Source organism: Streptococcus sp. 79, from assembly GCF_013277425.1.
In the GTDB taxonomy this organism is placed as follows: domain Bacteria; phylum Bacillota; class Bacilli; order Lactobacillales; family Streptococcaceae; genus Streptococcus; species Streptococcus pseudopneumoniae.
In genome coordinates this window covers 1-96,630 of the sequence record NZ_VMMW01000015.1, presented here as the reverse complement: position 1 = coordinate 96,630, position 96,630 = coordinate 1, and the positions used below count along the sequence as shown (strand labels likewise).

Below are 96,630 nucleotides of genomic sequence, written 5' to 3'. Positions count from 1 at the left end.
GAATCGACCGCTATCTCTATCGTCCTTATGCAGGGGCTCCTAGAGGGGAGAAAGTCTATGAAAAGATTAGCGGACGTCGTTTTGAGCGAACTTCAATTGTTGCAGGACAAGTAGACGGAGAGTTTATAGCTCCCATGATTTACACGAACAGCATGACAAGCGATTTCTTTGTGGAGTGGTTCAAAATGCAACTCCTACCTGCTTTGAAAACACCTCGTGTTATTATCATGGACAATGCTAGTTTTGATCCCAAGAACATTTTGGATGAACTCTGCATCCAAGATAAACACTTTTTCTTACCTCTACCGCCATATTCACCAGATTTGAATCCTATTGAGCAAGCTTGGGCTATCTTGAAAAAGAAAGTGACGGATTTATTAAGGGAAGTTCCAACTATTTTTGAATGTTTGGAACGCTTTTTAAAAACTAAATGACTATAAAACTTTTTTCCCAGATTTTTGTTTACTACTAAAGTTCACAATGGGTCTAATTTTTAAAATACTCTTGTTTAATTTTTGTAAGCAGATTGTTAGTAAAAGAGAATAACCCTGCTAAATTTCTGATCTACTTTATTCTATAGTGAAATGAAATAAAAATAGGACAAATCAATCAGGACAATCAAATCAATTTCTAGTAATGTTTTAGAAGTCCAGATGTACTATTCTAGTTTCAATCTACTATATATTATTCACTGACTAAAAAAGAAAACCTACCTTCTCAGTAGATTTTCTCTGTTTAAAATTTATTTCCAAGCGCCACTGGCATCTACATAGTAACCATCAGGTGTATAGGTGTTGTGAAGCATCTTACCAGTTGAAGCAAGGTAGTACCAAGATCCACTATCTTTTACCCATCCTGTTACCATAGAACCTGAGTTGTTTAGATAATACCAAGATCCACTATCTTTGATCCAACCTGTCGCCATAGAACCTGAGTCCTTTAGGTAATACCAAGAGTTATTATCATATAGCCAATTGCTAGCAATCATAGCTCCTGATGATTTAAAGGCATACCAGTTGCCACCCTGATAGAGCCAAGTTTGATTGAACATGACTCCTTTATCATTCATAAAGTACCAAGTTCCCTTGTCCTTAACCCAAGCATTTTTAACTAATTGACCTTGTTTTTGATAGTACCACTTTTCACTGTAATTCTTTTTTAGCCAGCTTTCTGCTTTTAGAATCGGATAAAGTATTTTGAAGGCTCCTCCCCCTCTGTAGGAATGACTGATAACTCCTGGTTTTTGAAGTTTCAATTCTACATAGTCGTCTTCCCAAGCAAACACTTTTTGACCATTGAGAGTCTCTGGTAAGGTAGCAGTGTAGGTCTTAGTTTGATAGTCCCATTTTGCATCAAGGTAGGTGTGTTGATCATTTGATTCGTCAATACGGAAGTAACCACTCTTTCCGCCATCATTATATACATCATCTACTACTTTAGTGGACCAGGTCTTTACTTCATTTCCGCTCTTGGCTTCTACCTTGATATCTCCTCTATAGCCATAAGGTACATAGAAATTCAGGTAACGCCCCTCTGTACCGACCATAGATTTGTCCTTTTCTTGACCTAGGAAATTGATAGTCTGATCTTGACCATTGAGACTAACCGTCCACTCGATTTTCTCAGTTTTTGGCAAATCCAAGACTTTGATATCCACTTCATGGCCATTGTTAAATCGAAGAATTTTGCCATCTTGATACTTAACCCCACCCTTAATAACCCATTCTTCTTCCAACTCAAAGGCTTGACCTGAATGAGGGAAAGCTAATAAAGCTAGACCTGCTAGAGATAAACCAAATAGTGTGATTTTTTTTGATACTTTCATTTTCTTAACTCCTTATTTTTGGAATAAAACAAATTGACTGTTTTTAGGATAAACTGATACATGTTGCTCTTCGTGAATTTGTGATGCAGCTTCAAGGACTAGAGGATAAGAGTATTGATACAGTTCCTCTAAAGTAATTTTTCCGTTAGTATTGGTGTCTGCCATAGGCGAAATCATTCTATTTTGAAGTGAATCCCAACCTGTACCCATTGCCCAGTATCTGGTGGCAAGACTACCTACTCCGACTACACTATACGATTCTTCGCCTTTCCAAGAGGCACATAGTACGAGGAATTTAGAATCAAGCATTTCACCATTCTTGCTTGCTACATCTCCTGTTGAAAATCCTGCCAAAAATGCTTGTTCATCAAATTTTTCTTCAGACTTGGAGGCAACCTTTTTGTCTGACTTACCTACATCTATAATTGTTCCTGAATAGCAACAATCCAGCATAACCACAAACTTACCTTTATATTGTTTCAGTATAGATGCCAATTCCCAGCCTGAAAATGTCTGACCATCGCTACCAAGATAGATTCTTCCGTCTCTTCCTCCATGACAAGTAAGGTAAAGATAGTTCACATCGCTTTCGATAGAAGATTTGAAAAGCTCTTGCGTTTTTGCAATAATCTCGGACTTAGTTTTATCTGGGAAACGAACAACTTTACTAAAGTTTTGGTTACTAAAAACCTTTTCCATAGCATTAACGTCTTCGATAGGTACTGCTCTCGTTGATGTTTCACCAAGAACTAAAGCACGGCGATTAATCGTTTGTCTTGCTCCACTACTAGCAAAGAAATAAGTATCATCTCCAATATTGTGCCAACCTGTCTGCATAGCACCGCTGGCAGCCAAATAATATTGTTTTCCTTCGATAGTCTGTAGGCCAGTTTGCATGACACCGCTAGTATTTAAATAGTACCAACTACCAGAAATCAAACACCATCCTGTTTTCATAGCACCACTAGTATCTAGATAATACCAATTTCCATATTCATTAAACCAACCTGTTTTCATCCAACCTTCACTATCAAAATAGTACCAGGTTTCATTGATCTTTTCCCACCCGTTTTTAGTGTAAGAACCGTCAGAGTGTTTATACCACCAACGGCTATTCGATTGAATCCAACTGCCATTAGAGTGACTATAAGACTTGGGAGAGATAGATTCTTGAGCAGAAACTGGACTATTTACTGGTAGTGTTGCCACTAGGCTCAGTAAAGCAACTGATGACAATAAAATTTTTTTCATAATCATATTGTCCTTTCTGTTTTATTTTTGTATAATCATATCACAAATAAAAAAACAGGTTTTATTTTTTGCAGAAATGGAAGAGGAATACTATGGAAAATTTTGGAGCAGTTTTAAAGGATATCCGTATTTCAAAAAATTTTCGTCTTAAAGATTTGTCTTGTGATAAGATTAGTGAGTCAACTATTTCTCGTTTCGAAAATGGGATTACAAAATTATCTATTGATCATTTTTACATATTGTTAAATCGCCTGGGGATATCATTTTCGGAATTTGAAGAATTAGTTCATTGCTATTATTCCAAAAAAGAATGCTTTTTTGAAGAATTAGAACATGCTGTAAACTCTTCAGATATCATTTTGTTACAAGAACTAATAAAGAAAATAGAGCTAAAACAAAAGCAGGAAAGAAGTTTATGCAATTTTCACATAAAATTGATTGCTGAACAACAGATTAATCGCCTTGTAAATCTTCCTTATAATACATCTAAATGCAATGAGATAATAAAGTATTTGCTTTCGGTAGATACTTGGATGGAGTATGAACTGAAAATTTTTTATAATTCGGTGTTTTTTATGAACACTAAAACCATAAGCTTATTATATAGAGCGGTAATCAAGAAAACACGACATTTTTTAAAAACAGATATGGGAACACATAGAGTAATTCCTTTATATTTATTTAATTTAGAATTATTATTAAAAAATAATTTGTTAAATAACGCTCAATTTTTTATAGATGATTTAGAAAATTTACTGACCAGACAAGGATATTATTTTGAAAAGAATTATTTACTCTTCCTAAAAGGTATTTATCTTATAAAAACTAATCAAATAAAGTTAGGTAAAAAAGAATGTTCTAAAGCTATGAGAATATTTAAGGAATATAATGATAGTGATACAATAAATGAATTAAACCAGAAATTTAAGCTAGATCTAACAATTTAATTGTTAAATGATATTGTTTAGAGATATAATTCCTAAAAAATTAGACAAATAATTTATCTATAAGATTTGGTTCTGTATTACACTGAGCTAAGTCTTTCTTAGTTTTAATACATTTGTTATTATATAGGCTTTTATTGATTATTTCTTGTTTTAATTCAGGGGAATAGTAACGATTCTTCCCATTTTTAACACTCTCTATTCCATAACGATCAATTCATCTTGTCACATACCTTAGCCCGAAACATCTACACAAAATCTTTTTGAAAGCTGATTAAAGATTTGTACTTGCTTTCTAAGTTCATAGATCTGAACCTTAACCTCATTTGTCAATCCCATAATAAAAATAAGGACATTCCAATTGAACTGCACCCCAAAAGTTAGACAGAAAAAATCTAACTTTTGGGGTGCAGTTCATATATAGGCGCTATTTTTTCTTGAACAAGCGGATGTAGTCCTGTTTGCTATGAATAATATCTGATACAAAGACAGCTTTTCTGTCCTCTAAAATATGATAGAATGCTAGGTAATCTCCTAAAATGATGCATCGAGTTTTGTGGGGTGGGTATATAATCCCTCCTACTCTTTCGTCAGCATCAAATCCTGCTTCTGGGAAGACTTCAAGACGCTCCAAACCATAAAGAACATTCTTAACTGTGTTTGCTCCTGCCTGTTCTGAAAAGTAGTTAGCTGAGATATAATCTTTAATACCTCTTAGCTGTTCTTGTACCGTTTCGGAGATAATGATGCTATATGCCTTCTCGTTAAATTCCAAGGTTAGCCCTCACTTCATCAAGACTGTAAGTTCTTCCATGTTCTAAATCCTCAAAGCTACGAGCAATTTCAGCACGCAACCTTGATAGAAGTTCTTCTCTTTCTTTATCTACTTGAGTTTCAAATGGCAAGGCTTTATTTTCTACAATGTGTTCTAAAAACAAGTTAAAACTGGCTGTCATATCAAGATTTTGCGCTGTGATAATAGCTTTAGCTTTCTCTAACAAGTCTCTGTTAGTCTTAAAATTTACCTGTGTGTTTTTTTCTAAAACATTCATGGTAGCACCTCCTTTAGACTATTATATCACTTTGGACTATATCGGTCTAGTTATGTCTCAACGATTATAGCTGGATACTAAGAGAAATCAAAAAAGCACTCTAGGATAGAGGCCTAAAGTGCTTAGTTTCAAGGCTTTACAGCCTATCATATTTAATAAAATATTACAACATCTTGTTGTAGAATTCAACGACAAGTGCTTCGTTGATTTCTGGGTTGATTTCGTCGCGTTCTGGCAAGCGAGTCAATGAACCTTCCAATTTTTCAGCGTCGAATGATACGAATGCTGGACGTCCAAGAGTAGCTTCTACTGCTTCAAGGATTGCTGGAACTTTCAATGATTTTTCACGAACTGAGATCACTTGACCTGGAGTTACGCGGTATGATGGGATATCAACGCGTTTCCCGTCAACAAGGATGTGACCGTGGTTTACGAACTGACGAGCTTGACGACGAGTAGTCGCAAGACCAAGACGGTAAACAACGTTATCCAAACGACGTTCCAAAAGAAGCATAAAGTTGAAACCTAGGATCCCGCCTTTGATTTTTGTAGCTTGTACGAACAAGTTACGGAATTGTTTTTCACCTACACCGTAAGTGAAACGAAGTTTTTGTTTTTCAGCCAATTGCAAACCGTATTCTGACAATTTAGAACGGTTGTTTGGTCCGTGTTGTCCTGGTACGTAGTTACGACGTGCCAATTCTTTACCTGTACCTGTAAGTGAAAGGCCAAGGCGACGAGATTGTTTCCAAGATGGTCCTGTATAACGTGACATGTGAATGTCCTCCTGATATAAATAATATTTCGGTGGAAATAGTCACTTAGAAAGCCCTGATTCGTGCAGATGCCCTTCGCCTAAACAGCCAAGGTTACTTATCATAAGACACCTGTTGACGAGCTTCATGCTTTCCTGCTGATATTTCACACAAAATCTATTTTACCATGAATAGCTGGATTTGTAAAGGGGTTTTAGGCTTTATTTTCACTACCAGAGAGATTGAGAAGGAGGGTAAAGGTACTTCCTAGACCGTACTGGCTGCTGACTGTGATTTCCCCACCCAATTGATGAGCCAATTCACGCGCAATCGCAAGACCAAGACCATGCCCACCTGTTTTCATGTTACGCGAAGTTTCGACACGATAAAGGCGTTTGAAAATATTCTCCAAATCCTCTGGGGCAATGCCCTGCCCCTCATCGGTCACACTGATTGAAAGCTGGTTCTTCTCCAGCTTAGCCACCACTTCCAGCTTGGTTCCTGGAGCAGAGTATTTAAAAGCGTTATTGAGCAGATTCACCAAGATACGAGAAAGCTTAGCATAATCTCCTTCAGTCCGGGCAGACTCTGGGATTACCTGCAAGTGGACATCTCTTCTCTCCTGCTCAATCAAAAACTGAAATTCACTCATGCACTCAATCAAGAGCTGATCCAGAAAAATGCTGTCTTTGCTGGTCGTTTCCACCTGATTTCTAGCTGTGTTTAGGGTCAAAAAATTCAACTCCTCAACCAGTTTATTGAGTCTTTCCGTCTGGCGTCCAATGGTTGCTAGATAATGGTCCTGTTCTCCTTCCTTGATAACCCCATCCAAAATCCCTTCTACCGTCGCTTGGATTGAAGTGATAGGAGTCTTGATATCATGCGACAACTGGGCAATCATCAAGCCCTTTTCTCGTTCGCTTTCTTCCAAGGAATCAAAGCTTGCCTGCAAATCATGGGACATTTCATTAAAAGCTTGGCCTAATTGTTGAAATTCTAAAGGGCCTTGAACCTCCAAATTTGAAGGAAAATCCTTGTCCGCTACCCGCCTGGCATGCTCCTTGAGTTTGCCCAACGACGTAAAGACCGGCGATAGGAGAAAGAGACTAATCCCAGCACCGACAAGGCTGGCAACGATGGTCATCCCAAGCAAAAAGTAAATCTCGCCTTTCGCAATCAGCATTTTTTGAACAGCCCAAAAAACAACCAAAATGGTTAAGAGGGTTGAAATAATATATCCAACCAAAATATAACTTTTTAGTTTCATGTTTGTCCTCTCGGTTTCTCTATCTTATATCCCAACCCCCAAACTGTCTTAATAGTGGGCGTTTGGTCACTACTATATTTTGCCAACTCCTGTCGAAGAGCATGGATATGCACATTCAAGGTATTGGTGTCATCCACATAGTCGTCTTGCCAGACTTTTTCATAGAGGTCTGTCTTGGAGAAAACTCTCTCTGGATTGCTAGCTAAAATCCACAGCAATTCAAATGATTTAACAGTTAAATCCAGCATTTCTTCTCCTATTTGAACTTCATGGCTACTATGATTCATTTTTAGATTGCCAAGGGAAATCAGCTCTGTTTCGCCCCCACGATGAAGGCGGCGCAAAATATTGTGGACCCGCAAAACCAGCTCACGAGGGCTAAAGGGCTTAGCAATAAAATCATCTGCTCCCAAGCTCAGGCCGTAAATCTTGTCCTGTTCACTGGTCTTAGCAGTAATAAATAGGAAAGGTTGCTCTGGTGATAAGTATTGAACCTCACTGATTAAATCATAACCATCCATCCGAGGCATCATGACATCTGTGATAATCAAATCAATCGGTTTTTTCTTGAACAGCTCTAGCGCTTCCAGTCCATCATGGGCTACCAAGACCTGATAACCTGCCTGAATTAAGTATCTCTGATGAATATCGGTGATTTCTACCTCGTCGTCAACGAGTAAAATTGTCTTTCCCATCTGTCTCTCCTTTGATAAAAACAGTGCTATACTGCTTTAAGTATAACACTATTTTTATTGTTTTACGATGATTTTAATCTGCTATTGAAAGAAAGTCCTGATTGCTGATTGAGTTGGTAAACTAGCCTTAGTCAGCCCACTATCCATCATTTATTTCCTTAGCTGATTAGTTTTCTTCTTTTTTGTTTTTCAAACCTAGACCACCGAGTAAACCTACAAGCGCAAGCCCAAGGAAACCAATACTTGCCATTGATGTTTGAGCTTCACCAGTATTTGGTAGCATAGCTTTATCATCTGACATCATCTTGTCTGACATCATCTTGTCTGACATCATCGTATCAGACATCTTGTTAGCAGAAGCAGCCATATTTTCACCTGCCATCGTATTGGTAGAGCTTGTCATGGTGTCAGCAGGCATGCTATCTGTAGTACTTGGAGCTGGAGTCTCAGTCTTCATACCTGATTTTTCCATTTGGTCATTTGCTGGCATTGCTTTATCAGTCTCTTTGGCTGGTGCCATCATGTCCTTATGGTCAGCAGCTGTTTGATGAGTCGCACCTGTAGCAGGATTGTGATTCATCGGAGTCACGCCAGAACCAGAGTTAGAAGATGAGAATGAAGCATTTGCTGTGTCTGATGTTTCTTTAACATTTATCTTAATAGTAACTTTTTTAGCTGCTACGACATTTGTCAAATCTGCTTTACCATCTTTGTTGCCATAGACATTGACTGTAGCGCTGTAGGTTTTAGTGCCGTTTGCTCGGAACTGGTCAATGAGTTCTTGTTTTTCTTTGCCAGCCACGTTTCCGTCCAAGGCTACTTGATAGAAGTATTGCCCTTTGGTCTTCACGTTTTCGCCTAGTGGAGATAGGGCTGGGTTTTTAGCGTCGCCGTTATCTGACCATGGAGCCTTGTCAGATGCCTTAAGCAAGAGACGAGTCAACATGCCATCACCTGCGAAGAGTTCGTATGGAATCACATGGTTAACACCAGCTGTGAATGGACCGTCACCCTTGGCTTGTTCTAGGTAGGCTGCTGGAACATCGATACTGTCTTTAACGTTGTCTGCAACGGCTTTTTGAACTGTTTCTTTAGAAATTAAACCGTTTATGTTAATAGTGACTTGTTTAGTTGCTACGACATTTGTCAAATCTGCTTTACCATCTTTGTTACCATAGACATTGACTGTAGCGCTGTAGGTTTTAGTGCCGTTTGCTCGGAACTGGTCGATGAGTTCTTGTTTTTCTTTGCCAGCTACATTTCCGTCCAAGGCTACTTGATAGAAGTATTGCCCTTTGGTCTTCACGTTTTCACCTAGTGGAGATAGGGCTGGGTTTTTAGCGTCGCCGTTATCTGACCATGGTGCCTTGTCAGATGCCTTGAGCAAGAGACGAGTCAACATGCCATCACCTGCGAAGAGTTCGTATGGAATCACATGGTTGACACCTGCTGTGAATGGACCTTCACCCTTGGCTTGTTCTAGGTAGGCTGCTGGAACATCGATACTGTCTTTAACGTTGTCTGCAACGGCTTTTTGAACTATTTCTTTAGAAATTAAACCGTTTATGTTAATAGTAACTTGTTTAGTTGCTACGACATTTGTCAAATCTGCTTTACCATCTTTGTTACCATAGACATTGACTGTAGCGCTGTAGGTTTTAGTGCCGTTTGCTCGGAACTGGTCGATGAGTTCTTGTTTTTCTTTGCCAGCCACGTTTCCGTCCAAGGCTACTTGATAGAAGTATTGACCTTTGGTCTTCACGTTTTCGCCTAGTGGAGATAGGGCTGGGTTTTTAGCGTCGCCGTTATCTGACCATGGAGCCTTGTCAGATGCCTTAAGCAAGAGACGAGTCAACATGCCATCACCTGCGAATAGTTCGTATGGAATCACATGGTTGACACCTGCTGTGAATGGACCTTCACCCTTGGCTTGTTCTAGATAGGCTGCTGGAACATCGATACTGTCTTTGATGTTGTTTTTAACTGCAGATTTGACATCGCTTCTTGTTACAAGACCGTTCAAGGTAATATTGACTTTACGTTCCTTGACAACCTTATTCAAATTTGGTTTATCACCGGCTGCTTCATAGACAGTCAGGGTAGCTTCATAGGTATTTGTACCATTAGTACGAAGTGTATCTAATAAATCCTGATCTTGCTTACCTGTAGTGTTACCATTCAAAGATACTTGATAGTAATACTTGCCATCAGGTAAATTTTTCACTGGTGGAATTTTTTCATTTTTACCCTTACCATTATCTGACCATGGAGCCTTGTCAGATGCTTTGAGCAAGAGACGAGTCAACATACCATCGCCTGCGAAAAGTTCATATTTAAGCGGTTTGTTTACACCAGCCAAGAAAGGACCGGAAGCTTTGGCTTGTTCTAGATAGCCCGCTGGGACATCGATACTGTCTTTAACATCCTCATCGACAGCTTTTTTAATATCTTCTGGACTTGCTTGTTTCCCATCCACATCAGCTGTATCTACAGCTTCTTTTAAGACATCTGCTAGCTCTGAATTTTCTTGAGCTTCTTCACCTTTTTCAAAAAGTGTATCCAGACGAGAAGGGCTTGTCTCCTCGCTCACTTCAGTTACTTCTGTAGGTGTAGAAAGTGAGTTCGTATTTCCAGCAACGACCTCAGGTTTCGCTTGAGCAAGAACAGTATCTCCCTGAGTTTCTGCTAAGTCACCCTCTTTCGTTCCCGATGTCTCTTCAGGTACAACTTGAGCAGGGGTCGGATTGACCCCATCGGCACGTACAGAACTTGGCTGACCAACTAGGACAAAGAAGCCACTAGCCACAACAACTGAGGCAACACCGACACTGAGACGGCGAATAGACCAACGAGTATATCTTTGATTTGGATTGAATTTCATAGGGTTCTCCTTAGAGTTTTTCTTTATTTGATGACTCTAGTATAATATCCTAAAATTAAAAAGGACTAAGAAAAAGTTAAAATTTTTCTTAAATCCCTCTTATAAAATACTTATATCAATTAAATCCATAAACAGATTTGGTGATTTGATAGACGACATTGGACAGTTTGCGAGCTGGCAAGACTGAATGTTTGGTCAAACGGCTAAGCATGGTCTTACGGATAGCCTGAAAAACCTCTGGATTTTCCTGCTGAATATAGGTCCACAGCTCCCGTTTTTTTGCCAAATGCTCTGCTGTACCTGCTCGATTGAGCAGGGCACTGGAAATCACCGTCGTAATCTCGATATGATTCAGCAGATATTCTCGCATTTTGGGGTGGCTCACTTGGGATAAATCAAGCTGGTCTACCAAGAGTCGATTGACTTTAAGTTGCTGGTCAATGCGCTTAATCATCACTTGCTCATTGACAGACTGGTCCTCACGCCCAATCAAATAACGATAGAAATCGACAGGCAGATAGTACATGGTCTTGACCTGCTGAAGAGGGGTAAAGACAAAGAGATTATCGACATAAAAAGTATGCTCAGGCAGTTGGAACTGGCTAGCACACAACAAATCTGTCCGATAAATCAGCGAGTGCATCATGATATACTGGCCTTTGGAGAAATTTCCGACCTGGTCCCAGCCAAAAATCTGCCGAACAGGCAAGACTGACTCGTAGCTCATACTCTTCTTACGAGACTGACCTTCCTTTTCGTAAACAAAATTAGTCACAAAGGCGTCAACCTCTTGACCCTTACTCTCAAGTTCCTGCAAGGTTTCAAGAGTTTTCAAGTAGGCACGAGGATCCACCCAGTCATCACTGTCAACTACTTTAAAATAGCGCCCAGAAGCCTCTACCAAGCCACGATTGACCGCACCGCCATGGCCCTTATTTTCCTGATAAATGGCTCTAACGATGTTAGGATACTTGTCGGCTAAACGCTCAGCGATTTCCTGAGTCTGGTCCTGAGACCCATCATTGATAATCAAAATCTCAACTTGCTCACCACCAATCACTAGCGACTCCACACAGTAATGAAGATAGGCTGCAGCATTATAGCTAGGAATGGCGATAGACAATAACTTCATAATCTACTCCTTTAGGGGACTGATTTTTCTTACTCAATGAAAATCAAAGAGCAAACTAGGAAACTAGCCGCAGGTTGCTCAAAACACTGTTTTGAGGTTGCAGATAGAACTGACGAAGTCAGTTACCTATACCTACGGCAAGGTGACGTTGACGTGGTTTAAATTTGACTTTCGAAGAGTATTACTCTCTCTTGTCACTGCTTTCTATTCTACCATAAAGTCCAGCCTTTGAAGAACTTTTACTAGAATACAAGGCTTCTGTCTCTATTTACCATCTTAAACATCAAAAAAGAGGGAAGCTCCCTCTTTTACAAATTCAATGCTGCTAGGGTATCCAAATACTGGTTGTTGATGACCGCCAAAATATAGGTATCTGCCTTCAAGAGGTCATCTGGTCCAAATTCAACATCCAATGGGGAATTTTCCTGCTCTCGGAAGCCCAAAATATTCAGATTATATTTGTCACGGAGGTCTAATTTACTCAGACTTTGACCTGCCCAAGACTGAGGAATTTTCATCTCCACAATAGAGACATTTTTATCCAACTGAAAGACACCAACACTATTATGGAAAAGAATGGTATGTGCTAGAGACTGCCCCATTTCATACTCTGGCGAGACAACCGAGTCAGCTCCAATCTTTTCTAGCACTTTCTTAGCAGTCTGACTTTTGACCTTAGCAATAACAGTCGGTACCCCCAAACTCTTACAGTGCATAACCGCAAGCACACTCGACTCCAGATTTCCACCTGTCGCGACGACAACGGTATCGCAGGTATCAATCCCTGCTGATCTCAATAATTCTTCATCTGTGATGTCACCAATCACTCCACGCGCCAAAACTGGCTCAAACTGATTGATGCGCTCTGCGTGGTCATCAATAGCGATAATATTCATATCCTGCTTGGCTAGGGCAGCTAGGACACTGCTCCCAAAAATTCCCAATCCTAAAATTCCAATCGTACGATCTGACATTCTCTTTCCTTTCTTAACCAATACTAATATCTGCTTTCATATAGTGAATCATATCTTTCTTTTCTGGATGGTAATCTGCCAAGCTAACAAACAAGGTCAAGGGACCAATTCGTCCCATAAACATAAGTGGCATGATAACACTGAGAGCCAATTTCCCAAGATCAGAAGTCAAATTTGCCGTTACACCAACTGTACTAAGAGCTGAAATGGTTTCAAATATGAGGTGGATAAAGGGAGGATTGCCTTTGGCTGTCATCCCTAGCAGGATCAATCCTACCAAGAAGCTCATCAAAAAGATAATAAAGACACTAAAGGATTTTTGAACCGTTCGCGGCGCAATCGTTCGTCTCGCAACATTGGCATGAGGCAAGCCCAAAAGCTCACTTCGAGCAAAGACCAAGAGGACAAAAAATGTCGTAATCTTGAGCCCCCCAGCCGTTCCCCCAGGTGCCCCACCTAGAAACATCTGTAAGATATAAATCAAAAGAGTCACAGGATGAGCCTGAGTATAATCTATCGTAGAAAAGCCTGCTGTTCGCATCGTCACTGTTTGAAAAAAGCTAACTAAAACCTTATCGGCAACAGGGAGATTGCCAATCGTTCCAGCATTGTTCCACTCAAGAAAGAGAGTAGTTGCCGTTCCAAATAACAACAAACCTAGAGTCAATAATAGTACAAGCTTCGTATGAAAGTGCAGGCGCCCTTTTTTCTTTCTTCCTACATGACCAGCCAAATCAAACCAGACCATAAAGCCAAAACCACCTGTAATAATTAAGCCTGCAATCACCAGATTGACCAGTAAATCGGTCTGAAAAGCAAATAAACTGGTGCTCCCCAAATTATCAAAACCTGCATTACAGAAGGCGGATATAGCTAGAAAAATGGAACTAAAAAGACCGCGCCCCCAGCCAAGTTGTGGAACAAAACGAAAACTGAGGAATAGAGCTCCCAAACCCTCAACTAGAAAAGTTGTGAGAAAAATAGAATGGACAAACTTTCTCAAAGATCGAGTTTCTCCATAACTAAAACTATCCTGAATAGTTGCACGGCTACGAAGACTAAGCTTTTGCTTGCTCTGGATATAGAAAACCCCAATAAAGGTCATGAGCCCTAGACCACCGATCTGAATCAAGAGCAAACAGATTATTTGACCCCAGATATTATATGTGTGAGCTACTGGAAGGGTTGAAAGACCTGTCACACAGACTGCAGAGACAGCAGTGAAAAGATGATCAAAATAAGTCGCTCGTGAGCTTTCAACTTGGACAAAGGGCAAGCTCAAAAGAAGAGAGCCTAGTAAAATGACCAAGGCAAAACTCAAAAAAATACGACGGGCTGGCGATAAACGAGATAAGCCTAGCTCTATTTTTTCCTTAGATAATTTGAATAACATGTTTCCATTGTACCATAAAACAGAAGAAATATCTCAAATAGGAATGGACAAAACATCGCGTACGCTTATCCTAAAAAAGAGGTTATCCAAACTCGTCCATTTCTAGAAACGTCTAAAAACTACCGACTTCCTATTTTATTCGGCAAAAAATAATCATCAATCAAGCTTTTAAAGTTCTCCTTCACTAAGATAAGAAACTGCCGAGAAAAGCGACTAAAGTTGCACAACACTTGCTAAACTCAGTTCTAACGCCTTCTCAAAAGCTTCCGATCCCCAGTCACGACTATCGTACTGGTCCAAGTCTGCTAAGGAATCAGCTGTGAACAACAATTCTCCCCAGAGAACCCCACGCAGTTGGGCTACTGCCACAAGCGCAGAACACTCCATCTCCACAACAGCACAGCCCTCTTCCTTACGATAAGCCACCTTTTCAGCCGTTTCTCGGTAAAAACCGTCTGTCGTCCAGGTCATGACTTCTTCATAGGGAATCCCTCTGACTTCCAAAACTTGCTCAATGGCAGCAATAGCCTCTGGCTGAATTTCCATATAACGGGAAGGTCCCACATAGTGATAACTAGCTCCTTCATCTCGTAGAGCACGAACAGGGACTAGAAAGGCATTTTCCTCTATATCGGCTAGCACACCACAGGTACCTGTGGAAATAATCTGCTCCACACCATAGCCAATCAACCAATCCATAAACTGGGATGCTGGAGCTGAACCGACAGGAGCCTGAGCCAGACAGACCTCCTCACCCTTGTAGTTGATGACGTATACTGGGTAATTCTTGGTGGCAGAAACAAATTCGCCGACACAGTTGGCTCCTACTTCCCTCGCATAGCGGTCAATCTCCTCACCTAAGAAAGCATAGACACACTTCTTTGGCAACTGTAAATCCAACCCCTCGTGATTGGGCATGATAACCGCCTGAGGATTATCATCAAACTCTAAAATGGGAATCGCATGTTTCTGAATCATAACCCACCTCCTCTAATTTTGTACTATTGTATCAAAAACTGACAAAGTGTCAAGGAGGAAGCTGATGAACTGAGGAAAAGCTAATACTAGAATAAAAACCACTTTCTACAATTGATGCTCTGATTTTCATCACATCCTGTCTATCGAGCTAAGCAAATACGAGTCACAATTCCATCTGAGTCTGTGATTTCCAATTGGCTCGATGTCATCCATTTGATTGGTGCGTCAACTTCTTGTGCTCGTTGGGCAATCGTTAACAGTTCTTCTTTATGTGCGACTTCGATGACATAGTAGGCTAAACCTGGTAAGCCTTGCTTACGCGAATCCAGACCTTTTCCTCCCCATTCGTTAACTGCTAAATGATGATGGTAATCTCCAGCCGCAATCCAACTAGCGCTAGGCACACTGAATTTATCCTCTAGCCCTAACACCTTTTGATAAAACTGGCTGGACTTTCGACTATCCTTGACGGAAAGATGAATATGCCCCATTCTCGTACCTTCTGTCAAGATAAAGGGCTCTACTCTTTCCCCCAACTCATAAATGTCCTGCGCCGCAAGAGCCTCCGTCACTCCGATAATGCGTCCATCTTCTCGAATATCCCATGTGGAAACCGGCTTATCTCGATAGAGTTCAATGCCATTTCCCTCCAAATCTTCCAAGTAAATAGCTTCACTGTAACCATGGTCTGCACCGCCGACAAGAGGAATTTGTAAATCTGTCAGGTGTTTCAAGACATCAGCCAAAGCCTTGCGTGTGGGCAAGAGAATGGCCAAATGGTAAAGACCATAATGTTCCCTCACTTCTCCGCTCTCTTGTGCTTGAATCAGCTGTACCAAGACTTTTCCACCAAGGCCTAGAATGGACTCTGTCTCAGTTTGAGATAAGATTTCTAAACCAATAACTTGCTGATAAAAGGCTGTTTGACTGGCCAAATCCTTTACATTTAAAACTGTCTCTGCCAAATAAATGTGACTCTTGTATTCATAGGTCATAAATGGTCCTCTTTTCTCGTTGTAATTATTACAACTATTGTATAATTTCCATCAAGAAAGTCAAGCCAGATAACTCAAAAATAACACCATTTCAGGATAATATAAAGTAAATCATTTCATAATAAAACGCATATTATCAAACTTTTCATCACCTGACAATATGCGTTATTTTAATTTTAAAGACTTTTTGACCAGCTTTTTTATTTCACAACAAGTTCATAACGTGTCTTACTGGTGAATGTTTGACCAGCTTTAAGGATGACTTGGTCTTTGAGGTCGCTGTGAATGGCATCTGGTAAAGCTTGCGCTTCAAGGGCAATCCCATTGTGCTGCACCATTGGCTGACCAGCCACAAGTACACTCTCATCCACAAAGTTTGCTGTGTAGACTACAAAGCAAGGAGCCACTGTTTTGAAGAGTAGGAAACGACCTGAGTTTTGGTCATAAAGGAAACCAGCATTGTCATGACCTGCAGGAAGGGCAAATGGATGGTCCAAACCAGACACCAGCTGAATTTGCTCATCTTCTTCTGCAAAAATATCCTTCAACAAAGCACCATTGTAGATGTGTTTAACCACATCACGATTAGCATCTGGAGTTTTGGCCGGAACACCGTCGGGAGCGATTGGGTAAATACCCTCTGTGTTTAGTTGGAAGACATGACGGTCAATTGTCTGCGTAAAATCACCAGACAAATTGAAGTAGCTATGATTGGTTGGATTAACCAGCGTATCCTGATCGGTTGTTACCTTGTAGCTGATTTCATAGGCACCAGTTTCTTCCAAGTGATAACTGATCCAAATCTTGAGATTTCCAGGGAACCCTCCTGTCCCATCTGTACGCTCTGTGTAGAGAGTCAAGCCATGATCGCTTACTTCTTCAACTTCAAACAAGCTGGAATCCCAACCAGTTGAACCACTGTGATTACAGTTGCTAGCATTGTTGACTTCCAGATGATAGGTCTTGCTATTCAGCTCAAAGGTCGCACCTGCAATACGGCCCGCCACAGGCCCTACACTAGCCCCATGCTTGGGACTATTGCCTACATAGCTATCAAAGTCATCAAATCCCAAGATAACATTGGCAAAATGTCCAGCCTTGTCAGGTGTGACATAGCGCAAGATAGTCGCACCATAAGTCATAACCTCAAGCTGGTAGCCACCGTCAGTTTCAAATTGATAGGCCAAGACATCCTTGCCCTCAACATTTCCAAATACACGCTCAGTGTATGCTTTCATTTTGTTCTCCTTTTACTATTTCTCTCAAACAAACAAACCATAGAAAGCCTACTGACAATCTATGGTTTACTTGTATGATTTACAAACCCCTTTATCAAGAATCTATAAACGCAGTATTACTTTTGATATTCGTGGATGATAACACCTTGTACCACACGGTTTACTGTACCTGTAGGAGACGGTGTATCTGGTTTATTTTCTACCTTGAGTGAAGTCAATAGGGCAAAGAGTTGGGCATAAACTATGTAAGGGAAGACACGGTAAATATCATTCAAGACACCGCCACAACCAAGGGCCACTTCTTTGACATTTTCAAGACCAAAGGCTTGATCACTCAAAAGCACAACACGACGAGCAATCTGATCACCAGCAACTTCACGAACCAAGTCCAAGTCGTACTTACGAGTGTAGTCTGTCGTTGTACCAAAGACCAAAACAACTGTATCTTCATTGATAAGAGATTTTGGACCGTGACGGAAGCCAACTGGGCTTTCATACATGGTCGCCACCTGGCCAGCAGTTAGTTCCAAAATCTTTAGCTGAGCTTCATGAGCAAGACCAAAGAAAGGACCAGCGCCTAGATAGATGACCCGGTTAAAATCTAGGTCAACAAGCTCTTTGACATCTTCTGCATCGTCTAAAACTTTACGTGCAAGATTAGATACAACTTCAAAACGTTCAGCTTTCACAGCAAATTCTGTAGGATCAAAGACCAAGAGAGCTGCCAACATCATAGAGGTAAAGCTAGAAGTCATGGCAAAACCAGCGTCATTAGAGGCAGCTGGTTGCAAGAGCAAGAGATTACGGTCATCTCCATGAGCTTGAAGAGCCAATTTACCATCTGCTGCACAAGTAATCGTCACTTGGTAAAGCTCATCCACCAAGGATTTGGCCAAATCAACAGTCGCCACACTTTCAGGCGAGTTCCCACTACGAGCAAAAGACACAAGGACAGTTGCCACATCTTTTTTCAAATAGGTTGCTGGATTGGCAACGATATCTGTTGTTGCAATGGCATTGAAATTCCATTTGCGTTCGTCATAGACTTCCTTAAAATAAGGTAGCAAGGTATCTCCCACATAAGCAGAAGTCCCAGCACCTGTCAAGATAACCTTAATATAGTCATGTTTATCAGCGATTTCTTGTAGGAAGGCTGCAATTTCTTCACGTTTTGCTTGATAAAATTCAAAAGCTTCTCTCCATACATCAGGCTGTTGGTAGATTTCACGCGTAGTGATTTCTGCACCCAATTCGAGCAAGTCTTCTTTTGTATAATATAGCATTGAGTTCCTCTTTTTCTATTAAAGATGGGAATGGGAGTAAACTCCATTCCCATGTATATTCTATATAAAATGCTCTAACGATTTTCACGTTGTCACATGAATTGAATCGAGTTCCAACTAAAATCTGTAGGAAACTAGCCGCAGGCTGCTCAAAGCACTGCTTTGAGGTTGTCGGATAAGACTGACAAAGTCAGCTCAAAACACCGTTTTGAGGTTGCCGGATAAGACTGACGAAGTCAGTAACATATACCTACGGCAAGGCGACATTGACGTAGTTTGAAGAGATTTTCGAAGAGTATTATTCATCTTCGTCATCATCGAAGCCCGCTAACAGGTCATTAACTTTCACAATACTTTCTGCAGCACGGCTCTTGTAGTCCGCATCTGCGCCTGTAAGGCTCGCATTGATAAATTCAATCACCATTGGAAGATTCATCCCTGCATAAAGTTCGATGTCACGACCTTCCATGATCAAACGGCTGACCACGTTACATGGTGTTCCACCGAGAAGATCCGCAAAGACTAGGAAATCATCCAATCCTTCAATAGCGGCTTCAAATTTTACAATAAAGTCTTCTGGGCCATCTTCTGGAAGAAGAGCTACTGTATAGATATTGTCTTGTGGCCCCATAATCATTTCAGTGCTACCTTTAAGTTCTTCACAGAAACGACCATGGCTCACCAAAATTAATGATTTAGTCATAAATTATGCGCCCATTCCAAGTACAAATTTACCAAAGGCAGAAAGAGCCAAAGCAAGTACGATAATAATACCGATAGCTTTAGTAGAGTTCATACCTCTCTTACCAAGCAACCAGAAGATAAAGGCAGTAAAGATTGCTGGAAGCAAGCGTGGGAAGATTTGGTTCAAGATGTCTTGGAAGTCAATCATCTTCTCACCGATTGCCCATTTGTAAGAAATTTCAAAGTTAATCACTGTTGCTACAAGAGCACCCATCATGAAGACACCAAGTACAGATGCAGCGTCAATCAAAGCTGTCAAAGTACTTTGCATGTTGTTGATAAGGTTAACCCCTTCTTTGTAAGCAAATTCCAACTGTTTCCAACGGAAGATGTCATAAGCAACTGCAACTGCAATCCAAAGGAAGATTCCCCATGGTTGGCCAGCGATAGCCATAGTTGCTGCGACTGACCCCATGATAGCAGGTACAAGTGAACCAAAGATTGTATCCCCAAGAGGAGCGAATGGTCCCATCAAACCTGTCTTGATACCGTTAACGGCGTCTTTTGAACCTACACCATCTTTTTCTTCCATAGCAAGGTCAAAACCAGCGATAATGGTATGGAAGAATGGTGAAGTATTGAAGAATTGAGTATGAACTTTCATCATTTCTTTCAATTCAGGAGTTCCATCCCCATACATTTTACGCAATTGAGGCAAGATCATGTAAAGGTAACCAGAAGCTTGCATACGTTCGTAGTTCCAACCTAATTGGAAAGTAAACAAGCTACGTTTGTTGATTTGATTAAAATCTTCTTTTGTTAGTTTGTAATTAGAATTCGTCATCTTCGATTTCCCCACTTTCTGATGGTGTAGAAGGTGCTGCTACAGCTACTTTTTGGCTATTTTTGAAGTGAAGCACTGCAAGGAAAATACCTACGATAGAAATACCAATCATAGACAAACCTTTGAAGTTGTTCACGAAACCAATTTTTTCAGCAACTTCAGCAGGAAGAGTACCTACGATACCAGCAACAGCGCCACCAAGACCTGTTACATATGAGTAAAGAACAGTCAACATAGCTGTCAAACCAAATCCCATAGCAAGGTAGTGAAGGTTACGTTTAACTGGAAGGTAACGAAGCAAGATTGCAAATCCAAGACCTGGAAGCATACGTCCTGCGAGTGTCAAACCATCTGCAACCCATTGGTATTTTGTAACGAAGTCTACTACGTGTTGTACAAATTCACCACCAAAAGCAAGGGCAAAGAAGACTGGAAGGGCACGAGATAAAGCCCAAGGAATCGCACCAAGTAGGTAGTTGCGTTCAATACCTTTATAGTCAAAGCGTTCGATTGCAGCATCCACACGGTGAGCGAAGAAAGTAGTTGTCATACGTCCAAGAACGTCGAAGTAAGTCAAGAGAGATGCTACTGGTACAGCGATTGTAGTAATTGCAAGCGGTGCATCAATTCCTTGTGAAACAGAGAAGGCTGTCGCAAGAACCGCACCAGAAGTTGCGTCGATACGAGAAGCACCACCGAAGGTACCAACCCCAAGAACGAACAGTTGCAAGTTACCACCGATAAGCAAACCAGTAGTCACATCTCCCATGATTAAACCAGTAATGAAACCAGCAAATACAGGGGAACCTGCAGATGAAACGATCGTCAACTCATCACAGATTTGATAAGCTGAGTACAAAGTGAGAAGTAAAATTTGCCACCATTGTATCATAACAATGACCTCCTAAAAATTTTTTCCTATTTTAATAAGCTCAAAAAGTCTGAAATTGGATCATTTGGAACCATTTGAGCAGTTAATTTAACACCTTTTTCTGCCAGTTTGTGGAAGTCTTCCACATCCTTGTCCACCACGTTGATAGAACGTGTAATAGAACGAGTTTCTGGTGTTTGAGACATATTCCCAACATTAAGGGTTTCAAGTGGTACACCTGCTTCAACCAAACCAAGGAAGCGGTCTGGTTTACGAGCTACGATAAAGAGACGTTGGCTATCGTATTTACCAGCAAGAATATTGGCTGCAGCTTTCTCAACTGGCAAGATACTGAGTTTCACACCTGGTGGTGTCGCAAGTTTCAAACCACTCTTTTCAACGTCGTTGTTGACAACTTCGTCGTCTACAACCATAATGCGTGAAACATTTAGTTTTCCAGCCCAAAGATTGGCTACTTGTCCGTGGATCAAACGTCCATCGATACGGCATCCTACAATTGTCATAAGTTTTCCCCCTTTATATGTTTTAGTGTAGGTTTACGAGTTAAATGAATCTCTTCTTTATATTGACCTTCTGTTTCAAAGATAATGATGCGGTTGGCACCTTCCTTGAGATAGCTATGAGGGATATAAAGTGAGAGGGTTGGGCCGACGTTCCAAAAACGTCCTAGATTCTGCCCATTGACAAAGGCAACTCCCTTACCAAACTCAGACAAGTCTAGGTAAGTATCTTTTGGCTCTTGGACTGTAAAGTCATAAGCATAAAAGGCTGGTTGTCCTTGAGTCCATCCTTTTGAAAAATCAATTTTCTCAGGATTGTCTAGTGGGAGTGGATAGTGTTTCCAGTTCAGTAAGAAATGCAAATCCTTACAAACCCCTGTCCGAATTCCCTTACGTTGCGTATCCGCTAAGAACTTGTGTCCATAGTTGACACGCCCCATATTTTCTATCAATATGTCAATCCTAGATAACGCTTTCTTTTCGCCTTGATAAAAAATATCTTCCCCAATCTCTGTCTGATATTGGGTTTTAATCCACTGACCATCGACATAAAGCTGGGCCCTATCTCGACTGTCAATGATACGAAGTCTTTCTTCTTCTGCATCCCAGCTTGTCTCTGTTCGATAGAGTAGGTAGCCATAGCTTTGTCCCAACTCCTCCATCTTTTTAGGATAGAGACTTTCTATCGGACTTGACAAGCTATCCAAGGTTTCAAACAAGGAAACTTTTTCAACTAGTGGAATAGCATCCAACTCCATACTCTCTTTGTAGAGGGGTTCCAACTGCGGATACTCTGGAAAATGTGTTGCCATCATCTTCTTGACCGCCAGATATTTGGCAGTTGGATTTCCTTCTTCATCCAGAAGGGCATCGTAATCATAAGATGTAACTTGTGGCAGGTCCAAAGTCCCTCGAGCTGAGCAACCATTCATGAAGCCAAAGTTTGTACCACCGTGGAACATGTAAAGATTGATGGAGCCTTGTTCCAAAACCTCTCGAACTGCATCTGCCAATTCTTTTGGATCCCGTGTGATAATCGGTTCTTTCCAACGGTTGAACCAGCCATCCCAGAACTCCATACACATGAGTGGCCATTTCTTACCATGTTCATCAAAGAATTCCTGCATCTGTGAAAAGTTGTAAGGTGCCTTAGAACCAAAGTTGCCTGTTACAAAGAGGTCATCTTCAATTAAGGTTCCCGCTTTTAGAGTAGCTCTCCAAGGACCATCTGATGTAAAGAGGGGACAGGTTACGCCACGCTCTTCCATCAGCTGTCGAATTGCTCTCAAGTAAGCCTTATCTTCTCCGTAAGAACCATACTCATTTTCAACCTGCATCATGAGGATATTGCCACCCTTGTCCAACAGATGTGGAACCAGTCGTGGCAAGAGCTGATCATAATAGCGACCGACAGCCTCAATATAGGCTGGATCTGATGAACGAATCCTCATATCCTTGGTTAAGAGCCAGGCTGGTAAACCACCGAATTCCCATTCCGCACAGATGAAGGGCGACGGACGAACGATAGCGTAGAGACCCAAGTCTTGCGCTGTCTGTAGAAATCGCTCCAAATCCAGAGCTCCTTCAAAATGAAACTCGCCCTCACGAGGCTCGTGTAAATTCCAAGCCACATAAGTCTCTACTGTATTAAAACCAAGAGCCTTCAAGTTATAGAGCGAATGATACCAATCCTCTGGAGGAACCCTAAAATAATGAATGGCACCAGATAAAATCTTAAATGATTTTCCATCGAGATAGAAATCATCTCGTATCTCAAATCGTGTCATAAAACTACCTTCTGACTGCGAAAGTTTGCGCTTTCATTTGTTGTTATAGTCATTATAAACCAATCTGTTTGAATTGTCAATAGAAATTGTAGGGATATTTACTGCAATTTTACTATTATACACACGTTCAATTAGTTTCAAACATTTTCAGACCCATTTCAAACACTCTTTAAATTCGGAATAGAGAACCTAAAATAATTTTGCACAAAATACATTTATAAAATACGTACAATGCCTATGTAACTTAATTTTTTAATCTGTTATCTAATTTTTTATTCAAAAGACTACTATTTTTTTCGCTTTTATGGTAAAATTTTCTATGGAGAAGGAAAATAGAGGTAAAAATATGGCAATTCCCAAATATCAATACATAAAAGACGAATTAAAAAATAAAATCATCTCTGGGCAGTTTAGCAGTGGAGATAAATTTTACACTGAAGCAGAGCTCATTTCAATGTACGATGTCAGCTCTATCACAGTTGTCCGCGCCTTAAACGACCTTGCTAAAGATGGCTATATTGTCCGCCAACAAGGAAAAGGAACCTTCGTTTCGCGTGCACGCAAACACAAGCTTGTAGAGTTTTCAGATATTGAACTCTTTAATGCTAAAGATGATAAGGTAACTGTTCTTTCAATTGAACGCGGAAACAAGCTCGTTTACTTGGAAAAATTGGGTCTACGCGGCGATCAATTCTACTACAAGATTGAACGTATCCGCGAATCAAACGGTGTCGTTTATATCTACCATACATCCTACATCCCAGAACAATATATCAACGCAAATTATCCAAACCTTGAATACTATAGTTCTATCTATAACCGTTTCAAGTTAGACTACCACATTCACATGAATAATGAACACTTTGAAGAAATCAACGAAATAGTCTTTCCAACTCCAGAACATGCGGCTTCAGTCCTCGGAGTCGATGAACAATTCCCTACTGTCCTACAAACTAAAATCACCAAACTCGAATCAACTGGCCAAGTTTTAGAATACAGTGAAACTTACAAACGATCTGATTACTACAAGATTAAATTCATCTCATGTGACCGTGATCACTAAGAAGAAAGCCTGAGCCTAATCGCTCGGGCTTTTTCTATGCTTATTATATGACATAGTAGATTGAAATAGAATATGGACAAATCGATTAGGAAATTTAAATCAATTTCTAGTAATATTTTAGAAGTTACAGTATACTATTCTATACTCAATATATTATAAAATATTGGTTATTTTTTTCAAAAGCACTTTAATAAAAAAGAAAAATCGAAGTTCTGCTACTCCTATAAATGGAGTAATAGAAATTCGATTTTTATTCTAATTATCCTAATCCAAGACGTTCAAAGATATCATCCACTCGTTTGGTGTAATAAACTGGGTTGAAGATTTCATCGATTTCTTCTTGTGTGAGACGTGATGTTACTTCTGAATCTGCCTCAAGAAGTGGTTTAAAGTCTACTTGGTTGTCCCAAGAGTAGGCTGTTTTTGGTTGCACCAAGTCATAGGCTTGCTCACGGGTCATGCCTTTTTCAATCAATGTCAACATAGCCCGTTGGCTAAAGATAAGACCAAAAGTCGAGTTCATGTTTCGGATCATATTTTCTGGGAAGACTGTCAAGTTCTTAACGATATTTCCAAAACGGTTGAGCATGTAGTCAATCAAAATGGTCGTATCTGGTGTGATGATACGCTCAGCTGATGAGTGGGAAATATCGCGTTCGTGCCAGAGAGCGACGTTTTCATAAGCCGTAATCATGTGACCACGAATGACACGCGCCAGACCAGTCATATTTTCAGAACCGATTGGGTTGCGTTTGTGAGGCATTGCTGAAGACCCTTTTTGCCCTTTAGCAAAGAACTCTTCTACTTCGCGTTGCTCAGATTTTTGTAGACCACGAATCTCAGTCGCCATACGTTCGATTGAAGTCGCAATGCTGGCAAGAACCGCAAAGTACTCAGCGTGAAGGTCACGAGGAAGGACTTGTGTAGAGATTTCTTGGGCACGGATGCCAAGTTTATCGCAGACATACTCCTCTACAAATGGTGGGATATTGGCAAAGTTCCCAACCGCACCAGAAATCTTACCAGCTTCTACACCAGCAGCTGCATGCTCGAAACGCTCGATATTGCGTTTCATTTCGCTGTACCAAGTTGCCAATTTAAGACCAAAGGTTGTAGGCTCAGCATGCACACCGTGGGTACGCCCCATCATGATGGTGAACTTGTGCTCCTTGGCCTTGTCAGCGATGATATTAGTGAAGTTTTCAAGGTCACGACGGATGATGTCGTTGGCCTGCTTGTAGAGGTAACCATAGGCCGTGTCCACCACGTCAGTAGAAGTCAAGCCATAGTGAACCCACTTGCGCTCTTCACCAAGAGTCTCAGAAACCGCACGCGTGAAAGCCACCACATCGTGGCGCGTCTCCTGCTCAATTTCCAAAATACGGTCGATGTCAAAGTCCGCCTTCTTGCGAATCAAAGCCACATCTTCCTTAGGGATTTCCCCCAACTCAGCCCATGCCTCGTCAGAGAGGATTTCCACCTCAAGCCAAGCACGGTATTTATTTTCTTCACTCCAAATATTCGCCATCTCAGGGCGAGAGTAACGGTTGATCATGTTGTTCATTTTTCCTTTCTTCTTAAGCTGTTGGGAATAAGCTATCTAGGTAAAGCAAGATTTCTACTCAAACTCCTCTTTTCCAATAAACACAGACGGGTAATGATCTAGTATATTCAAATCCGTATCCAGCGGTACATCATAGATAGCTAAATAATTTTCGGGGTATTGTGCAGCTAGTTCTTCATATTTAGCTTGTACCTTATCTTGGTCAGCACTGGCATACAAGACTTCGACAACTGCTCCAGTCTTATCCTTTTCAATAAATGTATTAACGATAATTTGTATCATGAACTTGTCCTAAAAATCAATCCCTTCCCCAAACTCTTCCACACTATCCGGTACATCACTAAACAAAGTCACATGTCCCATCTTACGATTATGCTTTGCTTCTATTTTACCATACATGTGGAGATGGGCGCTTGGATTTTCTGTGACATATTTTTTAGCGACCTCAACATGCTGGCCGAGAACGTTAAGCATGACGGCAGGCGCATGTAGTTTTATGGCTGGCAATGGTGCTCCGAGAACACCGAGAATATGGGTGTCAAACTGAGAGAAATCACAGGCTTCAATAGAGTAGTGGCCTGAGTTGTGTGGTCGTGGAGCAATCTCATTGACAATGATGTCATCAGCTGTCGCAAACATTTCCACACAGAGAGTTCCAGACAAGTTGAGTTGTTCTGCGATTCGCACTGCCATAGCTTTAGCCTTGTCTGCTAGACTTTCAGAAATACGGGCTGGTACGATGGTCTTAGACAGGATATTGTTGCGGTGGATATTTTCCTGAACTGGGAAAAACGTCACCTCCTTCCCATTTCCTGACACGATGACAGAAATCTCAAGGTCAAAATTGACAAATTCTTCCAAGACACAAGCTGCTGAGTCGGCTAATGCATAGGCTTCTTCCAAATCGTCTGCTGAACGAATGACATTTTGCCCGTGTCCATCATAACCACCTGTTGCGATCTTAAGGACATAGTTTTTCGACAAGTCGATATCTGCCAAGTCTAGGCTAGAAGTCACGACCTTGTAGGGTGCCACAGTGACTTGAGCCTTGTTTGACAAAAAGTCCTTTTCAAAAATACGATTTTGCGAAATGCGGAGCAGATCTGTTCCTTGAGGGAGTTGTCCATCCTTGATAACGACATCCAAACCGTCAGCGTCGACATTTTCAAACTCGTAAGTGAGGACATCGCAACGGTCTGCCAACTGACGGAGGGCGTCCACATCGTTATAAGGTGCCACAATGATTTCCGCCACGCGAGAAGCCGGGCAATCCGCCGCAGGATCCAGCGCGATAACCTTGTGCCCCATGTAGATAGCAGAAATGGCCATCATCTGACCCAGTTGACCGCCACCGATAATTCCGATTGTTTTAGATGAGCTCATTTGACGACTCCTCTGCGATTTTTCCTTGTTCTTCAGCAAAGTTGGCAAGTGCATCCGCAATGGACTTATCTTCTACAGAGAGGAGACGGAGGGCAAAGAGAGCTGCGTTAGTCGCTCCAGCTTCACCGATAGCCATTGTCGCAACAGGCACCCCACCCGGCATCTGAACGATAGAATAGAGTGAATCCACGCCACTAAGGGCACGAGATTTGACTGGCACGCCAATGACTGGAAGGGTTGTTTTGGCAGCTACCATTCCTGGCAAGTGGGCTGCGCCACCTGCACCTGCGATAATGACCTTGATGCCACGGCTACGAGCTTCTTCGGCATGTCTGAACATGAGGTCTGGTGTGCGGTGGGCAGAGACAACCTTCTTCTCGTAGGCTACACCGAAGCGGTCTAGGACTTCTGCTGTTTTTTGCATGGTTGCCCAGTCGGATTTTGAGCCCATGATGATGGAAATAATTGGTTTAGTCATAATTTTTCCTTTTTTCTTCTTTTTTGATAATAGTCTTAGGTGGTGGGGACGGAAGCAAACCTTCGGTTTCATTCCTAAACTTTGAGCCTAAGGTCTCAAAGCTTCCCCCGACCAGATCAGAACCCGTTCTGGTCTTTTCACCACGGCGACCATTATCGCATTTGGCGACTACGTCGCTTTTTCTTATATCTTTACTTAATTGCCTTGCTTCCGATATCGGTTCGGTAGAAGAGGCCTTCTGTTTTTTGTTGGGCGAGTTCTTGGTAAATGGTATCTTGGGCTTCTTTGACGGTGTCTGCTGTGGTGACGAGCATATAGACACGTCCGCCATTTGATAGCAGTGCTCTGCTATTTTCCGCAAACTTAGCCCCTGCATAATAGGTGATAATGTCATCTTCTGTCTTGGCTGGTAACTTGACACCTTTTTCATAGTCTAGCGGATAACCGTTGGATGCGACAACCACACCCAGAGTCACCCCCTTGTCTGTCCAGGTGATGTTTGGCTCCTTGCCATCGAGGATATCCGTAATATTTTGTGCAAAGTCAGAGGTTAATCGAGGCAAGATAATCTGAGTTTCTGGATCTCCGAACCGAGCGTTGAACTCAATGACTTTGGGTCCATCAGCTGTCAGGATAAGCCCTGCGTAAAGAACTCCCAGATAAGGGCGACCTTCTTTAATCATCCCTTCTAGAACTGGCTTGACAATGGTGTCAACCGCTGTATCAACTACACTCTGTGGTAAGTGTGGAACTGGCGCATAGGCACCCATACCACCCGTGTTAGGCCCTTTGTCGCCATCGTAGGCACGTTTGTGGTCCTGAGCCGTTGGCATGATGTAGAACTTATCACCATTGACAAAGGCAAAGAGTGAAAATTCCTCTCCTTCAAGGAATTCCTCAATAACCACGCGCGCACCTGAGTCACCAAATTTATTGTCCAAAAGCATCTCATGAGCGGCTTCGACCGCTTGCTCAACCGTCTCAGCAACGACGACACCCTTCCCAAGCGCCAAGCCATCCGCCTTGACTACGATAGGCGCACCATGCTTTTCGATATAGGCCTTTGCTTCCTCGAAATCTGAAAATGTGCCATAGGCTGCTGTCGAAACACCATATTTGACCATGATTTCCTTGGCAAAATCCTTGGACCACTCCAGCTCCGCTGCAGCCCTAGTCGGACCAAAGGCCTTAAGCCCAGCTTGGTTAAAATCATCCACGATACCAGCAGCAAGGGCATCATCTGGACCGATAAAGGTCCAAGCAACATCATTGGCCTTTGCGAAGTCAATCAATTTAGAATGTTCGGAAATAGAGATATTTACCAATTCCAAACCATCCAGAGTCATCCCATCATTCCCAGGAGCTACAAAGACTTTTTCCACGTCTTTTGATTCAAGTAACTTTTTAGCAATCGCATGCTCACGACCACCAGAACCGACAACAAGCAGTTTCATTCCTCAACCTCTTTTGCGAATTATTTACCAACATTATATCAAAAAAGTTCGTTTTAATCTTGTTTCAGTTAGCATTTTAAGCCAAAAAAGGAAAGAAACTGTTTTCTTCCCTTTAACGTTCTTAATGTCTAAAATGTCTCACACCTGTAAAGACCATTGTCAAGCCATATTTGTCAGCAGCTTCGATAGACTCTTGGTCACGGACGGATCCACCCGGCTGGATGATAGCCCTGATCCCTGCTTTGGCGATTTCTTCCACATTATCCGCAAATGGGAAGAAGGCATCCGAAGCAAGAACAGCGCCGTCAAGACGGTCTTTAGCTTGCTCAATAGCGATGCGAACAGAAGCCACACGGTTAGTTTGACCCGGACCGACACCAAGTGTCATGTGGTCATTGGTTACGATGATACCGTTTGATTTGACGTACTTGATAGCTTTCCAAGCAAACTCAAGAGCAGTCGCTTCTGTCTCAGTTGGCTGGCGTTTGGTCACCACTTGCCAGTCAGCTGGGCTTTCTTTGACCACGTCTTGGTTTTGTACCAGAAGTCCACCGACAACACCTGTGTATTCTGCTTCCACTTCGCTAGCCTCTTGAGCATCAAATGGCAAGGCAAGGATACGCAAGTTTTTCTTTTTATTGGTCAAAATAGCTAGCGCTTCATCCGTATAACTTGGTGCGATGATGATTTCAAGGAAAACACCATGCATCTTCTCAGCTGTCGCAACATCCAACTCACGGTTGAGAACGACGATTCCACCGAAAATTGAGACTGGGTCAGACTCATAAGCATAGTCCCAAGCAGTCTCGATGTCGTCAGCTTGACCAATTCCACATGGATTCATATGTTTGAGAGCCACAACGGTTGGACGATCTTTGAAATCACGAATGATACGAATGGCAGCATCCGCATCACGGATATTGTTGAATGACAATTCTTTCCCGTTAAGCTGTTTAGCAGATGCAATCGAGTAGTCAGTCGGCAAGGCTTTTTGGTAGAAATCTGCATCCTGTTGAGGATTTTCCCCATAGCGCATGGCCTGCTTGAGGTCATAAGTCAAGGTCAGCTTTTCAGGTTTGCTTTCACCCACTTGAGTTGTGAAATACTCTGCAATCAAGGCATCATAAGCCGCTGTGTGACGGAAAACCTTGGCTGCCAAACGTTGGCGAGTTTCGTAAGTGGTTTCGCCGTTAACTGACAACTCGTCCAAAACCACTGTATAGTCAGCAGGGTCTACCACAACCGTCACACTGGCATGATTTTTCGCTGCTGAACGAAGCATAGATGGCCCACCAATATCGATATTTTCAACTGCATCAGCATAAGTCACATCCGGTTTGAGGATTGTTTCCTTGAATGGATAAAGGTTGACCACAACAAGGTCGATGAACTCAATCTGATTGTCCTTAGCTGCTTCCAAGTGACTATCCAAGTCACGACGAGCCAAAAGTCCCCCGTGGATATTTGGGTGAAGGGTCTTGACACGACCATCCATCATTTCTGGGAACCCAGTCACATCATCAATCGCAATGGTATCTACCCCAGCATTATTAAGGGCAACCTTGGTCCCACCTGTTGAGATGATGTCCCAACCGAGTTTTTTAAGTTCTTGGGCAAATTCAACAATACCCACTTTGTCTGAGACGCTGATTAAGGCTTTTTTCGTCATTCTATTCCTCTTTCTTTAAGTCCAAGCGCATAGCGACTTCGTTATTTTCTTCTATAAATCCTGTTTCCTGAAAACCCAAACTAGTCAACAGGTGCTTCATTTTTTCATTTCCAACCACATAATCTGCAACAATATGACTGCAGACTCTATCCATCTGAGCCTCTTTGATTAGAACTTCCAAGGCTTTTCTACCATAACCTCTTCCTTGGTACTGCTGACCAATCATTATCCGCCAGATAAAGTATTCCGCTTCATCCTTGTCTATTTCCAGCAGGAGAAAGCCAACCACTTGCTTATCCCAATAGATTGCCCTCGGAAACACATCTTCATTTTCCCGGTAGAGCCATGCGTCAGCTAAAGAGCGTACATTTGGAGCCACAAAACGTGCTCGTTCATCAGCTTCAGATATTTTCAAATCCAGCACTGCCTGAAAACTGCTCTCATCTACTAATTTTATCTCAATCATTTTTTCTCCTTTTGAATAAATAGGGTTTTGAGTTGATTAAAGACTAATCCAACTCATATAAAAGGTAGTTATCAAAATTTATGATTCCTTTGAGATAATCTCGGTCTGCTTTAGACAACTCAAATTCTGGAAAAGTCGCAATTAAACTGGACAAATAAAAATAATTCGGGTGCCTACGATAAGAAAAACCCGCTTGACCGAATCTCCCTTGACAGAAATCATAGGCAAGTTTTAATTCTTGACTTGTGACACCATCTAAAATTTTATCTAACTCTGAAAGCTGACTTTTATCAGTATTTTCTATCATAGCTTTCACTGTATTTACTAAAACAAAAAGAAAATCATTAGTATTATCCAGTAGGGTTGGTCTGTTAGATAACTTATTCTTTAACTCCATATAGTAGTGATCAATATTCATTTCTTCCTCTCCACTCCCAAACTATCCAGCACCTCCGGATACAACTTGTACTCTGCCTCATGAATGCGAGTTTCAAAACTGTCAATCGTATCATCAGCTAGTCGTGGCACACGCACTTGTTTGATAACCTTTCCTGTATCCACACCTGAATCCACCCAATGAATGGTCACGCCGCTCTCAGCAACGCCAGCATTCCAAGCATCCTCAATCCCATGAGCTCCTGGAAATTCTGGCAAGTAGGCTGGATGAATGTTGATAATCCGACCTTCATAAGTCGCCAATAAGGTTGGCCCAACAATTTTCATGTAGCCTGCTAGACAAACCAAGTCAATCTGGTGCTCTTCCAAGAGTTCGACAATGGCTGCTTCGTAGTCTGCCTTGCTCTCAAACTCCTTGAGTTCAAAAGCATAGGACAGAACGCCGAGCTTGTCTGCACGTTCGAGCACATAGGCGTCACGATGGTCTGAAAAGACAAACTCTACTGGAAATTGTTCCGCTATCACCTGAAAATTTGAGCCATTACCAGAGGCAAAAACCGCTATTTTTTTCATTTGATGATGACACTTTCGTTTTCTTTCTTGACGATACGACCGATTTCATAGACTGGTTCATCCAACAATTCCTTGACACGACTTACATTTTCAGGGCTAACTGCCAGCATAAGCCCCACACCCATATTGAAGATTTCAAACATTTCTTCATGTTTGATTTTACCATATTTTTCAAGAGCTTTGAAAATAGGAAGCACTGGAACTTTGCTTTCCTCAATCTCAGCAGCCAAGTCAGCTGCAAACATGCGAGGGACATTTTCGATAAAGCCACCACCAGTGATGTGGGCAATGCCGTTGACCAACCCTTCCTTGATGAGTGGTAAGACAGCCTTGACATAGATACGAGTCGGCTCAAGAAGAACTTCCTTAAGTTTCTTACCTTCCAATTCTGGCAAGATTTCCTCACCTGTATAGTCAGCAAAGACACGACGAACGAGAGAGTAACCATTGGAATGAATCCCACTTGAAGCAAGTCCAAGAAGAACATCTCCCTCTGCCACTTTTGAACCGTCAATGATTTGAGATTTTTCAGCCACACCGACCGCAAAACCAGCCAAATCATAGTCATCTTCGCCATACATGCCAGGCATTTCAGCTGTTTCCCCACCGATAAGGGCAGCGCCTGCCTGCACACAGCCCTCTGCCACACCAGCAACAACTTGTTCTAGCTTAGCTGGTTCATTCTTCCCTGTTGCTACATAGTCAAGGAAATAGAGGGGCTCCGCACCTGCAGCAATGATATCATTGACACACATGGCAACACAGTCCTGACCGATGGTATCGTGTTTGTCGTACTTGATGGCCAGCATGAGCTTGGTTCCGACACCGTCAGTCCCTGAAATCAAGACGGGCTCTTTGACCCCAGTCTTTGAAAGGTCAAACATACCACCAAAGCCACCCAGAGCTCCCATGACACCTGCACGCTCCGTACGAGCCACGTGCTTTTTGATCCGTTCAACAACTTCATAACCCGCTTCAACATCCACACCAGATTGAGCGTACGCATTTTTATTTGCCATTTTATTTTTCCTTTTCTTTTTTTGGGAAAGACTGCGACGTATTTTTAGATAAACAATTATTTTATCTAAAAATACTAGTCAGGTCTCTAGCTTTAGTCCCATAGGAGAAAGCGTCTACTGACAAATGCTTTAGCTTTTAGTCAATAGTGAGACGTGAAGTATAAGCATTCTTATTTGTCATTTTTATATTCCTTTTCTTTAATGGAGAATCTGTGATCTATTTGTAAAAACTGGTCTTTTCTTCCAAACTTCTACGATAGTCTTCTTCGTAGTCATAGAGAGGCGTTGGGTAATCACCATCAAAATAAGCGACACAGAGACCACCATTTGGCGCATCCGTTTCAATACCAATTGAATCAATCAACCCCTCAACGGAAAGGTAGGTCAGACTGTCCGCACCAATGATTTGGCGCGTTTCTTCGACCGTATGATTGGCCGCAATCAGCTCCTGACGGGTCTGGATATCAATCCCATAGAAGCATGGATAAGCTAGCGCTGGACTTCCAATAGCAACGTGAACTTCAGTCGCTCCCGCTTCTTTCAATAGCTGAACGATACGACGAGAGGTCGTCCCACGTACAATAGAGTCATCAATCATAACCACACGCTTGCCTTTTACAACGCCTGAAACAGCAGAGAGTTTCATCCGCACCCCTTGCTCCCGCAATTCTTGAGTCGGTTGGATAAAGGTACGTTGGGTGTATTGGTTCTTGATGAGGCCCATTTCATTTGGTAGCCCAGACTCTTCCGCAAATCCCATAGCTGCGCTGAGTGAAGAATTGGGTACACCGACTACAATATCCGCCTCATGCTTGAATTCTCGCGCCAATTGGGCACCCATACGTTTACGTGCCGTATGGACATTGACACCATGAATGTTAGAATCAGGGCGGGCAAAATAGATATACTCCATAGAACAGATTGCTAACTGAGTATCATCTGTATAGCTGTCATACTGAATGCCCTCGTCATCAATAATCACAATCTCACCTGGCTTCAAATCACGAATCCACTCTGCACCAATGACCTCAAAAGCACAGGTCTCAGAGGAAATAACCACCGCTCCGTTGGCCATTTTCCCGATAGAAAGCGGACGGAAACCATTGGGGTCAAGAGCCGCAATCAACTTGTCCTCAAACAGCAAGATATAGGCAAAACCACCTTTAACTAGGCTGAGTGCCTCCTTGATTTTGCCCATCAAGTTCGGATTATGGCTGCGACGAATGAGATGAGCCAAGATTTCCGAGTCCGAAGTCGCGCTGAAAATCGCGCCTCTTTGTTCCAATTCTTTCTTGAGAGAGGCCGCATTGGTCAAGTTTCCATTATGAGCCAATCCAAACTGCATATCGTGAAAACGGAAGAGGAAAGGCTGAATATTATCTACAGAAGCTTCGCCAGCAGTCGCATAACGCACATGACCAATCGCACTAGTTCCTGTCAATTTATCCAAATTAACTGGATTTCTGAAGACTTCTGATAAAAGCCCCATGTCACGATGGCGCTTCAATTGTCCCTGATCATTGGAGAGGATTCCTGCCCCCTCCTGACCACGGTGCTGAAGACTGTGGAGACCAAAATAGGTCAATTTAGCAGCATCTGGATGTCCCCAGATACCGAAAACACCACATTCTTCATTAAGAGATTTTACTTCGTATGTCATTTTTATACCTAATTTTCATTTGTGTATCATTCCTTCAGTAGAGCGGAATGATACGGTAGGAGCTCCTTCACTCGCAAAACAAAACATTTGCAATCATCATGACCTAGATCTACATGACTTTTACATTATTGATACTATCTATTAGAAAATCTGCAAGTCTTATTTTCCAGTAAAGTATTTAACCGCTGACGCGAACAGGTGCTGGTCTTTATTTCCTGGGATATTTTGGAAAAGACCTTCCTCATAACGTTCTGAGTGGCCCATCTTACCGATGATTTGGCCGTTCTTGCTGGTAATTCCTTCGATGGCATGGACAGAACCATTCGGATTGTACTTAGAGTCCATACTTGGTTTGCCGTCAAAGTCAACATATTGGCTAAAGATTTGACCATTGTCACGGAGCTCTGCAAATTCCTCAGCTGTCACGACAAACTTCCCTTCACCGTGCGAAACAGGAATGGCATGAATCTCACCAACTTCCACTCCAGCAAGCCATGGTGAGTTAGTATTGGCAATGCGAGTTTCCACCATCTTGGCCACGTGTTGGTTGGCATCATTGTAGAAGAGGGTTGGGCTAGTACTGCTGGCCTCTTCGAAGTTCCCGTATGGAAGAAGACCTGATTTGACCAAGGCCTGGAATCCATTACAGATACCGATAATCAAGCCACCACGGGCAATAAAGCTGTCAATAGCCACACGGACTTTTTCATTGAGCAGGATGTTGACAATAAACTTAGCGGATCCATCTGGCTCGTCCGCAGCTGAGAATCCACCTGCAAAGAAGAGAATGTTTGCCTTGCCGATGTTGTCAACCATAGTTTCAACTGACTTGACAATAGCCTCTTCATTCAAGGTCACAAATGGCAGCAAGTTTACCTCTGCACCTTCTTTCTCAAAGGCCTTGGCTGAGTCATATTCTGAGTTGGTTCCTGGGAAGACTGGGATGTAAACCACAGGTTTTTCAACCTTTTCTTTGGCTTTAATCACAACATCTGATACCACAGCTGGTACTTCAGCTAGTTCTTTAGCTTGGGCAAACTCTGTTGGGTAAACTTCTTCCAATTTGCCTTGGAAAGCACTGTCAAGCTTGTGTCCATCTAGCTTCACACCGTTGACAGTCAGTGTAAAGGCTGCTTTCGTTTGTCCAATCTTCTCTAATCCAGCAATTTCTTCAGGAGAAGTAAAGACAAATCCACCTAATTGTGCTGTCAAAGCCGTTTCTAGTTCAGGCAAGGTTACCTCTGCACCGATATGACTTCCAAAAGTAGCAAGTGCCAAACTTTCAAGCACACCGCCGTATTTAACAGCTGAAGCTGCTGTTACTTTGTGAGCCTTTTGAAGGGCTTCAAACTGAGCAAAGTTAGACTTAATCAAGTCAAAATCAATTTCTGCAGAGAGGGCTTGGCCTGGGATGTAGTAGATGTTTTCACCAGCATTCTTGAACTCTGGCGAAAGCACCTTACGGCTATCTGCCGTCGTCACTCCAAAGGCTACCAAGGTTGGTGGCACTGTCAATTCTTCAAAAGTACCAGACATAGAGTCCTTACCACCGATAGATGGCAAACCAAGCTGAATTTGTGCCTCGATAGATCCTAGGAGAGCTGCTACTGGCTGACCAAAACGCTCTGCTTGTTTATCCATGCGCTCGAAGTACTCTTGGTAAGAGAAGCGAGCCTTAGACCAATTGGCACCTGTTGCTGCTAGACGAGCTGTAGCTTCGATCACCGCATAGGCAGCACCGTGGTATGGAGACCATTCAGCTACATATGGGTTGAAACCTTGGGCCATGACTGATGCAGTATGAGTCACACCGTGTTGAACTGGCAATTTCTGTACAGAGGCCTCAGTTGGTGTGAGTTGATAGCGACCACCAAGTGGGTGATTAACCGTTGAACGACCAACAGAGCAATCAAAGATAGTCTGCAATCCTTTTTGACTCGCATGGTTGAGGTCAGATAGAACGGTAAGGGTATCTGCTTCCAGTGTTTCTACGCTTGTTGTACGCTCTTCTGGAAGTTTGACGTCCTTGTCCACAACCTTAGCATCGACAACCACTCGTACACCATTGGTATCAAGGAAACGACGTTCCAAGTCGACAATGGTTTCACCATTCCAGTGCATGACTAGATTTGGTTTTTCAGTCACTGTCGCCACCACAACAGCATCAATATTCTCTTTGTTACATTCAGCAACGAAGGCATCTACATCCTCAGGACGAACCACAACTGCCATCCGTTCTTGAGATTCAGAGATGGCAATTTCGGTACCATTCAAGCCCTGGTATTTAAGAGGCACCTTGTTGAGGTCAATTTCCAGACCGTCTGCCAATTCACCGATAGCCACACAGACTCCGCCTGCTCCAAAGTCATTGGACTTCTTGATAAGACGAGTGACAGCGCCATTACGGAAAAGGCGTTGAATCTTGCGTTCTTCGATAGCATTCCCTTTTTGAACTTCAGCTCCAGCAGTTTCCACGGACTCAACCGTTTGAACCTTAGAAGAACCTGTCGCTCCACCGACACCATCACGTCCAGTCTTACCTCCAAGAAGGATAATGACATCACCTGCTTCCGGTTTTTCACGGACAACATTGCCCTTAGGAGCCGCACCTACAACAGCACCAAGCTCCATGCGTTTAGCTACAAAACCTGGGTGGAAGTATTCACGAACATAGGTCGTCGCAAGCCCAATCTGGTTACCATATGAAGAATAACCATGAGCCGCTGTCTTAGAAATGACCTGTTGTGGCAATTTCCCAGCGCGAGTTTCTGAAATCGGTGCGGTAATATCTCCAGCACCTGAAATACGCATGGCTTGATAAACGTAGGAACGACCTGACAATGGGTCACGAATAGCACCACCAATACAAGTAGCCGCTCCACCAAATGGCTCAATTTCCGTTGGGTGGTTGTGAGTTTCATTCTTGAACATTAGGAGCCATGGTTCTTTCACACCATCAACGTCCACTTCGATTTCAACTGAGCAAGCATTGATTTCGTCAGACACTTCCATGTCATCCAAACGTCCATTAGCACGCTCATAACGACCGAAAATAGTCGCCATATCCATCAAGGTTTGTGGTTTTTCAGAACGCCCCAACTCCTCACGCATGGCAATATACTTGTCATAGGTCGCCTGCAATTGCTTTTGGAATTTAGAAGCTGAAAAGTCGATGTGTTTCAACTCTGTCTCAAACGTCGTGTGACGGCAGTGGTCAGACCAGTAAGTGTCCAAGACCTTGAGTTCTGTTTCCGTCGGCACCCGCCCGATTGACTTGAAATAGTCTTGGATAAAGAGCAAATCATCCACTTCCATGGCCATCCCTTGCTCAGCCTTGTAGCGAGCAAAGTCTTCTGCTGTATAACTTTCAAAGAAAGTCAATTTAGGAATGGTCTTGTCTGACTCAGAAAATTCCTGCTTGGCAATCCCTGTCGTGATGTCCTTGAAACGAGAATCAACTGGATTGAGCAAGTAGTTCTTGACCGCTTCTAATTCAGTCGCATCGATATCTTTATTGACCAAGTAAAGTTGGGCTGTATTAACTGTCACGTCACTAGAACTTCCCAGCAAAAGCAAGGCTTCCTGTGAAGATGCTGCACGCTGATCAAACTGCCCTGCTAGGCTTTCAATGGCAAAGAAAGCATAGTTAGCAAGATCCGCCTGTACAGCAGCTTCATCCAAGACATGGTCTGTCACCTGCTCAGAGAAGATGTGTTTCTCTGCAGGCGCAAACAAGCCCTCTGCCAAATCAAAGACATCATAGACTTGCACAATACGAATACTTTTCAAGCTTGAAAGTCCCAAGTTGTGCTGGAGTTCTCTCACCAAACTCTCTGACTTGACCTGAAAATCAGCCTTTTTTTCAACAAAAATACGTTTATCCATCAATCCTTATTCCTTTATTTCAGCTTTTACAATGTTCCAACGACCTTGAGGTTGTTATTTCAAACCCTGCAACTTTTCCCAGACAATCTCGTAAACATCTGTTAGTTCTCCCAATCCTCTACAGAGTGAAAAGGTCTGGGGGACCCTTTCAGCCTGAGTCCTTTTAGTTGAGAGACGAAGGTTTTCCGCTGCAAACAGATTATTTCAAACCTTGCAACTTCTCCCAGACAACTTCATAAACGTCTGTTAGCTCTCCTAATCCCCTACGGAAAACATCCTTATCCATGTGGTTGCCATCCGCATCCCACAAACGGCAGTTATCTGGTGAAAATTCATCTGCTAAGATAATCTTGCCATCCTTGTCAAAACCGAACTCTAGCTTAAAGTCAATCAACTTAAGCCCAATCTCAGCAAACCAGCCTTTCAAGAGTTCATTGATACGACGGGTTTCTTCCTTCAAGTAGGAAATCTGCTGGTCATCCGCAATCTGTAGGAATTTCACATGCTCATCATTGATAAATGGATCATCCAAATCATCATTTTTGTAGTAAAATTCAACAATCGGGGTCTCCAAGGCGATTCCCTCATCCACACCAAAACGTTTTGAAAAGGAACCAGCTGTATAGTTACGGAGCACGACTTCCAAAGGAATAATCTCAACCTTTTTATTGAGTTGTTCCGTGTCTGAAAGTTTCTCCACAAAGTGAGTCGCCACACCAGCCGCATTTAATTTCTCAAAAATAAAAGATGAAATCTGATTATTCAAGACTCCCTTACCTGCAATCTGCTCCTTCTTGACACCGTTGAAAGCAGTCGCCTGGTCCTTGTAAGTTGAAATAATAAGATTTTCATCCTCAGTTGTATAGATATCTTTAGCTTTTCCCGAATAGATCAATTGTTTTGACATTTTAAAGTTCGCCTTTCGTATTACTTGAGCACATTTTACCACAAAAAACCAAAAAACACAAGAATTTAACCGAATAAATAGTAGATGTTTTTCAAAAATTGTAAAGAAAAAACTGCAAGAAGAATCTTTCTCACAGTTTAAAAATTATTTAACTCTAAAAACACGAACATTACTCTTTGTTCAAAAATTGATCCAAATAATAACGTAGGTAACTTTTCTTGCCCGTAATCATCTGCAAGCGGCCTTCCACCCCGTACCTAAGTTTTTCAGCCTGCTCCGAAGTTAGATTAGTCTCCGCCTCGATTTTAAAGAAATTCCCTTTCTCAGTCTTAGTAGCTGTCGCATCAATACTTGTAATAGTAGAATCTAGGAAAAGTTGATTCCCGGCATCATGAGTCGTAGTATAGCGAACAGAATCACCGACCTTGATTCTTGCTACATATTTTGAACTTAGATAAGCTGTGAGTTTGGCTTTCCCTTCTCTTTCCAAAGATGGATAAAGTTGGGCTAGTAGGGCACCTTCTGCAACCATGCTAGAATCACTGGTCTCAGGATTAAGATGAAGCACCCCATCCTCACTCGCCGTAACTTTCCCCTTGTCTAAAAGATTTCCCTGTACCTTCTTACCTGACTCTGCCTCCAAAATTTTCTGGGCTAGAAGGGTCAATTCCTGACCAACCTTTGCCAAGTGTTGGGATTTAAGGGATTCCAATTGACTGCTTAACCCTGACGCATAGGCTTGCTGGGTACCTGAACCTGCATACTGGACACGGTAAGTAGCAAGACTAGATTCTAACTGAGAAATCTGTGCTTCAACCTGTGCAACTGCCTGAACCTTAGTTTGGGGATTTTCCTCGCCCTGAGACTTGTAGGACTGGTAAAGAGAGTAGGCTAGATTCTGACCGGCCAAGGAAGCACCTGTTTCAATAGCTGACTTAGCTGTCTGGTAATCGCGAATTTTAGCCTCTGTTTGACTGATGAGGTTGCCGATTTCGGCTTGGGTTTGGCTAGCTGCTGCATTCTGGGACGCGATGGTCTCATTTTGTTGCGATGTACTAGCCCTAAGACTGCCTGCTTGACTGATGTAGTCGCGAAAGGTGGCTTGGTAGCCAAACTTATCCTCCTCTGGAAAGTGGTTCTCCCCTTCTTGCAGGCTCTTTTGCAGATACTCCAATTGCTTTTTTTGATCCTTTAGCATGTCCAACTGACTGGCATAGGACTCCGCTTGGACACCCTCTGCCCCTTCTTGGTATTGAACCAAAAGATCCCCCTTCTTAACCAGCTTATTTTCTTCCAAATGATTGACAAGAATACGATTGTTGCTAGTTGACTGGATATTTGCAAGGATACGACTAGGTTCGACAGTAGCTCTAGTGGACAAACTCATCTCCTTCTCTGCAACAGTTGCAAAGCCAAGTAAAAACACAAGCAGAAGGGCCATGGGTACAATCACACTACTGGAAAAATTATGGTAACGACGATTATAAAACTCCGCACTTTCTAAAAATTCTGGTTTCATCCTCTCCTCTTTCTAGCTATTGACCAAATGGGCGTAAAAGCCACCCTGTGCAAGCAAATCAGCATGCTTTCCTTCTTCGACAATCTTGCCCTGATCCAAGACAACTACCTTCTCTGTCCGCTCAGCAATAGTCAAGCGGTGAGCAATGAAAATCAAGGTCTTGTCCAAAGCCATGAGATTATCGACAATCCGCTTCTCTGTCAAAATATCCAAACTGCTAGTCGCCTCATCCAAAATCAAGACCGGCGCATCTGTCAAGAGAGCACGCGCCAAAGCGATTCTCTGACGTTGACCACCTGAAATCCCTGCCCCATCCGAAGTCAATTCTGTCTGGTAATTCAGTGGCATGCGCTCGATATCCTCTCGAATCTCTGCCAATTCGACCGCCCGTAAGATATCTTCCTGTGTCGTCCCCTCCTTGGCTCCCAAAAGAAGATTGTCCAAAATCGTTCCGTTAAAGACATAGGGCTGTTGAGGCAGATAGTTGATGTACTGGCGCAGGGCTTTTTTATCAATCTGATTGAGATTGACACCACCCAGACTAATCTCCCCTTGACTTGGGTCGTAAAAATTAACCATCATCTTGGCCAAAGTCGTCTTACCTGACCCTGAAATCCCCACAAAAGCCACCTTAGACCCTTGGGGAACGGTTAAATTGATATCCGACAAGACGTCTCGACCATAGCCATACTTGTAATGAACCTGCTTGAAGGTCATATCTCCCTTCATCAAGCTCAAATCCTCAACTGTTTTCTTCTCCTCAAACTCAGAAGCTACTAGATACACTTCATTTAGACGGTTATTGGCAACCTGCGCTGTCTGAAGCTTGGTTTGCAGATTGATGATATTTTCCAAAGGATTGGTAAAGTAAACCAGCAAGGTATTATAGGTAATCAACTGCCCCAAACTCATCTTGCCATCCATGACCAGAACAGCCCCCATCCAGAGAATGCCGACATTAAGCAAGAGATGGGCAACCTTTTTCAGAGCCTTTTGCTGACTCTCTGCTCGACTATAGGTAAAGGATTTCTTCAGATAATCCACAAATTCCTTGTCAATTTTTTGGTAACGCTGACTTTCACTGGTCAAGGACTTGATAGTCTCAATACCGTTGATGTCCTCAATGATAGAAGAAGACAGAACCGCATTGGCTTCCATGGTATCCCGATTCATCTTTTCAAACGGCTTCATAAAGGCAAAGATAATCACTGTGTAGATAGGAAGCGCCAATAAAGTCATGAAAAAGAGATTGGTATTTTGTGAAAATAGAACAAGGGAAATAATGACAACCGTTGACACATCTAGGAAAATCGAAAGGATGGTCGAAGCCAGCGCATCGATGATACTGTTAGCATCTGTAAAACGAGACACGATCTCCCCTGTCCTGCGTGTCGCAAAGAAGGACATAGGGAGGTGAAAAACATGCTTGATATAGGACAAAATCACGTCAATCGACAAGCGTTGCCCCAAAACAAGCAAGAGATACTCCTGAGCGTAAGACAAGATTTGCTGGAGGATGTAGACGATGACTAGCCCAATAGAAATAATCCCTAGTGTCGAACGCATCTGATCTGGCACATAGGTATCAATGATAGACTGCAGATAATAAGAACCCACAATGTTAATCACGGTTACCAAGAGTGTTGCCAAAACGATATTGGCAATCAAGCCACGCTGCTTCACTAATATAGGGATAAAAGAGAGCAGACCATTTTTTTGTTCCTTATGAGGCTTATAGTCTGGACTAGGTGCCATAAAAAGAGTCACTCCTGTCCATTCTTCCTCAAAACGCTCACGTGGCAGTTTAGTCAACTTCACCCCGGGATCTGGATCGGCAATATGAATGCTATCCTTATCCTGCCCAGTCACCACATAGTAGTGGAGCAATTTCCCTTCCTTAAGCACATGGGCAACAAAAGGAAAAGTCAAATCCGGCAAGTCAAAAAGAGTCATATCCGCCTTAATGGCTCGCGTCTCAAAACCAATCTCCTCTGCCACCTTGACCAAGCCCAAAGCCGTCGTCCCATCCATGGTCGTCTTAGCCAATTCTCGCAAGTGAGCCAAAAAATAATAACTACCATAGTAGCCAAAAACCATGGCTAATGAAGCTACACCGCAGTCCATCTGATCCACTTGCGGACGATAGTGACGTTTCCCAAATTTCATATTCATCTCCTTTTCCCTAATACTCAATGAAAATCAAAGAGCAAACTAGGAAACTAGCCGTAGGCTGCTCAAAACACTGTTTTGAGGTTGTAGATAGGACTGACGAAGTCAGTCACATATATACGGCAAGGCGACGTTGACGTGGTTTGAATTTGATTTTCGAAGAGTATAAACTCATCTGATAACAACTATCTTACCCCAATCACTAAACAAAAACTGGACTTCCTTCCCAAATGCGCCTATCTCCCTCCCAACTGCACTTTTTGGATAAAAAAATAGGCAGAACAAACGTTCTACCTAGAAAATATAAGAATTACAAGTTAACAAAACCGAAATGATTTCATATCATTATTAAGTAAAGAAAAAAATTTTAGTATTTCTAAAAACTATTTATAATAGACATTATAGCATTAAATAAAAATGGTACAGAAAACACTACTGTCAATCTTAAATTTTTAAATCTCGCATAATTTGTTATCCCAATTAGTAATACTGTCAATACGCTGAAATAGGCAAACTTTATATCCGATGGATTAAATAAATAACAAAGTAAAATGCTAAAACTTAAGGTTATATTTTTAGATAAAAGAATATCTCCAAAGTTCCTCTTATTCTTATCAAAAAATAATGTAATCAGAAAGAGAGAAAATCCATATTCAATAAGAGTTGCTATAAATGTGAAAACAACAGAAATCACTGTCAATATTGTTTCTATTTTAATTGTAAAAAGATTAGATAGTTCAGATAATTTATCAATTTGTTCATCTAAAATTCCCGACTTCATCAGTAAATCAATAAACAAATATAAAAGAAAAAGATAAATAATCAGATTCATTAATTTGTATAAACTATTATTTGTTTGAAATTTCATAAACCCGTCCTTCCTCTATTAAAATCCTTTGAGATTTGCTAATCAATTCTTGATTCAATAAATTATGAGATACATATATAATAGTAGAGCTTTCTTTCATGGAAATTAAGCGTTTAGCAATCATATCAATACTTCTTGCATCCACTGTTGATAAAGTCTCATCAATAAAAATATAATCCCAATTTTTAGCAAAAATTAAGGATAAGCCTAATTTGAATTTTGTTCCAGTAGATGCTGTCATATAGTTATCTCCGATTTTATTATCAAAAAAAGTATTAATTTGTTCTTTATCCTCAAATGATAGATGGATTTGAAAAGAATCACACAACAACTGCAAATTTTCTTCTATAGTAAATGGAACAACCCCAAGCTGATTGGTATCAAGGTATAGTACATCTTTGGAGACACAATTCTTTAAACCACTATCAAAAGTCTCTAGCCCAGCTAAAAGTTGTAGAAGGGTGCTCTTTCCTGAACCATTCTCTCCTTCAACTCTGTAAATTCCCTTATCAATCTCTAGTGATATATTTTTCAATATACATTTATCATAACTTTTAGATTCATTTTCAATTTTCATAATTTAATTCCCTCTATCAACGCTGCTAAAATTAATAAAAGATAAGAAATGATATACCATTTTAAATTACTTTTTATATAAATAAGTATATTTTTAATTCCCCTATCCTTCAATAATCGGTATAAAAGATACTGACTCATACCTTGATACCAAATAAAATTCGGTATTTCAATAAGAGCATGAGGTAATATTCCTTTTATTGTAGCTACTATTCCAATCATCTGACCAGATATACCCAATTGTATTCCTAAAGATAGCAAATCAAAAAGTTGCAATAAGGGCGAAATCGGAAAACAGAATAGATATAGCAAAAAATTTGTAGAATTTGCCTGTAAAACTGTCAATGTAAATTGTAATTCCAGTTTCGGAGGTATAGTAGCAAAAGTCTCATTTTTTAATATAAAGCTTAAAAGTAAACCTAGTAAAAAACAGACTATACAAAATAACACATAGTAAATCAGAAAACCACTTTTTCTCATCTAATGCCCCCTACTAAAATTACAAATATTATCAGAAAACAATATAAAACCAGAAAACTCCATCTCAATAAACTAACTGTACCTTTAATTAAAAATAGAGCTTTCTTATAATAGACATAGGCTATAAAATAATTGAATGGAATCAATAACAAATTCAACAAAATACTTTTTATATCATTACTATAACTTGTCACCGGAATCAAACATAACAACAATGAAAATTGTAAGAAAGAGATTAAATGCGTCAACATCATTAGTTGTGCATTCTTAAAAAAGAAATTCATTTTAGAATGATTAAGAGCAGATAATTGAAGTAAAGCTAGATCTACCCCAATTGAGGATTTATGATTCCCTATTATTGCCTCCATTAATGTAATATATATTGAGGTATAAAGAAATAATATTGGTATTTTTGTGTCATCAATTGATAACATCGTCATCATATACCAAAATAGATAGGAAAGAAGAATACTAATCAAAATAAAAGAAAAAGTTAACCCTTTATTTAACCAACAAAAACGAAGCAATATAAATAGACTGCTACGAAATCTTTTTTGACTCATTCGACTGCTTTTAAAATAGAAATTACTCGCATGATTATCTAATATCCCCATGACTAAAATAAAATAATTGAGTAGTATGACATAAATTACAACTTGTCCTTGTTCTATAGACAATAGTCCTATAGATAAAAATAAGAACAATTTACTTATAATTGAAAACAAACTAGGTAGAATTAAAGAAATAATTTGAATAGCTATCAAACAAAGAGTAATGGATAAATAAAAATATCCAATAATATCTAGAAAATACAAAATAAATAAATAAATGAATGATTGTAAAATTTGGAAAGAATAATATTTCTTGACAATGGCAAGAAGATAGAGAAAAATATAGTTTTTCCTTATATAGAAAGTATTTATTTTTTTACTTTGGATAGGCAGTTTCATATTATAACGATTCAAAGTAGCGTAATCTACTACCAAAAAAAGTAAAAATAATTTCCCTTGAAAAGGAAGATAGCTTTTAAAATAGATTGACAAACTTATGATAACAAAAAACAAAAGGGTTATCCCAATAAAATTAAGATAACCTAAAATACTTTCACATTCTTTTTTAGAAAGTATTTTCATCTAGTTCTACCATAGAGCTGCTTTAGCAGCACCTTTCTTTTTCAATATATAAAGAACTGTTGCTGCAATACCCGAACCAATAGAATCTACTCCTGTGATTGCACCTACAATTGAAATTACTGCTGTAACTGTACTATAAGCACTAATCAAATTGACTACAGTAGCAGCAGCTTTTGTCGAAATTCCTAATGTCCCAGCCAACATAGGAAAAGAAACAACACCTAAGCTTAACCAACTAATGACTGCTAACATTGCTGAAACAATAAGAAATTTATTATGAAATTCCATTCTTTTAGATTTCATTTTAGTGTACTCCTTTTGTATATTATGTATGTTTTATTGAGAGTTAATTCGCACATGTTGTATTCCTAACTCTCTTCAAATGTTCGTCTATATTTTATACTACTTTTATTAACATATCTATAATAAATAAATTACTACTACATTTTCCTAGACTATCAAATTACTTTTATATCACTAAGACTCAATAAAAGATAATGTCTATTTAACTTTTATACGATTACTACCTCCTTTTTAGTTTACACTTCCTACATCATAAATAAACATACTCAACCCTCACAATCTCCAAATAACTCTTCTATATCATTGAAAATTGAGTTTCATCCTCTATACTAATGTAGGAAACCTATTAAAACATTCCTTTAATCCAATATAGGAATACCTTATGCCATTAATCTCTACCTGATATTATAGATAGAACCAGACTCCTATACTTAAAAGGACAAACAACGTTCCAACCATAATAAACTTCCTTTCTTTTTGGAATCGTTTTCTTTATGAGTTTAGTATAACAAAAACATGAAAAAAACAACATGACTTAGAAGTCAGGTTGTTGGGAAATCTATTTGTTTTTCTGCTAAAATTTTCTGAACTAATACCTGATCATCTAGCAATTCTGCTAGAGAAATCGCCTTTTCATAGAAACTTTCTGCCTCTGCCACATTCTTATCTACAAATAAAGCATATTTCGCCTTTAACAAAAATAGATGAGGTCGGTAAAAAACATGTCTTGTTTTAGCAATAATTTTCTCAAATGTTTGAATATATATCAGACTATCTTCTGTCTGAATTTGGATAAATAGGCTCAGAAGAACTTTTTCCATTTGAACTAGGCTAGCCTTATCTTCATATTCTGAACATAGCAATACTTTTTGAGCTAACTCCTCAAAATGTTCTTTATCTTCTAATCCCATAGCACAACAAAAGAAATACAATTCAATAATCAACAAATCATTTACAGAAAAATATTTCTTTTTTAATAACTGCTGGAAATATTCTTCCACTAACCCTAAACCGTAGGTCACATCTGAACTACCATAAATATCAAAACGAGCTTGTGTCACATCCACAATTAACTGCTCTTCCTCAGGCAAATTCTCATAATAGTTTTCATATATTTCCTCAAGTATAGCTTCTTTTCGTTCGATTCTTCCCTTATCAGCGTAGGTTTGAGAATGAATCAGCTCATCTTTGAGTTTTAGGAATCCTTTTGGAATCTCTATAACCTTAACATCCACAATATTCTGTAATGATACTCCAAGTTTATCCGCAATCAATAATAATTTAGGAAGTGTTGCTAAAGCTTGCCCATTTTCAATACGTGCTAGCTGACGAATCGTCAACTCTGATTCATCACCACAAATATCTATCTGAGTTTTTCCACAAGATCGCCTAATAGTTTTGATTTTATAACCAATTTCACGTTTCAACTCATCCATAGTAATACTCCTTAAGTTGATTACAAAGATTTCTTTTTCTTCCTAATTCTTTTGTCAATCATATATAAAACGATAAGCGAAAACAGCGGTAGAACAATATAACTCTTTTCACTCATTATCAGCTGAAATCCCAGGGTTGCTAGTATCTTAAAGATGAAAATATTCATCAAAAATAGAAAAACAAATACTAAAAAATATTTTAAAACCTTCTTCATTTCTTTTCTTCAACTTTCCTAATTTCTACACCTATTTTATCGAAAATATATATAAAACTCCAAATAAACACTTCGACTGCACTTTTTTTGGCAAAAAATAGACAGAACAAACATCCTACCTACTAAAAATATGATATGAAAGGAAAATGATTTTTTACTGACACCCTAGGCAAGCTTGGGACAAATAAATCATTGATAGCAACATTTACGACATCCTATTTAAAGTTCCTTCAATTTCTAATGTCCCCGCTATTTCTAAGCCACCTCTGGTATGATCTATTCCTAGTCAGAATAGATAACACCGTTCTAAATTACGATTCATAGTTACTCCTTTTTTGACTCGTTACTATAAGACACCTATTCCCTATAGAGCGTCTACTACCTCAAATTTATACATTCTTTTTTTCTTTACTTCTATATAAAAGAAGGAAGACCATCATAAATAATGCAATCGTTGGTATATTGAAACTATCAAACCAAGTAAGTAAAGATACTTTATTCATGTCAGCTACTAATCTGATGATGATATAAGACATTGAACTAAGTAATACCATAATTTCAGGCCAAACTTTCAGTATTGATTTAATAAATTTCATATTAAACTCCAATGTGATGCATTCCTAGATTCTAGCCTAGCCATTTTAGCGCAGACTAACAAGTCATTCTTAACTGTTTACTCTACTCGCTTTTTATTGACCTTATATCCTAGATAAAAGAGCCCAAATAAAACGGGGTAAATTTCTGGATAAAATAAGGTATTGATCGGATTTTTTAACATCAAATACGTTGCGATGTAGATTATGAGCGATACGGTAAAATATCCCTCAGCGAATCCTAATAAAAATGTTTTCATAAGAAACTCCTAATTACCTGACAAGAATGGCGGAAAAACGCTACCATTCATATACACAAAATCCTTTTGATTCATGTTCTTCATTTATAGTTTTGATTATTTTTTGACAAATCTTTGCGAAAAATACCAAAATATCCTGCGAAAAGCAAACCAACTAAAGTCCATTGCCAATTAAAGGATACTAACGAACCTGTACGAATCACATGAAGCGCGACATTAAGAATTATTCCCAACAAAGGACATATCGTGGCTAGTTTAGGTAACAATGTATTGAGATTAAGGTTGCGATTATTCATTATCTAACGCCCACGACGAGCCAAATCTGAACCAAATTTGTAACCAGCATTAAAAATTTGTACAGCAGCATTCAGTACTCCTGCAATCCCAACTGCTTCCGCAAGACCAAAACCACCTTTTGTTCCCACTAATTCATCGTCAGATAATTGATAAATTGTTCTAAGTTCATATTCGTCATTACTCCTTTGTATTATATTTTATTGCTATGTAAATGATTAAAATGAGTATTGGATAAGTAAATACTTCTGAAATATCCATAAAATTTATACTATACTGTCCAGATAATATTTTATAATCAATTAAAATTTGAACGATAGTAAAAATAATACGTAGCGATAACAATACCCCTAATAATATCACTTCTTTTTTTAAAAACATAGAAATGCCTCTCTGACTACAATCAGATTATGGTCTATTCGCATAATACCCCAAAGCTGCTCCTCCAGCAAAAAGCGCTGCTGCTCCACCTGCTACTGCTGCACCTATCTTCCAGATAGACACTCCGGCGATTACAAGAGGCAATGCTCCCCCATCCACATCCATCAACTCTTCTTCTGTAAGAGCTACAAAGTTCTGTTCCATTTTGTCAAAATTTGTCATCTTTTTTCTCCTCTTGTTCTATTTTTTCTAAATCTTATCTTCTAAAAAATGGGGTTCCAATAAATATACCGCGTAACAATAGACCTGTAATTAGACCCCGTTGATAACTTTCCTTGCTACCACCCACCAGCAAAGCTAAGTCGCTCTCCTTTAATACTTCAATAGTATACTTATCATTCATTTCATTCATCTCTTATCCTCCTAAAAACCAAAACCTCTACGAAATCCAAGGTACCAATCTGCAAGGGTCTTCGCCCAACTTTCTCCACCTTGAATATCGGTCAATTCTTCCGAAGTTAGCTCAACAAATCCATAGTAATGTTCTTTCATTATTTTATTCCTTTCTTTTTCCTCTCACTTATTTATTCGAAAAAAATTTCGAAAACGTACAACTAAATTAAATTTTATTTAAAAAATAATTTAATGAACCACGGATACAAGATTGGTAGATACATGAACTAGGCTCCTTTCTTTTTCCTCTTACTTATCTATTCGAAAAAAATTTCGAAAATGTACAACTAAATTAAATTTTATTTGAAAAATAATTTAATATACCATGAATAGAAAATCGGTAGATACATGAAGCAAACTCCTTTTCTTTTCCTCTTACTTATCTATTCGAAAAACAATTCAAAAATGTACAACTAAATTAAATTTATTTAAAAAATAACTCAGTGAACCATGGGTAGAACACTGATATAAACATGAACTAGGCTCCTTCCTTTTTCCTCTTACTTATCTATTCGAAAAGGAAGTCAAAAAAATAAGAATATCAGAAAATTTTCCGACATTCTTATTGATAAATTTGTAAGTCTATTAAAACTATTCTACCTTGTAAAAAAATCCCTCGGTACTACCATTGATAAGTTGGTGTCCAAACCATAAGCGGTCTTGTGTAATATCAGACGAGTCAGTATAGCCATTATCTGAAGAAGAGGTGACAGACATGGTTATAGGGATTCCTGCTGGTAAAAAGGCAATAGCTGCACCAGCACCTCCATCTTTAGAAACAGAACTTGCCTTGAGATAGTGGTCAATTTCCTTAGCATGTTCAATTGAAATCTTGGAATGATCACTTACTAAACCATTTTTGTCAAAGGTGAATTCAATACCTGTACGATTCCTCCAAGTGCCTGCGACACTAGAAAAATCTCCATTTTGAATTGCAGTAATATCCATCCCTTTACTTTCTGACGGAAGGCTTGTTTCTCCATTTATAAGACTTGTGACAGATTTCCAAAAGAAAGATCTTATGTCAAGGGAAGGTGGTTTTGTCCCCAGTCCCTCTTCTGTATCTGATTCAATGACTAGTTCTAACCGTGTTCCATCCTGATTCAACTTGTATAGTTTAAGTTGGATTTGATTAGTAGATACTCGGGTAGATAATTGAAAATAACCATTTTCTAAAGGATTAAAATGTACTCGCTCTCCAATAAAGTCCAGATTGTTTTCTGCATTGGTCAGTCGAATAACTTCACCATTTTTAAGAGTTCGAATATCTAATAAATCGTAATAGTTAGAATCCATTTTTAGGGCAATCAAAAGTTCGTCCGTACCGTCTTGGTCTAAATCATACAAGCTATACTGTAATCCAGAATATTCTTTAGGATAAGTGTTTTTTAAGTTTGCTTTTGAATTGATCTCTGTATGTGAAGTTGACGAACCATCTAATACTTTGGCATATTCTTTAAGAACAGGATTATATAGGGTGTAATCAGGTTTCTTCTCTTCCGATGTAGAAGAAGTTGAACTAGTACTTGAAGCAATTGCTTCAGAACTTGTTGCAGAAGTGTTTTCACTCTGATGTTGGCAAGCCGTTAAAATAGAGATAGCTAATATACTAATACTGAATAGAAATAATTTTTTCATATGTTTAATCTTACAATTTGAAATTGTTTTTATACCCACTCACCGTTGTAATTGACACGATAACCGTCAGGTGTAGTTGTATTGATTGCGAGTGCACCAGAGCTATAGGCATAGTACCATTTGCCAGATACTTTCATCCAGCCTGTTTTCATAGCTCCTGAATCTTGAAGGTAGTACCAGCTACCGTTATCTTTGAGCCAACCAGTCTTCATTGCGCCTGAGCCGTCGAGGTAGTACCAACTACCGTCTTTTACCCAACCTGTTTGCATCCAACCAGAGTTATCAAAACGATACCAAACACCATTGATTTTTTCCCAGTCATTAGTTGTATAAGTGCCATCTTCGTGTTTATACCACCAGCGACCATTCGAATACATCCAAGTAGATTTAGACTGATGGGTCGTCATGGTTGTATCCGTGTTAGAATAGTTTCCAGATGACGAACTTGTAGAAGTTGACGAGCTAGATGAATTCGAACCTGATTGAGTAGTCGTGTTAATATTTGAATTTCTCGAAGGATTTCCGATAGTCACCTCTTTTCTAACTTTAAAGACACGTTTTCTTGTATCAGTTAAGTGATCATAAGGTGAACCAGCTTCCCCAGACATCTCCAAGATATATGTTCCAGCAGGAAACTGTTTTGAAACAAAAATATCACCTTTAAATTTATTGCTATAAATTAAGGGGAGTAGAAATTGGTCACTAACGTCTTTAGTTAAACCACTAAAAATTACCGCATTATGACTTTGATATACAACTTTTCCACTATCCTTATCAATTAAAGTAATATTTCCTTTGGCGGCTTTATCTCCCCCGTGTTGTAGTGGCTCTGAAATTTTTCCTTCGAAGCTAAGTCCAAAATAATCAATTTCAACCTTTGTAATTGTTGCTTCTATTTGTTTTTCAGTACTCGTATTCGAGATAGTATTTGCTTGATTATTTGATAAGACTTCTAGTTTGGTTACATAAGTGTAAAAAGGACCACCTTTTCCCAGATTTTCTCTGACATCAGCAGTTAACTTATAGCGAGTACCATTTAGCTCAAACTTCATGGTATAGATACCATAGTCTGTTGCTTTAAAGACAATTGTTTTACCGTTGAATGTGGCGATACCATTGGATTCAAAACTTGCAAATTGCTTAGAAAATTCTTGTCTATAAGCTTTGTCTACATAATCAACCGTTATAAATTCACTATTACCTTTAGAAAATGCTCCGAGTTGTGCTTTTCTTTTTTCTACAAGCGTCACATCTGTTGCGACTAAATCTGTATCACGATAACCAATAGCAGGGACTTCAACATAAGCATTGGCTGCTGGAGACCATACTTTGACCATTGGAATGTCTGCAGCATTGACACTTGAAATTGTAGCTCCTGTTGCTACAAGTGATAAAACTGCTGTAGTCGTTAAAACGATTTTTTTCATAATTTTTGTATTCCTTTTCTTTTTATCTATTTTTTATAATCTTATCCTATACCCATTCTCCATTGTAATTGACGCGATAGCCGTCTGGTGTAGTCGTATTGATTGCTAGGGCACCAGAGCTATAGGCATAGTACCATTTCCCAGATACCTTCATCCAGCCTGTTTTCATAGCACCTGAGCTATCAAGATAATACCAACTACCGTTATCCTTGAACCAACCAGTCTTCATAGCACCTGAACCGTCGAGATAGTACCACGTGCCGTTGTCTTTTATCCAGCCAGTTTGCATCCAACCTGAACTATCGAAGTGATACCAGATATTATCTAATTTTGCCCACTGATTGTAAGGGTAAGACCCATCAAGTTGCATAAACCACCAACGAGAACCAGATTGTCGCCAAAAACCCATACCCCTACCAATATCTTGCATTTGAAAAAAGAAACCTGGTTTATTAGTCCCGTTAGACTTACCTTGTTTTGTTTTCTTACTGGTATGAGTTCCGATTGCCTTCAAGTCTTTGTCAAAAAGATTCGCCTTAGTCGCAAATGTTTGAATCTGAGAAGAATTTGCTTCTGTATATTGAATGGCCTTTCCATAACCACCAGCTAATTCTTCAGAGCCACCAGATGATGTTCCGAAACTTTGTGCAACGGTAATCCATCCATTTTGAGTGACAGGGTTTTCAAAGGCTGCCAAACCCATATAGGTCAATTCTGAATTGATTAAGGATTCGTAGTGTCCAGTTTGACCAGATACACTTGCCCCACTACGAGATTTGACGTAATCTGCTTTTTCGTCATACCATTGATTAATAGCTGTCATAAATCCATCATAGTTCCAAGCTAAGTTTTCGGCTAGTGAAAAATTCCCTGAAGGCCAGGCACTCCAAATATCTTTATTAGATAAACGTTTATGATGCCTAGTTACAGAAGCTTCTGCTGCCCGAACGAAGGCTGTTTTTTCTAGTGCAGTTGACCATTTGATCGGAACATAGCTAGTAACTAGACCTTCGTCTGTTGTTTCTTTTCGAATGGCATTGATACGGTCTAAGATAGCCTGTTTATCTGGCGTTAAGAAAGTCCCTTCAATCCCAACTAGAGTAGTACCAGAAGAAGTACTAGTGACCTCAGAGTTTAAGATATTGTAGGATTGACCTTTGATTGCTTGAGTGGAAACCAGCCTATCATTAGCAACTACTGATTGTGATGTAACAATTCCTACCCCAAGAAGTGATAGAGCTGAAATCGTTGCAAGTGTGAACTTTTTAGCTTTGGTGTCCATTTCGTGTCCCCCTATTTTTATTTATTGTAAAATAATCAGTTTGTCCTAAAATCTAGACTTTTTTGGACAAACTTGATAAAATGGAAGTGTAATAATAATTGGTCAAAATGCTGGATTTTAGAACCTTTTTTCTAACGAAAACGCTTCTAAAATAGACTGTATTTTCTGTCCAAAAAATCCTAGGTTTTTTGACAAGAACTATGAATTTTTTATCCAATTGTGAAAGGTGCTTTTTGATACTCCTAAGATGTCTGCACCTTCTCGTAAGATTATTTCTTTTTTCTTATATTGAGCTATCACATCAGGGAGATTATTCGGAACAACCAATTTTGGTCTGCCGAATTTCTTCCCTTTTTTCTGTGCTTCCCGTATTCCTTCCATTTGTCTTTGTTTGATTTGTTCTCTTTCAAACTGTGCCACATAAGATAGGACTTGTAAAACGATATCGGAGATTAGTTTTCCTGTGATATTATCATTGCTATTCTTTGTATTTAATAAGGGGAAATCTAAAACAGTTATATTTACTTTCTTTTTCTTAGTAATTGCTTGCCATTGTTCTAAAATTTCATCATAGTTTCTTCCCAACCTATCAATTGATTTAATAACCAATTCATCATTTTCTTTCAAGGTAGTTAATAATTTTTGATATTCCATTCTGTCAAAATCTTTTCCTGAAACGTAATCAATAAAAATATTCTCTTTTGATAATTTGTTTTCTACCAATGCTGAAAATTGCCTATCAATATTTTGTTCTCTTGTAGATACTCGAACATAACCGTAACGCATAAAAACTCTCCTTTTACACTTATTGTAAAATATAAAAAAGGGCAAAATGCCCTCAAGGAGTAGTGTATTCAATTTCTAGCAATTATATATTAGTTCAAACTGGTTCATCAAGCCTTAAAAGTATGTAAAAAATCACAAACTAAGACCTCCTTCATTCCTTTTCTTCAACTTTCCTAATTTCTATACCTATTTTTTATCAAAAATACATGTAAAACTCCAAATGATGCAAATAGACACTTCAACTGCACTTTTTAGCAAAAAATAGGCAGAACAAACGTCCTACCTACTAAAAATATGCTATTTTGAAAGGAAATTGATTTTTTACTGACACCCTAGGCAAGCTTGGGACAAATAAATCATTGATAGCAACATTTACGACATCCTATTTAAAGTTACTTCAATTTCTAATGTCCCCGCTATTTATAAGCCACCTCTGGTATGATCTATTCATAGTCAGAATAGATAACACCGTTCTAAATTACGATTCATAGTTACTCCTTTTTTGATTCGCTACTGCAAGATTCCTATTTACCTGATAAGAGGAGAGATGGTCCTCTTTACATGTGCAAGATAATTTTGAATCAGATTCATCATTTATCGTTTTGATTATTTTTTGACAAATTTTTCTGTTTTCTTCTCCGAAGACTTTAAAAATTTTTTTCTAATTAGATCATCCATATAGGGACCAAATATACCAACTACTAAACCAATAATAAAACTTTTAAAATCCATAATTACCACCAACATGTCGCTGCATAGGCCACACCTCCAAATATAGCTCCTCCCGCAGCACCAGTTGCTGCACCTTGCCATGTTCCTGTTTTAATTCCTAGCTGAAGACCTCGTGCTGCTCCTCCTCCAACACCTGCTTTGGCAAAATCTCCCCAATTGCATCCGCCACCTTCAAGGCAAGCAAGTATCTCAGTATCCATAATTTCAAATTGTGACATCGTTTTTGTATTCATAACGAATGCCTCCTTTTTTATTTTAATGCTTGTCTTGTTGCAAACTTGACAAGTTTGGTATAGCAGTGTTTATTAAATTGTTTCATCCAAATCTTGAATTACTGAAATAATCATTCCCTGTATTCCTCTTATTTATCTATTCGAAAACGAATTCAAAAATATAATATATGATATTCATTTTAATAAACTATATTAATAAAATGCATTGTAAACATTTCGCCCAAATGATCTACCAGCATTATAGATACCACCGAAAAATCTTCCCGTACTATCAATCACTTTGTGGACATCGATGTTAATATTACCTCTCCATGACACTCGACCACCCTCTACTGTTGCCAAATCTTTTTCTGTAAGACTTGTAAATTTTTCTTCAATTTTTATCATATTCATTATGTCTGTTCCTCTTTATCTATAATTTTTTATTGAAACAAATAATTGTAAATTGTTTCGCCAAACTTCTGCCCCGCCCAATAAACCGATCCTAAAAGTAATGTCCCTAAAGCATAAATCCCAACTACTCCAACTATGAAAATGAATACTTTCACAGGAATTGACTGCAAACTGTAAAAATTCTCTACCCTAGTAATCCAACTTTCTATTATGCGTTCCATCAGCGCTCTTCCTTCCCTGTTAACGTCCACGACGCTTAGCATGTGCTCCTGAAGCACCATCTACCGCACCCAATAAAAATGTTCCTGCAATTGCGACTCCTCCAACTACTACCAGACCAAATAGCAAGCCTCCTTCTACATCGGCCAATTCCTCATGACTCATTACATGAAAATTATTTTCCATATTTTTAATTTGTTCCATCTTATTCTCCTTTTTTGATTCTTAACAATTGAAAAAGGTAGTTATTTGTATTTCCTTTTTCATATATTCTGTTCATTGTTGTAGGTAAGCTTCACTCTCTAAATATTATCTTAGAATCCAAATAACGCACGACGTAAAATGAACCCCACCATTAAACCATGTTGGTAACTTGCCTCACTACCACCCACCAGCAAGGCTAAGTCGCTTTCCTTTAATACTTCAATAGTATACTTATCATTCATTTCATTCATCTCTTATCCTCCTAAAAACCAAAACCTCTACGAAATCCAATGTACCAATCTACAAGGGTCTTCGTCCAATTTTCTCCACCTTGAATATCGGTCAATTCTTCCGAAGTTAGCTCAACAAATCCGTAATAATGTTCTTTCATTATTTTATTCCTTTCGTTTTCCTCTTACTTATTTATTCGAAAAATAATTCGAAAATGTACAACTAAATTAAATTTTATTTAAAAAATAATTTAATGTACCATGAATAGAAAATCGGTAGATACATAAACCAGGCTCCTTTCTTTTTCCTCTTATTTATCTATTCGAAAAAGAAGTCGAAAGTGTACAACGAAATTAAATTTATTTGAAAAATAATTTAGTAAACCACGGATAAAAAATTGGTAGATACATGAACTAGGCTCCTCTCCTTTTCCTCTTACTTATCTATTCGAAAAACAATTCAAAAATAAACAACTAAATTAAATTTTATTTGAAAAATAATTTAATATACCATGAATAGAAAATCGGTAGATACATGAAGCAAACTCCTTTTCTTTTCCTCTTACTTATCTATTCGAAAAAGAAGTCAAAAAATAAGAATATCAGAAAATTTTCCGATATTCTTATTGATAAACTCATTCAAATCTAACAGATATTAGACATTAAGATATTTTTTAAGGGTTCTTCTGGCTGTTCGTGATACGGGGAAATGCAAGCCTTCTAACAAGGTCACTTCTGTGGCAGTCATCTCTTCAATAGCCTGTAAACTGACTAACGTATTGCGATTGGCATAGACAAAGTAATCTTTTTCAGCCTTGGCAGCGATATCCTTGAGACTGCCATAAATGGTCTTGATAGAATGATTGGCATAATAGACCTTGATACGATGGGATTCCACTGAAGTTTCAAAGGCTAAAATTTCATGGTAGGGCAGAGTGAAGCCCCGTCTTCCCTCAAAACTATAGGTAAAGAGACGCATATTTTCCCTCTTATCTACTGCCAGTACATAGTCCAGACAGCGCTCCAGCTGATGACAGTAGTCCGCCTCTGGCTGATCCTTGGAAATAAAATCCAAGGCAGACAAGTGGTAGCGAAAAGCTAGAGGTAAGGCCTCCGAGTGCGTGGACACAAAGACAATGCTTGTAAAAGGATCCCGCTCCCGAACCTGTTGAGCAACCTGAAAGCCCCGTTCACGCTCTCCATCAATCTCTAAATCTAATAAATAGAGCTGGTAATGGTCAAAATACTGAGAATACTTTTCAACATCCCCATAGTTTTTGGCAATATCAATTTCCAATCTTAAATTGCGAGAGCGACCGATATCTAGTAAAGTCTGCTCTATCCGTCCTTGCTGGACTCTATCGTCTTCCAAAACTAAAATTCTCATTCCTCTCCCCCTCGTTTCTCATCCTTAAATGGCAATTCTAAATCTTGTCTAAAAGTCGTCTCTCCTAGCTGGGTATCTAAGTTTAAATCATAATGAAAAACCATGTCCTCCAAGGTTGCCAAGCCCAGTCCACTGTGGTTATCCTTGGTAGAGTAACCCTTTTGACTGAGAATACTGGGATTCAGTTCTTCTTTCTTACGAGTGTTTTCAATGATAAAACGGACACTCCTATCACCTGCCAATAAAGCAACCCGAATCTGCGGATTTTCAGCCTCACTGGCTGCTTCTAAAGCATTTGTCGTGAGGATAGAGAGGATACGGATAGCCTCCAACATAGGCAATGCCAGCTCTTCGACAACCCCCACCGTCTCCAAACTAAAATGAATTCCCTGCTTATCTGCCACAATCATGGCTTTTGCCAAGGTATTGCGAATAGCTATATCATGGATATTGTGAAGATTAAAGGCCGTGTAATCCGCCTTCCTCAGCTTTTCATTAGTCTTTAGAAAGACATCTTGATAAATGGTAGATACCTCAGCCATGTCTTGATTTGCTATGGCAGGCTCCATGCTGGCGACAATTCCCGCAAAATCATGACGGAAACCTCGAACCTCATCATAGAGATGTCCCAACTTATCCACCATTCCTTGCAAGGAACGATTTTCATCTTCCTGTCTCTGAATGGTCTGCTCATCACGATAAACCTGCTCCAAATGCTTGATGTAAAAGAGCCAAGAGAAAAAGAGAATGAAAATCAGGAGAGAAATGGTCGTATCAAAACGAACGTAGAACGAACTATTTCTATTGGTCATAAACGAAGAGAATATCCTAAATCCAGTCAGAGGTAGGATAATGAAAAAACTCTTATAATAGTGGGTTTTGAAAGCATCTGAAAAGAATAAATCCAAATCCAAAGAACAACGTTTCATAATTGTAGAACATAGAAATATTGATAATAAATCAAATACAGATCTATATAAAGTGGAAAACGAATCTACAAAACAACAAGGCTCACCAGATAATACACGAATCCAAATTGTCAAAAATAAATAACGAATACTTTGAAAGAAGAGAAAAAGATACAGAGAAAGAAAAAAAGCTTCCCCTTTTCCCTTGTGCAATACTAGTAAAAAAATACAGTAAAAGAAGAGAATGATTCCTATATGAAATAATTCTCCAAATGTTTGGCGAGCAGATAAACTAATTAAAAATACAAGGACCCAATAACGTTTTTTATAAAATTCTGGGGAAATTTGAGCACCCAAATAAATAGTAGGAACCATGGTTGAAACGACTACCAACAGTATATATAGCACAGAAACTAAGAATTCTAAAATAATCATAAATAAATCTAATCTCTAACGAATACTGTGAATTTAAGCAAAGTGTCTACCCGTACCAAATAATTTATTGCACCATTTTACAGTATCTTCAAAAATCCCTCCACCATTCACTTCCTCCAATACCTCTGGGGTTAACTCTTCAAATTGTTCCAATTCTACAAATGTATTTTTCATTTCCATGACAGACTCCTTTTCATTATTTTATAGATAACTCTATCCCCTGTTCCATCTACAAAAGGCTTTAGTTTCCTTTTAAAATACAAGAAATCTAAAGCCTCCTGAAAATGGTATATTGGTTAGAGTGTTAACGATTAGTTGTGAAGATGTTATTTTTATTTAACCACAACCACTTTATAATATTCGTTTGAGTGTGGAGATTCAATTTTAATTTTTTCACCATATAAACCATCGATTTCTTTATCCAGATAATCTGAAACTCCTGATGGCAAGCGTTTCATCTTAAGAATTTCACCAGATTGATCCGCATAGGCTAGGATGTGATAGTGGGTTGTAGCCATACCATCATCAATTAATACAAAGTAACCTGTTTTGAGCTTACCTTGCTCATTTTCTAAATAGTATAGTTTATTGTTATTGATTGTAAAGTGGGTAGCTCCAAGACGAAGTCGTGCACCTGGATTTTCTAAATAGACATCATTACCAACTTTTTTAATCTCTGAATAGGTGGTCATTGCTGGGATATTAACCACACGATGTCCATTTTCATCAAAGTAGTAGCGATTTGGTAAGTTTTGGAAGTTCTGTACAACTGCCTTAGGATCAATTTCTTGTCCTTCTTCTTTATTATCCACTAAAGCTAAGGTAGTATTTGCAACCTCATCCCCATATTTGTTAGAAAACTTCTTGAACTCTGGTCTGATATACCAAGTGTTTTTTTCAATAATAACATCGTCACCTTTAGCATTTAGCAAATATTCTTGCCCATCTCCAAGTTTGACAATATCATGAATATTGTATCCAGCATCTTTTCTATTTGCTAGATAACCATCCTTACCAATAACATAACTTTCCCCATCACTGGCTGGGACAGCTCTATCTGCGACCATAGCACCTGATTTTTCAAAGTAAGACCATTTACCATTTGCAGTCGCCCATCCTGTTGCCATAGCGCCACTGTCTTTGAGGTAATACCATGTAGACCCTTCTTTGTACCAACCTGTACGCATGGCGCCACTATCTGCTAGTGAGTACCATGTGTTGCCTTCCTTGTACCAGCCAGTACGCATAGCGCCACTATCTGCTAGAGAATACCATGTATTGCCGTCTTTGAGCCAGCCTGTCTGCATTTTTCCAGAACCGTCAAAATGGTACCAAGAACCAGCATTTTGTACCCATTTAGCCTTAGCTAAACTGCCATCTTGAGAAAGATTCCAGTCAGCACCATTTTTAACCCAAGTATCTGCAGCCTGTGCTTGGTTGATAGACAAAAGCAGACCAGCACCTACAAGCAAACCAAGTGTAAGTAGTTTAGATTTTTTCATAGCTATTTCCTCCTTTATCGAACAGCTATAAGAGGGCTTCCCCTCTTTATTTAGCTATATTCTAATACTTTTCATTGTCAAAGTCAATAATATTGTGAAAAATTAGACAATATTACCAATATCTACGAATTGTATTTTGAGTAATACCGTATTGATTCATATAAGAAACATATTGACCTGGATATGGAGCATGAACTACCTTTCCACCACCAACATAAATACCTACATGGTCATTTGTCTCTTCACTATTATACAAAATCAAATCTCCAGCTTGTTGAGAACCATTACTTACATAACTTCCTCCTGTTGCTTGACCATAGGTTACTCTAGGAATACTAATATCAAACTTAGCATGAATAGCCATCGTAAATCCTGAGCAATCTACGCCACTATTCAAATCTGCCCCACCCCAAACATATGGGATTTTTCCTACAAATGTCTTTGCGTATTCACCAAGAGCTTGCCCACGATTTTCTACCCATACACCACTTTCTCTAAAGAAATATGGTGTACCATTCACACGTTGATAACCAGTGACCATAGCACCACTAGCAGATAAGTAGTAATAATTACCATCAGGTTGAATCCAAGTATTTTCTTTCATCCATCCTTGGTCATCAAAATAGTACCACTTGCCATCTAATTGTTCCCAATTTTTAGCATACCCACCTGAACCGTATTTAAACCACCATTTACCATTGGTTTGCATCCATGTTCCTTTCGGATCACGATATTGATTGAAAGCTTTCTTCTCTTGATTGCCCTCTGCTTGAGTTTCTTTATCTTCAAAACCAATCAATTTTACTTGATCAGCTTCTTCAGCTTTTATCTTGCCTTGATTAACTAATTGAGCAATCGCTTCTTTCTCACTTGCTGATGGAGAATCAGCATAGGCTACCGTAGTATTTGCTAGGAGAACGCCTCCTGCAAGAACCAACAAACTAGAATAAAGATATTTTTTCATCGTGAAAATCCTTTCTTTTTCTCCTTTTTGGAGATTGATTTTTCTGATTTCATTATATCCCTTATTTGTCCTCAGATTTCTACTGTCCCTAGAAAGACTAAATCTGTTCCTAAACGGTCACTTGAACCAAAGAAAAATTCCAAAGCAAATGCCTTGGAACTTCTTATCTTTATTTTGCTTGAATGATTTTAACCACATCTCCTACGCTCTGCAGTTGATCAATTTCCTCGTCACTGATTTCGATATTAAATTCATCTTCCAGTGTCAAGATAAACTCCATCAAGTCAACGGAGTCAGCATCCAAGTCGTCTTTCAGACTCAAGGATTCTGTCACGACAAAGTCCTCTCCCTGTCGCTCTTGGATAATGGTTACAATACGGTCAAAAATTTCTTTTTCTGTCATCTCTTTTATTCTCCTGAAAATTCACGCGCAGTCTGGGCAACTACGTCTGTTTCTAGCATGGTACGAATCTGGCGAATCGTACTATAAACAGCCTTGGCATCGCTTGAGCCATGAGTCTTGACAACCGGTGCCTTGACACCAAACAAGACTGCTCCACCGACATCTGAGTAGTTGAGCTGTTTTTTCAAACCTCTGAGGCTATCCTTGAGAAGGAGTGCCCCTAGTTTTGCTCGAAACCCACCACCTGTAATAGCTGTCCTGAGCAAGTCCATGATTCCCATAGCTGTACCTTCGATGGATTTGAGCACAGCGTTTCCCGTGAAACCATCTGCTACAACAACATCCGCAACGCCATTCATCAAATCACGCGCTTCCACGTTTCCGATAAAGTTTAAACTTTCATCAGCTGCTAGTAATTCGTAAGTTTCCTTACGAAGCGGATCGCCCTTGCTACTCTCTGTTCCGTTGTTGAGCAAGCCAACGCGTGGTTGCGTAATGCCACGAACATTTTTAGCATAGAAGGAGCCTAGAACCGCGTATTGATGGAGGTGCTGGGATGTATTTTCTGCATTAGCACCGAGGTCTAGCATGTCAAAACCTTTTCCATCTGCAGTTGGCAAAGTCGACATAAGCCCTGGTCGATCGATATTCTTGATACGACCCACGATGAAAAATCCTGCTGCTAGTAAAGCACCTGTATTCCCAGCCGATAGGACAGCATCTGCCTCTCCATCTTTGACAGCCTTGGCCGCCAATACCATACTGGCATTCTTCTTCTTCCGAATAGCTCTCGTAGGTTCATCGTCTGAATCAATCTTCTCATCCGTATGGATAATACTGACGCGCTCTGTCGCTGTTAGATATTGCTTGATTTTAGCCTCATCTCCGTAGAGTTGAACTTCGATATCTGAAAAGTCAGCTAGGGCTTGATTGACACCCTCAACGATGGCCTGAGGTGCGTAATCGCCCCCCATGGCATCTACTGCGATTTTTTTCATTTCTTTTCCTCTTTTAGTAATTGTCCCCAGTCTGCTAGGGAATCAATAAATTTCTTTGATTTTAGGTGAATCCCAACATACTCTTCGTAGAGTTGATCCATAAATTGGCGTAAGTCTTGCTTGATATCGGGCTTGAGCGAAATGGTCTCCAAGGTCTCAAAATCAATGGCTTGAAATTGATTGAGCAAATAAGGGATATTGGGATTGAGATGACAACGTCTCTCATCCTCATGATAATGCTCTGGACAGAGGCAGGCTCCATATTTGAAAGAAAAGTCAAAAGCCTGACCAACCCGATGACAAAAAACACACTCATTAAAATTGAGGCTGATTCCAAATCGAGTCAAGATTTGAATTTCAAAAATATTAGTCAAAATCTGATAATCCAAGCCCGCTTCCATCAACTCCAAAGTCTTTTGCAAAAAAGCAAACAAGGGAGCATCCTGCTGATTGTCCTGCAAACTAGCATCTGCAAGAGCTGCCACATAGGTCGCATAAGCCATGACAAAGAGATCGCTATTAATCTTGGGAAAAGTCATCACCTCATGATAGTCCTCAATGTAGCTAAGCCCGTCATCATTGATTCGTAAGAGAAATCGAGCCAGCACCAAAGGCTGAATAACCGGCGCCAGCTTAGACTGGCCAGCATGTTTAACGAAAAACATGCGCTTGCCAGCCTGCTCTGTAAAAATCTTGACGAGCTTGTCATCCTCACGAAAGTTACGATTGTAGAGCACCAAGCCTTGACTCGTGATAGACTGAATCATGCTTCTCTCATATACTCCTCAAGTCGTTTCATGGCTTCTTTGATAGTCTCCATGCTAGCCGCATAAGACAGACGCACATAGCCTTCTCCGTAACGCCCAAAGGCAGCACCAGGGATAAAGGCAACGGCCTTCTTCTGAGCAAAATCCTTGAGAAAGGCAAAGGAGTCTTGATTGTAGCCCGCTGGAATCTTAGCAAAGATATAGAAGGCACCGTCTGGTTTGATAATCTCAAAACCAAGAGCAGTCATTTTCTCGATAATATAGTCCCGACGCTGGATGTATTCCTTCTTCATCGGTTCCGCATCGTTTTTACCAGCTGTCAAGGCTTCCACCGCAGCATGTTGAGCCATGGTATTTGCAGCAGTGACCAAATACTGGTGACTCTTGATCAGCTGAGCTGTAAAGGCCGCAGAAGCGAAAATCAGACCCAAACGCCAACCTGTCATAGCATGTGATTTAGATAGACCATTGATAATAATAGCCTGATCTCTCAACATGGTTCCCAGAGACACATGGGCTTCGCCTGTATAGGTCAATTCTGAGTAAACCTCATCACAGACAACAAAAATTTCGTACTTGCGTAAAACGTCTGCCAAGGCCTCCAACTGCTCCCGACTGTAGGTAATTCCTGTCGGATTAGCTGGATAGTTGAGAATAACCGCCTTGAGCTTGTCACCCTGCTCCAAAATAGCCTTCTCTAACATCTCAGGAGTCAAGACAAAACCATTTTCAGTTGTGTCAATCTCGACAACCTCTGCCCCAACTAGATTGACAATCGGTTCATAACCCGGATAAGCAGGAGCTGGCAAGAGCACCTTGTCTCCCTCTTCCAAAATAGCTGTCAAAGTAGCAGATAAAGCCTCTGTCGCCCCAATTGTAACCAAGATTTCATTTTCAGGAGCATAGTCCAGTTGGTACTTTTCCTTAACAAAGTCACTGGCTGCCTGACGTAGAGTCAGCAGACCACTCATCCCTGTATAGTAGGATTGGTTCTGGTCAATCGCTCGCTTGGCCGCCTCCTTGACATGATCTGGCGTTGTAAAATCAGGTTCCCCCAAGGTCAAACGCAAGACCCCAGGAATCTCCGAAATAACCTGGTCAAACTGACGAATCAACGAAACTTGAATTTTATCTAACTGTTTATTAAAGCGCTTAGTTAAGTCCATAGATACCTCCTACTTTCGAAACGTATCTCTATTATACTACAAAAGCCCCCCGACCGCAAAAATACATGATAGAATAACGCTAGCATGACAAATTGAAGTAGGTTAATTTAAATTGATTACAACACTATGTTTTGAGAATACTCAATGAAAATCAAAGAGCAAACTAGGAAACTAGCCGCAGGTTGCTCAAAACACTGTTTTGAGGTTGTAGATAAGACTGACGAAGTCAGTCACATATATACGGCAAGGCGACGTTGGCGTGGTTTGAAGAGATTTTCGAAGAGTATTGAGGTTTTGATAATCTTCGTTACAACTATTCTAGCACCATTACTGATTACTATTACCGGTAATGTCATTTCTGAGTGGATAGTCAGAAAGTGGTTAGATAAGCACGACAAAAAAATATAACCTGAGTTTAGTTTTAATGTAACTGGACAAAAAGAAATACCAGAGGTGGAGCTCTGGTATTTTTGTTTTTGCCAAGACTTCGTTACAGTTCTTGTAAGATTATTGTTACATAATTAGCACTACTTGTCAAATAATTGTTGGCTCCAGTATGTGTCGCGATTTTTGAGAAACGCCAAAATCACATATAAATATATGCAGATACACGAAAGGGCTAAACATTTTTGTATGCTCAGCCCTTGACAATGATTTTTTCTTATGCTATCATTTTAGTTGACTGAGTAATACAAGTGTGGTTTGTGTTACTCTGCGGAGTTGGAGGCTCATTTCCAACTCCTTTTTTCGTTGTTTTTATATCTCTATTATACCAAAATCAGGATAAATGTCAATTATTCCACGTCAAAAAAGCCCAAATCTCTCTAGAAATTTTTGCTTTTTTATATTAGTTATTTTACTGAAGTTATTTCATCTTAAATATCTTTTCTATACTTTCATGTAAACGGGGGAGTTTATAATCTTTAGACTCATTTTTAGGACGAACACTATCCGCACTGATATGATCCAATGACGTATACTTATCATAGTCCTCCTTCCATTCTCCAAAAAATAAATCTCTTAATTTTCCTTCACGTTCTAACAATATCATATTCGCTACGGCTATCCCACCTTCACTTGTCCAATACATCCCTCTATGCTTCATTCTATACGTTATTTTTCTATGCTGGCTCTCCATAATCCCAATACCTGCCTTTGGAAGTCCTCTCATCTCCGCTGGTTTCGTATACTGAAAATTCCTCATTAACCTACTCGAATAATATTCAAATTTTTCCTCTCCCTCTTCACTACTAATCAAAGATTCTATAGTATCTAGTGAACGCCTTAATAATTTCTTATTATGCTCTCTAATAGCTTGAAATAAGTCTTCTCTCAATTCTCTCGGATAAAACTTTGTAAATTCTTTGATTTCTTTATTCAAGTGATATTCGTCCCAAAAATGCTCATGCCTCTTAACATTAAATGATTTAGCAATTTCAGTAAATACATGTGGTGTATAACCCTTACCACAGTCAGAATTGGTAACTAGTACGGTCTCATTTGTAATTTCATATTCATTTTCCAATAAATCCAACAATTCTCTACGAGCTGAGCGATTATCTAATCGGATAATCTCTTTTTTATTTTCTAGCTCAAAACGATTTGGACTGATCTGTTTTGAACCTGTATGAACTACAAAATGTGATAAATCCATATTCTTTTTTTCAGAACCATCTTCAGATGTTTTCACATATACACCATCTCCCTCTATGTAGATGATATCTGCTTTAATTTTTTCAATCTTCTTCTCTTCTTTAAAAAATCGATAATCATCCTTTTCTTCTAGTAATTGATTGGCTAATTTGACAACCTTATTGACGGTATCTTTAGTGACAGTTACATTATAAACCATCTCAATTGTCTCTCCTACCTGACGATAGGGTAGTTTTGTAGCTAGAACCGCGGCTTGATACAATAGTTCCTGTGAATGACGTACATTCTTCTCTAAGCCTAACATTTCATCAACTGGTATTCTACATTCACCATTCTTATACCAACGTTTTCTAGAAAAGGTCACTTCTCCAAATGTAAAAGCTACTGTACGTTCAGACTGATTTTTACAACGATATCCTTTAGATCTCATACTAGAGCTTATCGACTCATCATACTGTGCAATATGCTGTAAAAAATTTTGTTTTGTCTTTTCTTGTTCCTGACTACTAAATCTCAATTCATCAAATTGTTTCATACAATTTTTCATTTCCCTTTCAATTCTTATGAAAATTGTATGATTTTTAAAACAAGTCTTCAAATTTATTTTTGTTCCAAGAATAAAATAGGCTCTTTCTTTAAATTAAAATCAACGCCCTATTTATTATTGAAAAATACTAAAGTGATTTAATTGAGTATCAGAAGTTCAACTGTTTCTATTTCAAGGTCAAAATAAAAGCCTGATATAAGAACCAGGCTCAGTACGGTTGTCAAGATTATTATCTAGCAACCAATAGAAAATATTGATTTTGGTAAACTTCAACAATATCGTTTACTTTAGGATTAAAAGTTAACTCATTGATAGGAACATTTAGAGTATCGTTTGTGTGGAGTCGAATGATAATATGTGTATCTGAAACGTGAATAATTTGGTTATGTTTTTTATTTTTCATGTAGTACTAGTTCTCGTACATATAGGCAACCATGAGAGGTAGTGTTTTTGTGGATTTAAAGACCGTTTCATAACTTTGTCTTCCTTTTACTAGTCCGTACAATGTTATATGGTCATCTTCGGCTATAACTCTATTGTTGTATTCAGAAGGAATAGAAACCAAAATAATTTTATCATAGTCATCATTTATGGCTACACGCAGTGTATAGGCTTTCCCATCTTCCATAGCTTGTAAAACTTTACCATATACTCTTACTTTAGTATCTACGGCTATTTCATCATGATTCCACTTGTTATAGTCTACTTTACCATAATTCGCTTTATCATTATCTACAGTAATCTTAGGTTTTGATGGTACTGAGGATGAGGAACTGGAACTACTTTCCTTTAAGGAAGATGAAGAGGTAGAGCTACTTTTTTTGGATGATGAAATTTGTTTTGATGTTGAACTTGAAGTTGTTTGATTGTTTGAAATTTGTTCTTTAATATTTATAAAACTTATAACAATAATTACAAACAGTAATAGTAGAGTGACTATAATTCCTATTTTTTTATATTGGTTCTTTTTCTCTATGTTGTTCTTGTTGATGTCGACTTTTATGATAATACCTTCATAAACTTCTACATAATCCCCTATACTAGGTTCAAAGTCACAAGATTCAATAGGAATTTCCTTTAAACTTCCATCTTCATAACCTATATAAGCAGTATATTCAGTTATTTTAATTATTTTCCCTATGTTCATTAGTGTTCTCCTACTTTAATATTCCAGAAAACTTAACTTCATCAGGTGCCATTACATAACGATTCACAGCTACTTCTTCCCCACTGAGAGTGTAGTAGAATCTAGGGCTATTTACTCCGTGGGATTTGGCAATTTTATATAAAGATTTGTTTAATGCACTGATAATTGCTCTAAGTTCTTTGTTTGAATACGAAGCATTATTTTCTGTGAGAATGATTCTGATGCCAGGTGTTACAGATGTTTTTTCCATTTCAAGCATATTTGCTCCTAATTGCGTATTTACTTTATCTACACCTTCTTGAATTGCATTATAGAAAGCATCTAAGTCTACTTTTCTGTTTTCTTCACTGAACTTTTTTATAAATTCCCCCTCTTTCTCATCATTAATAGCTCCTTCAAATCCTTTATTTTTAAGATAATTCATATAAAAAAGTTGCTCCGATTGGAAATAATCAAATAATGGCTGTCGGTTATCGTGAACCTGAAAGGCTTCAAGTGCTGAATAATAAATTGCCTTATTCGTATCGTCCACAATAAAGGGGGTAAGCCCTTCTTTTAAGCATTGTTTATACAAGAGCAATCGACCTATTCGACCATTACCATCTGCGAAAGGATGAATCCTTTCAAATTGTGCATGAAAGCTTGTTAAGTAATTCAAATCTTTTTGTTTTTTCAAATCATAGCCAATCAGTAAAGAAAGCATCTCATCTTCAGTCTGTTCAACAGAAGCTGTCGCAATTTTTCCTACCTCATTTTGCAACACTTTATAACGACCAACTGGAGCTATCGGGTTATGCTCAGAACTGGTGCCACTTTTTAGAATACGATGTAGTGTTTTAATATAGTCCTCTGTCAGTGGCTCGTTAACGGTATCTAAAATATAATCAAAACATTTAAAATGATTATTCATTTCTACTAAATCATCAATTTTGATTCCTTTTGCATCAATATTTGCGATCGTCTTTGTCTCATAAATTAAGCTAGTCTGCTCTTCTGTCAGACGACTTCCTTCAATTCGGTTAGAATTATAAGCAAAGCGTTTCTGTGTAATATCATAAATACCACCGTGTACTTTTCCTTCTCTCTCTGCTAAGAGCCTTGTAATTAAATCCATTATTTCTCCTTGTAGTAAGCAGTTATAGTTATGGATATATTTATAGTTATAAACATATCCATAACTATAGTTTCTCGATTAATTTGTCAAGATAATCTGATGCAGACTTTGCACCAGCTGCTTTTGCAACTTGATCTAACTTTTTCCGATTACTTGGTTTCAATGTAAACTGGAATTGCTTTTTGCGTTCAAAACTTTCAAAGTTGGCTACCTCTGAAATCTGTTCAGGTTGATGAGTTGCTTCAATAATCTGTGAAATTTCTTTTTCTTTCGGTGTAAATGCCATCATAATCTCCTTCTAATTATATTTATAACCGTATTTATGTTTACAAATATAATTATATTGTATCATAAATTCTTGAAAAAGTCTGCTCCAGCTCAGTGAAAAACTTTTTGTGTTTTTGATAAAGTTCAGGATTCTCCTCCATATCTGCAATAGAGATCTTATCAATCGTGGAATGATTGAATAACTCTTTTGCTGGTACAATTCCTAAAAGGTTATCTGTTCCCTTTTCTTTGGCTTCAAGTCCCAGGGCTTCCAGTAATTCTCTCGATGATCCGTAGTTTGGTCGAATCATATTTGCTAAGAAATATAACTCAGCAGTAATGTATGATTCTCTTGTACGATAGTCAATTACATCCTTTCTGAATGCTTCTAACCGAGTTGATAGATTGAATTTAGCATTATAACCAAACTCTGAAGGAGTCAATGGACTAATAATAGCGTGACTGACCGCAACAGCATTTTTAGTAGCTGTCGCAAAATCTGGTCTACAATCAATCAAGATATAGTCAAACTGATCCAACTTCTTCTTTTCGTAGTTATCCTCTAGCCAAAGATAAAGTAGCATATTTTTCTTATCGCTGTTCTCCAGATCTCGTTCTACAGTATCAAGTTGAACCGATCCTGGAATTAGACTGATATTTTCCTTGAGTGGCTTAATATCCACGTCACCTCCTTTGAAGGCATTCGCAATCGTATTCTTGCTTTCGTAAATATTGTAGCACTGAGTCAAATTACATTGATGGTCTAAATCTATAAAGAGAATTTTATGACCTTTGCGAGCCAACCATTCTCCATAATTAAATGTCAAAGTTGTTTTTCCAACACCGCCTTTGATAGCGGCAAATGTGATAATCTTCATTCTATTTCTCCATCCTTTTTCTATATTTCTATTATACCATTATAATTATATTTGTCAACATATTTATAATTATATTTATAATTATTTTTTACAATGAAGTTTCTCTTTCCTTACGCTGCTCCACATTTTTCTCAATGTCTTGATGTAGCTTATAATCTTTTGTAATTGCTTCTACCCGTTGATACAAAGCCTGGCGCTCAAAGGTTGCCTCTTTAACAAGTTTATCAATCTCAGATTTGCGAGTGCTAGGATCTACTCTCAAGTCTTTCATAATAGCAATAGCTAGTTTCACTTCCTGAGGATCGCTTGATTCCAATGCAAGAAATGCAGACTGAATTTTATTAAGCTCACCCAAGCGTTGATCTAGTTTATCAAGCAAGTTATCTACTTCTTCCAGTTCCTCTTCAAAACGATTTAACAATTCATCAAATTGCTGTCCTTCTGTTACTCCATGAGCAGATAGATAATTATATTCACGAACAAGCTGATCCAAACTAGAGATTTTCGGATGTTTCCGAACAATCATTTCTCCATTATCATACGACAACTGGGAAGCGACTGTTTCTCCCTTCATATACCGATTCTTATCAGCATGTTCAGGATTAACAAAATAGTAGAAGTCATTTTTTCTGATAAAAATTTCATAAGAGCCATCTTCTGCTCTTTCAATCTGGTGAGCTGGAATAAGAATGGTTCCCTTATTTCTAAGCCCAAATTCCATTTCAAGATAGATTCCATTTTTCGTTTCTTCCATCACCTGCCATTCTTCAACTGTGATTCTCATTTCAAAATCATCTTCTCGTTCTGCCACCATCTTTTCATATTCAGATTTTATTTCATCAACAGATAAGGTTACTTCGTTAGCAACCACTTTCTCAGAAATTTTCTCTAAAGAATAATTTCCTTTTTTGGACAGTGTACGATCCCTCACATTTCTTGTTTGATCCCGATCAGTCAGGAGATATTTTATTTCCTTCCCTGAAGTATCAACTTCAAGATTTAAAGCTCGTGCCTTAATCTTAAAATCCTCTAAAGAGGTTGAATGTTTCAAAAGAAAATCTAAGCGTGATTTAATCTCATAGCGAAAAGAATTTTTTTTGCGATAGGCATGATAGGTTTTTCGATTAGTCCATAATCTCTCCTTGAGAATTTTAGCTCCAGCCAAATCAGAATACTTGTTTGAAATATTAAATAAGCTTCTAGCAGTATTTTTCTGCCAACGAAACTTTTTTAATGTAACAGAATTAGTGGAATTGAAAATGATGTGATTGTGAATGTGCCCCTTATCCATGTGAGTCGCTATGACAAATTCATGTTGTCCACCAGTTAATTCTAAAATTGTTTTTCGACCAATCTCATGAATTTCTTGTGGAGTCAAATCATCTTCAGGAGAAAATGATTGGATGATGTGGTGAGCCAAAACCCGATTCGGATTGTGAATGTCAGATCGTTCTTTTGTCCCTGCTCGCTGAGCAGCATTCTTTTTGGTCAAAAGAAATTCTTCTGTCGCTGTCCCAGCGTCTGTAATTCCATAAGTAGATACAAGTTGCTTGACTACTCGGCCATCTTTAACCACTGCTGGAAATTCAAACTGTTCATCTTGTTCTAAGAAACTCGTTTTAGTTGGATTCTCAATATAGCGTAAAGCATTATTTAAACTTTTTGTATCAGTCAGCTCGACCGTCTTTGCTTCATCCTCAATATATTTTGTAGATCGTCCTAAAGAAGCAACTCCTTTTATCTGAAGAACCTTTGTTACAACCATCGCTCTTGTTCCTTTGTTTGATTTTCCTGTTTTTGGATAAATTGACTGACTGTATCTTTCAAATATTTCTGCAATTCAAGAATCTGACTCAATTCATTTAGACTAGCCTGTTCATCTTCGTTTACCTTTTTTGCGACCTGATTTATATTGACCCCTATCCGATTTATGTCCTTACGTAGTTCTCTCAATTCTTCAAAATTTAAGATTTTGACCTCACCCATAATCAACATAATTCGTGCAAAGGCATTAAAATTTGTCATTCCAGATTCTGCAACCTTTGTTGAAATAAACCGTGCCTCTTCTTCCGTTAAACGAATTTTTTTCTGAATCATTCGTTTTCTTTTTTCTTTATTTTTCAAAAAATTTCCACCTCTATTCTGGCAATTTTGCTTGAGGGGCTCAGCCCCCTTTTCTTCTGGCAAGATTAGCACTTGGGTACCCAAATGCTGTTTTTAAAAAGGTCAAAGTTAGTCAGGGTGTCATCCCTGACTATTCTTGACTTTTTAAATCTTTGGGGAAATCCCCAATCCCCTAATCCCTGCAAGCAGGAATCTTGTTCTATAACGAGGGAAAAGTTTGATTAAACTTTTAAGTCTTCCAGTAGAAGCTCCATTGTATCAACCATCTCCATTTTAAGAATTTCGTCTTTGAGTTGCTCAAATCTCTCATCACTCATCCCTTCAATTTCTTTAAGTGCAATGGGATACATTTCTACTTCTTCTAGCTCATAGTTTGTTTTAATTCGCATATCTCTACGAAGAATGTAGAGACATTCTTTACGTGAAATGTGCTGGTTAACTTCATTCACTTTTGGCGAATCTGTAGCCTCCTCCTCAAAAAATATCTCCATTAAAAGATCAAAAGTTTCTTGTTTTAGATGTTCAATCATCTTCCGTTTCTCCTTTTTTGTTTTTCTTCCTACGGACCAATGCCTCCATTATCGAGGGCTGCTCAGGGACTTTTTTTCTTCCACCTGCTTTACAGCCTCCGCCTTTTGATTCCCCAACTGCTCAGATTTTTCTTTTGCCTGTTGGAGTTTATCAGCAAACTTATCTTTCGTCACAGTTTTATTTTTCACTAATTCTAACTTAGCATCCATCCGATCAATCAAACTTTTTGCTTCTTTCTGAACAACCTGCAGTTGTTCTACCATATCTTCAAAACCATTTTTATCCTTCGCCCAGATAGCTAAATATCCAAAACTGTAGCTACTCGTATCAAAACCAAAATGATTAGCCACGACATAAGCGACACTTTCAGCTTGTAATTCTTGCTTACGATATTGGTCGTCCCCATATTGGGCATTGCTTCCTCTATGTAAATCTGCATGAGCCATTTCATGAAAAATGGTTTTTAAAATCTGTTCTTGACCCTTTAATCCTTTTGAAATAACAATTCGATTTTCATCTGGAGAGTAATAACCATTTGTGCTCTCTCTTTTAATTTCTTCAAAACTGATCGAAACCTGATTATCCATTGAAACAGCTTTGGCTGCTCGGTACAAATCTTCATAATCTTTAACGTCTCCAGTCAATTCATGAATTGCTTTTGGCAATTCTTTTCCTTCTGTTTGAGATACATCAAAGACATTCCCTAACTTAAATCGAGTAACAGTGACTGCCTTCTCTTCTGTTTCATTCTCAGACGGAGAAAAACTCAACTCTTTTTGATTAACAGGAATGCTTGTTTTCACTTGGTAAGGAACCCAAATCTTCAGAGCTTTTGAACCCTTTTTAACTGTTCTGTCAAAATCCGTTTTCCATTTATTAAAACTTGCAACACGGGAAACATTAGGATTTTGCATCTTCAGCAAATGAATATTGTTGAGTGAGTAGTTGTGAAACTTACTCATGGTATCCAAGAATGATTTAAACTGTTCTGAATCCAAGTAGTTCTTCATTCCCTCTTTCAAGTGTTCAGCTAAAGCTTTTGTATCTTTATTTGCGACTAACTGGGAAATGGTTTGTTCTGAACTTTTAGTAGCAATTGCATCGGTTATAATAGCTCCAGTTTCAGCTTCAACATCTGTCCTTCTTTCTCTATCTTCCTGTTTTTTATGAAGGTTAGAAGCACTATTGTATGGATCTGTTCCCTGCAACATCTCATCAGAATTGGAAATACCATCACCATCCAAATCACGATCCCTCTCATCTTTTCGGTTATACTGATAAATTTTTTCGTATGGATTATCTGGTGTATTTTGCGAATTCTTGACTTGTGTTTTTTCAAATTCATCCCGAATGTTTTCGATGGTTTGTTCAACTTTTTCTGATAAATCTTTAATTTCTTTTTGCCATTTTTCTACAAGAGCTACTTGTTCTTGAGGCGAATCTCTAACTCCCAACTTCTCAAACCAAGCAGATAAATTTTCAACTTCAACTCTATCCCTTCCATCAAAAGAGATAAAACCAAGACGGCTATCGTAACTACTATCTGTAAATCCGATGGGACTGTTTTTTAAATCTCCATAAGGGAGTTGAGATAATAGTTGATCTGCATAAGGAGTATCTTCCAAAGCGTAACTGAACTGAGAAATATCTAGTTCACTCACTAATCTCTCCAGATGATATTGATTAAATAATGACCCATCTATCTTCATCAGTTCTGGATGCTCTCTCATTTCTCGTGTACCAAGTCTTTCTTTATGAGCGATTGGATTAATCTCCTCACCAATATTGTAACGGATGCTATCCTGAATCAGTTCACCGTCAGGACTGTATAAAGCAAATTGAACCTTTGTAATAGGTGTATAAGAAGCACCTTCTACCTGGTTCATTCGATCACTTACACTCTCATGATGTTTGTCGTAATAGATATTATTCTGCTTATATAGCTCTGTTGCAAAAGACTGATAATCAACCAGCTCGGTTTCGCTAAAAGGTAAAATTGGCCCATCTTTATGCTTTTCTGCCCATTGAAGGCGGACATTGTAGTTATTTTTGTCAATCTCATTTGGTTGAATTGCCTCAAACAAGCCATTTTCCATAATGGATTGCAATTCTTTGCCCCCATCTTTAATATAGTCCTCATTGATTGATAGCTGTTCAATGTGGCCATTACGTTCATGGAAGATACCTAGAATAACTTTTCCATCGGTTTTCTCCACATCAACTTTTAAATCTTTCTTAATTTTCATAAGAGATGCAGGGACACGTTCTTCTCCTATATCTTTGAAAAGAAGTAGGAAGTCTTCATCTTTACTCTTAATAGCTTCTGAAAAATTAAGCCGTTGTGCTATTCTTACCTCATCTAAGTTATCCAATACAAACGATTTAGAATCAAGAATATCCTCCAACATGGGAATGACTTGTAATTTTTCTTTTAGACTATTACTAACCATTATTTGGTTATAGTTTCCTCTTCCTTCTGCAAAATCAACTACAAAATCTGAAGCTTTTTTCCCTTCCACAATAGGTCTGATTCCTGTTAAGTGTAAAAAGTTTTCTTGTTTAAAACTAACATCTAACAAATTTACTTCTCCATTATTTGAGTAAAAATAATAGACTTTACTATTTGCTAACTCTTCTAAATACCATTGAGAAGACCTCTGAATAGAGCCTGCATACTGATTCATTTTTTTTAAATCATCTTGCGTAATTGGATGATATTTTGAATATCTTCGTTGCACTTCTTCAAAGTTTGTGCTAAACTGTAAGTAACGATAGGGTGATGTCGGGTGACTGGTAACAGTTTGCTCAAAGGTTGCTGATGGTTCAGCTTCAGGTTCGGCACTGCCCACAGCATCAGGCTGTGAATAGCCCTCTCCACCACTGGCCCTATCATTCATTTGCTCCTGAGTACTCTCAGGAGTTTTTTCTGTGCTCTGAATTTGTTCCTGCGCTTCATACTCAGCCCCTGCTTCATGTACTTCCGACATAGTATGTTTCCTTTCTTTTTCTTGATTGACAATCCTTGTATATTCCTGATGGACTTCTTCCTTCGTCAGCTGCCTAGCTGAGACAAAGGCTTTTACATCATCTGCAGTTAGCTCTTGCGCTTTTGCAAGAGCTAGTTCCTTCTCAAAAAAGCCCTGGTAATACCAAGACTTTTCATCTACCGTATAAACATGTGCTAACTCTTTAGGAGTGTTATTCCTTCCCTTCAGGAAATCATTCCAATCTTCCTTCTCCTGGTCTCTCTGAAGGATAGGTGGAATCGCAATCTGTACTGGGATCCCCTTTTCCTGAAGACTAGTTATAAATTTATGTCCAGCCATATCATTATCTACAGCTAAGGTAATCATATCCTGATGCTGACCATCTTTAAAATAGTTTGTTGTTCTGGCTACTAATTCTAGAGCTTTCCCTGTATTCTGATTGATTTGATAGGATTTATCATTTATCTCTGCATACAATTCCATAAACCGTCTACTAATAATCCCATCTTTTACTCCATCCATAGCTACTAAGCGAACATCCTGAAGCCTATCTTTATGGAGCTCATAGTAGCTCATAAGATCGATTGGAGCTTCCGCAAATACCAAACGTTTAGGAGTTCCAATATCAATTGAGAAACCTAGTTGTCCGTCTGAATTTCTCATAATTTGTTTTAAACGCCCACGTTCAGGATAGTGCTCTCGATTCTCTACTATTCCCTGAAGACTCGCTCCAGCTAAAAAGCCTGTATTGTCTTTATATTTAAAGACGATCACAGGCTCAAAATAGTCTCCTTTTTTTCGGATTGCTTCCGCTATACTGCCTTGGCTAATAAAAAAGTTAATCGTATCATCTGAAAGGCCTCTCTGTGCCTTCAAATAGCGTCTAGAGGCGCTGAAATCCTGACGCTCATATCTTTCCAAGTGATAGCTAAAAGGCTCTTTTGAGGCCGTCTGAGCTTCTACATCGACTGCCTTAAATTCTCCAGTTTCTAAAAAATGCATCGCCTCCTTGTAAGAAACACCTCGTATGGTTTGAACTAACTGAATGACATCTCCAAATTCAGTTCTTGAGTTCCAGTAAAATTCATTTTTCTTTGCATCTATTACAAAGGAATCATGTTCTACCCAGTTATAGCTATAGCTACCTGTACGCTTTAACTCCATGCCTAGTTGCTCTGCAACAGAAATAATAGATAATCTTTTGGCTTCTTCTTTGCTTAACACCATCTGTTGTCCCCCTACAATGAAAATTCTGGCTCTTCTTTTTCTGCTGCTATATCTTGTCTCTGTTCTTTCTCAAGTTCTTCCGCTTCTACAAAGCGTTTTAAATCAGGAAAATGGAGTTGGGCTTGTTTTAGCTTATCCTGAACTAACAAGTTCTCATCGATATGATAGACTGCTTCCTGATGGCCATTAAATCCTTTCTCTAGATCAATATCATCAAAGCGGATAACAGCCAACTCTGTCAAACTTCCCTTATACCAAGCTCCAATCTCACTTTCAAGATAAAACCGAACGGATTCTCTATCTTCCGTCTTTGTATCCCGTAAATAAGCTAGTTCCCAGCTTTCACCCTGAGAATAACCAATAACTTCTTGAACGATTAACTCCTGATTATTCGTTCCTAAAATCTGGTTAATATCTCCTAAACGTGGTACTAGAATTTCCTGAGCTAATGAAACGACTTCTGTACGATAGTTGAAAAACTCATATTGTTCTCTATCTTCTACATAGTTCCTAACAAAATCTGAATAATGAGGGAAATGTTCCTGAAAACTAGGTGAAATCATTCCATAGATATAGGCTTGTTTTACTGTTTCAAACTGGGCTATTTGATAATATGAGGGATCAAGCTTGCCCTCTTGATTCAATAGTTCCTTGATCTTTTCTGGAAGTTGAATTGGTTCTGATTCTGGCCAAGTTTTCTTAGAATAGTTGATTACTTCTTCATAGAGAATCGTATCAATCTCTGGATTCTCCATTTCAAGTAAAGTATCTACAATTTGAGCATATTCTGAAAGATTGGAACGATAATCAGTAATCAAGCCATCTTTACGAACCTCCCACTCCTCAACCTGAGCATTTTCTGGAGTTCGTAGCAACAATACCTCCTCAGCTTTTAAATCCACTCCAATAACTTGATCGCCATTTGGTAATTGATCCATCTCCAATTCCTGGATCTTAGTATCTAATTGATTATTAACCTGAAGCAAGTCTTGTTTCAAGTGAAATAATTCTTCTGCATTGGCCTTTAATTCTTCAAAATACTCTCTGGAGATTTTCACTGGTTGAACCAATAAATCTTTCTCTCTTTGTTCTAGAGGGTAGGAAAACAAGTAGGGAGCAACTTCTTTGAAGTCCTGGTAGTTCATCCATTTTATAGATTCAGTAACAATCATATTCTGGACATCGATAACATCTGTATGAGGTGTAATCCAACCAGCTAAAGCCAACTCTTTTACTGCTTCAGATAAGGGGTAAGAAGGGATATGTTCTAAAATCCCCTCAAAATAACCAATCCCTCGAGCAGTTTCTTCCTCAACTTCACGCTTCATTCGTTTAAATTGTTTTTGTGGTAGTGTATTCATTCTATTTCGTTTCCTTTCTTTCCGTTATCTGGGCCGTAAAAGGTGTCTACGATACCTGCGGAACGTAAAGCCGATTCCAATGCTGATCTAGCCAACTCAGAAGCCGCAATTGTTCTCACTTTCACTTCCCATAACTCTTCTTCCTTCTCCTTAATTAAGTTATCCATAAACTCATTATCTTTAATCAGCTCATCTCGCCGTTGCTTAAGTTGTTCTAAATTCATTTGATTCTCCTCACCAAAAAAACAGCCATTACGGCTGCCTTGTACTTTTAGGTATTAGAAATTGCAAGAGATCCCAATGTTGCTCCTAACGCACACACTATTAAAGTTGCTATGATGATTGGACTCAAAAGAACTCTTGATATTGAAATAATTAAAAAGAAATTAACCACTATGACTATGGCAATAATAAACCAAATGGCATTTTTTATTTCTTCTCTCTTATAACTAGACTTATTTATCATTGAAAATAATATAGGTATTATAAAACCAATGATAATTAACAAGATTCCAAAAAACAAAAAGTGCCATGAAATATTATTTTCATATGACATGATATTAGATGCAATTGACACATCTTTCTGATTTATCATTTTATCAATATCAAAATGATGTGTTAGTTGCTTATTTAAATTTCCCAGATTAAGATTAAAGCAAATGACAACTATTGCATAAATTAATTCTATTGCCACATAAGGCGTATAAGGGCTTTCTAATACTTCAAAAAATCGATCTCTATACAAATTTATCTCCTATATTCAAGTATAATGTTCTTCTATATAGCGTTTTAAAATGAGATATCGTCTCAGTAGCAACGAATAGCTAAAGTTATAGATTAAAATAGTCAAAAATAACAAAACTATAAATAGTGCAATACTGATGCTCAGTAACACACTTTCATGCAATTTATTGGTAGGTACACCTGTTAAAGGTGAAAATAAAATTGCTAAAAGTCGTTTTAAATCATCTGAAAAAATAATGGTTAATACAAGACCTACCAATAATTTCCAGTTGCGAGAACTCCTTTCCTTTTTTATCTCTAGCTCTGTCAATTCTGCTAATAATGCCTCTTTAGACTGCTGGTTATAGTAACCCAAGGCTTCTCTGTATCGACGTTCATGCCGTTTCGTCCACATTTCATAATAATTTTTTATGGTAGATTTCATAGGATTATTACACTCCTCTCAATCATCGCTTATTCTCCATTCATTATATCACAAAATACTAAAACACATTGTGCTATCTAGTTCTTAATTTCTATATAGCCAAGTTCATCTGTAGAAAAACCAACAATCTTATAGAAACCTATGGCTCCAAAAGTTTCTAATAAATGAGTTTCCGCTACCCTTTTAGCTGTATTAAAATCACGGAAAAAACCTGCATGAGCAAAATTTTCATGCCAGGTTATTTTTTCGCCTTCCTGATGCAGCCACACATACTGATCCCAATTTATAGCAATTAAAACGCAATAAGAGTCATAAAATTCCATTAGATTTCCTTTCTTTCCTAACTCACTTTGAGAGGAACTTCCTCAACTTCCTTAATCCCAATATGAATAACATTTTCTTCCCCAACCTGGGCTTTCCACTCATCAATATCGCTTAGATAGCGCTTGTATCGATACCAGTTGTCATCATTCGGGCCATTACTTAAGAGGTAAGCTCTTGGATGCGTGTCCAGGTTAAATTTTTGATCTCGAAAAACATTTTGTTTGGATAGGAAGAGTAGGGCTTCTGTTGTTCCAATCGTAGCCACCTCATGCGGTGTCAACAGTTCTCGACCAATTTTAGAGTTCTGCTTAGAGCTGCTGGCATTTCTTCCTCTGCTCTCACTATAATTCTGATCATTCAGAGTTTGCTTCCCTGATCGCTCAGATAGGTACTTAAGCGTGTCTAAGTCATTGGATCCTAAATAAAGAATAGCACCACAGTTATTGATAATCGTCTTCGTATTTTCTTTACCATATAACACTTCAATCTGACTTTGAGATTGCACCATCATCTTGATAGAAATCTCTCGAGAACGAATAACTGAGATAATTGGTGGTAAATTAGGAATCTTCCCAATCTGACCAAACTCATCTGCCCACACCTGTAGATGCAATAAGTCTTCCTTGATCTTTGTTGGATGCTCACCTAATATAACTGCATCTGCAGTTTTTATTAGCACATCAAAGATGGTACTAAAAAGAAGGGCAGATAAGAACTGATAAGCTGGATCCACTTCTGGAATATGAATAAAAACTGCTATTTTCTCAATATTCCATTTTTCAATCTCCAGTGTATCCTTTTCAATAATCTTTCTTAGTTGCTCATGATCAAATACTGAGAAAGTTGTTGCAAAAATGGCATAAACAGAAGCTCGTGTCTGACCATCAAAGTTTTTATTAAATAGCTCCCACTGCCTGCAGGCATAATTCCCTGGTCTCCTTCTCTCCAGATCTTCAAACATCAATTCAACCGGACTTTCCGCTTCTGGATGATTCCGTCTCAATTCTCGAATCATATCTGTAACCTGCCCTAAATTAGGTAGATAGTGATCGAGCTGACCATCAAAATAAAGATAGCCAATTAGAGAACGCATGAGTAGTTTATTAGCTGCAGGCCAAAAAGGATCACTTTCATGACCATTTCTGTTGAGAGACTCTGTAATTGCCTCTGCCACTCGGTCTATATCCATTTCATTATGAATATATCTAAAAACGTTGAAGCCATCTGAATTCAGGAAAGTAATCAAATCAAAAATCTTCATCTTATAGCCTTTTTCTACAAGTGATTTCCCTGTTTCATGAATCAAAATCCCTTTAGTATCTGTAGTTACAAAACTAGAGTTAGCTTGTAATATATTCGGTTTTACAGCACTACGTGTCTTTGAATCCCCTGTACCTCCATACACCAGAATATTTTTATTAATCTGATTTTCAAAGCTCAAGCGGTTATTAAATAGTCCCATCTGACTGTTCTGGGTAAAAATCATATTTTTTTCAGGTTCTTCGTCTCGGAATCTCATCAACTCTTCTCTCGTCGCAAAACGAGCTGATCCATGTTCTTCTCCATAACGGTAAATCCCTGTATCCGATACTCTCAAATACAGCAGAAAAGCAATCAAAAATCCGCCCATACCAATTAATAAAGAAGCTGGAGTAAATTGAAAATCAAACCAAGATTTATCGTTTAGATGGTCATTCATCCAGTTAAGCTTTCCAAATCCAAATACATCCGTTACTGAATCAGTATCTGGTGCCAACAGCCATAGTTTAAAGAACCAATGAAAGAGGTAGAATAGACCAATTCCTAACAACAAATACGGTCTAAGTCTCCGTTTCTTCTTTTCTGTAATCACTTCATTTTTCCTCCAATCTGTGGTTCGATATTTTCTGGAATAACAAACTCCTTCGTATGAATGTTTACCTGGAGGGAAGAAATTTTCTTTTGCTCCACTGCTTTGAAATGTTGCAATTTCTCCTCAAAAGAAGTCGTTTTCCCATTTTTAAGGTTCCGCTCATTGAATCCTCTCGGATCTCTTGTGATGCCTTCTAGGACATCCTTAAAGGCTTGTTCGACAACTCCTTTATCTTTTGCATTGAAAGCAAGAGTTGTCTTACCATCAGGGTGTGTATAAAAAGAAAAGCCAATCCCGTATTGGCCAAGTTCTTTTCGAACTGCCTCGAGATTGACTTCATTATTTAGTAATTGCTGGACTTCTTTCGCATCTGCCGTTGCCATGAATTTATTCCAGTCTGTCTCACCAGTAAAGAGGACATTTTCCCCTCTGGCTTGATACATTTCAACTGCCTTAGAGCTCACCAGAAAGAGTCCTTTTAAGATGATTTCTCCTGTCACAAGAGTTGCCCGTCCTAATTGGGCTACCACTTGTTCTTGTTCCATTTTAGCTCACCTCTTCAATTTTAAAATAAAGATCCTTCAGTTGACTAGCTTGTTTCTCTTTGGCAAGAATCTGTTGTCGCAACTCATTGATTTTGTTTTGGCACTCATTAATTTCCTCGTTTGCTTCCTTAATAAACTCTTCGTTAGACTGAATTTTATGTTTAATAGATTGCTTATAAGTAACCGTCTGAGCCTCAAAGCTATCAATAACCTCTGAAGGTAAATTTACTGAAGTCACATTAGAAAGGGAGAAGAAAGGCTCAACATTACCCTTATCTTCTTTAACAGAAAGAGGGCTTTTCTCTTCCTGCGTTGATTTTTCAACAATAGAAACTACTTCTTGTGTGGGCATATCTTGTGAAGCTTCTACTAGTTCTTCCTCTTTTTCATCCAATCTACTGAAGTCTTCTGTAGTCCATTCACTGGAAGAATAGGTATTTTTATCTTCCAAATGTACTTCCTCTCCAACCTCATCTTGAGGCTTCTGAGAAACTAGCTCAGCAATTCTTTGACGAGCTAAATTCGCCTCTTTCTTTACCGTTAGATCTTCTAGTTCAGGAGCTGGTTCTGGTTGGGGTTGAGATCCTGGTGTGCCTAGTGAAGAGTTCTTTTCTTTATGTTTTTCTAAAAAATGAAGAAAACCTCTCTTTTTCTTTCCAGCACTCATACCAAAATTTTCCAACAACTGATCAATGATACCAACAAAAGGTATTTCAAGACTTTCTTCTTGTAGGATTTCACCTTCAGAATTGAGAGAATAAAGTCGATAGATTCCATTTATTTTATTACTCTTCATTCTCTCGTTTATGATTTCTAACTTTGAAAATAAATCATCTCGGTTCTCAAATGTTTCCTCTTGATTAGTCAATTGATTAATAATTTTATACATGGTTCACTCCTTGGTTACTTGATTGTGCTGGAAGGATTAGTTTCTTCATTTCCTGATAGGATAAGCCACTTTCTTCTGATAGAGCAACAAAAAGCTGTGCTTCCAAATCTTTTTCTTGATTTATGTAATTCTTGATTTTTTGATCTGCTTCTTCTTTTTGTCGTTGCGCTTTTTTCTTATCTTTCCTCACTTTCTCAAGCTTACCTTCAAGTTGTTCTATTTTTTTATTCATTCCATTCTCCTTATTGGTTACTACTAGTTGCGGTTGTTGGTTCAGAAGATGTAGGTGTTGCCGTCGATGTAGAGGAAACTGGAGTCGCGCTTGAACTGCTAGTATCTGTATAGGTTCCTATACTTTGTCCTCTCGCTTCAGTCAATACAATAGGCTCTATTTTATTGATCAATAGTTTCCCTGATTTTTCTACATAGGTCAACCGAATTGTAGCCTTAGTACTACCAGTAAGCCCCTTAGAAGCCCTATTATCTTTCTCTGTTAGGGTGGTACTAGTATATTGAACCTGAGCTAAAGCAATTTTATGTTGTTTATCAATGTAGATAGATCCTGATTCAAAAGCTTGGTCAACCACATACCCCTTATAGGTCTGATTAACTGGTTTCTGTTCTTCTTGAATAGTTTCCTGATACATGGAATCTGTCATAAAAGGCTTATAACGTGGGCGATTCTCTTCTAAATCCTTCTTCGTATAGTAAGCAATCAAAAAATCTTCAACCTGTTGCTCAGAAAGAGAAAGTTGTTCCTGCTGTTTCTCTTCTTTATCTTGCCTCACCTCTTCCTGTCTTTGACTAGTCTGTCTCAAATTCTGTTGTACTTGAGCAATAGAATAACCCAATACAATACATAAAACAGCAATGAATCCCATAAAGAATCCCTTTACCATTTTGATTAATTTTTGATTATACATTCTTTTCCTTTCTTATTTAGGGGTAACAAAATAGATACCTGATTGTGGTTTCAAAGTACGCCAACTCGACACATATAAACCACCAAAGTTCATTTCTGAAACCAAGAAACTACCATCGCTATTAACGTACTCACAAAAAGCAACGTGACCATAGATTGGCGATGCCCCAGCTACACCATTCATGAATACAGCTGCAGAACCTGGTTTAGGAGTCGTTGAAATGTCATATCCTTGCGCTTGACCACTATCAACCCACTGATTGGCATTGCCTAGATAGGGATGAATGCCAACTCCAATTTGAGCAAAGCGATTATAGACATACCAAGTACAATTCCCTAGTGCATAAGCGTTACCTGAATAGCCTTGTCCTTCTAAAAGTGCTTGATCGGTAGGTAGTCCATAAGGTAGCTTATCTTTATATTCTGCTGGAACTTGCTTGCTAGAAACACCTGTTGAACCTCCTCCTTTATTTTTTAAGAAATTTAGCCATTGACGGGCTGCAGATTGCCTTTCTAAGAGTTTGTTTCCTGGAACTCCTAACCAAGCATTCAAGAAGTCCTCCGCAAGAGCTTCTACGGATCCAGTAGACGTTACAATTCTTCTGAATGCTGCACGCCTAGTTGGATCATCTTCCTCCAGAAGAAATTTTGTTTGGACTTCCGCAGACCAAATATCTCCATCCACAGATTTTGCAAAATTCCACAATGCAAGAGCACGAGGACCAGTAAATTGACCAATCCCAATCCCGATATAGTGCAAACCGTTGACTAGATAACCTCTTTCATTTAGAGGCAAGGTAGGGTACATAGCTTGAAAGGCTCCCCAATTACCAACTAGATTTTCTGCAGTTGGTTCTTTAGCAACTTTATCGAACTGATTATTGGTTAGAAAGTCTGTTTCATAGCGTTTAAAGGTAATGGAACTCTCAATATCAAATCCTCCCAAAACGGCTGCGATTCCTTCATCTATTGCTTCTGGTATATTTTTTTTGATTGTATCCGCAAAAGCTCTTGCACGTCTTCCTTTATCTCCAGATGTTTCAATATTACTGACAACAGACGTTGCTTGGGTATATTCTACACGCTGGAAGTAAAAACCGACATTGACATAAGTCCAGCTCTTCTTGATATTCCCATCTTTATCTTTCTTGTTTGATCGATCAGGTTCTAGCTTTTGATAATAAACAGTTTGATTCCCTTCAGGTGCTACCTTTCCGATGATCTCTCCAGATTTAACATGATCACCTGTTTTATAGCGAATCGTATCTACATTCTTATACAGAAACTTAGAATCCTGATCACTAATTTCTATGTCACTCCCCTTAACTTCAACTTTCCCATCTAAAACAGCTAACAGAGACTGACCTCCTGAAGCCTGCAAAACAGAGCCATTAAAAACTTCCGTCTTCGATTTATATCCAAAACGCTCAATAATCTGAAGAGGTGCTTGTGATTCAGGTTGTTCTTCTGTATAAAATGGATTATCTAGTTCTTGAAGCAACATATATTTTCCACTATCTCTAGCAATTTCTAAGAGTTGTTTATACTCCTCTAACTCGTCCTTGTCAAGCTTATAGAGATTATTTTTGGTATAAAGCTCTTCCATCGTTTTAAGATTGTCTTTATCCCCACTCAAATTCTTCCATAAGGTATCTAAGTAAAGTTTTCCACGATTCTGTTGTGAAAAATACTTATTCCCGTCTATACGAAGCTTATCTGAAATATCATCATACTTATAATTCAAGTACAAAAGCGGATCGTCAATTTTTGTCCAATAATCTACCTTGTCATTCGATTTTTCACGATCTAATTTTGAAAGATACAACCAAGTATCATTCAAATCAAATTCATCTTGACGGGTAATTCCTGAACTACCGATACCAAGTATAGCCAGAAACAAAAGCAGACCAAAAGCAATCAGATAAGCCTTTAAGCTAAATGGATTGTTGATAATAGCTTGAAGCGGTTTAGAACCTACACGGTAAAACTTCCTCGCTTTCTTAGCCACTTTCCCTGTTTTAGAAGCAGCCAAGCGTTTCTTATAATCCTGAATACGACGAGAGAGTTTTCCTTCCCAAGAAAATTCTCTTGGAGTTCGAGTGAAACCTCTACCCTTAGCCTTATTGTAGGCTCTATTTCCAAGGCTATAGCTCGATTTAACCATTCCTTGGCCAAGTTTACCGCTATACTTCCCAATCGTTTTGATTCGTTTCCCTTGAATCTGAATATCCTGATACCGATATTTAGTTCGTGCTATATCTGACAGTGTATCATCCTGTTGCGCAACAGAGCTAGCCTGTTGATTAGCAACTCGTTCTACAGATTGTTTTGCCACACGAAGAAACTTCTTCTTGCGTGAACCACCATTAGCCTCTTGAGCGGCTTTAAAAGTTCTTTTAGAAGTTTTTTTCTCCAGTTTCGCCTTATCTAATTCCTGCTTAAGGAAGACCTGCTTTTTAATTTCCTCTGGACGAAGTGCCTTTCCTTCTTTTCCAAGATTTCTTCCTTGTTTCTGGATATTCTTGTACTCTTTTTGGATTCTCTTATACTCTTTTTGTATTTTCTTGAGCTTGTTCTTAGAAGCTCGAAATTGGCTTCGACTCTTCTTTACCAACTGACGTTTAGAGTTGGTCTGAGATTGTAACTTCGTAAGTTGTTTTGCGCTATCTTGTTGAACCGTTCGGTAATTCTTACGAACTTTTTCTAGCTTTCGATCTAACCTATGACCGATTGTTTTTGGTCTGCCTTTCTCCTGATCCATAGTAAGACTCCTAAGCGTCTGTTGCGACTAAGTTATACAACTTAGTATTCTTTGGTATTGGATTTTCAAATGGCACCACAACTGGCCCAGCTACGATTAAGCCAGTACCTTTAGCTTTTGGCCGTGCTAAGTAGCGAATCTGTTTATCAGTCAGATTGACAATCTCTTTTAGGATAGCCAAATCTTGAGGTTTTTGTTTGAGTAAAATCATAAACTCACTATTTGAGAGCAATTTCCGACCTTCTTCAACAGCAGCTAGCGTTTCTACGTTCTGGGTGATTCCTGTTGGAATCGCACCATATTTCCGAATCCGTGAATACAACGTAGTAAAGAAGTCTGCTTGAGCCTTATTTTTAAATAGAATCTGCATCTCATCAAAGTAAACCCATGTAGTACATTTCCCTTGATTCTCTACAATTTGATTCCAGATATAATCCTGAATAACCATTAAAGCAAACGGCTTCAACTTATGAGACAACTTCTTCAGATTAAAGATAACAAAGCGATGATTGAGATCCACGTTGGTATTGTGAGCAAAAATGTCCTGAGAACCAGTTGTATAGGTTTCTACCGCTAAAGCTAAGTCTTGTGCTTCGGGTTCAGGTTGTTCTTTCAAGACCTGGTGCCACTCTTTTAAAGTTGGAGTATAATGATCTGTTAAATAGCGTTCATAAGTCACACCTGTCACTCGGTCAATAATCCCAATCTGTGCATCTGTCACCTCTGACAGAATCGATTCAAACAATCCCATCAACAAGTTTGCTTTATCCCCTATTGGATCGTCATCCTCATCATCCAAACGATCCAGATCTGGTAGATCCAAAAGATTGATATGTGTTTTAGAACCAATCGAAATATCCACCATCTGAGCACCGAAAGCACGGCCAATATCAGAATATTCATCTTCGGGATCCACGATGATAACTCGGTCTTCTGGATATTTCAGTAAAGTTGGAATAACTTCTCCACCCTTTATTGTTGTAGATTTACCAGATCCTGAAGAACCTAACACAACTCCTGAACCCGTGTTCAAATCACGTTTTCGATCTAGTGTAATGATATTGTTTGATAACTGATTTTGACCATAGTAGCGAGCGAGTAAGCTTTCAGACTTTAAGTCCACGTTGGTAAAAGGAACTTGCGTAGCAATATTAGCTGTCGTCATCTTTCTCATAAAATTCTTCTTCACATTCAAGAAGCACTCCCCGATAGGTAAAATCGTATTCAAAGCCTCTTCTTGATAATAATAAAGATCTTCAAACTCTACCCCTAATTTACGGCCAGCACGCTTAATCTTCTGTTCGTTACGTTGTAGTTCCTCTTGGCTCTCTGCCTTAAAATACACTGCAATCAAACCAGAAAAGATTTTCTGATCATACTCAGTAATCTCGTCTCGCCACTTCTTGGTAGCTTCTGAGATTTCTTGGTCACGACCAGCCACAACCGCATCATCAAAGATACCAGATTGAGCGGCCTTACGTTTAGAACGAAGTTTCCCAATTTCAGCATCCATTTCTGCATCGTTAATCTTTTCTAAGATTTCAACATTCTCATAAGGTTCTGCATGGATAGTAATAGCTAGTTCAAATCCTAGTGTTGTTAAATCCCGAATGAGCCGATCAGACATCCAGTTTGGATAGCGGTGCGCATAAAGTACCTTGACCCAACTATCATCTATAATCATGCGTTTTTCTTGAAATTCAATCCTGTTTGGCGCAATAAATGATTTAGTAGATAAACCTGTCAAAGCAATTTCTTTATAATCAAAATTGACATATGGATTACCTCGTAGTAGCTCAGAAAAGACTTTTAGGCGATCCAAACCATTCATATCCCTAAAAGTAATATCAGATTCCTGGAACTGAGTCCCTAGGGAAACTCCAATATCTTGTAGGATCAACTGCGCCTGTTTTCGATCATCAGCGTTCGTTGAAATGGTCACATACTTATGTACCTCGAAGTTGTTAGCATGTGTCGTAAATCGCTCCTTGATCATCTCGTTCAATTCTTCACGATAGTCATCGTAGCCATCATTTGTTTCTTCAAACAAGATATTCTGCAAGGAGTTATCCGATACTCGACGGTTAATGACTAGGAGTTGGTAGTTACTGCCCTCATCCAGTGAATTTAGAGCGTCCATCGTTGTATCGATGATACTCTCTTTTTCATCTTGTTGAGCTGTCGAGTAAGAAGCATCCCCCAACATAAAGCTACGAGAATATTTCTCACGAGCAATGTGCATCAATCCATCTTCATGTAGATGTGTGTAATTGATCGTGTTTTGCGTCGTAGGTTTCATCTGACGACGCAAGCGCTCAATTCTTTTCTTTTCTGCGTTTTCTAGTTTTTCTCTTTTGCTTTTGAATAAACTCATCTTTCGTATACATTCCTACCTTTCCAAATTCTGTCTCATAGGTTCGTTGTTGGATTCGGAAAAAGAAATTGATTTTTTCTTTAATCCGCATTCGCTTGGTCATGCCTGTACCGTACATTCCTCCAGGAACGACAAATAGAGCGTCCCAAAGATAGATGTACCAATCAGGTAGACCAAAGAAGTATATAGCAATTGTCCCTGAGACAGCTATTATCAAACACACGTATAGAACAAGCATTCTAGTAGTTAGACCAAATAGAATTGGCTTGTCCTCGTTTTCAAATTCTCTTAAAAATTCTGATCCAATTTTTTTCAATTAGTTTCCTCTCATACAAAATAACATCGATTAATTCTAATTTTTCTACACATAGATTAAACTCCTATAAGTTGCTTGGCTTTTCGACTAGATCCAACAAGTGTAAAGATGTATATTACACCTTTAGCAATTGACGCAAAGGCTGTCCCCCAACTTCCGCTAGTTCCTGCAGCAACTTTTAACATATCTGTAGTGACTAAACCATTATATACAACAGATACTACAATTAGAATAACTCCGATAAAGGCAGAGGCCGCAAAGTATTTCAGGAAGTTAATCGTGACAGTTCGTAAAGAATCCATCATAAAGAAAGCTACCAATAATGGAGCTAAAGCCTTAAGCATATACAAGTCTAAATACCTTAGGAAGATAATAATTCCAAGTATTATATTAGCTATGAATTCAGTTAGTCCACCGACTAGACCAAAAATACTTTTTTCAAACCAACCTTTGACAGCACCTTGCGCATATTGATATTTATCAAGTTGTGAAGGTACTACATGAGCAATTATTTTCACAATAATATTAAGCAATTCAAGAATGGCATCGCAAATTTGAGATGAAGCAGAGATCATGATTAAGGCAAATAAATACTTCATCAAGGCCTCTAACCAAATCTTCTGTGTTAACGCTCCACCTCTGGACTTGACCATTTGTGACCACGATTCCATTTCAAACCAGAAAAAAAGACCTAAAAGGATATACCCAATAGGTCTGACTGCATCAGCCATCATATTTACAGCTTGGTTTGTCGCAGAGCTGTAACTGGAAAGAGAACTAGTTAGTTCTCTAATATCTAAATTCATAGGCTACTCCTAAAATTTTATCAGATTTAGTGCTGCAATAATTGCGGCTGAAATTCCCGCAGAAGATAGGGCCAGAAATGCACCATGAGTCATAGAATCAGAACCCTCATCTCGTCTTTGCTTATCATTATTCTTTCTTCCTTGGATAAAGTCATATGAACCATTCCAGATCCAAACAAGACCTGTAATTGTTCCAACACCGCCTAGACCAGCAAAAAGTTTTGTAAGAATTTCCATTTGTTTTACCTCTTTTAATTTCTTTTTTTATAACAAAAGGCACTGCAGAGATTTCTGCAGTGCCAAACACAATACTATTTTTATAATTCATCAAATTCTTCACGATAAATCGTCCGAACAGTAGCTACTAGAAGAGTAAGTACTATCATAATCGGAATCTCAATATGTGGATAGGGAAGAAAATTAGTTCCACCTGCAGGTATTGGAAATTCATGAACTGCGCCATCAATCCAAGCACGTTGAACAAAACCCATAACATGAATTCCGTACCATCGGAAAAAAGCATCTCCTACCGAAGGAGTAATCCAGTGTAAGATATCAATCAAAAGCCAAAAAGGCAAAAACAGAACTAATCCAACACAACATTTAGATACAATCCAAAGTATGACAACTCCAAACGCTGATTTCACAACATTAATACACCAAAGAACGATATAAAAGGGAGCTGTAAAAATCCTAATGATAGCTACCCATAACCAGGAAAAATCACTCCCTAATTTCATAACTCTACTCCTCCACGATTTACCGTTATTATAGCATAAATCGACAACCTTAACAATATTTTTATATTGTTTTTACATTATATTTTACTACTTTTTATTTAATTTCCTATAGATTATTACAGAGATTCCTAATGCTATTCCAATAATTCCGGTCAAAGTCAAGAAATTGGATAAACTAGTTCCCGTATTAGGTAATACTTTTTCAGCTTGGGTTCCTACTTCGATAATTTCATTTACAGGATCTACTTTTTCAAGACTCGGTTTGTTTTCTTTTACCTCTCCTGTATCTGGGTCAAGATAATAAGTTGTCGTAATTGTTTCTCTACCTTTAACACCAGCTTGAATAATTTTTTCTTCACCTTTCTTTAAATTTTTATTTTCTCGTTTTTCAGTTTTAAATTCTGTTTCCATAATTTCAACTTTGGGCTTAGTCCCTACTGAAATGACTTCGTCTATAGATTCAGTTTTTTCAACCTTTGGTTCATTTGCGGTCACTTCTCCCGTTTCAGAATTAAAACTATAGGTAATCGTGGTTGTTTCATGACCTTTGCTACCTTTTGTAACAACTGTCTTCTTACCTGCTTCTGAGTCCTTATCCTCAACATATTTTGTTTTATAATCCAAATCTTTAGTTGTGACAACAGGCTTTGTCCCCACAGAAATGACTTCGTCTACAGATTCAGTTTTTTCAACCTTTGGTTCATTTGCAGTCACTTCTCCTGTTTCAGAATTAAAGCTATGAGTAACAGTGCTTGTTTCATGACCTTTGCTACCTTTTGTAACAACTGTCTTTTTGCCTGCTTCTGAGTCTTTATCCTCAACATATGTTGTTTTGTAATCTAGTTCCTTAGTCGCAACAGCTGATTTGCTTCCTCTAGCCACTACTTTATCAACAGCTTCTTTAAGAACTTCTTCTTTTATAGATGGTTCATCTTTCGTTCGAACTCCTTTTTGAGTTACATAGGTTTTAGTAGTTCTTTTAACTCCTAGAACACCTTCAGTTACAATTTTTTCTTGTCCAAACTCTAACTCAGGATCCTCTGTATAAACCGTCTTAAAAGCTATATCAGACTCTGCAACATCTACATCTTGCCCCTTTGTACCTTTTGCAATTACTTTATCAACGGCTTTTTTAAGGATTTTCTCTGTGACAGCTGGCTCCCCTACACGTTTGCCTGATTGAGTAACATAAGTCTTTGTTATTTCTTTTTGACCTACAGCACCTTCAGTTACAACTTTGGTCTGTCCAATTTCTAACTCAGGATCCTCTGTATAAGTTGTGTTAAAAGGGATGTCTTCTGTTTTCACCTCAACGTCTGATCCTTTAGTTCCTCTAAGAACAATGCGATCAACTTTAGGTTTTGTAATAGTAGTTGAAATAACCTTACCATCTTTTAGAGAAACCAATTGTGAACCTTCACTACCAGCTTGCTTTTCTTTCTCTTGACCAGCAGCCAGCGATGGATCCTCTTCATATTTGGTTTCAAAAGCAATTTTTTCAGGTCTGAGAGTATTGATTTTTTCATCGACTTTTTTACCATCTACTGTTACAGAACTGCGAATACTACGTTCCACAGACGGTGTACCAGTAAAGGTATAATTAACAGTATAGGAACCATTATCCAAATCACCTGACCAAGAAACGGTATTATTGGTGATAGTTAGAAAAGTTTTTTGACCATTAGGAGAAACTAGCTCTGCTGATGTTAATGTCAAATCTGCTTCAGGGCTAATAGAGACTGTTCCTTTTTGTTTCACAGAAACTTTCTCTTCTTTGATTTCCTCAACAGCTGTTTTAGCAAACTGAGCATTAATGGCTTTTTGTCTTTCTAATTCATTCGTAGATGCATCAGATATAAAAATATTATTATGACCTGCCGCCTTCATAGCTTCAACAGAGTGGCTACCCTCATTGGCATTATAGGTAACTGTATAAAATGTTTTAGCATGATTTTTTGCCCAGTTCGCATATTGAACATCGATTTCTTCATCATCTTGCCATTCATCAGTAAACTGAATTGTCGAAACATAAGAGTTCTTTTTTCCAGTATACTCATTATATATTTCCGAAAAACCTTTTCCAAAACTATCATCATTTACATTAAAGCCATTCTTTTTTAACAAATCTTTCAACGAAGATATGGAAGATGCTTCTTCTAATAAACGAATCAGAACTGTCTTACTCAGCGGCTTACCAGATGTAATTTCATATCTGTCAGCTGTATAAGAGTTTGATGAATTTATATAATAACTAAACAACCAGATTTGATCTTTGTCAGTCAATGTAGAGGCCAACGATTTCAAATCTGAAAATATTTTAGTGATATTATTTGTATTAGAACTTGAAAAATCTAACACCACCAATAAATCCATAGGCTTTATTTTCTTCTCTGTTGTATGAATGATTTCTTCTCTAGACTTAGCCGTAAAAGTTAGGGTATTACCATTTACGTTACTATTCTCCTGTGCATAAACACTTGTAGGTTCTACAAACGGTGTAACAACTTCAACTAAATTCGCAAATCCTAGAACTGCTAGTCCTAAGATTACACTACAACGCTGTTTCCATTTTTTCATAAATTTTTAACCTATTCTTTTTTCTTTCGCATAGATAAAGCTAAAGCGATTGTTCCCATAGCCATTCCAAGAAGAGCTAAATTGTTAGAACTACTCATACCAGTATTAGGCAATTCCGCTTTTGAAACTTCTTCTTTTGGTTCTTCTTTCTTTGGTTGTTCTGGTTTTACTTCTTCTGGAGTATGAGTCACAACCGTATTGGAAACAACTTCCACACCATTAACTGTATGAGAGTAAGTATTTTCTACTGTTCCTGACTGAATACGTGTCATTTGTAGATATACTTCTGCTTGAAACTCTAATGTTCCCAAAATCGACTTCAAGAAAGCATCATCAAAGCTAATATCTACTTTACCTTTAGCCTTGTCTACTACTTGACTTGTGAACTTAGTTAATTCATCACCAGCTTTAAATTTTTGGCCATCACTTGTTTCAAAATCTACAGTCGCAAACACTTGATAAACACCTTGATACTCATCATGTGTTTCATCATAATCATCGCTAAACTGGTACTCAAACAACTGCTCCGAGCGATCCTTTGGTATCAGGGAACCAACTAATTTATAATTAAATGTTTGATTCAACTTAAGCTCTTTTCCATCTAAACTTTCTTTACTTAAATGGTCAATCACTACATCTTTCTTTGGTTCAATCTTCGGAACATTATTGACTACAGTTTCAGTTACATAAGCCATACCAAAATCAATTTGATAAGCTGTATTCTCGTACTTACCACCTGTTTGACCCAATTCCTTCTTAACAGTCATTGGATTAGTAATGGTCAGAACTTCTCCAGCTTGCACGTAGGTCTTGTAGAACTCCTCTGGATTCTCTGCCTCAAATACTTGAATCGCTCCTTTCGGAGTGAAATTGCTGGACTTCAAGGCTTCTTGGACACCTGATGGTGCCTTATCCAGACTCTCATAAAGAGCCATTTTCAAACCTTTAACTACTTGACCTTTAGAATCAGTCACTTGAACACCATCTTGATTGATGGTAACAGCTTCTTCTGGGTAATCATCAACGATATAGAACCCTTTGCCAATACTGTCTTTATCTGCTTCAATACCCTTGTATTGACTATAATCTGCCGTTACCGTGTAGTAGTTGACAGAGCCTGCCAAGACCTGTTTCCCATCGATATTCACGCCTGCTTTATTCAGATTCTTCTTGGTTGGTTTCGCAGTAGGAACATTATTGACTACAGTTTCAGTTACATAAGCCGAACCAAAATCAAGCTGATAGGCTGTATTCTCATACTTACCACCTGTTTGACCCA

Annotated in this window: 100 protein-coding genes and 2 pseudogenes; 5 read left to right on the top strand and 97 right to left on the bottom strand. The window is 38.7% G+C overall.

The window, feature by feature from the left end; translation table 11 throughout:
* Positions 1 to 434 (top strand): transposase (locus tag HT729_RS03925; RefSeq protein WP_172931695.1); only part of this gene is annotated, 434 nt, incomplete at its 5' end.
* A gap of 308 nt (positions 435 to 742) precedes the next feature.
* Here the strand turns inward: HT729_RS03925 and HT729_RS03920 are convergent.
* Together HT729_RS03920 and HT729_RS03915 are read right to left on the bottom strand one after the other, a co-directional pair.
* Entirely contained in the window at positions 743 to 1,825 is a 1,083-nt protein-coding gene (locus tag HT729_RS03920; protein ID WP_000868697.1) for an N-acetylmuramoyl-L-alanine amidase family protein, read from the bottom strand.
* A gap of 12 nt (positions 1,826 to 1,837) precedes the next feature.
* Positions 1,838 to 3,076, bottom strand: coding sequence for a caspase family protein (locus HT729_RS03915; RefSeq protein ID WP_138700114.1), 1,239 nt, complete (start codon positions 3,074 to 3,076; stop codon positions 1,838 to 1,840).
* A gap of 92 nt (positions 3,077 to 3,168) precedes the next feature.
* Between HT729_RS03915 and HT729_RS03910 the strand changes: the two genes are divergently transcribed.
* Positions 3,169 to 4,023, top strand: coding sequence for an Rgg/GadR/MutR family transcriptional regulator (locus tag HT729_RS03910; protein WP_166736749.1), 855 nt, complete (start codon positions 3,169 to 3,171; stop codon positions 4,021 to 4,023).
* A gap of 124 nt (positions 4,024 to 4,147) precedes the next feature.
* Here HT729_RS03910 and HT729_RS11975 read toward each other — a convergent pair.
* The 8 genes and pseudogenes from HT729_RS11975 to HT729_RS03875 form a co-directional block, all read right to left on the bottom strand.
* Positions 4,148 to 4,359 (bottom strand): annotated as a pseudogene (locus tag HT729_RS11975) (IS3 family transposase); the annotation flags it as partial.
* A gap of 88 nt (positions 4,360 to 4,447) precedes the next feature.
* Positions 4,448 to 4,795: a type II toxin-antitoxin system RelE/ParE family toxin gene (locus HT729_RS03905; protein ID WP_000395510.1), complete on the bottom strand. Its 348-nt coding sequence runs from the start codon at positions 4,793 to 4,795 to the stop codon at positions 4,448 to 4,450.
* Positions 4,785 to 5,072 (bottom strand): type II toxin-antitoxin system RelB/DinJ family antitoxin, encoded by a 288-nt coding sequence (locus HT729_RS03900; protein ID WP_001101480.1) that lies wholly within the window; start codon positions 5,070 to 5,072, stop codon positions 4,785 to 4,787. Before HT729_RS03900 ends, HT729_RS03905 begins: the two co-directional genes overlap by 11 nt.
* A 163-nt stretch (positions 5,073 to 5,235) precedes the next feature.
* Entirely contained in the window at positions 5,236 to 5,847 is a 612-nt protein-coding gene (rpsD, locus tag HT729_RS03895; RefSeq protein WP_000092760.1) for a 30S ribosomal protein S4, read from the bottom strand.
* A 194-nt stretch (positions 5,848 to 6,041) separates the two neighbouring features.
* Complete coding sequence (locus HT729_RS03890; RefSeq protein WP_000769775.1) at positions 6,042 to 7,094, bottom strand: HAMP domain-containing sensor histidine kinase; 1,053 nt, start codon at positions 7,092 to 7,094, stop codon at positions 6,042 to 6,044.
* Positions 7,091 to 7,789 carry a response regulator transcription factor gene (locus HT729_RS03885; protein WP_138699933.1) on the bottom strand — a complete coding sequence of 233 codons (699 nt, stop codon included), beginning with the start codon at positions 7,787 to 7,789 and terminating at the stop codon, positions 7,091 to 7,093. Before HT729_RS03885 ends, HT729_RS03890 begins: the two co-directional genes overlap by 4 nt.
* A 166-nt stretch (positions 7,790 to 7,955) precedes the next feature.
* On the bottom strand, positions 7,956 to 10,670 hold the full coding sequence (locus HT729_RS03880; RefSeq protein WP_172931694.1) for a PavB family fibronectin-binding SSURE repeat adhesin: 2,715 nt from the start codon (positions 10,668 to 10,670) through the stop codon (positions 7,956 to 7,958).
* A 115-nt stretch (positions 10,671 to 10,785) separates the two neighbouring features.
* On the bottom strand, positions 10,786 to 11,802 hold the full coding sequence (locus HT729_RS03875) for a glycosyltransferase family 2 protein (protein ID WP_172931693.1): 1,017 nt from the start codon (positions 11,800 to 11,802) through the stop codon (positions 10,786 to 10,788).
* Between the two features lie 36 nt (positions 11,803 to 11,838).
* Here HT729_RS03875 and HT729_RS12370 point away from each other — a divergent pair, with 36 nt between their 5' ends.
* Entirely contained in the window at positions 11,839 to 11,964 is a 126-nt protein-coding gene (locus tag HT729_RS12370) for a hypothetical protein (RefSeq protein WP_050974129.1), read from the top strand.
* Between the two features lie 146 nt (positions 11,965 to 12,110).
* Here the strand turns inward: HT729_RS12370 and HT729_RS03870 are convergent, their stop codons facing one another.
* The 11 genes from HT729_RS03870 to HT729_RS03820 all read right to left on the bottom strand — a co-directional run bounded on the left by HT729_RS03870 (position 12,111) and on the right by HT729_RS03820 (position 23,370).
* Positions 12,111 to 12,776: a TrkA family potassium uptake protein gene (locus tag HT729_RS03870; protein WP_001283900.1), complete on the bottom strand. Its 666-nt coding sequence runs from the start codon at positions 12,774 to 12,776 to the stop codon at positions 12,111 to 12,113.
* 13 nt (positions 12,777 to 12,789) lie between these two features.
* Positions 12,790 to 14,169 (bottom strand): TrkH family potassium uptake protein, encoded by a 1,380-nt coding sequence (locus HT729_RS03865; protein ID WP_000897723.1) that lies wholly within the window; start codon positions 14,167 to 14,169, stop codon positions 12,790 to 12,792.
* Between the two features lie 213 nt (positions 14,170 to 14,382).
* Positions 14,383 to 15,147, bottom strand: coding sequence for a nucleoside phosphorylase (locus tag HT729_RS03860; protein WP_054393107.1), 765 nt, complete (start codon positions 15,145 to 15,147; stop codon positions 14,383 to 14,385).
* Positions 15,148 to 15,287: 140 nt separating this feature from the next.
* Positions 15,288 to 16,142 (bottom strand): VOC family protein, encoded by an 855-nt coding sequence (locus HT729_RS03855; protein ID WP_023938627.1) that lies wholly within the window; start codon positions 16,140 to 16,142, stop codon positions 15,288 to 15,290.
* 200 nt (positions 16,143 to 16,342) lie between these two features.
* A complete protein-coding gene (locus HT729_RS03850; protein ID WP_172931692.1) occupies positions 16,343 to 17,380 on the bottom strand; it encodes an aldose epimerase family protein in 1,038 nt (345 codons plus the stop codon).
* A gap of 116 nt (positions 17,381 to 17,496) precedes the next feature.
* Complete coding sequence (locus HT729_RS03845; protein ID WP_172931691.1) at positions 17,497 to 18,663, bottom strand: SIS domain-containing protein; 1,167 nt, start codon at positions 18,661 to 18,663, stop codon at positions 17,497 to 17,499.
* A 298-nt stretch (positions 18,664 to 18,961) separates the two neighbouring features.
* On the bottom strand, positions 18,962 to 19,366 hold the full coding sequence (locus HT729_RS03840; RefSeq protein WP_172931690.1) for a PTS sugar transporter subunit IIA: 405 nt from the start codon (positions 19,364 to 19,366) through the stop codon (positions 18,962 to 18,964).
* A gap of 3 nt (positions 19,367 to 19,369) precedes the next feature.
* The gene (locus HT729_RS03835; protein ID WP_172931689.1) at positions 19,370 to 20,191 is read right to left on the bottom strand and encodes a PTS system mannose/fructose/sorbose family transporter subunit IID; all 822 of its coding nucleotides are present in this window, start codon (positions 20,189 to 20,191) and stop codon (positions 19,370 to 19,372) included.
* A complete protein-coding gene (locus HT729_RS03830; RefSeq protein ID WP_172931688.1) occupies positions 20,178 to 21,083 on the bottom strand; it encodes a PTS mannose/fructose/sorbose/N-acetylgalactosamine transporter subunit IIC in 906 nt (301 codons plus the stop codon). Before HT729_RS03830 ends, HT729_RS03835 begins: the two co-directional genes overlap by 14 nt.
* A 26-nt stretch (positions 21,084 to 21,109) precedes the next feature.
* Entirely contained in the window at positions 21,110 to 21,586 is a 477-nt protein-coding gene (locus HT729_RS03825) for a PTS system mannose/fructose/N-acetylgalactosamine-transporter subunit IIB (RefSeq protein ID WP_050975943.1), read from the bottom strand.
* On the bottom strand, positions 21,583 to 23,370 hold the full coding sequence (locus HT729_RS03820) for a beta-galactosidase (RefSeq protein ID WP_172931687.1): 1,788 nt from the start codon (positions 23,368 to 23,370) through the stop codon (positions 21,583 to 21,585). Before HT729_RS03820 ends, HT729_RS03825 begins: the two co-directional genes overlap by 4 nt.
* A gap of 346 nt (positions 23,371 to 23,716) precedes the next feature.
* Here HT729_RS03820 and HT729_RS03815 point away from each other — a divergent pair, with 346 nt between their 5' ends.
* The gene (locus tag HT729_RS03815) at positions 23,717 to 24,433 is read left to right on the top strand and encodes a GntR family transcriptional regulator (RefSeq protein WP_024478238.1); all 717 of its coding nucleotides are present in this window, start codon (positions 23,717 to 23,719) and stop codon (positions 24,431 to 24,433) included.
* A 259-nt stretch (positions 24,434 to 24,692) separates the two neighbouring features.
* Here HT729_RS03815 and purB read toward each other — a convergent pair whose 3' ends face one another.
* The 49 genes from purB to HT729_RS03590 form a co-directional block, all read right to left on the bottom strand.
* Positions 24,693 to 25,988: an adenylosuccinate lyase gene (gene purB, locus HT729_RS03810; protein WP_172925932.1), complete on the bottom strand. Its 1,296-nt coding sequence runs from the start codon at positions 25,986 to 25,988 to the stop codon at positions 24,693 to 24,695.
* Positions 25,989 to 26,051: 63 nt separating this feature from the next.
* Complete coding sequence (locus HT729_RS03805; protein ID WP_023935448.1) at positions 26,052 to 26,279, bottom strand: hypothetical protein; 228 nt, start codon at positions 26,277 to 26,279, stop codon at positions 26,052 to 26,054.
* A 9-nt stretch (positions 26,280 to 26,288) separates the two neighbouring features.
* Positions 26,289 to 27,380: a 5-(carboxyamino)imidazole ribonucleotide synthase gene (gene purK, locus HT729_RS03800; RefSeq protein ID WP_172925927.1), complete on the bottom strand. Its 1,092-nt coding sequence runs from the start codon at positions 27,378 to 27,380 to the stop codon at positions 26,289 to 26,291.
* Complete coding sequence (gene purE, locus HT729_RS03795; protein WP_000165489.1) at positions 27,367 to 27,858, bottom strand: 5-(carboxyamino)imidazole ribonucleotide mutase; 492 nt, start codon at positions 27,856 to 27,858, stop codon at positions 27,367 to 27,369. Before purE ends, purK begins: the two co-directional genes overlap by 14 nt.
* A gap of 191 nt (positions 27,859 to 28,049) precedes the next feature.
* Entirely contained in the window at positions 28,050 to 29,312 is a 1,263-nt protein-coding gene (purD, locus tag HT729_RS03790) for a phosphoribosylamine--glycine ligase (protein ID WP_172925928.1), read from the bottom strand.
* A gap of 121 nt (positions 29,313 to 29,433) precedes the next feature.
* Positions 29,434 to 30,981, bottom strand: a complete 1,548-nt coding sequence (purH, locus tag HT729_RS03785) for a bifunctional phosphoribosylaminoimidazolecarboxamide formyltransferase/IMP cyclohydrolase (protein WP_000161907.1) — start codon at positions 30,979 to 30,981, stop codon at positions 29,434 to 29,436.
* 1 nt (position 30,982) lies between these two features.
* A complete protein-coding gene (locus HT729_RS03780) occupies positions 30,983 to 31,447 on the bottom strand; it encodes a GNAT family N-acetyltransferase (protein WP_000569796.1) in 465 nt (154 codons plus the stop codon).
* Between the two features lie 43 nt (positions 31,448 to 31,490).
* Positions 31,491 to 31,865, bottom strand: a complete 375-nt coding sequence (locus HT729_RS03775) for a hypothetical protein (protein ID WP_001017821.1) — start codon at positions 31,863 to 31,865, stop codon at positions 31,491 to 31,493.
* Positions 31,862 to 32,416, bottom strand: a complete 555-nt coding sequence (gene purN, locus HT729_RS03770; protein WP_000717510.1) for a phosphoribosylglycinamide formyltransferase — start codon at positions 32,414 to 32,416, stop codon at positions 31,862 to 31,864. The genes HT729_RS03775 and purN overlap by 4 nt, the downstream gene beginning before the upstream one ends.
* Positions 32,413 to 33,435 (bottom strand): phosphoribosylformylglycinamidine cyclo-ligase, encoded by a 1,023-nt coding sequence (purM, locus tag HT729_RS03765; RefSeq protein WP_001284585.1) that lies wholly within the window; start codon positions 33,433 to 33,435, stop codon positions 32,413 to 32,415. The genes purN and purM overlap by 4 nt, the downstream gene beginning before the upstream one ends.
* Before the next feature lie 217 nt (positions 33,436 to 33,652).
* A complete protein-coding gene (gene purF, locus HT729_RS03760) occupies positions 33,653 to 35,095 on the bottom strand; it encodes an amidophosphoribosyltransferase (RefSeq protein WP_138700230.1) in 1,443 nt (480 codons plus the stop codon).
* Positions 35,096 to 35,254: 159 nt separating this feature from the next.
* The gene (locus HT729_RS03755) at positions 35,255 to 38,980 is read right to left on the bottom strand and encodes a phosphoribosylformylglycinamidine synthase (protein WP_172925929.1); all 3,726 of its coding nucleotides are present in this window, start codon (positions 38,978 to 38,980) and stop codon (positions 35,255 to 35,257) included.
* Between the two features lie 54 nt (positions 38,981 to 39,034).
* A complete protein-coding gene (locus HT729_RS12570) occupies positions 39,035 to 39,178 on the bottom strand; it encodes a phosphoribosylaminoimidazolesuccinocarboxamide synthase (RefSeq protein WP_078934271.1) in 144 nt (47 codons plus the stop codon).
* Position 39,179: 1 nt separating this feature from the next.
* Complete coding sequence (gene purC / locus HT729_RS03750; protein ID WP_050261351.1) at positions 39,180 to 39,887, bottom strand: phosphoribosylaminoimidazolesuccinocarboxamide synthase; 708 nt, start codon at positions 39,885 to 39,887, stop codon at positions 39,180 to 39,182.
* 169 nt (positions 39,888 to 40,056) lie between these two features.
* The gene (gene comB, locus HT729_RS03745; protein WP_000801611.1) at positions 40,057 to 41,406 is read right to left on the bottom strand and encodes a competence pheromone export protein ComB; all 1,350 of its coding nucleotides are present in this window, start codon (positions 41,404 to 41,406) and stop codon (positions 40,057 to 40,059) included.
* Positions 41,407 to 41,418: 12 nt separating this feature from the next.
* Entirely contained in the window at positions 41,419 to 43,572 is a 2,154-nt protein-coding gene (comA, locus tag HT729_RS03740) for a peptide cleavage/export ABC transporter ComA (RefSeq protein WP_172931686.1), read from the bottom strand.
* A 379-nt stretch (positions 43,573 to 43,951) separates the two neighbouring features.
* Complete coding sequence (locus tag HT729_RS03735; protein ID WP_000671990.1) at positions 43,952 to 44,443, bottom strand: hypothetical protein; 492 nt, start codon at positions 44,441 to 44,443, stop codon at positions 43,952 to 43,954.
* A complete protein-coding gene (locus HT729_RS03730) occupies positions 44,424 to 45,020 on the bottom strand; it encodes an ATP-binding cassette domain-containing protein (RefSeq protein ID WP_000687787.1) in 597 nt (198 codons plus the stop codon). Before HT729_RS03730 ends, HT729_RS03735 begins: the two co-directional genes overlap by 20 nt.
* Positions 45,017 to 45,499, bottom strand: coding sequence for a stage II sporulation protein M (locus HT729_RS03725; RefSeq protein ID WP_001232094.1), 483 nt, complete (start codon positions 45,497 to 45,499; stop codon positions 45,017 to 45,019). Before HT729_RS03725 ends, HT729_RS03730 begins: the two co-directional genes overlap by 4 nt.
* On the bottom strand, positions 45,496 to 46,632 hold the full coding sequence (locus HT729_RS03720; RefSeq protein WP_000698828.1) for a hypothetical protein: 1,137 nt from the start codon (positions 46,630 to 46,632) through the stop codon (positions 45,496 to 45,498). Before HT729_RS03720 ends, HT729_RS03725 begins: the two co-directional genes overlap by 4 nt.
* Positions 46,633 to 46,638: 6 nt before the next feature.
* Complete coding sequence (locus HT729_RS03715; protein ID WP_172931685.1) at positions 46,639 to 46,935, bottom strand: uberolysin/carnocyclin family circular bacteriocin; 297 nt, start codon at positions 46,933 to 46,935, stop codon at positions 46,639 to 46,641.
* Positions 46,936 to 47,477: 542 nt separating this feature from the next.
* Entirely contained in the window at positions 47,478 to 48,371 is an 894-nt protein-coding gene (locus tag HT729_RS03710) for an XRE family transcriptional regulator (protein WP_050226725.1), read from the bottom strand.
* A gap of 20 nt (positions 48,372 to 48,391) precedes the next feature.
* Positions 48,392 to 48,586, bottom strand: coding sequence for a hypothetical protein (locus HT729_RS11970; protein ID WP_000756776.1), 195 nt, complete (start codon positions 48,584 to 48,586; stop codon positions 48,392 to 48,394).
* 389 nt (positions 48,587 to 48,975) lie between these two features.
* On the bottom strand, positions 48,976 to 49,182 hold the full coding sequence (locus HT729_RS03705; RefSeq protein ID WP_000668751.1) for a hypothetical protein: 207 nt from the start codon (positions 49,180 to 49,182) through the stop codon (positions 48,976 to 48,978).
* Between the two features lie 77 nt (positions 49,183 to 49,259).
* Positions 49,260 to 49,439: a hypothetical protein gene (locus tag HT729_RS11965; RefSeq protein ID WP_050219186.1), complete on the bottom strand. Its 180-nt coding sequence runs from the start codon at positions 49,437 to 49,439 to the stop codon at positions 49,260 to 49,262.
* Between the two features lie 80 nt (positions 49,440 to 49,519).
* Positions 49,520 to 49,735 (bottom strand): bacteriocin immunity protein, encoded by a 216-nt coding sequence (locus tag HT729_RS11960; RefSeq protein WP_226373098.1) that lies wholly within the window; start codon positions 49,733 to 49,735, stop codon positions 49,520 to 49,522.
* Between the two features lie 3 nt (positions 49,736 to 49,738).
* Positions 49,739 to 49,864, bottom strand: a complete 126-nt coding sequence (locus HT729_RS03700) for a bacteriocin (protein ID WP_172931684.1) — start codon at positions 49,862 to 49,864, stop codon at positions 49,739 to 49,741.
* A gap of 277 nt (positions 49,865 to 50,141) precedes the next feature.
* Positions 50,142 to 50,336: a class IIb bacteriocin, lactobin A/cerein 7B family gene (locus HT729_RS03690; RefSeq protein ID WP_000180815.1), complete on the bottom strand. Its 195-nt coding sequence runs from the start codon at positions 50,334 to 50,336 to the stop codon at positions 50,142 to 50,144.
* A 34-nt stretch (positions 50,337 to 50,370) separates the two neighbouring features.
* Positions 50,371 to 50,526, bottom strand: coding sequence for a hypothetical protein (locus tag HT729_RS03685; RefSeq protein ID WP_001004584.1), 156 nt, complete (start codon positions 50,524 to 50,526; stop codon positions 50,371 to 50,373).
* Between the two features lie 11 nt (positions 50,527 to 50,537).
* Positions 50,538 to 50,666, bottom strand: coding sequence for a smi_0059.1 family bacteriocin-like peptide (locus HT729_RS03680; protein ID WP_050261355.1), 129 nt, complete (start codon positions 50,664 to 50,666; stop codon positions 50,538 to 50,540).
* A 492-nt stretch (positions 50,667 to 51,158) separates the two neighbouring features.
* On the bottom strand, positions 51,159 to 52,205 hold the full coding sequence (locus tag HT729_RS03675; RefSeq protein ID WP_000732624.1) for a DUF6287 domain-containing protein: 1,047 nt from the start codon (positions 52,203 to 52,205) through the stop codon (positions 51,159 to 51,161).
* Positions 52,206 to 52,234: 29 nt separating this feature from the next.
* Positions 52,235 to 53,632 (bottom strand): N-acetylmuramoyl-L-alanine amidase family protein, encoded by a 1,398-nt coding sequence (locus HT729_RS03670; protein WP_172926309.1) that lies wholly within the window; start codon positions 53,630 to 53,632, stop codon positions 52,235 to 52,237.
* Positions 53,633 to 53,678: 46 nt separating this feature from the next.
* Entirely contained in the window at positions 53,679 to 54,914 is a 1,236-nt protein-coding gene (locus HT729_RS12365; RefSeq protein ID WP_172931683.1) for a CAP domain-containing protein, read from the bottom strand.
* 198 nt (positions 54,915 to 55,112) lie between these two features.
* Positions 55,113 to 55,700 carry a recombinase family protein gene (locus HT729_RS03660; protein WP_023932901.1) on the bottom strand — a complete coding sequence of 196 codons (588 nt, stop codon included), beginning with the start codon at positions 55,698 to 55,700 and terminating at the stop codon, positions 55,113 to 55,115.
* A gap of 606 nt (positions 55,701 to 56,306) precedes the next feature.
* The gene (locus HT729_RS12565) at positions 56,307 to 56,432 is read right to left on the bottom strand and encodes a PncF family bacteriocin immunity protein (protein ID WP_007284823.1); all 126 of its coding nucleotides are present in this window, start codon (positions 56,430 to 56,432) and stop codon (positions 56,307 to 56,309) included.
* Between the two features lie 2 nt (positions 56,433 to 56,434).
* Entirely contained in the window at positions 56,435 to 56,665 is a 231-nt protein-coding gene (gene blpU, locus HT729_RS03655) for a bacteriocin-like peptide BlpU (protein WP_001093485.1), read from the bottom strand.
* Between the two features lie 192 nt (positions 56,666 to 56,857).
* Positions 56,858 to 57,058 carry an SPPN_00645 family bacteriocin-like peptide gene (locus HT729_RS03650; RefSeq protein ID WP_001055966.1) on the bottom strand — a complete coding sequence of 67 codons (201 nt, stop codon included), beginning with the start codon at positions 57,056 to 57,058 and terminating at the stop codon, positions 56,858 to 56,860.
* A gap of 240 nt (positions 57,059 to 57,298) precedes the next feature.
* Complete coding sequence (locus HT729_RS03645) at positions 57,299 to 57,481, bottom strand: class IIb bacteriocin, lactobin A/cerein 7B family (protein WP_000435077.1); 183 nt, start codon at positions 57,479 to 57,481, stop codon at positions 57,299 to 57,301.
* A 110-nt stretch (positions 57,482 to 57,591) separates the two neighbouring features.
* Positions 57,592 to 57,732, bottom strand: a complete 141-nt coding sequence (locus HT729_RS03640) for a hypothetical protein (RefSeq protein ID WP_001004581.1) — start codon at positions 57,730 to 57,732, stop codon at positions 57,592 to 57,594.
* Between the two features lie 11 nt (positions 57,733 to 57,743).
* Positions 57,744 to 57,872, bottom strand: coding sequence for a smi_0059.1 family bacteriocin-like peptide (locus HT729_RS03635; protein WP_000658221.1), 129 nt, complete (start codon positions 57,870 to 57,872; stop codon positions 57,744 to 57,746).
* A gap of 494 nt (positions 57,873 to 58,366) precedes the next feature.
* Positions 58,367 to 59,098 carry a response regulator transcription factor gene (locus HT729_RS03630; protein ID WP_001221866.1) on the bottom strand — a complete coding sequence of 244 codons (732 nt, stop codon included), beginning with the start codon at positions 59,096 to 59,098 and terminating at the stop codon, positions 58,367 to 58,369.
* A complete protein-coding gene (locus HT729_RS11945) occupies positions 59,095 to 59,910 on the bottom strand; it encodes a GHKL domain-containing protein (RefSeq protein ID WP_007285090.1) in 816 nt (271 codons plus the stop codon). The genes HT729_RS03630 and HT729_RS11945 overlap by 4 nt, the downstream gene beginning before the upstream one ends.
* A gap of 564 nt (positions 59,911 to 60,474) precedes the next feature.
* Positions 60,475 to 60,621 (bottom strand): smi_0057.1 family bacteriocin-like peptide, encoded by a 147-nt coding sequence (locus HT729_RS03620; RefSeq protein ID WP_172931682.1) that lies wholly within the window; start codon positions 60,619 to 60,621, stop codon positions 60,475 to 60,477.
* A 152-nt stretch (positions 60,622 to 60,773) separates the two neighbouring features.
* Positions 60,774 to 61,943 carry an N-acetylmuramoyl-L-alanine amidase family protein gene (locus HT729_RS03615; protein WP_172931681.1) on the bottom strand — a complete coding sequence of 390 codons (1,170 nt, stop codon included), beginning with the start codon at positions 61,941 to 61,943 and terminating at the stop codon, positions 60,774 to 60,776.
* Positions 61,944 to 62,055: 112 nt separating this feature from the next.
* Entirely contained in the window at positions 62,056 to 62,907 is an 852-nt protein-coding gene (locus tag HT729_RS03610; RefSeq protein ID WP_025169676.1) for a C40 family peptidase, read from the bottom strand.
* Between the two features lie 169 nt (positions 62,908 to 63,076).
* Positions 63,077 to 63,310: an acyl carrier protein gene (locus HT729_RS03605; protein ID WP_000136445.1), complete on the bottom strand. Its 234-nt coding sequence runs from the start codon at positions 63,308 to 63,310 to the stop codon at positions 63,077 to 63,079.
* Between the two features lie 5 nt (positions 63,311 to 63,315).
* A complete protein-coding gene (plsX, locus tag HT729_RS03600) occupies positions 63,316 to 64,308 on the bottom strand; it encodes a phosphate acyltransferase PlsX (protein ID WP_172931680.1) in 993 nt (330 codons plus the stop codon).
* The gene (gene recO, locus HT729_RS03595; protein ID WP_172931679.1) at positions 64,305 to 65,075 is read right to left on the bottom strand and encodes a DNA repair protein RecO; all 771 of its coding nucleotides are present in this window, start codon (positions 65,073 to 65,075) and stop codon (positions 64,305 to 64,307) included. The genes plsX and recO overlap by 4 nt, the downstream gene beginning before the upstream one ends.
* Entirely contained in the window at positions 65,072 to 66,241 is a 1,170-nt protein-coding gene (locus tag HT729_RS03590; protein ID WP_172931678.1) for a pyridoxal phosphate-dependent aminotransferase, read from the bottom strand. Before HT729_RS03590 ends, recO begins: the two co-directional genes overlap by 4 nt.
* A gap of 144 nt (positions 66,242 to 66,385) precedes the next feature.
* Here HT729_RS03590 and HT729_RS11940 point away from each other — a divergent pair, with 144 nt between their 5' ends.
* Positions 66,386 to 66,649: a hypothetical protein gene (locus HT729_RS11940; RefSeq protein ID WP_227417586.1), complete on the top strand. Its 264-nt coding sequence runs from the start codon at positions 66,386 to 66,388 to the stop codon at positions 66,647 to 66,649.
* A 457-nt stretch (positions 66,650 to 67,106) separates the two neighbouring features.
* On the opposite strand, the gene HT729_RS03580 is transcribed toward HT729_RS11940, so the two are convergent.
* From HT729_RS03580 to HT729_RS03445, 27 genes and pseudogenes are all read right to left on the bottom strand, one after another.
* Complete coding sequence (locus tag HT729_RS03580) at positions 67,107 to 68,429, bottom strand: ISLre2 family transposase (RefSeq protein ID WP_240156549.1); 1,323 nt, start codon at positions 68,427 to 68,429, stop codon at positions 67,107 to 67,109.
* Positions 68,430 to 68,850: 421 nt separating this feature from the next.
* A complete protein-coding gene (locus HT729_RS03570) occupies positions 68,851 to 69,588 on the bottom strand; it encodes a hypothetical protein (protein ID WP_050223039.1) in 738 nt (245 codons plus the stop codon).
* Positions 69,589 to 69,934: 346 nt separating this feature from the next.
* Positions 69,935 to 70,702 (bottom strand): annotated as a pseudogene (locus tag HT729_RS03565) (Fic family protein); the annotation flags it as partial.
* A 64-nt stretch (positions 70,703 to 70,766) separates the two neighbouring features.
* A complete protein-coding gene (locus tag HT729_RS03560; RefSeq protein ID WP_172931677.1) occupies positions 70,767 to 70,988 on the bottom strand; it encodes a hypothetical protein in 222 nt (73 codons plus the stop codon).
* A 52-nt stretch (positions 70,989 to 71,040) separates the two neighbouring features.
* Entirely contained in the window at positions 71,041 to 71,847 is an 807-nt protein-coding gene (locus HT729_RS03555) for a ParA family protein (RefSeq protein WP_172931676.1), read from the bottom strand.
* An 88-nt stretch (positions 71,848 to 71,935) separates the two neighbouring features.
* Complete coding sequence (locus HT729_RS03550) at positions 71,936 to 73,612, bottom strand: relaxase/mobilization nuclease domain-containing protein (RefSeq protein WP_172931675.1); 1,677 nt, start codon at positions 73,610 to 73,612, stop codon at positions 71,936 to 71,938.
* The gene (gene mobC / locus HT729_RS03545; RefSeq protein WP_172931674.1) at positions 73,603 to 73,971 is read right to left on the bottom strand and encodes a plasmid mobilization relaxosome protein MobC; all 369 of its coding nucleotides are present in this window, start codon (positions 73,969 to 73,971) and stop codon (positions 73,603 to 73,605) included. Before mobC ends, HT729_RS03550 begins: the two co-directional genes overlap by 10 nt.
* Positions 73,972 to 74,192: 221 nt before the next feature.
* Positions 74,193 to 74,501, bottom strand: coding sequence for a hypothetical protein (locus HT729_RS03540; RefSeq protein WP_050223043.1), 309 nt, complete (start codon positions 74,499 to 74,501; stop codon positions 74,193 to 74,195).
* 48 nt (positions 74,502 to 74,549) lie between these two features.
* On the bottom strand, positions 74,550 to 78,716 hold the full coding sequence (locus HT729_RS03535) for a PBECR4 domain-containing protein (protein WP_172931673.1): 4,167 nt from the start codon (positions 78,714 to 78,716) through the stop codon (positions 74,550 to 74,552).
* 11 nt (positions 78,717 to 78,727) lie between these two features.
* On the bottom strand, positions 78,728 to 80,077 hold the full coding sequence (locus HT729_RS03530; protein ID WP_172931672.1) for a hypothetical protein: 1,350 nt from the start codon (positions 80,075 to 80,077) through the stop codon (positions 78,728 to 78,730).
* Positions 80,074 to 80,301: a hypothetical protein gene (locus tag HT729_RS03525; RefSeq protein ID WP_138703167.1), complete on the bottom strand. Its 228-nt coding sequence runs from the start codon at positions 80,299 to 80,301 to the stop codon at positions 80,074 to 80,076. Before HT729_RS03525 ends, HT729_RS03530 begins: the two co-directional genes overlap by 4 nt.
* A gap of 47 nt (positions 80,302 to 80,348) precedes the next feature.
* Entirely contained in the window at positions 80,349 to 80,822 is a 474-nt protein-coding gene (locus tag HT729_RS03520; RefSeq protein ID WP_172931671.1) for a hypothetical protein, read from the bottom strand.
* Positions 80,823 to 80,837: 15 nt separating this feature from the next.
* Positions 80,838 to 81,245 carry a hypothetical protein gene (locus tag HT729_RS03515; RefSeq protein ID WP_138703165.1) on the bottom strand — a complete coding sequence of 136 codons (408 nt, stop codon included), beginning with the start codon at positions 81,243 to 81,245 and terminating at the stop codon, positions 80,838 to 80,840.
* Positions 81,246 to 81,322: 77 nt separating this feature from the next.
* Entirely contained in the window at positions 81,323 to 81,568 is a 246-nt protein-coding gene (locus tag HT729_RS03510) for a hypothetical protein (RefSeq protein ID WP_172926298.1), read from the bottom strand.
* A 17-nt stretch (positions 81,569 to 81,585) separates the two neighbouring features.
* Positions 81,586 to 83,421: a type IV secretory system conjugative DNA transfer family protein gene (locus tag HT729_RS03505; RefSeq protein ID WP_172931670.1), complete on the bottom strand. Its 1,836-nt coding sequence runs from the start codon at positions 83,419 to 83,421 to the stop codon at positions 81,586 to 81,588.
* Positions 83,418 to 83,966 (bottom strand): DUF3801 domain-containing protein, encoded by a 549-nt coding sequence (locus HT729_RS03500; RefSeq protein ID WP_079253007.1) that lies wholly within the window; start codon positions 83,964 to 83,966, stop codon positions 83,418 to 83,420. The genes HT729_RS03505 and HT729_RS03500 overlap by 4 nt, the downstream gene beginning before the upstream one ends.
* A 1-nt stretch (position 83,967) precedes the next feature.
* Complete coding sequence (locus HT729_RS03495) at positions 83,968 to 84,855, bottom strand: hypothetical protein (protein WP_050223048.1); 888 nt, start codon at positions 84,853 to 84,855, stop codon at positions 83,968 to 83,970.
* A complete protein-coding gene (locus HT729_RS03490) occupies positions 84,848 to 85,087 on the bottom strand; it encodes a hypothetical protein (RefSeq protein WP_172931669.1) in 240 nt (79 codons plus the stop codon). The genes HT729_RS03495 and HT729_RS03490 overlap by 8 nt, the downstream gene beginning before the upstream one ends.
* 10 nt (positions 85,088 to 85,097) lie before the next feature.
* The gene (locus HT729_RS03485; RefSeq protein WP_050223049.1) at positions 85,098 to 85,778 is read right to left on the bottom strand and encodes a hypothetical protein; all 681 of its coding nucleotides are present in this window, start codon (positions 85,776 to 85,778) and stop codon (positions 85,098 to 85,100) included.
* A 12-nt stretch (positions 85,779 to 85,790) separates the two neighbouring features.
* Positions 85,791 to 88,538, bottom strand: coding sequence for a phage tail tip lysozyme (locus HT729_RS03480; protein ID WP_172926296.1), 2,748 nt, complete (start codon positions 88,536 to 88,538; stop codon positions 85,791 to 85,793).
* A 10-nt stretch (positions 88,539 to 88,548) separates the two neighbouring features.
* Positions 88,549 to 90,912, bottom strand: a complete 2,364-nt coding sequence (locus tag HT729_RS03475; RefSeq protein ID WP_172931668.1) for a DUF87 domain-containing protein — start codon at positions 90,910 to 90,912, stop codon at positions 88,549 to 88,551.
* The gene (locus HT729_RS03470; RefSeq protein WP_033680424.1) at positions 90,854 to 91,228 is read right to left on the bottom strand and encodes a hypothetical protein; all 375 of its coding nucleotides are present in this window, start codon (positions 91,226 to 91,228) and stop codon (positions 90,854 to 90,856) included. Before HT729_RS03470 ends, HT729_RS03475 begins: the two co-directional genes overlap by 59 nt.
* Before the next feature lie 56 nt (positions 91,229 to 91,284).
* On the bottom strand, positions 91,285 to 92,034 hold the full coding sequence (locus tag HT729_RS03465; protein WP_172931667.1) for a conjugal transfer protein TrbL: 750 nt from the start codon (positions 92,032 to 92,034) through the stop codon (positions 91,285 to 91,287).
* Positions 92,035 to 92,043: 9 nt separating this feature from the next.
* Positions 92,044 to 92,271 (bottom strand): hypothetical protein, encoded by a 228-nt coding sequence (locus HT729_RS03460; RefSeq protein WP_050971565.1) that lies wholly within the window; start codon positions 92,269 to 92,271, stop codon positions 92,044 to 92,046.
* Between the two features lie 80 nt (positions 92,272 to 92,351).
* Positions 92,352 to 92,774, bottom strand: coding sequence for a hypothetical protein (locus HT729_RS03455; protein WP_172931666.1), 423 nt, complete (start codon positions 92,772 to 92,774; stop codon positions 92,352 to 92,354).
* Positions 92,775 to 92,861: 87 nt separating this feature from the next.
* Positions 92,862 to 95,351 (bottom strand): G5 domain-containing protein, encoded by a 2,490-nt coding sequence (locus HT729_RS03450; RefSeq protein ID WP_172931665.1) that lies wholly within the window; start codon positions 95,349 to 95,351, stop codon positions 92,862 to 92,864.
* An 11-nt stretch (positions 95,352 to 95,362) separates the two neighbouring features.
* A partial coding sequence (locus HT729_RS03445; protein WP_172931664.1) for an SspB-related isopeptide-forming adhesin occupies positions 95,363 to 96,630 on the bottom strand: 1,268 nt, incomplete at its 5' end.

Excerpts from the sequence above, each read along its gene's own strand:
- HT729_RS03510 (WP_172926298.1), bottom strand. The coding sequence starts at position 81,568 with ATGGAATTTTATGACTCTTATTGCGTTTTAATTGCTATAAATTGGGAT.
- HT729_RS03855 (WP_023938627.1), bottom strand. The coding sequence starts at position 16,142 with ATGACCTATGAATACAAGAGTCACATTTATTTGGCAGAGACAGTTTTA.
- HT729_RS03870 (WP_001283900.1), bottom strand. The coding sequence starts at position 12,776 with ATGTCAGATCGTACGATTGGAATTTTAGGATTGGGAATTTTTGGGAGC.
- HT729_RS03815 (WP_024478238.1), top strand. The coding sequence starts at position 23,717 with ATGGCAATTCCCAAATATCAATACATAAAAGACGAATTAAAAAATAAA.
- HT729_RS03590 (WP_172931678.1), bottom strand. The coding sequence starts at position 66,241 with ATGGACTTAACTAAGCGCTTTAATAAACAGTTAGATAAAATTCAAGTT.
- rpsD (WP_000092760.1), bottom strand. The coding sequence starts at position 5,847 with ATGTCACGTTATACAGGACCATCTTGGAAACAATCTCGTCGCCTTGGC.
- HT729_RS03725 (WP_001232094.1), bottom strand. The coding sequence starts at position 45,499 with ATGAGAAAAAGTGGTTTTCTGATTTACTATGTGTTATTTTGTATAGTC.
- HT729_RS03775 (WP_001017821.1), bottom strand. The coding sequence starts at position 31,865 with ATGAATATTGATCACTACTATATGGAGTTAAAGAATAAGTTATCTAAC.
- HT729_RS03480 (WP_172926296.1), bottom strand. The coding sequence starts at position 88,538 with ATGGATCAGGAGAAAGGCAGACCAAAAACAATCGGTCATAGGTTAGAT.
- HT729_RS03660 (WP_023932901.1), bottom strand. The coding sequence starts at position 55,700 with ATGCGTTACGGTTATGTTCGAGTATCTACAAGAGAACAAAATATTGAT.
- HT729_RS03610 (WP_025169676.1), bottom strand. The coding sequence starts at position 62,907 with ATGAAAAAATATCTTTATTCTAGTTTGTTGGTTCTTGCAGGAGGCGTT.
- HT729_RS03460 (WP_050971565.1), bottom strand. The coding sequence starts at position 92,271 with ATGGAAATTCTTACAAAACTTTTTGCTGGTCTAGGCGGTGTTGGAACA.
- HT729_RS03620 (WP_172931682.1), bottom strand. The coding sequence starts at position 60,621 with ATGGAAATGAAAAATACATTTGTAGAATTGGAACAATTTGAAGAGTTA.
- HT729_RS03550 (WP_172931675.1), bottom strand. The coding sequence starts at position 73,612 with ATGGTTGTAACAAAGGTTCTTCAGATAAAAGGAGTTGCTTCTTTAGGA.
- HT729_RS03840 (WP_172931690.1), bottom strand. The coding sequence starts at position 19,366 with ATGACTAAATCATTAATTTTGGTGAGCCATGGTCGTTTCTGTGAAGAA.
- HT729_RS03820 (WP_172931687.1), bottom strand. The coding sequence starts at position 23,370 with ATGACACGATTTGAGATACGAGATGATTTCTATCTCGATGGAAAATCA.
- purM (WP_001284585.1), bottom strand. The coding sequence starts at position 33,435 with ATGGCAAATAAAAATGCGTACGCTCAATCTGGTGTGGATGTTGAAGCG.
- HT729_RS03670 (WP_172926309.1), bottom strand. The coding sequence starts at position 53,632 with ATGAAAAAAATCGTTTTAACGACTACAGCAGTTTTATCACTTGTAGCA.
- HT729_RS11965 (WP_050219186.1), bottom strand. The coding sequence starts at position 49,439 with ATGAAAACATTTTTATTAGGATTCGCTGAGGGATATTTTACCGTATCG.
- HT729_RS03475 (WP_172931668.1), bottom strand. The coding sequence starts at position 90,912 with ATGAGTTTATTCAAAAGCAAAAGAGAAAAACTAGAAAACGCAGAAAAG.
- purB (WP_172925932.1), bottom strand. The coding sequence starts at position 25,988 with ATGATCAACCGTTACTCTCGCCCTGAGATGGCGAATATTTGGAGTGAA.
- blpU (WP_001093485.1), bottom strand. The coding sequence starts at position 56,665 with ATGAATACAAAAACGATGTCACAATTTGAAATTATGGATACTGAGATA.
- HT729_RS03845 (WP_172931691.1), bottom strand. The coding sequence starts at position 18,663 with ATGCTATATTATACAAAAGAAGACTTGCTCGAATTGGGTGCAGAAATC.
- HT729_RS03450 (WP_172931665.1), bottom strand. The coding sequence starts at position 95,351 with ATGAAAAAATGGAAACAGCGTTGTAGTGTAATCTTAGGACTAGCAGTT.
- HT729_RS03735 (WP_000671990.1), bottom strand. The coding sequence starts at position 44,443 with ATGAAATTTCAAACAAATAATAGTTTATACAAATTAATGAATCTGATT.
- purK (WP_172925927.1), bottom strand. The coding sequence starts at position 27,380 with ATGAGCTCATCTAAAACAATCGGAATTATCGGTGGCGGTCAACTGGGT.
- HT729_RS03920 (WP_000868697.1), bottom strand. The coding sequence starts at position 1,825 with ATGAAAGTATCAAAAAAAATCACACTATTTGGTTTATCTCTAGCAGGT.
- HT729_RS11945 (WP_007285090.1), bottom strand. The coding sequence starts at position 59,910 with ATGACCAATAGAAATAGTTCGTTCTACGTTCGTTTTGATACGACCATT.
- HT729_RS03805 (WP_023935448.1), bottom strand. The coding sequence starts at position 26,279 with ATGATACAAATTATCGTTAATACATTTATTGAAAAGGATAAGACTGGA.
- comA (WP_172931686.1), bottom strand. The coding sequence starts at position 43,572 with ATGAAATTTGGGAAACGTCACTATCGTCCGCAAGTGGATCAGATGGAC.
- HT729_RS11940 (WP_227417586.1), top strand. The coding sequence starts at position 66,386 with ATGAAAATCAAAGAGCAAACTAGGAAACTAGCCGCAGGTTGCTCAAAA.
- HT729_RS03635 (WP_000658221.1), bottom strand. The coding sequence starts at position 57,872 with ATGAAAGAACATTATTACGGATTTGTTGAGCTAACTTCGGAAGAATTG.
- HT729_RS03630 (WP_001221866.1), bottom strand. The coding sequence starts at position 59,098 with ATGAGAATTTTAGTTTTGGAAGACGATAGAGTCCAGCAAGGACGGATA.
- HT729_RS03515 (WP_138703165.1), bottom strand. The coding sequence starts at position 81,245 with ATGAAATCTACCATAAAAAATTATTATGAAATGTGGACGAAACGGCAT.
- HT729_RS12370 (WP_050974129.1), top strand. The coding sequence starts at position 11,839 with ATGAAAATCAAAGAGCAAACTAGGAAACTAGCCGCAGGTTGCTCAAAA.
- HT729_RS03540 (WP_050223043.1), bottom strand. The coding sequence starts at position 74,501 with ATGATTGAACATCTAAAACAAGAAACTTTTGATCTTTTAATGGAGATA.
- purF (WP_138700230.1), bottom strand. The coding sequence starts at position 35,095 with ATGACATACGAAGTAAAATCTCTTAATGAAGAATGTGGTGTTTTCGGT.
- HT729_RS11970 (WP_000756776.1), bottom strand. The coding sequence starts at position 48,586 with ATGAAGAAGGTTTTAAAATATTTTTTAGTATTTGTTTTTCTATTTTTG.
- HT729_RS03715 (WP_172931685.1), bottom strand. The coding sequence starts at position 46,935 with ATGAAATCTAAAAGAATGGAATTTCATAATAAATTTCTTATTGTTTCA.
- HT729_RS03875 (WP_172931693.1), bottom strand. The coding sequence starts at position 11,802 with ATGAAGTTATTGTCTATCGCCATTCCTAGCTATAATGCTGCAGCCTAT.
- HT729_RS03560 (WP_172931677.1), bottom strand. The coding sequence starts at position 70,988 with ATGGCATTTACACCGAAAGAAAAAGAAATTTCACAGATTATTGAAGCA.
- HT729_RS03465 (WP_172931667.1), bottom strand. The coding sequence starts at position 92,034 with ATGAATTTAGATATTAGAGAACTAACTAGTTCTCTTTCCAGTTACAGC.
- recO (WP_172931679.1), bottom strand. The coding sequence starts at position 65,075 with ATGATTCAGTCTATCACGAGTCAAGGCTTGGTGCTCTACAATCGTAAC.
- HT729_RS03755 (WP_172925929.1), bottom strand. The coding sequence starts at position 38,980 with ATGGATAAACGTATTTTTGTTGAAAAAAAGGCTGATTTTCAGGTCAAG.
- HT729_RS03860 (WP_054393107.1), bottom strand. The coding sequence starts at position 15,147 with ATGATTCAGAAACATGCGATTCCCATTTTAGAGTTTGATGATAATCCT.
- HT729_RS03835 (WP_172931689.1), bottom strand. The coding sequence starts at position 20,191 with ATGACGAATTCTAATTACAAACTAACAAAAGAAGATTTTAATCAAATC.
- HT729_RS03640 (WP_001004581.1), bottom strand. The coding sequence starts at position 57,732 with ATGAATGAAATGAATGATAAGTATACTATTGAAGTATTAAAGGAAAGC.
- HT729_RS03890 (WP_000769775.1), bottom strand. The coding sequence starts at position 7,094 with ATGAAACTAAAAAGTTATATTTTGGTTGGATATATTATTTCAACCCTC.
- HT729_RS03675 (WP_000732624.1), bottom strand. The coding sequence starts at position 52,205 with ATGAAAAAATTATTTCTATTCAGTATTAGTATATTAGCTATCTCTATT.
- HT729_RS03825 (WP_050975943.1), bottom strand. The coding sequence starts at position 21,586 with ATGACAATTGTAGGATGCCGTATCGATGGACGTTTGATCCACGGACAA.
- HT729_RS03705 (WP_000668751.1), bottom strand. The coding sequence starts at position 49,182 with ATGAAATTTATTAAATCAATACTGAAAGTTTGGCCTGAAATTATGGTA.
- purH (WP_000161907.1), bottom strand. The coding sequence starts at position 30,981 with ATGACGAAAAAAGCCTTAATCAGCGTCTCAGACAAAGTGGGTATTGTT.
- HT729_RS03495 (WP_050223048.1), bottom strand. The coding sequence starts at position 84,855 with ATGTATAAAATTATTAATCAATTGACTAATCAAGAGGAAACATTTGAG.
- HT729_RS03525 (WP_138703167.1), bottom strand. The coding sequence starts at position 80,301 with ATGAATTTAGAACAACTTAAGCAACGGCGAGATGAGCTGATTAAAGAT.
- HT729_RS03530 (WP_172931672.1), bottom strand. The coding sequence starts at position 80,077 with ATGAATACACTACCACAAAAACAATTTAAACGAATGAAGCGTGAAGTT.
- HT729_RS03915 (WP_138700114.1), bottom strand. The coding sequence starts at position 3,076 with ATGAAAAAAATTTTATTGTCATCAGTTGCTTTACTGAGCCTAGTGGCA.
- HT729_RS03720 (WP_000698828.1), bottom strand. The coding sequence starts at position 46,632 with ATGAAAATACTTTCTAAAAAAGAATGTGAAAGTATTTTAGGTTATCTT.
- HT729_RS03690 (WP_000180815.1), bottom strand. The coding sequence starts at position 50,336 with ATGACAAATTTTGACAAAATGGAACAGAACTTTGTAGCTCTTACAGAA.
- HT729_RS12365 (WP_172931683.1), bottom strand. The coding sequence starts at position 54,914 with ATGGACACCAAAGCTAAAAAGTTCACACTTGCAACGATTTCAGCTCTA.
- HT729_RS03710 (WP_050226725.1), bottom strand. The coding sequence starts at position 48,371 with ATGGATGAGTTGAAACGTGAAATTGGTTATAAAATCAAAACTATTAGG.
- HT729_RS03570 (WP_050223039.1), bottom strand. The coding sequence starts at position 69,588 with ATGAACATAGGGAAAATAATTAAAATAACTGAATATACTGCTTATATA.
- HT729_RS03535 (WP_172931673.1), bottom strand. The coding sequence starts at position 78,716 with ATGGTGTTAAGCAAAGAAGAAGCCAAAAGATTATCTATTATTTCTGTT.
- HT729_RS03730 (WP_000687787.1), bottom strand. The coding sequence starts at position 45,020 with ATGAAAATTGAAAATGAATCTAAAAGTTATGATAAATGTATATTGAAA.
- HT729_RS03680 (WP_050261355.1), bottom strand. The coding sequence starts at position 50,666 with ATGAAAGAACATTACTATGGATTTGTTGAGCTAACTTCGGAAGAATTG.
- purE (WP_000165489.1), bottom strand. The coding sequence starts at position 27,858 with ATGACTAAACCAATTATTTCCATCATCATGGGCTCAAAATCCGACTGG.
- HT729_RS03685 (WP_001004584.1), bottom strand. The coding sequence starts at position 50,526 with ATGAATGAAATGAATGATAAGTATACTATTGAAGTATTAAAGGAGAGC.
- HT729_RS03830 (WP_172931688.1), bottom strand. The coding sequence starts at position 21,083 with ATGATACAATGGTGGCAAATTTTACTTCTCACTTTGTACTCAGCTTAT.
- HT729_RS03880 (WP_172931694.1), bottom strand. The coding sequence starts at position 10,670 with ATGAAATTCAATCCAAATCAAAGATATACTCGTTGGTCTATTCGCCGT.
- HT729_RS03580 (WP_240156549.1), bottom strand. The coding sequence starts at position 68,429 with ATGAAACAATTTGATGAATTGAGATTTAGTAGTCAGGAACAAGAAAAG.
- HT729_RS03485 (WP_050223049.1), bottom strand. The coding sequence starts at position 85,778 with ATGTATAATCAAAAATTAATCAAAATGGTAAAGGGATTCTTTATGGGA.
- HT729_RS11960 (WP_226373098.1), bottom strand. The coding sequence starts at position 49,735 with ATGAATAATCGCAACCTTAATCTCAATACATTGTTACCTAAACTAGCC.
- purN (WP_000717510.1), bottom strand. The coding sequence starts at position 32,416 with ATGAAAAAAATAGCGGTTTTTGCCTCTGGTAATGGCTCAAATTTTCAG.
- purC (WP_050261351.1), bottom strand. The coding sequence starts at position 39,887 with ATGTCAAAACAATTGATCTATTCGGGAAAAGCTAAAGATATCTATACA.
- HT729_RS03615 (WP_172931681.1), bottom strand. The coding sequence starts at position 61,943 with ATGAAAAAATCTAAACTACTTACACTTGGTTTGCTTGTAGGTGCTGGT.
- HT729_RS03500 (WP_079253007.1), bottom strand. The coding sequence starts at position 83,966 with ATGGAACAAGAACAAGTGGTAGCCCAATTAGGACGGGCAACTCTTGTG.
- HT729_RS03645 (WP_000435077.1), bottom strand. The coding sequence starts at position 57,481 with ATGGAACAAATTAAAAATATGGAAAATAATTTTCATGTAATGAGTCAT.
- HT729_RS03490 (WP_172931669.1), bottom strand. The coding sequence starts at position 85,087 with ATGAATAAAAAAATAGAACAACTTGAAGGTAAGCTTGAGAAAGTGAGG.
- HT729_RS03455 (WP_172931666.1), bottom strand. The coding sequence starts at position 92,774 with ATGAAATTAGGGAGTGATTTTTCCTGGTTATGGGTAGCTATCATTAGG.
- comB (WP_000801611.1), bottom strand. The coding sequence starts at position 41,406 with ATGAAACCAGAATTTTTAGAAAGTGCGGAGTTTTATAATCGTCGTTAC.
- plsX (WP_172931680.1), bottom strand. The coding sequence starts at position 64,308 with ATGAAAAAAATCGCAGTAGATGCCATGGGGGGCGATTACGCACCTCAG.
- HT729_RS03850 (WP_172931692.1), bottom strand. The coding sequence starts at position 17,380 with ATGAAAGCATACACTGAGCGTGTATTTGGAAATGTTGAGGGCAAGGAT.
- HT729_RS03885 (WP_138699933.1), bottom strand. The coding sequence starts at position 7,789 with ATGGGAAAGACAATTTTACTCGTTGACGACGAGGTAGAAATCACCGAT.
- HT729_RS12565 (WP_007284823.1), bottom strand. The coding sequence starts at position 56,432 with ATGGATTTTAAAAGTTTTATTATTGGTTTAGTAGTTGGTATATTTGGT.
- HT729_RS03650 (WP_001055966.1), bottom strand. The coding sequence starts at position 57,058 with ATGAATATGATAAAAATTGAAGAAAAATTTACAAGTCTTACAGAAAAA.
- HT729_RS03605 (WP_000136445.1), bottom strand. The coding sequence starts at position 63,310 with ATGACAGAAAAAGAAATTTTTGACCGTATTGTAACCATTATCCAAGAG.
- HT729_RS03780 (WP_000569796.1), bottom strand. The coding sequence starts at position 31,447 with ATGATTGAGATAAAATTAGTAGATGAGAGCAGTTTTCAGGCAGTGCTG.
- HT729_RS03900 (WP_001101480.1), bottom strand. The coding sequence starts at position 5,072 with ATGAATGTTTTAGAAAAAAACACACAGGTAAATTTTAAGACTAACAGA.
- purD (WP_172925928.1), bottom strand. The coding sequence starts at position 29,312 with ATGAAACTGCTTGTTGTCGGTTCTGGTGGTCGTGAGCATGCGATTGCT.
- HT729_RS03910 (WP_166736749.1), top strand. The coding sequence starts at position 3,169 with ATGGAAAATTTTGGAGCAGTTTTAAAGGATATCCGTATTTCAAAAAAT.
- HT729_RS03865 (WP_000897723.1), bottom strand. The coding sequence starts at position 14,169 with ATGTTATTCAAATTATCTAAGGAAAAAATAGAGCTAGGCTTATCTCGT.
- HT729_RS03555 (WP_172931676.1), bottom strand. The coding sequence starts at position 71,847 with ATGAAGATTATCACATTTGCCGCTATCAAAGGCGGTGTTGGAAAAACA.